Origin of the sequence: Bartonella bovis 91-4 (assembly GCF_000384965.1) — a bacterium.
Taxonomy (GTDB): domain Bacteria; phylum Pseudomonadota; class Alphaproteobacteria; order Rhizobiales; family Rhizobiaceae; genus Bartonella; species Bartonella bovis.
The window spans coordinates 385,211-500,553 of sequence record NZ_CM001844.1; the positions used below are offsets into that span (position 1 = coordinate 385,211).

Genomic DNA, 115,343 nt, shown 5'->3' on the forward strand with positions numbered 1-115,343 from the left:
CATTCATTATCAATATAGAGTTTACCTGAGGTGATTTGTTCGAGCCCAGCAACGATGCGTAATAAAGTTGATTTTCCACATCCTGAGGGACCAACAATAACAAGAAGTTCACTATCAGAAACGGTTAAGTTTAAATTGTCAATGACCACAATATCATTGTCATATTGTTTTTTTATATTTGATAACTGAATGATAGCCACGGCTATTTCTCCGTTTCAATGAGGCCTTTAATAAAAAGCCGATGCATGCAAATGACAACTAAAACGGGTGGTGCCATAGCAACAACTGACACTGCCATAAGAATGTTCCATTGAGGATCATGTTGAACTGATTCTACAATAAGTTGTTTTAGGATAATAAGAATGGTTTGATGGTCTTGATCTGTCATAACAAGTAGAGGCCAGAGATACTGTATCCATCCATAAACAAACATAATAATAAATAAAGCAGCTATATTATTTTTACTAAGAGGTAAAAGAATATCCTTAAAAAATTTAAATGGTCCTGCACCATCAATGCGAGCAGCTTCTAAGAGCTCATCGGGCACAGTCAAAAAGAATTGACGAAATAAAAATGTAGCAGTTGCTGAAGCAATCAATGGAATGATCATTCCACTGTAAGTATTTATCATGTTTAACTGTGCGACGACTGCATATGTTGGAATAATACGGACTTCTATGGGCAGCATTAATGTGACAAAAATCAAAGCAAAAGCTGTTTTACGGAAAGGGAAGCGCATATAGACGATTGCGTAAGCAGAGAGAAGTGAAATAATAATTTTTCCAACGCTAATACCAAGTGCCATTATGAGTGAGTTTGTTAAAAGTGGTAAGAGGTTTGGAAGACCAAGTTGCGCAAGACCATCACCCAAAATTGTTTTATAGTTTTCCAAAGTATATTGTCCTGGTAAGAGAGGTAGTGTTCCCGAGCTAAATGCAACTGAGCTATGAGTTGAAGCAATAATAGCAACGTAAACTGGAAAACAAATGATGATAATGCCAACAATAAGGATAAAATGGGTCAGAAATGTCAAAAAAGGGCGATTTTCAACCATAATTTCTTTCCTTAATATTGTACGCGGCGTCCAATCCAGCGAAACTGGATAAGTATTAAACCAATAACCATAAACATTAAGATTATTGATTGTGCTGCTGATGCACCGATTATTTGATTTCTAAAACCGTCATTATATATTTTGTAGACAAGTGTGGTTGTTGCATGCGCAGGTCCTCCAAAAGTTATATTGTCAATAATGCCAAATGTATCAAACATGACATAATTGATGTTAATAACAAGAAGAAAAAAAGTTGTTGGTGAAAGTTGCGGGAAGGCTATAGTCCAAAATCGTTTAAAAGGACCAGCACCATCAATAGCGGCTGCTTCTATTTGAGATTGTGATATAGATTGAAGTCCAGCCAGAAAAAAGAGAAAATTGTAGGAAATTTGTTGCCAGCTGGCAGCAATCACAATGAGGAGCATTGCTTGAGTGCCATTAATACGATGATTCCAAATAATATTTATTTTCTCAAGAAGAAAAGGAACAATTCCAATAGTTGGGTGAAAAATAAACAACCATAATATACCTGCTAGTACGGGGGCAACTGCATAAGGCCAGAGCAAGAGTATTGTATAAGTTTTTTTTGCATGAATAACACGATTAGCTGAAACAGCTAAAAGAAGTGATATTGTCATTGAAACAACAGTAACAGAGATGGAAAATATTATGGTTGTAAGAAGTGATTTTATATAAATTGGATCAGAGAGAACTGTTACGTAATTTTCAAATCCAATAAAAGTCGTGGTTAAACCAAAAGGATCTTCACGCTCAAAAGACGATTTTATTGCTTGGGCAGTAGGCCAAAAGAAAAACAAGAAAGTTATGGCAAGCTGAGGAAAGAGTAGACAATAAGGAAGTAGTCTATTTTTAAAGTATGCATGTTTTTCTTGCATTTGCAGTGCTCTTTAGTAAGAAGCGTTAGAAGAGAAACCGAAGTTGAAAAAATCAGCTTTTAAAGTCGAATTTTTAACTTTTAACAATAATCATGAAATCTTAATAATTAGCTTTTTCAAATTCACGCAAAAGTTTATTGCCGCGTTCAACTGCTTCATCCAATCCAGCTTTAGGTGTTTTAGAGCCGTTAAGAATAGCTTCCAATTCTTGATCAAGGATAGAACGAATTTGTGGTAAGTTACCAAATCTTATTCCTTTTGAGTTTTCTGTTGGTGGGTTAAGGTCAATTTGTTGAATAGCAATATCTGAACCTGGGTTTTTTTCATAGAAATGCTGTTCTTTGTTTAGCTCGTAAGCAGCTTTTGTGATAGGGAGATAACCTGTTGTCTGATGCCACTTTGCTTGATTATCTGTCCGCGAGAGGAATTTGAGAAAAGCTGCTGCTCCTGCATATTCTTCAGGCGTGTGACCTTTTAAAACCCAAATAGAAGCACCTCCAATAATTGAGTTTTGTGGTGCATTTTCCACATCAGCATAATAGGGGAGCATACCAAATCCAACGTTAAACTGAGCTTCTGAAATGATGCCACTACGTGATCCTGAAGATTGTATAAAAATTGCACAATGTTGCGCCATAAACATTGGAGCTGCATCTAGTGCGCCAGCCGGGCCACCGTAGCGGAAAATGCCTTGATCTGACCATTTTTTAAGGTCAGTCCACATACGTACTTGCAAAGGTCCATTTATTGTTAATTCTGAATCAAGCCCACTAAAACCATTTTTTTTTGTTCCAAAGGGGATGTTATGTAACGCTGAAAAATTTTCTAAGCCAATCCATTGGGCGGCATAAGCCATTGTAAAACCACAACTTGCTGCTTTACTGTCGAGAATTTTTTGGGAAAAATTTTCGACATCTTGCCATGTTTTGGGAGGCTGTTCTGGATCAAGTCCTGCTTTTTTAAAAATGTCTTTATTATAAAAAAGGATTGGTGTTGAAACATTAAATGGCATAGAAAGTATTCGTCCTTTCTCATCAGAATAATAGCTGCTGATGGTAGACAAATAGTCTGCAGAACTAAATTCTTGCTTTGTATCATTCATGAGCTGATACAGCGGGTAAATTGCACCTTTTGCAGACATCATGGTACTCGTACCAATTTCATAAATTTGGGCAAGAACTGGTTGCCGTTTTCCGCGAAATGCTGCAATAAGTGAGACCATACCTTCTTCATATTCTCCACGAAATGAAGGAATGATTTTGTAATCAGATTGGCTGGCATTAAAATCATTAATTAAATTTTCAGTTTGTTTTCCTAGTTCCCCGCTCATAGAATGCCAAAAGCTGATTTTTGTTTGCGTGAAACCAGTTGTTGCTGCAGTCATAACAATTGCAAATGCTGCTGTGGAAAGATAAAAACGGTTCATAATTCACCTTTTCTGAGTTAATGGAACACAGTTTTTTCAAGATTATTATGATGCGAATATCATGATGGTTCATTTCAGAAATACGTTAATTCATTTAAACATGAACCATGAAAAGGTCAAACGAATTTATATAAGCTTACCAGTTTTTACTGTTTTAGAATTATTATATACAAATGAATACAGTAATAAACTATAGGCAATATGGTTACAATAATTCCAAAAAAAATAGAAGACTCATCAAAAATGAAAACAGTCAATATTATTTAGATGAGAATGCACGGTATTTAGATTTATTATCTTCAGTAAAATACTGTTAGATTTTATAATATTTATTGATAGTTATAAACATTATTTGAGAATTGTTGTTTATGTCTTAGTTATTAATAATTTGGGTGGTTTGTATTGCATTGATGATAGTGTTAACGTTGTATTGTATCATACTCAGATAAGTTGCTGCAGGGCCGTTTTTTTCTGATAATGCATCAGAATACAGAGTGCCGCCAATTTTCAAACTTGTTTCTTTTGCAATCTGTTCTATAAGACGGGGATTGGAGATATTTTCAACGAACAATGCAGATGCTTTATTGGTTTTAATTTGCCTAATAAGGTTAGCGACATCTGCTGCGGTCACTTCTGTTTCTGTTGAAACACTTTGAGGTGCAAGTATAGTAAAATTATATTCATGAGCAAAATAATTAAAAGCATCGTGAGATACAATAATGGTGCGCTTGTCTTTTGGGATAGCAGCGATTTGTGTTGTGATGGTTGTTTGTAGTGTATCTAGTTTTTGAATATAAGCATGGGCATTTTTGTTGTAGCTTTCACATGATTGTTGATCGATTTTACAAAAGGCAACAGCAATATTTTTGACATAAGTTTTTACATTAGGGATAGCCTGCCAAGCATGTGGATCAACACTGTTATGATGATGATGTTTTGTACTATGTTCTTGATGTTTGAATGTAGAGGTAGGAATGTTGGCACTAGCTTCAATAAGAAATGCTTTTGTACCGCTTGCTGTGATGAGTTTGTCAATGGAATCTTCTAAATGAAGTCCGTTTACAAAAATAATATGAGCGTCTTTAAGAACTTTTACATCACGTGGAGTGGGTTCATACGTATGAATGCTCGCATTAGGACCAACTAGAGTTATCAGAGAAATATGATTACCTCCTACATTTTCTACCAAGTCTGCAAGAATAGAAAAGCTTGCGACAACTTTGATCTTATTATCTGCAGCAGCAGAAAATGAAAAAAAAGGACAGAATAAAATAAAGCCAAGCAAAACAAATTGTTTAACACGTGTATGCATATTGTTTTCCTACGATAAAGAAGAGGTATAAAAAAGACGAGGGAACCGTACTGCAATAAGGCCACGTGGGCTTATGAAGCAAGAAAGAATATAGATAAATCCTGCAACTAAAATAATAGCAGGGCCAGAGGGAAGCGACATGTGAAAAGAAAGTAATAGCCCAAATGTGCTGGAAATTATTCCTAAAATTATAGATAATACACAAATAGGCCCTAGCCGCGAAAGCCAAAAACGAGCAGTGATGGCTGGAATCATCATAATGCCGACCGACATTAAGGCTCCTAGTGAATGGAAGCCACCAACTAAATTAAATGCCATAAGTCCGAGCAGTAATATATGGATATATTTTCCTAATGGAGAAAGTGATTTAAAAAACAATGGATCAAGACTTTCCATTATAAGAGCACGCCAGAAAATACATAGACTGCTTATTGTTACCAACATTATGGTGGTAATTAACCAAAGGGCTTGTGTGTCAATAGAAAGAACTGAACCAAATAAAAAATGAAGCAGATCAACACTTGATCCTTTAAGTGAAATAATAATAACTCCTCCTGCCAACGCAATAAGATAAAAAACTGTCATTGATGCGTCTTCTTTTTGAAAGCTATTTCGTGAAATTAAAGCAGCTGCTAATGCAACAATAATACCCGCCACGATTCCACCAACAGCCATAGGAATGAGGACAAATCCATAAAACAGAAAAGAAATTGCAACACCAGGAAGAATAGCATGAGACATAGCATCGCCTATTAAACTCATTCCACGTAATGTCAGAAATACACCAATGGGACAGGCGCTAATTGCCAGTATAGTCGAACCGATTAAGGCATTTTGCATAAATTTGAAATCAATGAAAGGTACCAGAAAAAATGTGTACACGTATTATGATCCAATCTACTTATAATCATTTACTAGGCGATATTGTTTTAGGTAAATTGTTAGGAGAAAAGCTGGGTATAAAAAATGGCATGATACGATGATCGTTTCTAGGGGTGAAAAACGGTGCTGTTTTTCCATGAAAGACACATTGTTTATTGATCTGAATCATTTGGGGAAAATGCTCTTGAACAATGAGAGGATCATGCAGTGCCATAAGAATAGTTCGTCCTTGCTTTTGCCAGTGGGTAATTAGTGTAAGAAGATCTTTTTGCGTATTAAGATCCACCCCGTTGAAAGGTTCATCAAGCAATATGATGTCAGAATCCTGTACAATGATACGTGCAAAAAGAGCACGCTGTAATTGACCACTTGATAGTGTATCAAGTGAGCGGTTAGCGAGCTCTGTAAGCCCAACCATTTCGAGTGCATTTTGAATTTTATCTTGATAAAAGCGCTGGTTTTTCAACAATCCGCAAAAAGACCACAGTCCTGTCTTTATAAGCGCTTCTACATTGATTGGAAATGTTCGGTCAATTTCACACTGCTGGGCAAGATAAGCGATACGGCTTTTCACTGATTTTGTAATTTTACCATTGATAGGTTTAATCAATCCTGCAATAGCCTTAAGCAATGTAGATTTTCCAGAACCGTTGTCACCAGTTATTGCGATTAATGAGTTCGCTGTTAATTTTGCTGAAAAATTCTTTATTATTACCTTATTTGCATAACCTAGTGTTACATTGTTGAAATATAAGCACATATCCATACCATTTTTATTGTCTCTAAATAAGTTATGTTATATAATTACATTTGTCAATGAAATGTTATATCATTGCATATGTTTTGGAAGGTTGTGTACTTCAATGGGAAGATCGTGGAAAATTCAAAATAATGCTTGAATTTTTCTTGACGAAATAATGTGCGTGTATACTATATATAGTATCGAAATGATTGATGATTCTAAATGAGCGCAAATGAGAATATCACGCATTTTTGAAGCTTTGATTGCTTCTACAATATAAGCAAAAATAAAATTGTATTGTGAATAATTGATAGTAGTTCCGCTAAAGTGTCTATTTAGTGGGGGCCTGCGTTTATTTATAAATCAGAAACTTTTTTGCAATGTAGAAGCCTAGAAGGATATAGGTGAGGTGAGATGTTAGAAATATCGTTTTGTAACTGATTATGAAATGATCATTTGTTTAGCATCAAGTTTTTATTATATGGAGTGTGATAACTTAATATCTAAAGGTTTGTATTTATTTGTAATTGAAATATAGCCACATGCATTTTGTATGAAAGTTACTGTTTTTATCATTTTTTAAGTGTCTGTATAAATTGTCAGAATAAACTTTTTTAGGTTGTTTTTTTGAAATATGAAAGTTGAAGAGAATGTCTATAACTATTTATAGTAAGCCATCTTGTGTCCAATGTAATGCTACTTATCGTGCCTTTGATGCTAAAGGTATTAGTTATCGTATCGTTGATATTTCTCGTGATAAACAAGCCTATAATTTTATTCAATCTCTAGGGTATCGTCAGGTTCCTGTAGTTGTGTGTGGTGAAAATCATTGGTCGGGTTTTAGACCAGATATGATTAATGGTCTTTGTGGCTAATGGGGCTTATTGTCTATTATTCGAGTGTAACGGGTAATACTGAGCATTTTGTTTCTCAGTTAGGTCAACAGCTTTTCAAAATTGATAAAAAAAAGCCATCTGTGTTGGTTGGAAAGCCCTATATATTGGTTGTACCTACTTATGCAGATGGAGAGGGTAGGATGGCTGTGCCAAAGCCTGTTATTCACTTCCTTAATGAAATAGAAAACCGTAAATTAATTCGTGGTGTAATTGGAGGTGGAAATCGTAATTTCGGTTGTAATTATAGTTTAGCAAGCAAGATCATTTCTGAAAAATGTTTTATACCTTGTCTTTATCGTTTTGAATTACGTGGAACAGATGAAGATGTTTTTTTTGTTAAAAAGGGATTAGAGAAGTTTTGGAACAAATAGATATGGAAGGGCTGCAAAAGCCGGGTCAAATTACAGATTATCATGCACTCAATGCAATGCTTAACCTTTATGATGAGAATGGTCATATTCAATTTGATATGGATCGCCTTGCTGCACGGCAATATTTTCTTCAGCATGTTAATCAGAATACGGTTTTTTTTCATGATTTGAAAGAAAAAATAGATTACCTGATAGAAGAAGGCTATTATGAGAAAGAATTATTTGAGCTTTATGATTTTTCTTTTGTAAAGAACCTGTTTAAGCGTGCTTATGCATTTAAGTTTCGTTTTCCTACTTTTTTGGGGGCGTTTAAATATTATACCAGTTATACGCTAAAGACCTTTGATGGGAAGCGTTATCTTGAGCGTTATGAAGATCGTGTTTGCCTTGTTGCTTTATATTTAGCGCAAGGCAATAAAACTCTTGCTGAATGTTTGGTTGATGAGATTATTACAGGGCGGTTTCAACCTGCAACACCAACATTTTTAAATGCAGGAAAGAAGCAACGAGGTGAATTGGTATCGTGTTTTTTATTGCGGGTTGAAGATAATATGGAATCAATCGGCCGCTCGATTAATTCAGCTTTACAACTTTCAAAACGTGGTGGAGGTGTTGCACTTTGTTTGACTAATTTGCGAGAAGCAGGAGCGCCGATCAAACAGATAGAAAATCAGTCATCTGGTGTTTTGCCTGTGATGAAATTGCTAGAAGATGCATTTTCTTATGCTAATCAACTTGGTGCGCGGCAAGGTGCGGGTGCTGTTTATTTACATGCGCATCATTTAGATATTATGACATTTTTAGATACAAAGCGCGAAAATGCTGACGAAAAAGTTAGAATCAAAACTCTTTCGCTTGGTGTTGTTATTCCTGATATTACTTTTGAACTTGCGCGTAATAATGAAGATATGTATCTGTTTTCGCCTTATGATATTGAACGGGTTGTGGGGAAACCTTTTAGCGACATTTCTTTGACAGAGCATTATCGATCTTTTGTTGATAATCCAAAGATCCGTAAAAAGAAAATAAGTGCGCGTGTTTTTTTCCAGACATTAGCGGAAATACAGTTTGAATCAGGTTATCCGTATCTTTTGTTTGAAGATACAGCTAATAGAACCAACCCGATAGCAGGTCGTATTAATATGAGCAATCTATGCTCAGAAATTTTGCAAGTAAATGAAGCAAGTGAGCTGGAAACGGATCTAACTTATCGTACAGTTGGGAATGATATATCGTGTAATCTTGGTTCAATGAACATTGCAAAAGCGATGGAAAGCAGTGATTTTGGTTGGACAGTGGAAACAGCTGTTCGTGCTCTTACTGCTGTTTCTGATATGAGTAATATTGCATGTGTACCTTCTATTGCGAAAGGAAACTCCGAAAGTCACGCAATTGGTTTGGGACAAATGAATTTGCATGGTTTTTTAGCGCGTGAACGGATTTATTATGGGTCGCCGGAAGCAATTGATTTCACTAATATCTATTTTTATACAGTGACATATCACGCACTGCGTGCTTCCAATTTGATTGCGCGCGAACGTCAGAAAGTATTTGTGGGATTTGAAAAATCAGCTTATGCAGATGGCCGCTTTTTCACAAAATATATTGAAAAAGAATGGAAACCACAATTTTCACTTGTACAAGAACTTTTTGCACGTAATAATATCATTATACCAAATCAAGAGGATTGGGAGGAGCTCAAGAAATCAGTTATCGAACATGGGCTTTATAATCGCAATTTTCAGGCTATTCCACCTACAGGGTCTATTTCTTACATTAATCATGCGACTTCTTCAATTCACCCAATTGCTTCAAAGATTGAAATTCGTAAAGAGGGTAAGATTGGGCGCGTTTATTATCCTGCTCCTTATATGGATAATACAAATTTAGATTTCTATCAGGATGCTTATGAGATTGGGCCTGAAAAAATTATTGATACTTACGCCGCTGCAACGCAGCATGTAGACCAAGGTCTTTCGTTGACCTTATTTTTTCCTGATACGGCTACTACGCGTGATGTTAACTGCGCACAAATTTATGCTTGGAAAAAAGGCATAAAAAGTATTTATTATATCCGTCTGCGGCAAAAGGCATTGAGTGGAACAGAAGTTGATGGCTGTGTTTCGTGCAGCTTGTAGAAGGAAATATCATATGACACGAATTTCAACTAAAAATCCTGTTATTTGCGCTGTAAATTGGAATAAGTTGCATGATGAAAAAGATCTTGAAGTTTGGAATCGTTTAACTGGAAATTTTTGGTTGCCTGAAAAGGTACCGCTTTCCAATGACATTTCTTCATGGGCAAGTCTAACAGAAGAAGAGCGCAAGCTGACAATTCGTGTTTTCACAGGGCTGACTTTGCTTGATACAGTTCAAAATACTGTAGGAGCCATTTCACTTATGGCTGATGCAATAACAGAACATGAAGAAGCTGTTTTGACAAATATTGCATTTATGGAAGCGGTTCATGCACGTTCTTATTCTTCTATTTTTTCAACCTTATGCTCAACAGTAGAAGTTGATGATGCTTTCAGATGGTCAGAAGAAAATGCTAATTTACAGAAAAAAGCGACATTAATACTTGAGCGTTATGAAAGAAGTGATCCGCTAAAGAAAAAAATTGCTTCAACTCTGCTTGAAAGTTTTTTATTTTATTCTGGTTTTTATTTACCTATGTATTGGTCAAGTCGTGCTAAGCTGACTAATACAGCTGATTTAATTCGGCTTATTATCCGTGATGAGGCGGTTCATGGTTATTATGTTGGTTATAAATTTCAATTAGGGTTTGCTAAACTTGATGAAGCTAAAAAGCAAGAAATAAAAGACTTTGCTTTTAATATGCTGTTTGATCTTTACAGTATTGAATGTAAATATACTGAAGATCTTTATGATGCTATTGGATTGACAGAAGATGTTAAAGTTTTTCTTCATTACAATGCGAATAAGGCATTAATGAATTTGGGTTTTGAGCCTCTTTTCCCGCCTGAAGTTTGTCGAGTTAATCCTGCCATTTTGGCGGCTTTATCACCAAATTCTGATGAAAATCATGACTTCTTTTCAGGTTCAGGCTCTTCTTATGTTATTGGTAAAGCAGTTGCAACCACAGATGAAGATTGGGAATTTTAAGTATTAAGTAAAAAAAGAAGTGCGCGAGGTATGCCATTTAAATCTTTGCGCATTTCTAAATATTTAAATCCGTTTTTTTCAAACAAATTGCAGACTTCTCTTTGCTGAGAATATCCGATTTCAACAGCGACATAGCCTTTTTCTTTTAGATAATTTGCTGATTCATGTGCGAGTTTTCTATAAAAATCAAGGCCATCTTTTCCACCAACCAAAGCACGCAGCGGATCATGCTGACGCACTTCTTTTGCAAGGTTTTTGATATCTTTTTCTGGAATATAAGGTGGATTAGAAATAATAAGGTCAAATTGGCCTGTAACAGAAGTGAACCAATCACTAAGTAAAGGTGTAAAGCGTTGCGCAATATTTGCGTGTTTCGCATTTTTTGTAGCTGTTTTTAAAGCATCTTCAGAAATATCGACAGCTATCGCATAAGTTTGAGTAATTTGTTTGAGAATAGCAATAGCAATAACACCACTTCCTGTTCCCATATCAAGCAAAGTTGCTTTCCCTTTTTTTTTCACTTGTTTTTTAAGGATTGGCAAAACAAGATCAACAAGCGTTTCTGTATCGGGACGTGGCTCTAATGTATCTTGAGATAAAGCAAATGATATACCATAAAACTCTCGTTTTCCAATAATACGATGGGTAGGCTCTCCAGTAATACGGCGCTGTATGGCTTTTTCTAATTGCACGATCTGTTCAGAAGAAAGACGCATATTTGGTCGCAGAATTTGATCAGTTGGGTTTGTATTTGTTATCCACTCAACAAGTAGCTTTGCATCAAGATTGGCTTCAGGAATTCCTTGATATCGCAATTTTTCCTGGGTTCTCCGGATGGTATTATTGAGAGAATGATCACTCACTTGTTATTGTCCATTTCAGTAAGGAGTACTGTTTGATGATTGGAAATAAGTGCATGAATAAGCTCATCGAGATCTCCCTCCATGACACGATCAAGCTTATACAAAGTGAGATTAATGCGATGGTCGGTCACACGTCCTTGTGGGAAATTATAGGTACGAATACGTTCCGACCGATCACCGGAGCCAACTTGAATTTTACGAGATTCTGAACGCTCATTTTCTACTTTTTGTCGTTCAATATCAAATAAACGCGCGCGTAAAATTTGGAGTGCACGTGTTCGGTTTTGATGTTGTGATTTTTCTGCTTGTACGACCATAATTCCTGTTGGAATATGGGTGATACGTACGGCTGAATCTGTTGTATTTACATGCTGCCCACCTGCACCAGAAGCACGCATTGTATCAATACGAATATCTTCAGGGTGAATTTCAATGTCGATTTCTTCGGCTTTTGGGAGTACTGCCACGGTGGCAGCTGATGTATGGATACGTCCACCAGCTTCTGTTTCAGGGATCCGTTGTACACGATGAACACCTGATTCAAACTTAAGTTTGGAAAATACACCTTTGCCAGAAACAGTAGCAATAATTTCTTTGTATCCACCAACATCTCCATCACTCAATGAAATGATTTCAACTTTCCAATTATGAGTATTAGCGTAACGTTCATACATGCGAAAAAGGTCACCAGCAAAAAGCGCTGCTTCTGCCCCACCTGTTCCTGCCCGAATCTCAATAATGGCACTTTTTTCATCAGCAATATCTTTGGGCAGAAGAAGAATTTGGAGTTCACACTCAAGTTGCTCAATTTTTTGACATAATAATAGCAGTTCTTCCTGAGCAAGATTGCGCATCTCCACATCTGTTTGCTTATCATTAATGATGTTTTTGAGCTCTGCTATTTCTTTATAGAAAGCATTTAATGTGCGTATGGGGGTAACGATTAGCTGCAATTCTGCATATTCAGAAGCTAATTTTATGTAAGTTTCGGTATTTTGGCTTCCAGCCATTTGGCTTTCAATTATTTCAAAGCGCTTTTCAATCTGCTTTATACGGTTTTGTGGCAAAGAAACCATGGGCAATATTAGCCTAATTTACTATAATATTAATAGTTCGTATATTCATCATATGGTAGAAGTTTGATCAAGCAAAAAAACATTTTTAACTATGAAAACTGTAAAATTCTAAAGCGAATTTGTGTAAAACTTATTTTACGTAAGCAATTTTTGAATAAGACACATAAAATTCACCAATTTAGGAATTACGTTTTTTTCCATAAAGTTCAAGACGGTGGTGAATTATATCATAACCGAGAGAATGGGCGATCTCTTTTTGTAATTTTTCAATAATATCGGACTGAAATTCTATAATGCGTCCCGTTTCTACATCAATAAGATGATCATGATGTTGTCCATTTGCTTGCTCAAAACGTGATGGACCACCACTGAAGGCATGACGATGAATTGTCCCATTTTCTTCTAATGTTTTCATTGTGCGATAAACAGTCGATAGTGAAATACTAGAGTCTATTTTGTTTGCATACTGAAAAATTTCAAATGCATTGGGATGATCATCTGTATCTGTTAAAATATCGAGAATAACGCGTCTTTGGCGCGTTATTCTTAAACCTGCAGCTCGCAATACTTGTTCATAATTTTGTTTTTTATCCATCTTAACTGTCTACTTCTATATGAAGGAGCCATGACAATGTTTATATTTTTTTCCTGAGTTGCAGGGACAAAGCTCATTGCGTCCAATTTTTCCCCATGTGGTTGGATTATTGGGGTTACGTTCGGCTGGATCAACAAATCTATTTTCTTGTGTTCGAGCCCATAAGAAGGTATCATTTTTTTCATTTTGATTATCAGAAGAAGAATGGCCAGTATGGGGTTGCACAGGTTTTGTTGGTTCTATAGGTTGTTGAATAACCTCAAAACGTGTGAGTTTAGAAATAGCATTTCTACGTAGGTTTTTGAGCATGGTTTGAAAGAGTTCAAATGCTTCTGTTTTATATTCATTGAGAGGATCTCGTTGGGCATATCCACGAAAACCAATAATAGAGCGTAAATGATCTAAATTAACCAGATGTTCACGCCATAACGTGTCAATTGTTTCAAGCAATATAGCTTTATGAAAGTAAGCCATAATTTCTGGACGATATTGTTCAGTGCGCTCATTTTCAAGTTTGGTAACAGCTTCTAATACACGTTCGAAAATTTTCTCTTCAGCAACTCCATCTTCTTTTACCCACTCTTCCACTGGCAGTTCAAGATTAAAAAGCTGATGAAGTTCTTTTTGCAAAGCTTTCGTATTCCATTTTTCAGAATATGTTCCAGATGGAATGTAGGTTTCTACCAAATTATCAACAACTTCATGTCGCATTTCACTAATTGTTTCCATCAAATTTTCTGCATTCATAATCTCCATGCGTTGCTCAAAAATAACTTTGCGTTGATCATTCATCACATTGTCATATTTTAACAAATTTTTACGGATTTCAAAGTTTCGTGCTTCAACTTTTTTCTGAGCTTTTTCAAGTGCTTTATTAATCCATGGGTGGATAATGGCTTCATCTTCTCTCAATCCGAGTTTTTGGAGTACGCTATCCATACGGTCGGATCCAAAGATACGCATAAGATCGTCTTGAAGTGAGAGAAAGAATTTTGAACGACCTGGATCACCTTGGCGTCCAGAACGACCACGAAGCTGATTGTCAATACGACGACTTTCATGGCGTTCAGTAGCAAGGACATAAAGACCGCCAGCAGATAATGCTTTTTCTTTAAGTTGCTTGACGTCTTTTATAATTTCTTCAATTCTAGCAGTTCGTTCTGCTCCTTCAGGAATATCCTGCAGTTCTTGTCGAATTCGCATCTCAACATTGCCACCAAGCTGTATGTCGGTACCGCGACCTGCCATATTTGTTGCGATGGTTAATGCTCCAGGAACACCAGCTTGCGCGATAATATATGCTTCTTGTTCATGGTAGCGGGCATTTAAAACTTTAAAGTTGGTAATGCCTTCTTTGCGTAAACGTTCTGCTAGTTGTTCTGATTTTTCAATAGAAGTAGTACCTACAAGGATAGGCTGTCCTTTTTCGTGTGCTTGACGAATATCACGGATAATGGCACGATATTTCTCTTCTGCTGTTCGATAGATTTCATCATCTTCATCAAGACGCTGTACTGGAAGATTGGTAGGGATTTCAACAACTTCAAGGCCATAGATATTATTGAATTCTTCAGCTTCTGTTACAGCAGTTCCAGTCATACCAGACAATTTTTTATACATACGGAAATAATTTTGAAAAGTAATAGATGCTAATGTCTGATTTTCTGGTTGAATGGCTACATGTTCTTTGGCTTCTAGTGCTTGATGCAAACCTTCAGAATAACGCCGTCCTGGCATCATACGGCCTGTAAATTCGTCAATGATGATGATTTCGCCATTACGAACAATATAATCTTTGTCCTGGATAAATAGTTTATGAGCTTTTAAGGCATTGTTGATATGGTGAACAGTAGCGACATTTTCTATGTCATAAAGACTTCCACTTTTAAGAAGTCCGGCTTGTTTGAGCATTTTTTCAATTTTTTCAGTACCGGTTTCGGTAAAGATTGTTGTTTTTTGTTTTTCATCTATTTCGTAGTCTTCTGGAGTTAGAGAAGAAATAAATGTATCAATAAGATTATAGAAGTCGGTACGATCTTCTAGAGGACCGGAAATAATAAGAGGGGTACGTGCTTCATCTATAAGGATTGAGTCAACTTCATCGATAATTGCATAGTGATGTTCACGCTGGACCATTTGGTCGCGATTAAAGGTCATATTATCGCGTAAATAATCAAAGCCCAATTCATTATTTGTCGCATAAGTAATGTCACACGCATAGGCTGCTCGGCGAGCATCACTATCGAGATCATGCAGAATAACACCTGTGCTTAGCCCCAAAAAGCCGTAAATTTTGCTCATTGCTTCAGCGTCACGACTAGCGAGATAATCGTTCACAGTAACAACATGAACGCCTTTTCCCTCTAATGCATTGAGGTAAACTGGCAAAGTTGCCATTAATGTTTTACCTTCACCGGTACGCATTTCAGCGATGCCTCGGTCATGAAGAACCATTCCGCCGATGAGTTGTACATCAAAAGGGCGCATGCTATAAACACGCTTTGCTGCTTCACGGACAGTTGCAAAAGCTTCCACTAAAAGAGAATCAACAGTTTCACCTTCGGTTAATCTTTTACGGAATTCACTAGTTTTTTTGCAAAGCTGTGTATCACTTAATTTTTGGAATTGCTCTTCTAACGCATTAATTTGTACAACTTTTTGGCGAAAAGTTTTGATACGACGTTCATGAGTCGAACCAAAAAGTTTGCGTACAAAAACACCTAAATTGACCATTTCTGGTCCTTTCTTTTATTTATTACCTTGCGGTTGGTCGCTTCAATATTTCAAATAATTGTCCTAATTTTTGTATCTCTTAGAGGTACTTGATACAATAAATGTGGGTAGTATTATCATATTTCTAGTAGAATAACTTCTTTATATTTAAATTTTATAATAGAGATAAAAGGCTAAATTCATTGTGTCAACTTTAGGAATACTATTTAATTGATAGAATATAGAATGATTTGGGGTATAATATGACATTTTTCACTATTGATTATGGTGTATATTATCTGAGTAAAATAAGCTAAAAGGATAAATTCTGTGTTTTTTAGACAAAATTGCTAATTTATTTATTATGTTAAAGATTAAAGTGCTATGATAAAAAAATTGAAGCCTGGAAATGCATTCATTCTTAGAGGAGTATATTTATGAAATTCAAATTAACAACGCTCTTTGTGACAACAACTTTATTGGTAGGCACAAGTTTGAGTGTAATGGCTCAAGATCACGTAAAGTCTGTACCGAATGACTTGAATACTTTGAAGAAAGCTTCTGAAAAATCAGTTGCACCTTCTCATGTTATGGCTATTATTAATGGGAAAAGTATTACAGCGGGGGAATTAGACGAGTTAGCACTTGAAATAAATCCTAATTTAGCGCGTCTTTCTGATGAACAACGCCGTATAACAGTTTTAAAAGCCTATTTAGATATGCAAGCGCTTGCTAAAGCAGCAATTGAGGAAGGTATCGATAAGACAGAAGTTTATAATAAACGCATGGTTATTATGCGTGATAATGTTCTTCAGCAGCTTTATTTTAAACAGATGGTTGTTGATAAGATTAAAGATACTGATTTACAAGCTCTTTATGATAAGGAAGTTGCTGCTTTGCCTAAAGAAGATGAGGTTAAAGCGCGTCATATTTTGGTCAAAACGAAGGAAGAAGCAGAAGCTATTATTAAGCGTTTAAAGAAGGGTGAAAATTTTGAAGAGATTGCAAAAAAATATTCAACAGATGGTTCGGCTTCTGTTGGTGGTGATCTCGGTTATTTTAGTTATGGTCAAATGGTTAAACCCTTTGAAGATGCTGCATTTGGTTTGAAAGTTGGTGAATACACTAAAAAACCCGTTGAAAGTCCATTTGGGTGGCATATTATCAAAGTGGAAGATCGTCGCCTCAAACAACCTCCTGCATTTGATGATGTTAAAGAGGTATTACGTACACAGATTATGAAAGATCGTTATCATACACTAATTACCGATTTACGTAATAAGGTAGATGTGAAATATCCTGATTCTCACATTGCAAAACTCATGCAATCGCTTAATGAAAATAACGCAGCCCTTCCAGGTGAAACATCTAATGAAGAAGAGGAATAATACCTTTTCAGTCTGGGTTATTTGATGTTCTTTCTTTTTCAAAAATTTCAGCAGTTATTTAATTGCGTGAGATTTTATTGATTCTGACGGGAAAGCACGTAATGGCTGTACAGATATCGCCTTTATCTCCCAAAACAATACAAGAGCTTCCACCATTATCGGGTGTACGGATGGCAACGGCAGAAGCTGGGATTAAATATAAGAATCGTACAGATCTTCTCTTAATTGTATTTGATGAACCAGCAAATGTGGCAGGTGTTTTTACACGTTCTAAATGTCCGTCTTCTTCTGTGGATCACTGTCGTGCGTCGCTTTCTCATGGAGTTGCAAGGGGTGTTGTTGTTAATTCTGGAAATGCAAATGCTTTCACAGGGCGTAAAGGTAAACAAACAACAGATGCGATAGCACACACTGCAGCAAGAGTCTTAGAGGCTAGAGAAAATGAAATTTTTTTAGCTTCTACTGGTGTTATTGGCGAATTAATGGATGCGTCTTGTTTATTAAATCTTTTGCCCAATATGGCTGCTGAAGCAAAAGAAGAAAATTGGTTAGAGGCTGCAAAAGCTATTATGACAACTGATACTTTTCCAAAGCTTGCAACGCGCCAATTTGACTTTGGAGGGGAAGTGGTCACCATTAATGGAATTGCAAAAGGTTCTGGTATGATTGCTCCAGATATGGCAACAATGCTTTCTTTTGTAGTCACTGATGCAGCAATTTCTTCAGATGTACTTCAATCTATGTTATCAGAGGCAGTTCAGGGATCTTTCAATTCGATTACTGTTGATAGTGATACTTCAACATCGGATACATTGATGGTATTTGCAACAGGAAAAGCAAAAGGCAACTCCCTTTATCTGACGAGTAAATCAGATCCGCGTTATAAGACATTTACAAAGCAATTGAGTGAGTTTTTGCATGAACTTGCATTACAAGTTGTTTGTGATGGTGAGGGGGCTCGTCATTTGATTGAAGTTAGTGTAATTGGCGCCACAACGAATAGTGCCGCTAAAAGCATTGCTCTGTCAATTGCAAATTCACCACTTGTAAAAACGGCTATTGCAGGTGAAGATGCTAATTGGGGGCGGGTGGTTATGGCGGTTGGTAAAGCTGGTGTTGAAGCAAACCGCGATCTCTTAACAATTTGGTTTGGTGAACATCGTGTGGCTGTCAATGGAGAGCGTGATCCTGATTATAGTGAAGAGATGATTAGCGCTTATATGAAAGGTCAATACATTACGATTCGTGTTGATATCGGTCTTGGAAGTGGTAAAGCGATAGTTTGGTCTTGCGATTTAACGAAAGAATATGTTGCAATTAATGGCGACTATAGAAGTTAATTGATGTAATATAAACTCAGATATTAAGTGTATGTTCTCTTTTAATTATTAGATACTCAAACTTTTTGATTCTTTAGGTGGGGGTATAATAAAAGAGGTTAAATGTGTGTTATATTACTGGTGGAGACAAGTAATGCAGATAAAACGTTCACTTCTTCTTGTCGTTGCATGTGCATTGTTGGATAAGGATGATCGAGTTTTACTTGCAAAAAGACCTCCAGGGAAGTCAATGAGTGGTTTGTGGGAATTTCCTGGCGGAAAGATTGAAGAGGCGGAAACACCAGAGGAATCATTGATTCGTGAATTAAAGGAGGAGCTTGGTATTCATGTTCAGATAAATGATTTTTTACCTTTAACATTTGCAAGCCATAGCTATGAAACATTTCATTTATTAATGCCATTTTATATATGTCGTCATTATAAGGGTATCCCTCAAGGGCAAGAAGGGCAAAATTTAAAATGGATTTTTATTAACGATCTTGATAAATATCCTATGCCTGATGCTGATAAGCCATTAGTGCAGGTGTTGAAAAATTTTCTTCTGTAATATGTTTATGAATGGAGAAAATATTGAAAAATGGATATTTTGTTCATTAAATATTTTGATAAAAGGAGACTTTAGATAGTTCTACCTCCGAAAAGGTGTTTTGTGAAACTATCCTAAAGTATTTGCTTATTTCTTTAAGGGCAATTGTTCAATCATTACAGTGATGCACTTGTATATCGTTTTTCATTGAGGATGCGGCAGTAGTTGCGTTTAGCTTATTCTTTATGAAGAAATATTATATTTTTTAGAATAGAATTTTGCGGATATGTAAAAATCAGCTTATTTATTTTCTATTTTTTATATCTATGAATAGCTGAAAATCCGTTTCTGGCTTATAACTAAGAAAAATAATGATTTTGTAAAACTGTAGTAAGCTCTATATTTTTCAACTATTACGAATGAATTTTAAATTATATATTATTTTTAAATATAAAGTACAAAAAAATAGTAGGCATAAGCAATGACATTTAATTTTTTTATTAATTTATTTCTATTTATTATTTTTTTATTATTGCTTTCTCAAAGTAAAAAAATCAAATGGGGTTTTGCGCTACGTGTTATGTTGGGTCTTATTGTTGGCTTGATTTTTGGAAGTACTTTGCAGTTTATTTATGGGGAAGGTGAGTCGACGCTGTTAAAGTCTGTTGAATGGTTTAACATTGTTGGAAATGGTTATCTATTATTGTTGCAAATGATTGTTATGCCATTAGTGTTTATCTCTATCGTTTCAGCAGTAGCGCATTTGCATTCTTCTTATGCTGTTAGCAGAATTAGTATAGTAACAATTTCAATATTACTTTTTACAACGTGTATTTCAGCATTGGTTGGTATTTTTGTGGTTAACTTTTTTGGATTAACAGCAAATGGTTTGGCACATGGAGGGAAGGATATATCTGCTGTTCTTGGGGAAAATACTTTTCAAGTTGGAGAAATAAATGTACCAGAACTAATTTTATCATTTATTCCCCAAAATCCATTTGCTGAGTTAATGGGATCTGAACGTACATCGATTATTAGAGTTGTTATTTTTTCGGCATTTTTAGGATCTGCCGTTCTTCTTTTAAAGAAAGAGGATTCAGATAAAGGAGAAAAAGCTCTTTCGTTTATTCAAGTTATACAGTCTTGGGTTATGCGGTTAGTGCGTATTGTAATTGCGTTAACACCTTATGGTATTTTTGCTCTTATGACTAAAGTGGGGGCAACCTCAAATGTTACAGATATTTTAAAATTACTAGTTTTTATTGTTGCTTCTTATATTGGTATTATTCTTATGTTTGGAATTCATGGTGTGTTGCTTGGTATATCAGGCATTAATCCATTTCGTTTTTTCAAAAAAGTTGTTCCTGTTTTGACATTTGCTTTTAGTAGTCGTTCGAGTACTGCTACTATTCCTTTAAATATTGAAGCGCAAACGCAGTGGATTGGGGTGCCACAATCAATTGCAAGTTTTGCAGCCTCTTTTGGTGCAACGATTGGTCAAAATGGTTGTGCTGGTCTTTATCCGGCTATGCTTGCAACTATGATAGCACCATCTGTTGGTATTAATCCTCTCGATCCTATCTGGATTGCTACCCTTGTTGGGGTGGTAACTTTGAGTTCTATTGGAGTAGCTGGTGTTGGTGGTGGTGCTGTTTTTGCGGCATTAATTGTTTTACCAATTATGGGGCTTCCTATTGCTTTGGTAGCCGTACTTATTTCTGTTGAACCTTTAATTGATATGGGGCGTACAGCTCTTAACGTTAATGGTTCAATGTTGGCTGGAGCTATGACAAGTCAAATATTACATACAACAGATAAAAGCATTTTTGAAAAATAATTTGCTTATTAAACTTATGATTTTTTCATTATAGTTTTGATTATTTTTCTAAGACATCAACAAGAGATATTTGGGCAGAGCCGGGGCGTAAGGGCCTTTGTTGATTTTGATCAGGGGCCCAGCCGGATAACCATATAAAAGAAAAATGTGCGCGAATGCGACCGTCAGGATCACTAAATTGTTGTGCGTAGATTTCAGCAGCGCGAAGAAAAAAACGCTTAGATACAGGGCGTTGTGAGCGGTTAATTAATGCATTTTGCATCCCCATAGCTTTAAGGTCATGCATGAGATCAAACATTGTATTATAGCGTATGGTGATATTTTCGATATCCACTACGGGTATAGCAAAACCAACACGTTGTAAAATAGCTCCTGCATCACGAATATCAGCAAAAGGATAAATTCTTGGGCTAGCCCCCCCATAAATTTCGAGTTCAGCTTGAAGCAAACTTTCTCGCAATTCTTTTAATGTTCCAGCTCCGGCCATAACAGCAAGGAATAAGCCATCTGGTTTAAGAATGTTTTTTATTTGTTTCAAAACACCAGGGGTATCATTAGTCAATTGTAGTGAGAGGAGCGAAACAATAAGATCGCAATAGTGTGGTGGAAAATCGAGAAATTCTCTATGACGCAAATGAAATTTTTGTTCATGACTTTGTTGGTAAAGAGTATCAGTTTCAACACGTTCTATAGAACTAATTTTACCAGTTTTTTTTAAAGCTTGTACAGCAAGGCCCGTATGGCTATGTAACTCTAGAGCTAATGTGAATTGACGGTCAACAGTTCTTAGACGTTTATAGAGATCCTCAGCAACATAGGACAATAAAAAATCACATCTCTCTTTTGCTTTTTTAAAAGCGCGTTTACGAAATTGTTCAATGCGGATATGGTCAAAAATAAAAGGATGAGACATATCGCTTAGTATTTCCTGTTTTGGGGATAATAGTTTTAAATAGGTTTGTTATTATGCAATGCTATATCAAGCTTATGATGAAAAAGGAACGGTGAAATAGCTTGATAAAAATGAATATTTTTGAAAAAATTGAATTTTATAGGTTTTAAAACGTGAAAAAATTGTCTTGTGCTATAAAACTATAAAAAATAAACTGATGAAGTGATACTTTTGAAATTTTTTTGAATGGGGGGGGGATATGTTGGGTAAATTCATTGAGTACTTAATAACAATTTTATACCCACCGACTTGTCCTGGATGTAAGAAAATTGTTTCTGCTTATAGTACGGTTTGTTCTGATTGTTGGAAAGATTTTCAATTTATTACAAAACCTTATTGTCCTATTATGGGGATTCCTTTTGCCCATGATATGGGAGAAGGTTTTCTTAGTGGTGAAGCAATTCAAGCTTCTCCTCCTTTTTCACGTGTTCGCTCGGCAGTTGTTCATAAGGGATTAGCGCGACTTTTGACAATCCAATTGAAATATGGCGATCGCCTAGAATTAGCATGTTTTATGTCTAATTGGATGCTACTTGCAGGACGTGAGCTTCTTGATGATTGCGATGTTATTATTCCTATTCCATTGCATTTTCGTCGTTTTTTCTGGCGACGTTATAATCAATCTGCTGAGCTTGCCCGTTATATTGCAGCAGCACGGAAAAAACCTTTCAAGCCTGGCTGGCTTGTTCGTTGTCGGCATACCCGTCCACAGGTTGGTTTATCTGCTAAGGAACGAAAACTCAATGTGCAAAGTGCTTTTAAGATACCATATAAAATTAAAAAGCATTTAAAAGGACGTTCCATTTTGCTGATTGATGATGTTTTGACAACAGGTGTAACTGTAGCAGCTGCTGCTGCAATATTAAAACATGCAGGCGCACAACAAGTTGATGTATTGACATTTTCGCGTGTATTGAAAGACGTTTCTGTTTTGTCTCACTCTTGAGAAGTGATTAAAGATTGATTATATCAGAAGATATTGGAGAAATATGATGAAAGAGATAACACTTTATACACGTCCCGGTTGTCCCTATTGCACAAAAGCGCGTACTTTATTTGATAAAAAAGGCGTCAAATATACAGATATTGATGCATCAACTTCCCTTCGTCAACAAATGGTACAGCGAGCGAATGGGCGTAATACATTTCCTCAAATTTTTATAGGTGATTATCATGTTGGAGGTTGTGATGATCTTTATGCTTTAGATGCTGAGGGTAAACTCGACAGTTTACTCAAAAGCACTCAATAGTTATTTATTATAGCGTTTTTATTCAAACCGTTTTACAAGAAGCATGTAGTTAACGTTCATGTCTTTTGAGCGATTCCAGCTATCATTCAATGGATTATAAGTAATGCCAATCTCATCAATAACGGTCAGAGCATTTTGAGATAACAGCTTTTTAAGCTCTTGAGGTTTCAGAAATTTTTTATAGTCATGAGTTCCTTTTGGAAGCCAACGTAGAATATATTCAGCGCCAATAATGGCTAGTCCCCAAGCTTTCCATGTACGGTTAAGTGTCGCAACGAACATAAGTCCTTGTGGTTTGAGCATTCTGGCAGTGGCCGATATGAAGAGATTAACATCGGCAACATGTTCAACAATTTCCATATTGAGGATCACATCAAATTGTTCTTCTTTATTTGCAAGCGTTTCTGCGGTGGTGGCACGATAGTCAATTGAAAGACCGCTTTGGACTGCATGGGTTTTTGCTACCTCTATATTGGTTTGCGAAGCATCGGCTCCTATAATAGTAGCTCCAAGGCGTGCCATTGGCTCACATAACAAACCGCCTCCACAACCAATATCAAGAATCCTCAAACCTTCAAAAGGTGTAAGGGATATGGGATCGCGATCAAATTCCAGACAGATTTTTTCTTTGATATAAGCAAGGCGTGTTGGATTAAATTGGTGGAGTGGTCGAAATTTGCCTTGTGGATTCCACCATTCAGAAGCAATTTGTGAAAAATGATCGACTTCACTCTGATCAATCGTAGTATGAGCTTTATTTATCATATCACTCTCCTTTTATTCTCATATTATCAAATCAGGTAGATTTTTATAAAGTCAAGAGTAAGTTAACATAATCATGCTGGGCTTGCGAAAATTATAGATATTGGTTATGTCGAAAGGGAATTTGATACGGCGACAGAATCTTATTCTAACTGTCTCATTTGAAATAAGAAACATAAGAGTGTTATAAATGGCACGTATTGTCATGAAATTTGGTGGCACATCTGTAGCAAACATTGAGCGTATTCATAATGTTGCTCGACATGTCAAAAGAGAAGTAGATGCTGGTAATGAGATTGCAGTAGTGGTATCTGCAATGGCAGGTAAAACAAATGAGCTTGTTCAATGGACACGTGAAGCTTCACCAATGCATGATGCTTGTGAATATGATGTAATTGTTTCTTCTGGCGAACAAGTAACGGCGGGCTTGTTGGCTATTACACTCCAAGCGATGGGGGTGAATGCTCGCTCATGGCTTGGGTGGCAAATCCCTATTTATACTGATAATGTGCATGGGGGTGCACGGATTGTAAATATTGATGGATCTTTTTTGATAGAGCGTTTTCAAGAGGGGCAAGTAGCAGTTATTGCTGGTTTTCAAGGATTGGCTCCAAATAATCGAATTTCTACCTTGGGGCGCGGTGGGTCAGATACAAGTGCCGTTGCAATAGCGGCGGCTTTGCAAGCTGATCGTTGTGATATTTATACAGATGTAGATGGTGTTTATACAACTGATCCGCGAATTGAACCTAAAGCACGTCGGTTACCGAAAGTGGCTTTTGAAGAAATGCTTGAAATGGCTTCTCTTGGGGCAAAAGTTTTGCAAGTTAGGTCTGTTGAATTGGCTATGGTCCATAAAGTTCGTACTTTTGTACGCTCAAGTTTTGAGGATCCCGATGCTGTAGACATGTGCAGTTCAGTTAATCCCCCTGGAACACTTATTTGCGATGAGGATGAGATCGTGGAACAACAAAATGTTACTGGTATTGCTTTTGCTAAAGATGAAGCACAAATTTCACTACGCAGACTGGCAGATCGTCCGGGTATTTCTGCAGCAATTTTTGGTCCTTTGGCTGAAGAGTGTATCAATGTTGATATGATTGTACAGAATATTTCTGAAGACGGTTCGAAGACTGATATGACTTTTACTGTACCATCAGCTGATGTAGATAAAGCTGTTGCACTTCTTGAGAAAAATCGTGCAGAGATCGGGTTTGATGTTATTCAGTCCGAAAGCGATCTTGCAAAGATTTCTGTTATTGGTGTTGGTATGCGCAGTCACGCAGGTGTTGCTGCCACGGCATTTAAGGCTTTAGCTGAAAAAGGCATTAATATTCAAGCAATTACGACTTCAGAGATTAAGATCTCTGTTTTAATTGATAGTGCTTATACTGAACTTGCAGTAAGAACTTTGCATGCTGTTTATGGTCTTGAGATAGGGTAGGTATTTTTAATTTTAAATATTTTCTGAGGAATTATAGCATAGGTTTTGCATTTACAATAACTGAGAACTTTACTAAACTTATTTTTTACATCAGGTTATTATAAGGGCAAAGTTTTTCTCTGTTTTGTTCTAAAAGTATAGAAGAATATCTATTATTGAGTATTATGTAATTTATTTAATATTTAATCAAAAGCTGCATTAATGTGAGTGCAAGTTGTATGCACTTTTTAAAGGTTTTTGTAGGTGTAAATTACACTTTTTTTGTCTATGATGAATGACTACAATCAGAAATTAATAGTATGCAGTCATTCATTGAAATGTAATTAAAACTTAGACTGCTCTCAAAAGTTTAGCTTAAGTGAGAGGCTATAGTTTGGTTAATTGCGATTTGTGGCATGCTTTTTATTATTTTTGATGTATAAAAGTCCGTATCCAAGGCCAATAAGGGCAGAAAGGCCAGATCCGCAAAGTACACCAATTTTTGCAGAATCAAGTTGAACAACATCTTTAAAAGCAAGCATTGAAACAAAGATTGACATTGTAAAGCCGATACCTGCTAAAAATCCAATTAGTAATATGCCTGTCCACGCTACATTAGGAGGAAGGCGGCATAGACCTGATTTTACTGCCAAATAGCTAGCTGCCATAATACCAAATGGTTTACCGATGCATAGACCAATGATAATGCCGAGAACGATCAAGGATGATTTATCGGAAGAGAGGTCAAAGTTTGCAAAGTTAACGCCAGCATTTGCGAAAGCAAAAATTGGCATTACACCATACGCTACCCATGGGTGTAATGCTTTTTGAACCCGTGTTACAGGTGCGATTATATCACGTTGTCCTCTACGCACTTTTTTTAATGTGGTTGAGATATGATGAAGATCTGTGCTTGTGTTTTTTTCTTGAAGCGCTTCAACCGCGTTGCTTAGCATTGTAAGCGGAGCTACAAGATTACGGGTAGGTAAAACTGGGGTCATCATACCTAAAATCACGCCAGCGAGTGATGGATGAGCACCTGTTATCATTAGCCCCCACCAAATAATTGCACCTGGTAAAATATAGAGCCAGGCTGATGCAAATCCAATCCATTGAAAAAATAAGACTAAGACAATCCCTGCTATTGCAATGACTAAACCACTGGGATCTAAATTAGTTGAATAGAAAAAAGCAATGATAAGAACAGCAATAATATCATCAATAATTGCTAATGATAAAAGAATAATATGAAGATTAGAAGGAATTGCTTTCCCAAGAAGAGCGAGAATACCTAGTGCAAAAGCAATATCAGTGGCTGTCGGTACAGCCCAACCATAAGTATGCCCCCCATTTAAGTTGATGCTGAGATAAATAATTGCAGGAAGACAAACTCCACCTATTGCTGCTACAATTGGTAAAATTGCTTGTTTAAAATTAGCAAGAGCACCTTCGTGAATTTCACGCCGAATTTCCATTCCTGCTACGAGAAAAAACACAGTCATAAGAGCATCATTAATCCAAAAATGTAAATCCCATGATAGGTTAAAATAACCAAAGTTAAAGCCAAGAGGTGTATGCCAGAGTGCTTCATAGGAAGAAGAATATTTAGAATTGGCAAGTATAAGCGCAGTTGCAGCTGCCAACAAAAGAACAATACCACTTACAGCTTCGATGTGGAGAAAACGCTCAATTGCAGAGAGTGCTCGATTTGTGACGAGAGAAGCTTTATTTGGTAAGCGATTTGAGGATAAATCAGGCATAAAATAACTCCAAATATCAATTTACTCATATATGCTTTATTTATAAGCTATTCTATGGGGCGCTTATAGTGTTATATGAAGAAAAAAAAGGGGATGATAATTCTCCAATTAAAAAAAGAGCTACCAGTTTTAAAATCAATTATGTTTTTAATGAGATGCTTCATTTTTAACAGTGAACCTCATTTTATTAAGAACAGCTGATAGATTATTATTTTGCAAAGCGATTTCGAGATCAGATGCTGTAAGCCTTTTGTTATCTTTTGTTGCTATTTTTATTTTTAATGTTTGTGGATTTCTAGCAAAATTGCCGAGAGCTTTGGAGATATTTTCAGCTTCATCATGATTTTTTAACAGTATTTTGGGGCTTTGAGTCATGATTAAATAAAAAGTATCATAAAGTTCTTGTTTGATATTGTGTTTATTATCGTTAAGACTTTGTGCAAGATAAGAAAAGATTTTATCAATGAGACCAGAGTCTGTATAAGATATATCAATTTCACTGATGCCAAGATTTTGAGAGGCAGCAATGATTGCGTCTTTTTGACCTGAGAAGAATGCTTTATCAATATCAACAATTTTAGCTGAGATTTTTCCAGACCCAATGTTTTGAATGGTGAAAGACATTGCATTAAGTGAAAGGATACACTCTTTTTCATTATAAGAAATGTCAAGTTTTCCTGAAACATCCAAGTTCTCAAAGCCTGTGTTTTTAAGAAGATCTAAGTTTTTTCTTTCTATTTTTTTAGGTAAGATTGAAAGGCCATTAAGAGAGAGCAAAAGATTTTCTGGTATGGCCTGTTGCCATTGGTTTGATTTTAATTGGAATGATTCAAGGGTTGTCTTTATTTGCGGTACGTCAATAACTATTTTATCAGTTTTAGCATCAATTGATGTAATAGCCGAAAGAACAGCTATAAGAAGGGCATTTTGTTCTGTCTGACTATTTGTTTTTTTTGCGCTAAGGTAGGCTTGAATAAGTTTTTCAAGAGGCTGTTCGAGCGACTGCATTTTTAAGCCAGATGTTTCAAATTTTCCAAAAGAGAAAGAAGCGTTTCTTTCTTCTCCTTCAAAAACATCAACTACTGTATTACCCAATGTAATAGGACCAATAACGGTTTTGTTTTGATTTTTGACGCTGTTTTTACCAGAAATGATAGAATAAGCATAACCCACATCAATGTTATGGGCTTTTATTGGGTTACTTTTAGCTGTTAGATATATCTGTTTTGTACCATCTGCAGCTATCTTTGCAAGACTCATATTAGTGGTTATATCTTTGATACTAACAGAATGAATACGGCCGTTTTTGAGATTAGAAAGTTGGAAATCCTTTATAATAGTTTTTTCGGGTGGTTTATTCTCATTCTCTATGGAAAGTAATATATCTGGTGCATTAATTAATGAAATATCAATACGCATAAGCGATTGCAAAAAGGAAGACGTGATTGTAGTATTTTTGTGTTTTAAGGATACGTTATTAATAGAAATTTTGGGGACTTGTAGACGGAAATTCTTATACGTTAAATCAATATTATAAAGTGTAAAAACTCCAGGAATGAAAGCGATAGGGGGGCGTCCTGAAATAGCACCAATTTTAAGTGATGTATCAGCTGGAGTTGGGACAGTGACATTGGTCAAGTTGATTTTACCTAAAATACTAACTTCGGATGTTTCTGCATTGATAGAGCGACGGGCTATTTCTTTTTTTACAAAGCTATCAAGGTGGGGTTTTGCCATATAAAAACCACCAATAGCTATGATTGTTAAAATAGCAACAAATCCAATAACATACGTCAACCAATATTTTAGGTTATTGTGATACCAACTATTAAAATTGATCATTATTTTCTCTTTCAGTTTTGTCACTATAATGCTGAGAGTATAAATAAATTTCTTAAGTAATGATAAAAGCTCAGATATGATGTGCCAACAAATATCTATCTATTTCTTTCGATGTAAGATCATCATAATTTTTTTTTCAACAAGCTTTTATCAACTGTCACCAGTTTTTTTAATCTTTTGCATAAAACTATAATCAATGAATAAGGAATTATGCACTAATTATGACCTTATTTGTCATGTTTAATCATTTTTAAGTAGTAATCAATGTGTCGTTTTTTTGTGTCACAGACTACAGGAACGATTAAAGGGAATATATGATGTTGGTGATTGTAAGCTGACAAGGAGTTGTTGGTATTATGACAGAAGATCAAATAATGGCTTTTTCTATTATTGGTCTCATGATGGCTGTTTTTATTTGGGGTCGATTTCGTTATGATATCGTTGCTGTTTGTACATTATTAATTGCTTGCACTCTCGGTCTTGTTAATCCGAAGGAAGCATTTAGCGGTTTTAGTAGTGATATTGTTATTATCGTAGGTAGCGCGTTTATAATCAGCACAGTTATATCGCGCTCTGGTATTATGGAATATATTATTCAACGAATGTGGCCTGATGTAAAGTCAGTAAAACTTCAATTAGCTTTTTTAGTTATTTCTGTTGTGTTTTTATCAATGTTTGTTAAAAACATTGGTGCTTTAGCTATTATGCTTCCGCTTGCTTTCCAACTTGCTCGTCGTTCTCAGATTTCACCATCTGCGTTTTTGATGCCAATGGCATTTGGCTCTTTGTTAGGTGGTTTAATGACGCAGATAGGCACTTCCCCCAATATTGTTGTTTCAGCTATGCGAGAACGTTTAGAGGGAATCCCTTTCACTATGTTTGATTTTATGCCGGTTGGCGCAACAATTGCCGCTATTGGGGTTTTTTATTTGGTATTTTTTTCTTGGCGTTTACCTATCCGTACGCATTCAAGCCCATCATTTGATGATGCTGTTGATATTTGTAATTATGTTTCAGAAGTCCGTATTCCCGTTCATTCTCCCATTGTGGGAAAAACTATTATTGATCTTATTAAGCCATCAGGCGGCGAAGTTATGGTTATTCAGGTTATTAGAAATAAAGTATCCATTTCGCCATTACCAGATTTTGTTTTTGCCAAGGATGATACTATTTTACTGGAAGGCTCACATACAGGGCTAGACACTGTGATTAATTCAGCTCGCTTAGAATTTGCTACTGGTCGTACTCTTTCCATAAGCGATAAAGGTAGTCATCTTGATATTGTTGAGGCTGTTATTACAGATAATTCTCCTCTTATTGGTATTAGCGCTAAAAGGCTTTCGTTGTTTGATCGTTATGATGTAAATTTACTTGCTTTAAGTCGTCAATGTGAAAGGGTACGTGGTAGGCTTGGCGATATTGTTTTTCGTCTCGGAGATGTAATTGTTTTGCAGGGGCAGGATATGGTTATTCCCAGCTTGTTACGGGAATTGAAATGTCTTCCTTTAGCAAAACGCAATATCATGTTCGGTAATTTACGCCACGGTCTTATGTCTTTAGCTATTTTATTTATAGCAATTATTACGACAGTTTTTCAAATTGTTCCGGTTGCATTTTCTTTTTTTTCTGCAGCTATTGCAATGGTTGTTTTTCGAATTCTTCCGATGCGTGATTTGTACCATGCTTTAGATGGACAAATATTGGTGCTATTGGCAACTCTTATTCCAGTAAGCGAAATATTGGAAAAAACAGGGTGCACAGATTTAATTGGTTGTTGGCTTAGCCAAGTGGCTGTATTTTTACCACCATCTGGTGCATTAGCACTTATTTTGGTTACAGCAATGCTGATAACGCCATTTTTAAATAATGCAGCAACAGTAATGGTTATAGCGCCAATCGCGTCAAGTTTTGCTCATTCTCTTCATTATAAACCTGAGGCTTTTCTAATGGCTGTTGCGATAGGCGCTGGGTGTGATTTTCTTACGCCTATTGGACATCAATGTACTATGTTAGTAATGGGGCCGGGTGGTTATCGTTTTAGTGATTATGCACGTTTTGGTGCTCCGTTGGCAGTGTTGATAGCAATTGTTGCGGTTCCAATGTTAATGTGGATTTGGCCATTACAATAGAACGATAGGAGAACCTTTAAATAGATTTTTTACTAGAATAAAAATAGGTGGAAAAGCTATGTTTTACGCAGAGATATTGTTAGGATGGGGGGATTTATTATGATAAAGCGCAAGCGTTTTCTTAGCATTGTGGCAACGTTTGTTTATTTTTCTCCAGACATTCTCAATTATGAAAAGCTGGTCATGTATAAATTAATAAGGATTTTAATGAACACTTTAATTGTAATATTAGCAGAGATGAGGATGATGTTTGTTGGTTAAAAATTTAATGATTGCATCACTCTATATAGAATTATTACTCTGATTTTGAGGTCATTGTAATTGACGTTTGATTCATAAAAAAAACTATATTTTATACGCTGATTTTTAATAGTGATTTTCTAATAAAAGCTGTGGAGGGATACGCTAAAACAGTTGTTAATTTAAGATTTTAGAAGTTGTAATGTACACATAGAGTGTTAATACAACTAAACAATGCTACTCGAGATTGTACGTAATTTATGTTAGATGTTAAAATGATTGTTGTTGAAGAGAGTTACATTATTTCTGCATTGTTCTAACAAGTTTAATATTTGTTTTTGTGCTTATTTATTATTTTATAAAGTATGAGTGAATGAGATTTACAAGCTGTGAAAACAGTTGTTAGATGATTATCTGGTAGATTTGTTCGGTTATTTAGTGTGTTTGCAATTATCTAGTAGGTGATATAGATCAGTATAAGCCAGATATTTCGCTTTTATTTTAAGTTAGCAATAAGTTGATATTAATATATAGCAGGAATTGAAATGATTGAAAGTAGCTTTACACGTTTCAATGAAAGTGAAATGCGTAAAGATTCACGTCAATCAAAAAATAATTGCAGAGATTTTGTTCGGTACAGTTATAAAAAACAGTTAATAAGGGCATATGTTGATTTTAAATCAATCAACTAACAAAATTTAAGATTTTTTAGTGAATAGAGCTCCATTTTTGTTCATTTATACGTAATAGTGTGGGAATTAAAATTCTTTCTAGGATAGGTGTATGTCGTACGATAGTTTTATTCGTGAAGTTAATGAAGAGCTCCGTCAGGAAAAAGTCCGTGCTTTTTGGGGGCGTTATAGTTTCTTGATTATAGTTTCAGCTATTATTTTTGTACTAGTGATAGCTATTTACCAAATTTATCATTATGAACAGATGAGTAAGGCCAGCAAAATTGGTGATACATTTATAACAAGCCTTAATTTAGCGGATTCACTTCAGTTTGATGAGGCGATGAATCAGTTGGAGAATGTCAAAATATCTGATTTTGGAGGGTATCCTTTTCTTGCCCGTTTACGTGAAGCTTCTTTGTTGATGCAGCAAGGCAATGCTGTTAAGTCGGTAGAGATTTTTGACGCGGTTGCGGCTGATAAGAAGGCACCACAGATATTACAGAGAGTTGCAAAAATTCGAGCAGCTTATATTTTAGTTGATATAGGCACGTTCGATGATGTTAAAAAACGTGTTAAGGACATGGCAAATGATATCGATCCTATGCGTATGTCTGCAAGAGAAGTTTTAGGTTTATCTGCTTATAAAGCTAATAAGATAAATGATGCGATTTATTATTTTCAAAAAATTTCTGAAGAAAATATTCTGGGGTTAAAAATAACTGATCGAGCAAAAATTATGCTTGAGCTTATTCAGTCTGAAAGAAAGGTGAGTAAAGGGGTAAATTAATGAGCCTCACCATTGCTATAGTTGGTCGGCCTAATGTTGGAAAGTCAACATTATTTAATCGTTTGGTTGGGCAAAAATTGGCTTTAGTTGATAATAAACCAGGTGTGACACGTGATCGGCGTGTTCATGAGGCAAAGCTTCAAGATTTACGTTTTAATGTAATTGATACGGCTGGTTTAGAAGATGAAAGTGATCAAACACTTGAAGGTCGTATGTTTTTTCAGACACAGATTGCTATTAAAGAAGCAGATCTTATCCTATTTGTACTTGATGCCAAGAGTGGGGTAACACCAAGTGATTTCAGTTTTGTTTCATTAATTCGCAAGTCAGGAAAACCGATTGTGCTTGTTGTCAATAAGTCTGAGTCCAAAATGGCAGTAGAAGGAGGGTATGAGGCATGGTCTCTGGGTTTAGGTGAGCCTTGCGCAATATCTGCTGAACATGGTCTGGGTTTTTCAGATCTTCGTGACGCAATTGTGAATGCTGTTAGTAAAGATAAAGCTTTTGGGCAAAGAAAAGAAGAAGAGTGCCTTCTTGCACGTTTTGCGCCTTTGGACAATGATGTTGATGATTTAGAAGGGAGATATTCTGTTTACGATGAAAGCAAACCTATTCGGATAGCAATTGCTGGTCGTCCCAATACAGGGAAATCGACATTGATCAATAGTATGCTGGGACAGGATCGTTTACTGACAGGACCTGAAGCTGGTATTACACGTGATTCTATTTCTGTAGATTGGGAATGGCGTGGTCGTTGTTTTAAACTCTTTGATACTGCAGGTTTGCGTCGGAAATTAAAAGTTCAAGAAAAGTTAGAAAAACTTTCTGTTGCAGACACTTTACGTGCAATTCGTTTCTCAGAAGTAGTAGTGATCGTTTTTGATGCAACCGCACCTTTTGAAAAGCAAGATTTACAAATTGCTGATCTTGTGATTCGTGAGGGGCGCGTTCCAATTATCGCTTTCAATAAATGGGATCTTATTGAAAATTGCCAAGAAGTATTGGCTGATTTACATAAAAAATGTGCTTGTCTTCTTCCTCAGGTTCGTGGTTTAAGAGCTGTTCCTTTATCAGGCCAATATGGTAAAGGGCTTGATAAGCTTATGGAAAATATCATGACGATTCATCGTGTGTGGAATCGCCGTATTCCTACAGGAAAACTTAATCGGTGGCTTGAAACTATAGTTGCGCATCACCCACCACCAGCAATTTCTGGGCGTCGACTTAAGATTAAGTATATAACGCAAATTAAGACACGTCCTCCGGGTTTTATGATTTCTTGTTCACGCTCAGAGGCAATGCCTCAATCATATTTGCGTTATCTTTCTAATGGGTTGCGTGATACATTTGATATGCCAGGGGTACCCATTCGTTTGTTACTGCGAACATCTGATAATCCTTTTGCATAATGAGAAAAATGACAATTTCTTTCATGTCTTGATTCATTTTTGGATTTTAAAAGGTTGAAGAATACGCATTTAATAACTAGCTTTTAAAGAAGATTAGCTTTGATGTGTTAAGTTTTTGAAACAAAAATAAATGTGTAAAATAAACGAAAATAGTATTGCGTTCATTATAACCAATGAAAAAAATTATTTTTTCATGTAAAGAAGAAATTTTTAACTATTTTAGTCACGTATTTGTACCAAACAAGTACACCATTGAAAGCGTTTTTTCAGTTTTGAGTATTTTGTAAAGATTTGGAGTGGTTATGCACTTCTTAGAAATGTTGTTTCTTCACCTTTTAGCAGTGTAATTAGGAGAGTAAGATAAGAGGGATTAATTGTCTTTTCTGCATTGGAAGAAGCATTTATGAGTAGCAATGCTGCGCTCTATAGTGATTTTTCGAAATAAAGAACATAAATGTCGCATTGAAGTTATTTATTTGAAATGCACATAAAAGAGAAAAAACGATTTATAGGAGTAAATTATTATTTAGAGTTTTATTACTCTCCTTTATGTACGCCATTACGTATTAATACTGAATTAGTTTAATTAACATTAGTTTGTATTGTGACGTATGATGGCTAAATATACACGAATCAAAAGATTCTAATAGGTAATTGTTCAATAGATTTCTAAAGCTGCACAATAAATATAGCTTTTTAAAGTGAGATCAAAAACGCATAATTACTAATTCTAGAGGAGTTATCTTATTGTTTCATGGTTAAAATTGATAAAATTGGGACATTTATTATAAAGTGTGTAATGTCAACCAAGAATTGAATCGTATTGATATGTTTTTTGATGATAAATCATTATTGTTTTATTTATTGATAAAAATCCTTGTGGTAGACGCTTTTAGGTAGCTTGACGAATGAATTCAGTAACAATATGTTGCAGACAGCTTTAGATGTATTTTGCTTTTGATTAAGGAGCCAATTATGGCAAAGGGCGATAAACCCGTTGTGCCACAAAAGGAGGCTAAAGAGAAAAGGCAAAAGGATTCTTTGCATTTAGAGAATTTAGAATGGCGTCGTCAAAATTTAGAATTGGCTTTAATGCGTAAGAAAGCATTAAAGACACAAAATTTTAAAAGCGAGAACAGAGAATCACAAAACAAGATAGGGCAAGCTGTTAAGTTATCGAGTGAATTTCTGGCAAGTGTTATTGTAGGTGTTGTTTTGGGGTTGGGATTTGATAAGCTAACAGGTTTATTGCCATGGGGGTTGATATTTTTTCTTTTTCTTGGATTTACTTCTGGTATAATGAGTGTTCTTCGATCTTTGGGGCGCATTGCTCCTAGCCAATTAGGGAAAGATAGCGTATCGCATCAAAAAAAGGTCGATCAAATTAATAAATGAGGTTAAAGTGATAGCACATGCTCCAGATCCTATTCATCAGTTTGAGGTTTTACGGCTGATTAATATTTCCATAGGGAATATGGATTTATCGTTTACAAATGTGTCATTTTTTATAATTGTTACGGTTGTTTTATCTTCGGTGTTTCTTTTTCTTTCATCATCAAGTCGAAGATTGGTTCCGACGCGAATGCAGTCTATTTCTGAAATGGCGTATGAATTTGTAGCGTCAACTTTACGTGAATCAGCTGGCGTGCAGGGAATGCGTTTTTTTCCTTTAGTGTTTTCATTATTTATTTTTATTTTGGTTGCCAATTTTATTGGTCTTTTCCCTTATTTTTATACTATCACCTCTCAGATTATGATTACTTTTTCATTGGCAATGTTGGTTATTTTGACGGTGATTTGTTATGGTTTTTATAAGCATGGGGTTTGTTTTTTTAAACTTTTTGTTCCTAGCGGTGTACCTGTTATGATTTTGCCTTTAGTCACAATGATTGAGGTTATTTCTTTTTTGTCTCGTCCTATTAGCCTTTCACTTCGTCTTTTTGCTAATATGCTTGCAGGTCACATTACACTCAAAGTATTTTCTGGTTTTATTGTCTCAATGGTTGGGGTAGGGGTTATAGGCATTGGTGGTTCTATTTTACCTCTTATCATGACTGTAGCAATTACTGCTCTTGAATTCTTGGTAGCATTTCTGCAAGCTTATGTCTTTACGGTTTTAACTTGTATGTATCTCAGTGATGCTGTCCATTCAGGACATTAATAAATAACGGTTTTTCGTCAAACAATGCAATTTCGCTTCAAAGGAGAATAATATGGAATTAGCACTTGCAGCAAAATATATTGGCGCTGGTCTTGCCTGCTTTGGTATGGCTGGAACAGCATTGGGGCTGGGAAATATTTTTAGTAGCTATCTTTGTGGTGCCTTACGTAATCCATCAGCAGCAGATAGTCAGTTTGGTCGTTTAGTTTTTGGCTTTGCTGTAACAGAAGCTTTGGGTATTTTTTCGTTACTTATTGCTCTTTTGCTTCTTTTTGCAGTTTAATCATATAAAAAAGGCATGTCTGTTTTTTTTGTGCAAAAAGCAGACATGGTCTTTTGCAGTTTTTAATATAAGGGAAGTAAATCAGGTATCATAGGTTCAAAATAAAGGGCCTCAGGTAGTTATTTGAAGGATAAAATAGAATGTTTATTTCCAGTGCTTATGCACAAGCTGCTGAAACACCCATAGAACGTATTGAAAATGCGGTAGAGCACGCAAACCGCGTATTTCCGCCTTTTGATTTTGTGCATTTTTGTTCTCACCTTTTTTGGTTGGCAATTTCTTTTGGTTTTTTTTATCTTTTTATTGCTCGGGTGATTGTGCCCCGTATCGGGAATGTTATTGAAACGCGTCGTGATAGGATTGCATCTGATTTAGATCAGGCTATGCGTATGAAGCAGGAAGCGGATACTGTGATTAAAGTTTATGAAAAAAAACTAGCAGAAGCTCGTTTACAGGCACGTATTATAGTGCGAGAGGCAAAAGATAAAATTAAAGAGAAGACCGATCTTGAACGAAAAGAAGTTGAAAAAAAATTAGAGAAAAAACTAGCAACTGCTGCGGATCAAATAGCAGAGATTCGAGATAAAGCTATGCAAAATGTTGGTTTAATTGCAGAAGAAGTGACTTGTGAAATTGTTAAGAAATTGCTTGATATTGATGTAAACAAGGAAGTTGTCAATTTAACTGTTAAAACTACGGGCTATAAGGAATCACAAGGATGACTGATACGTTTTGGGCTTTTATTGGTTTGGTTCTTTTTTTAGCTCTTTTAGCTTATTTCAAAGTTCCAACTATGGTGGCGCATAGTCTTGATATGCGAACAAAGCGTATCACAGATGAGCTTGATGAAGCTCTTCGTCTTCGTGAAGAGGCGCAGGAGGTACTGGCTGAATGTCAGCGCAAATGTGTAGAAGCAGAAAAAAATGCTCAAGAAATTATTGCTGCTGCTAAGCATGAAGTTTCAGTTATTGTTGCTGAGGCTCGCGCAAAAACAGAAGAATATGTTAAAAATCGCAAAAAAATGGTAAAGCAAAAAATTGCTCAAGCAGAGGCAGATGCAATTCGAGTTGTTTCTTTATCTGCTATTGATTTAGCAATTTCTTCTTCGCGTACGCTTATCAATAAAGAATTAGATTTTAAGGAATCTAATAACCTTATTGAAAAATCTCTCACTAAAGAGTCTCTTTCCAAAATGAAAGAATACCTCAATTAATACTACTTAAGAGTTTAAAGTACTAATCTTTTAGGGAGGAATATTCTAGGGGAAATAGGTTTGCGTAAACTTCCAAAAATTAGTGTTTTTATCAATCAAAAAATTATCTGTTGAGTACAATTTATTTTTCGAGGTTGATTGGAAATTACTGACTTTTACCTACCTTAATTTATGTTTTCTAAGTTTTTTACCAATTTATTAAAAAAACGTAATTTGTATTCAATTTTTACTATTTTGAAATTATTTAAAACACTGTTGAAAAATAGTTTATTATTTTTTTGAACTATTCGATATAAAGTATTTCAAAAATAACAAAAATTATTTTTATCATTTTTAAAATTGAAAAAACGTTAGATTTTAAATTGTAAGTTTCGAGAAATCCGTGACATTTTGTGTAACTGAACGGACACGTTCAAGAAGAGCAAAGCGATTAGCGCGAATGGCGGAATTTTTATCGTTTACTAATACTTTTTCAAAAAATGTATCAATAGGTTTTTTAAGTGGTACAAGAGCATTGAGTGCAAGTGATAAATTAGTTGCGTTGATATGATCATGAACCTTTTTTTCTACGTCAACGATTGCTTGATATAATTGTTTTTCTTCTGCTTCGATAAAAAGTTCAAGGTTAAGTGTGTTTGTTGTTGTAGTTCCTTTAGAGGATTGATTTTCAAGAATATTTACGACACGTTTTACAGAAGCTAAAAAGTCATTTCCATCATTTGTGTTGATAAAAACAATGAGAGATTCAATGCAGCGTGCAACTAACAAAAAATCATCAGCATCTTTGGTTAAAACTGCTTCGATAGCATCATAACGAGCTCCTTCATCTTTGAGATAAATTTTTAAACGTTCATGTAAAAATGACAAGAGATCTAATAAAATATCTTTTTTTATTTCTGAAAGAGTGTTTTGTTGTTGTGCAGCCTCTATTTTGGGGGATACATATTTGATTTTATGCTGTAAAAAAAGATCAACCGCTTGATAGAAGAGTGGCATAAGATTAATTTTCGAATCACGCGAAAGCACAAGCTTTATAATTCCTAGTGCTGCTCGCCTTAATGCATAAGGATCTTTTGAACTGGTTGGTTTTTCATTAATAAGCCAAAAACCAACGAGTAAGTCAATTTTATCAGCTAATGCAACCGCTATAGCGGTAGGTTCACGCGGGATACGATCTGTTGGTCCTAGAGGTTTGTAGTGATCTTCAATTGCTTTGGCCACGTGGTGATCTTCTCCTTGGAGAAGTGCGTATTTTCGCCCCATCAGCCCTTGTAGCTCGGGAAATTCAGCAACAATTCCTGTTTGCAGATCAGCTTTTGCAAGTATTGCTGCACGTTTCGCTAATAGAGGATCTGCTTGCACTAAAGGTGCAATTTTTTGTGCTAAAGCAGCGATCCTTTCTACCCTTGCGCCTTGCGTCCCTAACTTTGCATGGAAGGTCACATTTAAATAATCTAGCTGTGCTATTCGCTGATCAAGAGGTTTATTTAAATCAAGATCAAATTTTGCAGCAGAATCTTTTAGATACGCGATGTCCGGTAAATCATGTTGATCTGTTTGCCAAAAATAAAATGCATCGGAAAGGCGAGCGCGTACAACTTTGCTATTGCCCTTAGTAATTTCCTTACCACCATCATTTGCAAGAACATTAGAGATGAGGATAAAACGATTAGATAGTTTAATCTTTTCACCCTGTTTGCGAGTTACAAAGCATTTTTGATTAGCTCGAATAGTCAAGCGGATAATTTCCGGAGGAATATCAAGAAAACTTTTATCAAAATCGCCCATAAGAACAACAGGCCATTCAACAAGTCCTGCGACTTCTTCCAAAAGAGTATTATCTTGAACCAGCTCTAAGCCGTTAGCAAAACAAAGATTTTGAGCGTCTGCTAAGATAATATTTTTTCGCTTTTCTGTATCCAGAATAACTTTGTGAGCTTCAAGAAGAGTTATATAGTCATCAAAGCGGCGTATTTGGATAGGTTTTCCATCACTTAAGAAACGATGACCGTAGGTTAAATTATTGCTTTTAAGAGAGCCAACTGTAAATGGAATAATATGCGTTTCACCAATTTCTGGTCCGAAAACACAAAGAATGTTTTGTAAAGATCGAATCCATTTCAGAGCTCCAATTTTGGCTGAATCTTGACCCCAACGCATGGATTTTGGCCATGGAAAATTACGAATAATATTAGGCAAAATATCAGCAATAATTTCTTCTGCAGTCCGACCTTTTTTGATAATTTTAGCGACATAAAAATCACCTTTTTTACTATCATGCGCAATATGTGCTTCAGAAATGTCATTGAGGCCTGTGGCACGCAAAAAACCGTCAATCATATGTTGTGGTGATTTTATACTAGGGCCTCTGCGTTCTTCATAAGTATCTTGTGAGCTTGTAGAAAGACCACGTATATCTAATGTTAACCGGCGGGGTGTCCAATATTCACGGGCAGCTTTATAAGTTAATCCTGTATGAACAAGTTGGTTAGTAACACATTTTTTTAGATCAAAAGCAGCTTTACGTTGCATGCGAGCGGGGATTTCTTCACTAAAAAGCTCGAGAAGAAGATTAGACATTAGACTTCACCTTTTGTATGAGCTTGACCAGCCTCAGTTGACAGAAAGGCTTCACCACAACGGCGTGCTAAATCACGGATACGGAGAATATAACTTTGCCGTTCGGTTACAGAAATAACACCACGTGCTTGAAGAAGATTAAAAATATGACTAGCTTTAATACATTGATCATAAGCTGGTAAAACACATCGATGGCAACTATTTTCTTTGTTTGGTTTTCCAACATCAAGAAGTGCGATACATTCACGTTCTGCATCAATAAAATGTTGATGTAGCAGTTTGGTATCAGCAAACTCAAAATTATAATGTGAATATTCTTGTTCTGCTTGTAAAAAAATATCTCTATAACTTATTTTGTTTGCGCCATCTAAGCCATTAAAATTAAGATCATAGACGTTGTCGACTCCTTGGATATACATTGCTAAGCGTTCAAGTCCATAAGTAATTTCTCCTGAAACTGGCATGCACTCAATGCCACAAATCTGTTGAAAGTAAGTGAATTGAGAGATTTCCATTCCATCGCACCAGCATTCCCATCCAAGCCCCCAAGCTCCAAGTGTTGGGCTTTCCCAATCATCTTCGACAAAACGAATGTCATGCAGTTTTGTGTCAAGGCCGATGGCTTGTAGAGAGTTAATGTAAAGCTCTTGTAAATTTGGAGGAGAGGGTTTGAGAAGTACTTGAAATTGATAATAGTGCTGTAAACGATTTGGGTTTTTACCGTATCGACCATCTGTTGGACGTCGGGAAGGTTGAACATAAGCCACTTTCCAAGGGCGCGGTCCTAATGAACGTAACGTTGTAGCTGGATGAAAAGTTCCAGCACCTACTTCCATATCATAAGGTTGCAGAATTGCACATCCATATTGAGCCCAGTAATTTTGTAAAGTTAAAATAAGCCCTTGAAAAGAACGTGCAGGATTGAGATACTCGGGGAAGTTCACGTTTGATACTCTTAATATGTGATTAGTAGATAAATCAAAGCAATTTAATCTTTATTACTGTCTATTGCTTCGCATGGTCAAGCATTGTTGTGTCTTGCAAACCAAATTTCAGCTTTTCTTTGATTTTCTCTAAATTCTCTGGTTGTCCATCAATAGCGTGATTCCATTGAAATACTGCTTCACGTTTGCGCCCAACTTTCCAATAAACATCGCCTAGATGATCGTTTAATGTTGGGTCTTGAGGCTGCAATTTGACGGCAGTTTCCAATATTTCAGCAGCTTGATTATATTGCTTTAGTTTATAATGGGCCCATCCCAGAGAATCGAGAATGTAACCATTTTTGGGTTGTAATGCTGAGGCTTTTTGAAGCATATATAATGATTCTTCAAGTTTTTGATTACGATCAATAAGTGTATAACCTAGATAATTAAGGACTTGCGGCTGATCAGGGAATAATTCAAGTGCTTTTCGTAAATCAGTTTCGGCTTTTGTCCAATGTTTTAAACGTTCAAATGCAATACCGCGTTGATAAAAGAGTTTCCAATCATCTTTTTGAAAATCTATCCTCTGTGCAATAGCACGATTCATAACTTTAACAGCTTCAGTAAAGTTATTTTTTTGCATATGAATAGCCGATAGCGCTATATAAATAGTGCGATCATTAGGATATTTTTTCTCTAATGATGTTAATGATTTAATAGCTTCAGTGTGTTGATTGTTATTGGCAAGTGTTAATGCAAGCTGCAATTGCCCTTCTCTATAATAAGGCGAATGGGGTGATAAAGCACGATAAAGTTTAATCGCTTGATAAGGATCATTCAATTTAGCAGAGACGTTTGCTAGTTGGAACAATGTAGCGTCATTTTGAGGGTATAAAGTCAGAGATAATTGTTCGAAGATTCGTGCAACATGTTCTGATTTTCTTCGATTGAGTGTTGTTCCAAAGTCATACAATATTTCACCTGCTCCTTGTTGAGGTGTTTTAACGGGATTGTCTAAATTAGCGCCTTTTTCAATTTTTTGTCGGATGTTTTTAAGTATCTCTCGACCTGACAATATTTTTTCGCCGTTCTGAATGGTTTGAATAGCTTGGCTACGCATTTTTTGACGCAATTGAAATGAAGCATAAGCTATAATAATACGTTCATAGGTATCAGGAGAGACCATAGCACCCTGCTGATTGTTTAATGCTTGCATGAAATATTTTTTTGCATCTTTAGGGCGTTTTGCTAGATCGCTCATAAGAGCAAGGTGGTAGTGTATAAAAAGATTGTACCAAATAGGTCCTAGAAGCTTTTTAAGATCGGCTATTGCTTGAGAGTGATTACCTGATCCAAATGTAGCCCAAGCGCTTATCACATCAAAAGCTGGGTTATTGATTGCAGGAGATGTTTTTGGTTGTGGGAGAGGTTTAATGTCTTTGTAATTTTTTTTGATGAGGCTATCTATTGACAATGTCAGGGAAATGAAAGGGTGATGAATATTTTGTTCTTGTAATTTTTTTGCTTGTTTAACAGCCTCTTTAAATGCGCCTACTGAAAGCATTGCTTCGAAGACTTCTTTTTGTGCATCAATGTTATTGGGGTTATAGGTAAGCGCTTGTTTAAAATAATTGATAGCAAGATTAGTTTCATTTTCATGATTTGCAACTCTCCCTGCTAGATAAGCACCTGTAAATGAGCTTGCATCGGTAGCTGAATCAATTTTGCTATAGGTAAGTGAGGGCATCAACACGATTCCAGCTATAGCGAAAGTAAAAAAGCAAGACTTTATTACACAGTGCATAGAGCTCATCCTTCTTAAAAATCATGAATTTATTATATGATTTATCAACATATTAGGTTTCTTTGTAGAAAATATTATTATTTGTGCAAATAATCAGTTTACACGCGCAATACAAAAATCAACAATTTCAATGAATGCATTTTTTTGAGGACTTTCCTTCATTGAAGAAAGAGCGTTGATTGCACGTTTTCCATAGACGCGTGCCTGTTCTATTGTATCGGTTAGGCTATCATATTTTTCCATTAAATGTCGTGCGTGTGCTAAAGATTCATCATTATTATTATTGTTTTCAAGAGCTTGTTTCCAAAACGCTTTTTCTATTGCATTACCACGTGTATATGAAAAGATAACAGGCATAGTAATTTTGCCTTCTCGGAAATCATCACCTATATTTTTTCCTAAATATTCAGCACTGCCACTATAATCAAGTGCATCGTCAACCAATTGAAAAGCTAATCCTAATGATGTGCCATATTCGCGTAATGCTAAACGTTCCTCATGTTTATACCCAGCGATAATTGGCCCAACTTCAGCGGCTGCTGAAAAAAGTGCAGCTGTTTTTGCATTAATGATTTTAAGATAGTCTGAAACATTGGTTTCTATGTTTTGGGCAGCAGCAAGTTGCATGACCTCTCCTTCAGCGATAATTGCTGCAGCGTTTGCTAAAGTAGCAAGCGCTTCCATAGAACCAGCATCTACGATCATTTTAAAAGCTTGCCCTAAAAGAAAATCACCAACAAGTATACTTGCTTTATTTCCCCAAATCATTCGTGCGGTAGATTTTCCACGGCGGAGATTACTTTCATCGACTACATCATCGTGCAGTAAAGTTGCTGTGTGCATAAATTCAATTGCTGTTGCAAGCTTTATATGCCCGTCACCTTGATATCCAAACATATCAGCTGAAGCTAGTGTAATCATTGGACGCAATCGCTTTCCTCCCGATGAAATAAGATGGTTGCAAATTTCAGGGATCATTTCGACATCTGCTTGAGCCATAGAGATAATTAATTGGTTTACGCGCTCCATATCATCTTTGGTGAGGTTGATGAGAGCTTGTGAAGAAACCTGGTTATTTTTTTTATGATCTTGTTTTATGACAGCACCCAATTGTTTACTCCTAGAGTGTTTTCAATAGATATAAATAAGCTTTATTTTCTATTTGTAGCATAAAGCGGGATTACTTTTGACTCAAGCTTTGATACTACCCTGAAGTAGAAGTTTTTATATTTATAGAAGAATGTTTTTTCTACGCTTAGGAAATATAATTATTATGGTAAGTCAATAATTTTGAAATTAAAATAGTTAATTATAATTAGAAAAAGGACAATATAGGGATTATATGTTGGGCTTACGGATGGATAGCGATGACAAGTCATAGTGATGAGACAATTGATGAATTTCATCGTGGGAAGTTTTACTTAGTTCAACCACGTTTGCAAGGGCATCGTTCTGGTATGGACGCTATGTTGTTAGCTAGTCTGGTTCCTAATCACTTTAAAGGAAAGGTTGTTGATTTAGGTGCAGGTGCAGGTGCAGCGGGATTAGCAGTTGCTTCACGTTGTTTTGAAACTCATGTTACATTAGTTGAACGGTCAGCTTTTATGATATCTTATGCTCAAAAAACGCTTGCGCTGAAACAAAATAAAAAGTTATCTGACCGAGTGTGCTTGTTAGAAGCAGATGTTGCTTTAAAAGGTAATGCACGCTTAAAGGCAGGTCTGATGGATAATGTTTTTGATTTTGCGATTATGAATCCACCTTTTAATAATCCTGTGGATCGCAAAACACCTGATGAACAAAAATCTGAGGCACATGTTATGCCTGAAGCAATGTTTGACAATTGGTTACGCAGTGCAGCGGCAATTATTAAACCAGGTGGATATCTAGGGTTGATTGCACGCCCCCAATCACTTAATGATATATTACATGCTTTGGAGGGGCGCTTTGGTAATATATGTATAATTCCCGTTCACTCTCGAGCTAAAACGGCTGCAACTCGTATTTTGTTTTATGCAAAACGGGGAAGTCGAGCAGCTTTATCTATATTGCCGGCATTAATTGTGCATGAAGGTGAAGGTCATGCTTTTTCACCACATGTTGATGCAATTAATAATGGGTGTATAAGTTTATGGGAACTTTTTTAATGATATCTTGTGTTTTTTAGCTTATTTCTTAAATTCGAGTTAGGCTTTTTATTTATTTTCGAGTCACATTTTCTCGATTTCTTATAGGGAGATTTTATTTTGATTGACAATATTAAAAATCTTGTTCCACGTCGTTTTCTTTCCAATAAACTTGAAATTCCTGTAGTACGTCTTCATGGGGCAATTATGGATTCAACTTCAGTTATGGCCCGTACGCTTTCATTGGGTAGATGTGCTTCCCTTTTAGATAAGGCTTTTGCCGATAAAAAAGCACCAGCTGTTGTTTTAATTATCAATTCTCCTGGTGGTTCACCTGTGCAGTCACGTCTCATTTTTCAGCGTATTCGGGATTTGGCAAATGAGAAGAATAAACAGGTTCTCGTATTTATTGAAGATGTAGCAGCATCAGGTGGTTATATGATTGCTTGCGCCGGAGATGAAATTTTTGCTGATCCTTCTTCTATTGTGGGTTCTATTGGGGTTGTCTCAGCTTCTTTTGGTTTTCCTGAGCTTTTGAAGAAAATTGGTGTGGAGCGTCGTGTTTATACAGCAGGAAAAAACAAGGTTGTATTAGATCCATTTCAGCCAGAAAAGAAGATGGGTGTTGAACATTTGAAATCTTTGCAACTTGAAGTTCACCAAATTTTTATTGATTTAGTTAAAGAGCGACGTGCATCGAAGTTATCAGATGATTCAGATATTTTTACAGGGATGTTTTGGAGTGGAAAAAAAGGTGTTGAGCTTGGCTTGGTTGATCAATTGGGTGATGTGCGCTCTGTTATTAAAAGTCGGTTTGGTCATGAAACAAAACTTCGATTAATTTCTCCTTCCAAGAGCTTTTTAGGACCTAAAATGCCTTCGGGGATTACTTCTGATATGGTTTATACAGTAGTTGATAGTGCGTGGATGGCAGCAGAAGAGCGTGCGCTTTGGCAACGATATGGTTTGTAGTTGGAACATCATTTCAATCTACGCTTAATTTAATTAGCCATTTTACTTAGAAGCTCTTGCAAGAAAGAAAGGGATTTTAAATGATTCGGCTTATTTTATTCAGCTTAGTTGGTGTGGTGACCTTATATCTTTATTATTTGTTTAAGCGTCAGTTATACTGGTATTGGGTATTGCAACGTGTTTGCTATACAAGAGTTAAGTCGCGTACGGATATAAAAGGAACTCTTGTGAAAGATCTTTCACAGGTGGATATTACGTAAATGATATCAGGTATGCAAGCTTCTCTTAAAGAGGGTCTTCGTATTTTAACACCTATTAAGTTGAATCTGGCTTTGCATGTCGTGGGTCAGCGCGCTGATAGTTACCATTTGTTAGAAAGTTTGGTCTATTTTAGCCTTAGTGGTGATTGTTTAAATTATATACCTTTTACAAAAGATCAATTTGTTGTAAAAGGTCCTTTTGCTGATGGACTTGTTGCTGATTCAGATAATCTAGTTATTCGCGCTCGTGATTTAATGCGCAAGATATTTCCTGAAAATGCTAAACCTGCCTTTTTTCAACTTGTTAAAACATTGCCTATTGCTTCGGGTATTGGTGGTGGATCAGGAAATGCTGCTGGGGTTCTTAGTATATTGCGTCGGCAGTGGAATCTTAGTTGTTCTTGTGAGGAATTAGCAGAAATTAGTTTGGCACTTGGTGCTGATGTACCGATGTGTCTGTTTGCATTAGAATACCAGCAGCCACTTTTTATTCAAGGGATTGGTGATGATATAATGCGGCTAAAAGAAGCCTGTTCTATTGCAATGGTATTAGTAAATCATGGTCAACAAATTGCAACACCCACTATTTTTCAGGCTTTAGAAAAACGTGATCGTCCTCATTTAAAGATTGATCCAACGGCTTTAAAGACGGTTTTTTCATTGGTTGAAGCTTTAAAAGAAACGCGTAATGATCTTTTTGCTCCTGCATTAAAAATTGCACCTCAATTGGCTGATGTTTTATATGCATTAGATAAAAGTGGAGCTCTTTTTTCTCGCATGTCTGGTTCGGGTGCAACTTGCTTTGGTATTTTTAAAGATCAACAAGCAGCACAGAAAGCAGCTTTCCTTATTAAATCGGCACATCCAAATTGGTTTGTTAAATCAATTATGACTGTGGGAAGGTTTTGATAAGTAATGTGAAGACTAAGAGCTTCTGTTTATAGTAATAATTGATTAATTTTATGTTTTTCTGTTTAATATGAAATTCTTTATTCATATTCAAATACATTTGGAAAAGAGAAATAATTTCTTTATGACCCTTTAAAAAGGGTAGTTTAAAATAATTTTACTCAGTTGAGTAATAGGTATTTTTGAAGTGCTATTAGCAATAATATATTTATGTAGGTAAAGATAGGGGTTGCTCTTTCATTGAGATTATTATCACAATGTTTTTTTGTTTAGAAGGTTGGAAATGTTTACGCGAAAAACTTTAAGACCTTTTTTAAACAAATAAATTAAGGGAGTTTTGGTTATATTTTCGCAGAGTTTTTTATTGAAATGGTTGATGTTGTAATAATCTTATCATGTACAAGAGTGTGAGATAATCAATGGAATTTTCGTTTTTATTTTCCAGATTTGATTAAGGCATGTAAGTATGGATAAATAATATTTTATTGGAAAACTAATGCTTCCCCTATACTTGAATCTTTTTGTTATCGTGTTGTTTGAGAGTGAAAGAATATTAGAGTAAGCTATTTTTTCTGTAGGGCTTGCGGAAAATGAGTGGTAATGCAAAAATAAATATATGTTTCGTCATGTTCGCAATTTGTCAAATGTATTTAATATGCCACTTCAACCAGATTTTTCACACGAATTGGATTTACAAGAACAAGGTTTCTTTTATATAGCAGGTGTTGACGAAGTTGGGCGAGGGCCTTTAGCTGGACCTGTAGTAACAGCAGCAGTTATCTTAGATAAAAACCACATTCCTGAAGGACTGAATGATTCAAAAAAATTTTCTGCTCAACAGCGCAATCAACTTTATGGTAAAATTTTGCAGAATGCATTGACGATTTCTGTGGCAAGTATTTGCGCCCGTGCGATTGATCAATCTGATATCAGAAAAGCAACTTTAGAAGCAATGCGTCGCTGTATTACGGGGCTTGCCATTCCAGCTCATTATGTGTTGGTTGATGGGCGTGATATTCCACCTCATTTGCCGTGTCCAGCAACTGCTTTGATCAAAGGTGATCAACGTTCGGTTTCAATTGCGGCAGCATCCATTATTGCCAAAGTAACACGTGATCGAATGATGGAATGTGCTGGGCGGGTTTATAAAGGTTATGGTTTAGAAAAACATGTAGGTTACGCAACAGTAGCACATCGTACGGCTATCACTCAATATGGACCCATTTTAGGGTTGCATCGTTATAGTTTTGCACCACTGAAAGAAGATTATAAGGATGATATTTTATGACAATCCTGCCTCTTAATAGTGCTTCAATAAAAAAAGCAGTTGAAGTCCTTAAGCAGGGTCAATTAGTAGCTTTGCCGACAGAAACTGTTTATGGATTGGCTGGAGATGCAACTAATGGAAAAGCAGTTGCTTCTATTTTTTTCACAAAAAAACGGCCGCAATTTAATCCCCTTATTGTTCATGTAAGTGACATTGTTATGGCAGAACATTATGTGGAAATTGATGTGCTTTCACGTCGATTCATGGAAGCATTTTGGCCGGGACCTTTGACATTAGTTTTACCCTTAAAGGTTAATCATAATATTCATCCTTTAACGACTTCTGGTCTTGATACATTAGCTGTTCGTTTTCCTGTTGGTGGTTTTGCAGAAGTTATTCGACATTTTGGTCGACCTTTAGCTGCTCCCAGTGCAAATCAATCGGGGGGTCTTAGTCCTACTTCAGCTGTATCTGTATTTGCCTCTTTAGGGGTATCAGTGCCTTTAATTATTGATGGAGGATCTTCTAAGATAGGGCTTGAATCAACAATTATTAAGGTTTTTAATCAAAATGTCTATTTATTGCGTCCTGGAGGGTTAACTACTGAAGAAATTGAAGAAGTGGCGGGGCAGTCTTTAAAACGATTAGATCAACATGATGCAATTGAGGCACCAGGTATGTTAAAGTCACATTATGCTCCTAATGCTTTGGTACGTTTAAATGCACAAAAAGTAGAGAGTAACGAAGCACTTTTAGCATTTGGTCCGAAGCGCATTGTAGGTTCTGAAAATGCTATTTCTATTTTAAATTTAAGTGAAAGTGGTCAATTGGAAGAAGCTGCATTCCATTTGTTTGACTATATGAAACAGTTGGATTCATTAAATGTAAAGTGCATTGCAGTGGAGTCTATTCCATTTTACGGATTGGGTGTAGCTATTAATGATCGTTTAATGCGTGCTGCAGCTCCAAGAGGGGAATGAAAGTGGAGCAGGGTTTAATTGAGTGTTTTAGAAAAATTGTTGGTTCTGCGAATGCTATCACAGATCAATCTTTGATTGCACCATATTTGCTTGAAAATCGTGGGCTTTTTCATGGAAAAACGCCTTTGCTTTTACGGCCATCTTCAACAGATGAGGTATCGTCTATTATGCGTTTGGCCAGCAAAACACGTACACCAATTGTACCTCAAGGAGGAAATACTGGTCTTGTGGGTGCTCAGCAGCCAGATGATAGTGGGCGTAGTGTTGTTTTATCTATGGAACGCTTGAATAAGATTCGATTAGTTAATCCTGAGGGTAATTTTGCTGTAGTAGAAGCTGGTGTTATTTTGCATACTTTACAAAAAAAGGCAGATGAAGTAGGTCGTTTATTCCCTCTTTCTTTAGGCTCAGAAGGTTCCTGTCAAATAGGGGGGAATCTTTCATCTAATGCTGGAGGGACAGCTGTTTTAGCTTATGGTAATATGCGTGAGCTTTGTCTTGGTTTGGAAATTGTTTTGCCTGATGGGCGTATTTTAGATGATTTGCGTTTTGTTAAAAAGGACAATAGCGGTTATAATTTGAAAGATCTTTTTATTGGTTCGGAAGGGACTTTGGGGGTTATCACTGCAGCGGCTTTAAAGCTTTTTCCAAAGCCCAAAGGAAAAGCAGTTGCTTTTGTAGGTTTGCGCAGTCCGGCTAATGCTTTAAAGTTTTTATCCCTTGCTCAAGGTTGTGGGGGGGCATTTTTGACTGGTTTTGAGCTTATGGGAAAACTCAGCTTACAAATGGCTTTAAACTATATGATGCATGCTAATTCGCTTTTTGAGCATGAGCATGAATGGTATGTTTTAATTAATATTTCATCGTTACGTAGTGATGATGAAGCGCTATCGGTGTTAAACGTTATTTTGGAAACAGCTTTAAAAGATAATATTATAGAAGATGCGATTGTGACACAGTCATTAAAACAGCAAGATTTTTTTTGGCAATTGCGTGATAATATATCACCAGCGCAGAAGTTAGCAGGAGGGTCTATTAAGCATGATATTGCGGTACCTATTGCTTCCATTCCTGACTTTATTGCTCAAGCTGCTCTTATTGTTGAAGAGATTGCCCCAGGTGCACGGGTGGTGTGTTTTGGTCATATGGGTGATGGGAACCTCCATTATAATATTACGCAACCTATAGGGGCTGATACTGCATCATTTTTGCAATTATACTCACAAATGAATGACCGGATTCATTATTTAGTGATGCATTATCAGGGTGCATTTTCTGCTGAACATGGAATTGGGCAGCTCAAGCGGAGAGAACTACGCACTTTTAAATCACCCGTTTCATTAGAAATTATGGATGCGATTAAAAAGATATTCGATCCTTTAGAAATTATGAATCCTGGAAAAGTGTTGTAAATTGAAAATCGTGAACATTTTTCTATTCTTATTAAGGTTTTGATAACTGAGAAAAAACCAAATTTTTTACCTAAAGCTTAATAATTCAATGAGAAAAAGGTATTATAGAATATATGTTATTGAAAAAAATTGGGGAAACTACATGGCTAATCAATGTTTTAATCGGGCAAAAGTAGGGTCTGAGTTTCGGTTAGATCCGTGCCATTTGCCACAAACGGCGACATATTTTGTATCAAAAACAGGAAATCACATGATTTGTTCATTGAATCAGCGAAGTGTTTCTTTGAAAGTTGATAATTCCTCCAGTCTGTCACGTTTGATTCCAGCTTATCACTTCAAAGGAATTGCGACGCGTATAGTAGAAACTCTTACAGGAGAAAAAGCTGTCGCATTAGAATTGTTCCATACAGATGAAGAAGCTTGTATTCCACTTTTAGTTTCTAGAGATTTGAATAATGTTCTTTTAGATTGGCGGTTATGGAGAAAGATTTATAATCTACCGATGTTTATGATTTGTGAGAATGAGAACATTATTACTATCAAAGATCATTCTATTTTACGTCAATTTTTTGATATGACATCACCATCCTCTAGGAATAAAGGTTTTTTGCTCCGTTGTGGTGATTCATTAGGTTTACGTTTAATGATCACCAATCAAATTATCTCACAGTAAATTGATATAGATTAATTTTTTCATGTTATATGGGTAGATGTGTTGATTTCAAAGGCGTTTATATTTTTCATTGATTGTGATGAAAGGGTAGTTTTAGCTATATAATTGGGGAAAATCTTTTCTCAATTATACCTGCTGCAATTATTTGTGTTTTTAGGGCATTAGACTTAGTATGTTCTTATGTGTACAAAACATATCACTTCATGGAAAGTGGTTGGCAAATTGGTTGTAAAAATAGACAAGATAGTAAGGAGATCATGTGATTTGTAGTTTTTGGATTTTGGGCATCTACTCCTTTCATCTAAAGTTTTTATGAATAAAGGATAATAAACAGATCAATTTATCTTTTTATTTGTATGAAATAGCTCACCTCAAAAAAAGAGCTCAAAAGATCTTTTTTTGTGCAATAGCACGCCATCCAATATCCCGACGAGCAAAACCTTGTGGCCAATCAATACAATCGACAGCTTCATAGGCACGTTTTTGTGCGTGTGTAACAGTTTCTCCTATTGCTGTTATATTTAAAACGCGTCCACCATTAGCGATTAATTCTCCATTACATAAAGCTGTGCCCGCTTGGAAAACTTTTACATCAGGAAGAGCATTTACCTTATCAACATTTCGGATAACACTGCCTTTTTGAGGAGCATTTGGGTAGCCTTTGGCAGCCATAACAACTGTTAGAGCGGTTTTTTCAGACCATTGAATTTGTTTATTTTTAAGGTTTCCTTGAGCTGCTGCAAGGAGAAGTGGTAAAATATCATCTTTTAAGCGCATCATTAAAACTTGACATTCAGGATCACCAAATCGTACATTAAATTCAATTAATTCAGGCCCTTTTTGGGTTATCATCAATCCTGTGAAGAGAATACCTTTAAAAGGGGCACCCATTGCGGCCATATCACGCAAGGTAGGTTCAACAATTTCTTTGAGAGTACGGTTAATTATTTCCTCAGTCATAATTGGAGCTGGTGAATAGGCTCCCATGCCACCAGTGTTGGCTCCAGTATCGCCATCACCAACACGTTTGTGATCTTGTGCTGATCCAAAAGGGATAGCGATTTCGCCATCACAAAGACAGAAAAAGCTCGCTTCTTCACCTTCAAGAAATGCCTCGACAACAATTTTCTTTTTTGTATTATCGAACGCATCTTCAAAGTAGACATCAACGGCATCAAAGGCTTCTTTCATTGTCATAGCCACAACAACACCTTTACCGGCAGCCAGGCCGTCAGCTTTAATAACGATAGGGACGCCTTGCTGGCGAATATAGGATTTAGCTTGTGAAGCATTGTTAAAGCATTGATAGATACTTGTAGGGATGTTATTTTTGTAACATAAATCTTTTGTAAAACTTTTTGAGCCTTCCAATTGAGCAGCTTTTTGAGTGGGGCCGAATACACATATGTCAGCAGCATTAAGAGAGTCAGTTATACCTTCAACCAATGGTCTTTCTGGTCCAACAATGACAAGGTCAATAAAATGTGTTTTACAGAAATTGATAACAAGGGGATGATCATTGATGTTTAAATCAATATTTTCACCTAATTCTATTGTTGCAGGATTTCCAGGAGCACAATATAATTTTGTAAGTAGCGGTGATGCTGCTATTTTCCATGCTAAAGCATGTTCTCGTCCACCTGATCCGATAAGAAGAACGTTCATGATTTGCTCCTACTATAAAAGATGATTAAATCAGTTTTTCTTTCATAAGAATGAAATGGTTCTATCGCAAGACCAAAGGTGAAATCATTTGATGAAAAAAAGTAAAAATATTTTACATATTCAATCCTGTGAAAATCAAGGACGAGTTATGGATGCGCCTCCTAAACAATGGGTCTACTATTTCCTTCCTTGTTCTTTATGGCTCTATGCTCAATTAGCACGTTGGGATAGACCTATTGGATGGAAATTGTTGATGTGGCCTTGTTTTTGGTCAACAACCATGGCTATGCTTTCCTATGAGATGCCCCAATTACCCCTTTTGTCAATTATAGTGTGTTGGATTTGGTATCTTTTTCTTTTCTTTTTAGGTTCCATAGCTATGCGGGGTGCAGGCTGTACCTGGAACGACCTTGTTGATCACGAAATTGATTCTCAAGTAGAACGAACACGTTCTCGCCCACTGCCTGCAGGTCAGGTGAGTCGGTTTCAAGCAAAAATTTTTATATTAGTGCAGTGTTTCATAGGTTTAGGTGTTTTATTGCAGTTTAATGTATTTAGCTTTTTTTTAGGTATTTCGTCCTTAGTGGCGGTTGCAATTTATCCTTTTATGAAACGTATAACAAATTGGCCGCAATTTTTTTTAGGCATTGCTTTTAATTGGGGTGCATTGATGGGATGGGCGGTTGTGTATGGAAGTCTGAGTTGGGCACCAATTGCACTTTATGCAGGATCAATTTTATGGACGATTGGATATGATACAATTTATGCTCATCAAGATAAGCAAGATGATGCTATTGTTGGTGTGGGTTCTACAGCGCGCCTCTTTGGAAAAAGCACCAAATGCGCACTAGTAATTTTATATAGTGGTTTTATAATGCTAGTCAGCTTGGCATTTTATTTAGCGCAGGTATCCATTCTTAGCTTTGTAGGGGTTTTTATTGCTGCCATCCACATGTTTGTTCAAATCAAAGTCATCGATATAGATGATAGCTCACAATGTTTAAAACTTTTCAGATCCAATTCGTTTGTTGGTTTTTTTATTTTTGCTGGTTTGGTATGTGGAGGTATTTGGATGATATTGCATCCTACTATTTAAGAACAATCTAGTTGAGAAGTAAGGTCATATATTCTGTAATAGTAGAGCAGAAAGCCAGTATTATAAGGCAAAGGCTTCATATTTTAAAGAGTTAAATGGCTAAGGATAGAGTCTTTGTTTTTGCCAGTTATTTTGTTCAATAGAGTCACGTGTGAAGAGTAAACGGTCGTGTAGACGAAATGGCCGATCACACCAAAATTCGATAAAAAGAGGTTTAATGCAAAAACCAGACCAATAAGGTGGGCGTGGAATATCGCCTACTGCGTAGCGTGCAGTATATTTAGCAACTGCTTTTTTGAGGGCAAAAGGGCTTTCTAATGGTTGAGATTGTTTAGATGCCCATGCGCCGATTCGACTTTTTCGTGGTCGTGACTGAAAATACGCATCTGCTTCTTCAGGATTGATTTTTTCAACAATGCCTCTAATTCTGATTTGACGGCGAAGTGATTTCCAATGAAAACCTAAAGATGCTTTCATCGATCCTAAAATTTCTCGTCCTTTACAGCTTTCATAGTTGGTATAGAAGACAAAACCTTTAGGACTAAAATCTTTAAGAAGAACTATACGGACATTGGGTAAACCTGTTGCATCAACTGTTGCTAATGCCATAGCATTGGGATCGTTTATTTCGCTTATTTTTGCTTCTTCAAACCAATTTTCGAAAATTGCGAAAGGATTTTGCGTTTGTATAAAATCATCATTCGTTTGTGTTTTATTATTCATGATATACTCCACTGTTAGTTAGTGTGAGTGAGAAATTCTTTGATTTATTTTTGCCATCAAAAAATAAAATGTTGTTATGTTTTTGTTCTAAAAACCCAATGACTTTATATATTTTTATTATGGTGTTTCAATTATGTTTATCTTTAACATAGGGTGCCATAAGCTATATTGAATTAAAAATATCTATTTTATCTGGTATTTTGTTTTTTTATAAACATATAGATAAGAAAAATGATTTTATTGAATAGCTTGATGAAGTAGTAAAAAATATTTAACGATATACTGTTTGATATTAAAAAACGAAAAGGCTAGAAAGAGGGCAATATGCGTGATCCCTATACGGTTTTGGGTGTGACACGTACCGCAAAACCGCAAGAGATTAAATCTGCATTCAGAAAATTAGCAAAGAAGTATCATCCAGATCACAATATGGGTGATGCTAAAGCTAAAGAAAGATTTTCTGAAATTAATCAAGCTTATGAAATTATAGGCGATAAAGATAAAAAGGCACAGTTTGATCGCGGCGAAATTGATGCAGAAGGAAAACCACTTTATCAAGCTTACGGTACTGGGGGAAATTTTAGGAACAGACAAAATCCTTTTACTGGTGGTACAAGAAGTTTTGATTTTGGGGCATCAGGTACTGCAAGTTTTGATGCAAGCGATATTTTTCGTGATTTATTTGGAATGGGAAGGAATTTCTCAAATTCAACGCAATATAGTCAGCCTCAACAAGGGGCTCATGTTCGTACTAGTCTTTCAATTACATTAGAGCAGATGGTAGGCGCAAACAAAGTAGAAGTAACTTTTCCTACTGGGAAAAAATTAAAAATTAAATTACCAGATTATGTTGAAGATGGACAAACCATTCGTTTAAAAGGCCAGGGGGAAGAGGTGGCGCATGGGCAAGCAGGGGATGCTTTGGTAACTATTCATATTCAGAAACATCCTCGTTTTCGGGTTGAAGGGCGAGCTCTTCATCTTGATTTGCCAATTTCTCTTAAGCATGCTGTTTTAGGGACCAAAGAAGAAGTTGATACTTTGGAAGGGCGTGTAGTTTTGACAATTCCCCCATGGTCGAGTTCTGATCGTGTTTTACGGCTGAAAGGAAAGGGGCTTCGTTTAAAAAGTGGTGAAAGAGATGATCTTTATGTGCATGTTCGTATCATGTTGCCAGAAGGTGGAGATGCTGCTTTAGAACAGTTTTTGCAAATGCAAAACAATTAACACCTTTTTTCTTGTACAAAAGATAGCTTAAGTTTGATTTTAAACCAATTGCTTGAAGAAAAAGGTAACCTGTGTCATAGGCATATAGATAATGTTTATGTCAAATAGCAATGAGGCAGTGCTAATGACGAAGAGTAATGGTTTATTATATGGAAAGCGTGGCTTAATTTTAGGATTGGCAAATAATCGCTCTATCGCTTGGGGAATAGCGAAGGCTGCTAATGCAGCAGGGGCTGAGCTTGCTTTTACCTATCAGGGTGAGGCAATAAAGAGACGTGTTGAGCCTTTGGCTCAAGAGTTGAATGGTTTTGTTTGCGGTCATTGTGATGTTTCTGATAGTGCATCTATTGATGCGGTTTTTAGCGCAATAGAAAAAGAGTGGGGCAAGCTTGATTTTTTAGTTCACGCTATTGGTTTTTCCGATAAGGATGAATTAAGTGGTCGTTACATTGATATTAGTGAATCGAATTTTATGATAACGATGAACATTTCTGTTTATTCATTAACAGCTCTTGCACAGCGTGCAGAAAAATTGATGCCAGAAGGTGGTTCAATTTTAACACTAACCTATTATGGTGCAGAAAAGGTTGTTCCTCATTATAATGTAATGGGGGTTGCTAAAGCTGCTCTTGAGGCTAGTGTAAAGTATTTAGCTGTTGATTTAGGACCAAAGAACATTCGTGTTAATGCTGTGTCTGCAGGGCCAATTAAAACATTGGCTGCTTCTGGTATTGGTGATTTTCGTTATATTCTAAAATGGAATGAATATAATGCTCCTTTGCGTCGTACAGTGACAATCGAAGAAGTAGGTGATTCTGCCCTTTACTTTCTTTCAGATTTATCGCGTTCTGTTACAGGTGAGATTCATCATGTTGATTCTGGATATAATATTATCGGCATGAAGGCTGTTGATGCACCTGATATTTCTGTTGTCAAAGAATAAGATTTGGTTCATAAAGTTTTATATGTTAGCGACAATTTGATTTAAAGTTCAGGCAGTCTAGTAACGCCTTTGGATAAAATCGTTTTGCGCGGTTTAATCCACACTATAGTTGCGTGTATTTGAAGAAGAAATGGATCTTTCTCCATGTCGCATAATACATTTGGTCATTTGTTTCGTGTAACAACATGGGGTGAAAGTCATGGTCCTGCTCTTGGTTGTGTTATTGACGGTTGTCCTCCAGGAATTGCTTTCACTCTTACAGAAATTCAAGCATATCTTAATAAACGTAGACCCGGGCAATCAAAATATACAACGCAGCGTCAAGAGTTAGATCAAGTAGAAGTTCTTTCAGGAGTTGTGACTCAATGTGACGGTACTACACTGGTAACAACAGGTACACCAATTTCGCTATTTATCCGAAATATAGATCAATGTTCTAAAGATTATAGTGAAGTTATTTATCAATATCGCCCAGGTCATGCAGATTACACCTATGATATTAAGTATGGTATTCGTGATTATCGTGGTGGTGGTCGTGCTTCAGCACGTGAAACGGTAGCGCGCGTTGCGGCAGGTGCTCTTGCTCGTAAAATTATTCCTGGTTTAATTGTGCGAGGAGCTGTGACGGCGATTGGCCCTTATAGTATTAATCGTGATCGTTGGGATTGGTCAGAGGTTGATAACAATCCTTTTTTTTCACCTGATGCAGAAGCAGCGCGCATTTTTGCTGATTATATAGTTCAGTTACAAAAGAGTGGTTCATCAACTGGTGCTATTGTTGAGATTGTTGCGGAAAATGTTCCAGTAGGTTTAGGGGCACCTATTTATGCAAAACTTGATCAAGATATTGCGTCATTTTTAATGTCAATTAATGCGGTTAAGGGTGTTGAAATTGGTGATGGTTTTGCTGCAGCTCGCTTAACTGGTGAACAAAATACAGATGAAATGCGAATAGGAAGTGACGGCAAACCAATTTTTTTATCTAATCATGCTGGGGGTATTTTGGGTGGGATATCAAATGGGCAGCCGATTATTGCACGTTTTGCTGTTAAACCCACTTCATCAATTTTGACTCCTTGTCGTTCAATTGATGTTAATGGTAACAATGTGGATGTTGTTACAAAGGGTCGTCATGATCCATGTGTTGGGATTCGTGCTGTTCCTGTTGGTGAGGCGATGGTTGCTTGTGCTATTGCTGATCATTATTTACGGTACCGTGGCCAGGTCGGCTGTAGTTGAAAGGTAAACGATGGCTTATAATCAGAAAAAAGTTGTTGCTGCTATTCAGGCTTTTGAACGCGGTGAAATTGTTGTGGTTACGGATGATGACGACCGTGAAAATGAAGGTGATTTAATTGTTGCTGCTGTTCATTGCACAGAAGAAAAAATGGCATTCATTATTCGCCATACATCAGGTATTATTTGTACACCTATGCCAAAGAGAGAAGCACAACGATTTAATCTTTCTCCTATGGTATCGGATAATGATTCGGCGCACCGTACAAAATTTACTGTTACTGTGGATTTTAAACACGGAATAACGACAGGTATTTCAGCATATGATCGTACATTGGCTGTTCGTAATTTAGCTAATCCCAATGCAAGCGCTAGCGATTTTGTCCGTCCGGGACATATTTTTCCTTTAATTGCACATGAGGGTGGTGTTCTCATGCGTTCTGGCCATACTGAAGCAGCTGTTGATTTATGTAAATTAGCTGGTTTGCCACTAGTTGGTGTTATTGGTGAGTTAGTTAATGATGATGGTAGCGTTAAACATGGAGATGAGGTTACAAAGTTTGCGCAAGACAATCGATTGCACATCATAACGGTTGCTGATCTTATTGCTTATCGTCAGCGTAAAGAGACGCTCATAAAATATGTTGGAAAAATGCATATTGAAACATTTGTAGGGCCAGCTGTAGTTCAAAGTTATCAACTTCCTTGGGAAACAGTTCAGCATGTGGCAATTGTTTTTGGGGATATTCGTGATGGGGAAGATATTCCGGTGCGTCTGCATCGCGAAAACATTTTGAAAGATGTTTTTGGTCAATCACCGGATGTTGAAGTTATTATGCGGCGCATGGTAGAAAAGGAAAAGCGTGGTGTATTTGTTTATTTGCGTGAAGGATCCGTTGGTGTTGGTGAATCATCTATTCGTGATCAGAAAATGGTAGGTTTAGAAAACCACGCACAAGCAATTAAACGTGCAGAAGAATGGCACCAAATTGGTCTAGGAGCGCAAATTTTGAAACATTTAGGAATTAGTTCTGTTATTGTTTATTCTTCTAAAGAGCGTCATTATGTTGGTTTAGAGGGTTTTGGAATTCGCATATCTAGAACAGATATTTTGTGAGGGTTACATGAAGAAAGGGATAAAAAAGGAAGACATTACTACGTTAAGTTTTGAGGAAGCACTGAAGCAACTTGAAGTGATTGTTGAAAACTTGGAACGTGGAGATGTTCCTTTGGAGCAATCAATTGATATTTATGAGCGTGGTGAAGCTCTTAAGAATCATTGTGATAAACTGTTGAAAATGGCTGAAGCTAAAGTTGAGAAAATTCGACTTTCAGATACAGGTCATCCAGAAGGTTTAGAGCCGCTTGATTCTGAATGATATTTAGTAATCATTTATTATTGAATGTAAAAAACTAAGAGTTTTGATTGATTAGAATAATTTATCAGTCTCATTTTTTATGAAATGAATAAAAAAAGAAAAGTTGTAGATAATATTAAGTAAGTGAAGTATTTCAATGGACGATACGTCACATTCTACACGAAATAATAAAAAGTGTGTTCCTATATAACTATTATTGGTAATGTAAGGAGTTTTTTTTGTCTCGGTCATTAACGCCATTACTTGATCGTATTTGTTTTCCACAAGATTTACGGGCATTTCCTGAGTCTGATTTGGTACAATTGGCTAATGAATTACGAGCTGAAACAATTGATGCAGTTTCTGTAACAGGTGGCCATCTTGGTGCTGGGCTTGGTGTTGTTGAGCTCACTATTGCGCTGCATTATGTTTTTAATACACCTGACGATAAGATTATTTGGGATGTTGGTCATCAAACTTATCCTCATAAAATTTTGACTGGCCGTAGGAATAAAATTCGTACTCTGCGTCAGGATGGTGGTTTATCAGGTTTCACAAAGCGTTCAGAAAGTGTGTATGACTCATTTGGTGCAGGTCATTCTTCCACTTCTATTTCAGCTGGCCTTGGGATGGCAGTGGCGAGCATGTTGAAAGCAGAAGAAGAACGTAACATCATTTCCGTAATTGGTGATGGCGCTATGTCTGCTGGTATGGCTTATGAGGCGATGAATAATGCTGGTGCTTTGGATGCACGTTTAATTGTTATCCTTAATGACAACGATATGTCTATTGCACCTCCTACAGGCGCTATGAGTGCTTACCTTGCAAGATTAGTTTCTCGCCCTTCGTATCGTAATTTGCGTGAACAAGTAAAGATATTAAGCAAGAAGTTACCGAAGTTTTTTTCGGATAAAGCACGATTTTCAGAAGAGTTTGCGCGTGGTTTTTTAGTTGGGGGAGGTTTGTTTGAAGAGCTTGGATTTTATTATGTCGGGCCTATAGATGGCCATAATATGAATCATTTATTGCCTGTTTTAAAAAATGTTCGCGAATATCCCAATGGTCCTGTTTTAGTGCATGTGGTAACCCATAAAGGGAAAGGATATGCACCTGCAGAGGTATCGTCTGATAAATATCACGGCGTTAATCGTTTTGATGTTGTTACGGGTAAGCAGGTTAAAACACAAAGTAAGTTTCTTCCTTATACTAAAGTATTTTCTAAGGCTTTAATAGAAGAAGCTAGCCATGATGATAAGATTGTTGCTATAACGGCTGCGATGCCAACAGGAACGGGTCTTGATTCTTTCGCTGAAAAATTTCCCAAAAGGATGTTTGACGTTGGTATTGCTGAGCAACATGCTGTGACTTTTGCTGCAGGTATTGCTTGTGAGGGGTATAAGCCTTTTGTTGCAATTTATTCTACCTTTTTACAGCGTGCTTATGATCAAATTATTCATGATGTATCGATTCAAAAGTTACCCGTGCGTTTTGCAATTGACCGTGCAGGTTTTGTTGGTGCGGATGGTGCGACACATGCTGGGAGTTTTGATATTGTTTTTTTGACGACTCTTCCTGAGTTTGTTGTGATGGCTCCTTCTGATGAGATTGAACTTATGCATATGGTGCGCACAGCAGCAGTTTACGATCAGGGACCTATTTCTTTTCGTTATCCACGTGGTGAAAGTAGTGGTATAGATTTACCTCAGCGGGGTGAGGTTCTGGAAATTGGTAAAGGGCGAATTTTATGTGAAGGCAGCAAAATAGCTTTAGTTTGTTTTGGAACGCGGTTATCTGAAGTGTTGGTAGCAGCTGATGAATTAGCCGCAGAGGGGTTTTCAACAACTGTTGCAGATGCACGCTTTGCAAAGCCTTTGGATAAGGATTTAATGCGTCGTTTAGCACGTGAACATGAAGTATTAGTCACAATTGAAGAAGGAGCAATGGGCGGATTTGGGGCGCATGTACTCCAGTTTTTGGCACAGGAGGGGCTATTAGAGCGCGGTTTAAAGGTTCGCACATTAAGATTTCCTGATAAATATTTAGATCATGGTTCACCAAATAAAGTGCTTTCGAATATTGGGCTTGATGCAAAGGGTATTATTAATACTGTTTTTAATGCTTTGGGACGTGAAATGCGAATAGTGCCGCAAATTCAAGTATGATAATAAGGGGGTCATAAAAAGATTAATGCTCTTTAGTTATTTTTACAATGTGTTCACAGAGCATATAATGCAATTATGTAGCAAGCGGTTAGGGGTGACGGAAAAATACTTTTTAAAATTAGGAAAATAATTTCTAGTGATACAGAAATTTATAAGTTTGTTACTTGTGCAATAGTTATGTTTTGCATACTGCAAAAATTGATTAATGCATTTAGATTGTGTTTCTCGATTATAAGTAAATCAAGTGATGACTATAAGTATGTTAATAGTAATTTTACGCAAATTCTCTTAAAATGTGAAGGAAGATCTTATAATTATTGCTTCTGATATTAATCATAATAAGTTTAATGCACATTTATCTAGTGCTAGTGCGAATAATACTATGAAAAAAAATTTAAATATAGAGATTTAAAATAATAGCAGTTATGGAAATTAATTCCACTATATTGAATGTTGATTCACGTTTAGTAAATTTGTATTGTTACTTATGTTATCTTCTCTCAAGTAGAGAGCCAAATTATTTTGCTAGTAAAATCTCAATTTGAAGTTGATGATAAGAATGGGGAATTGAAAGATTCATCAATTGCAAAAAGCTTTAGAAGTGCTTTGTTTGATAAGCTGAATCTTCAAAGGGATAAATAAAAAGATTTTCTTTCTTCACTTAATTATAAACGATGATAAACGTTTAGAATATTGATTATTTGGAGAAAAATAAGAGTGAGTAACAATGTTATAATTGATCATATTGGAGCTAGTGGTCATGGTGTAGCAAAAACACCGCGTGGTTTGGTTTTTATACCTTTTACCTTACCGGGAGAGGTTGTTAAAGTTGCTCTTGATGGAAAATATGGTACATCCGTTGCGTTAATAAAAAAATCATTAGAACGCATTGATGCCGTTTGTAAACATTTTAAAGAATGTGGAGGGTGTATGCTTCAGCATTGGCATGTTGATGCGTATCACTCTTGGAAGCGACAATTGGTTGTTGATACACTTAAAAAGCACCAGTTTGATGTAGTTGTTTCTCCTTTAGTGAAGTGTGAACATTATAGCCGCCGACGAATCATTTTAACAGCATCCATGACAAAGCAGGGCCATATCGTTGGTTTTAATCGTTATCTTTCACATGATGTTGTGGCTATTGAGGAATGCCCGGTTATTCGGTCACAGATTATATCGAAATTAAGTGATATTAGAGCGGTATGTGCTCTTTTAAGCAATCATGCTAAGCGATTTCATGTAACAGTAACATTTACTGATAATGGTTTTGATGTTGCTTTAAGTGGTTGTATTGTGCACGACAAGCTTATTCGTCAAAACATGATACATGCAGCTCTTGCACGTGGAATTATACGCCTATCTATTGAAGGTGAAATTTTAGTTGAGCAAGAAAAACCGTTGATTTATTTTGGTGATGTCTGTGTTGAATTTCCTTCTGGTGGTTTTCTTCAGGCAACTTCCGAAGCAGAGGATATCATCAGTCGTATTATTTTAATTCATTTAAAAAAAGCAAAAAATGCTGTTGATTTGTTTTCAGGGATGGGAACTTTTACTTTACGTATGGCTAAAACAATGAATGTTCATGCAGTGGAGAATGATGGAACAGCGTTGGCAAATTTAGCACGCGCAGCACGTTTTGCTTCTGGCTTAAAAACGGTTACTTGTGAAAAGCGTGATTTATTTCGTCGTCCACTTTCTGCAAAGGAACTTGAACGTTTTGATAGCGTTGTTTTTGATCCGCCACGCGCTGGTGCAAAAGAACAAGTGTGTGAGTTGGCAAAAACGACAGTACCACGTGTGGTAGCGGTTTCGTGTAATCCTGTTACATTTGCTCGTGATTTATCCATTCTTGTTGCAGGCGGTTATACAATAGAAAAGGTCATACCGATTGATCAATTTTTGTGGTCACCTCATGTCGAAATTGTTGCAATTTTAAACAAACACAAAACAAAGATGCGTTAAGAAATTTAGCTAAAATAAAAAAGCTATTTTAATACATTGAAAAATTTTTATTAAGCTTAGTTGATTGATGTTTATGAAAGCGTTGTCCCACCGATTGTCATGTTATTGATACGTAAATGGGGTTGTCCCACACCAACAGGAACATTTTGTCCTGCTTTTCCACATATACCTATACCATTATCCAGTTTGCTGTCATTTCCAATCATTGTAATGCGTTTCATGGCATCTGGTCCATTACCAATAAGGGTTGCACCTTTTATTGGAGCTAAGATTTTTCCATTCTCTACTCGGTAAGCTTCAGTGCATTCAAATACAAATTTTCCAGAAGTAATATCAACTTGTCCTCCACCAAATGAAACGGCATAAATACCGTTTTTTAATGAAGATAGAATTTCTTGAGGTGTTTTATCTCCTCCTAGCATAATTGTGTTTGTCATCCGTGGTATTGGTGTATGTGCATAAGACTCACGTCGCCCATTTCCAGTTGGATTAACACCCATGAGTCGAGCATTTAACCTATCCTGCATGAAGCTCACGAGTTTGCCGTTTTCAATAAGAACATTATATCCTGATGGTGTTCCTTCATCATCGATAGTGAGTGATCCACGGCATTGAGGGATTGTGCCATCATCAACAATAGTAACACCTTTTGCGGCAACTTGTTGTCCCAAAAGTCCAGAAAAAGCAGATGTTTTTTTGCGGTTAAAATCGCCTTCCAAGCCATGTCCAACAGCTTCATGTAGCATAACACCAGGCCACCCATTAGCTAAAACAACATCAAATGTTCCTGCTGGCGCTTCTTCTGCTTCTAAGTTGACTAAAGCCATACGTAAAGCTTCATCGGCAGCTATTTTCCAATTTTCTTCACTAATGAATTGGTTAAATGTTTGTCGTCCACCACATCCATAGAATCCATTTTCACGTCGATTATTGTCAGAAACTACCACAGATATAGTAAGTTTTACGAGGGGGCGAATGTCATGAACGAAATATCCATCACCACGTAAAATTTCAACATGTTGGAGTGAACCGGAAAGAGCGACGGTAACTTGATGCAATTTGTTATTTTTTTCACGTAAATATGCGTCAATTTTTTGTAAAAGTTCACTTTTTTCTTTAAATGATGGAGCATCAAGAGGATTGTTTGGTTGGTATAATCTTTGCTTTGGTTGTGAGGGAGCTGCACTATAAGATCCTGTATGATTATTATAGGTTACAGCTTTAGCAGCTTCAATGGCGCGTTTGAGTGCAGCAGCTGATAATTCACTGGAGTGGGCGTATCCAGTAGCTTCTCCAGAAACAACACGTAGGCCAAATCCTATATCTTGATGAAATGACCCATTTTTAAGCTGGCTATTATCAAATAAAAGTACCTCACTTTCTGTATATTCAAGATAAAGTTCACCATCATCAGCATTGTGAAGAGTTTCTTGAACAAGAGACTGTACTTTGGATGAAGTAATATCAAAACGGTCAATCAGTGATTTCATAGTGATCATCCTATTTACATTGGTGGCCGGCAATGTTTATTTTCTTTATTTGGAAGGTTTTTAAAACAGTTATTGGGTGTGCTGATCTTTAGTATTTGTTATTATTCCGGTAAGTTCGCGTAAGCTTCATTAAGGCCATGCAAATCAATAGCACCACCAACTCCTTGCTCGGGGGTTGTAAAGACAAAGTAAGTAGCTATTTTACCATTTAAAAAGAGCTTTAGAACATCTTCTTTCAGGAGAGCTTCAGCAACACAGTTATCGCCCAAACAACGCCGATATTCTATTTTTCCTATATTTTTATCATCGATTTTAACACCAACACCAGAGCGTAATTCCACCCGAATAGGAACAAAAACCCGCATTAAAGTTTCTTTATTTTTAGGCAATTTATGAAATGTAACCCGAAAGGTTATATCACGGCGATCTTGTGTGCGCACATCTTGTACGATTTCACATTGTATATTAGGTGTACCTGGTGGCAGTGAGCAAACTTTTGTCCATGCACCATAAGTTTGTGGGGTAGGAACATTTTGTGTATTGGGTATTTGCGCAATAGCATAATTGGTAAAAGTAACGCAAAATACGTAAATAATAACGCCAAAGAAGTTTTTTTTAAAAAATTGATAAAGTATCATGGAAAGCCCTACCCAAATCGTTATTATATCATTGTGCATAGGTTTTCATGAAAAGTAAATCCTTGTCTTAAAAGTATAACATAAAACTAGTTCTTTTTAGAACATATTTATTGCATATAACCGGAACGGAAGTACAAAATAAAAAAATAATATTTTATGAAAGTAAAATTTTCTAGCACTATCTTGTGGCATTTAGTAAGGTCTATTTATTTTTATGATGCCTTATTTTATATAAGGGATAACATTTATTGGAATATTGTAAGTATTTCTATCTGTTTTGAAAGTACATAAAATAAGATAGATATTATATGGTCTTAAAAATGCTATAATATTAATTGGGTCATTTCCATATGTTAAATAGTGTTTTTGTGGATGACACTGATGGAAAAGGTTCTTTAGTGGATGTGTATTTTAGAAGAATTATCAGCTAAAAATAGTCAGTCAATTCCGCCAAAAGCCAATTTTTATGATTATATTACATTATTGAAACCGCGGGTTATGTTACTTGTTGTATTTACGGCTCTGGTTGGATTGATGGTGTCACCTGTTACTGTAAATCCATTTCATGGTATGTTAGCAATTTTATGTATTGCTGTGGGCGGTGGTGGTGCAGGGGCACTTAATATGTGGTATGACGCTGATATTGATGCAGTAATGAAACGTACGCGAAAGCGTCCTATTCCTACCGGTAAGATTAGCCGTAAGAAAGCATTTGTTTTTGGTTTGGCTCTTTCTATGCTTTCGGTTTTGGGTATGGGAGTTTTCATTAATTGGTTTGCAGCGATTTTTCTTGCTTTTACAATTTTCTTTTATGTTGTTATTTATACGATTTGGTTAAAACGTATAACACCACAAAATATTGTTATTGGTGGTGCAGCTGGGGCTTTTCCACCAATGATTGGGTGGGCAGCTGCAACAGGGGCAATAAGTATTGAAAGTTTCCTATTATTTTTGATCATTTTTATGTGGACTCCACCACATTTTTGGGCTCTTTCTTTATTTTCATCTATTGATTACGATGCAGCAGGTATTCCTATAATGCCTAATGTACGAGGTGAATATTCAACCAAGAAACAAATTTTAGTTTATACTGTTATTATGGCGTTATGTGCCATTGGGCCTTACATTGTAGGTTTTGCAGGTATTACTTATGGTATTTGTTCAACAATTTTAAGTTTTACTTTTATTTATTTTTCTTATCGTTTGTGGAAAGCTGATACACATGATGAAACCATTTCTATGGCAAAAAAAGTGTTTTTCTTTTCATTGTTTTATTTAGCCGCTATATTTGGAATTCTTTTAATTGAAAGTCTTATTTTGTGTTTTGTTATCCTTTAATGTAATTTAAGTTAAGGAGAAAAAATTAATTTGTGTCAATAAAATGATAACGTCCTATAGATACAACTTTTTGTATAGAGAGAAGGTGATATTTTAGTTTTTCTCTATAAATTTCTTATATAGTGCATAACAACAGTTTGCTTGGATACATGGAAAAAGTCATAAAAATGAAAGATGAATTATGTGCTTGCTCCCTCCTTTAACAATGCGCCTTTGTAGTCCACGTGGTTTTTGTGCTGGGGTTGATCGTGCTATTCAAATTGTTGTTCTGGCATTAAAAAAATATGGTACTCCAGTGTATGTTCGTCATGAAATTGTACATAACCGCTATGTGGTTGAGGGGTTACAACAGCGTGGAGCTATTTTTATTGAAGAGCTTAATGAGATTCCAGAGGAGCATCGGGGTCAACCTGTAGTATTTTCTGCTCATGGTGTGCCAAAGTCTGTACCAGAAGAGGCTCATCATTATAATTTATTCTATATCGATGCAACGTGTCCTTTGGTTTCCAAGGTTCATAAGCAAGCGATACGGCATCAACGTCATGGTCGTCATGTCATATTAATTGGTCATTCTGGTCATCCTGAGGTGATAGGAACAATGGGGCAGCTTGAAAAAGGAGCTGTTACATTAATTGAAACAGTAGAAGATGCTTGGCGTTATAAACCGGAAAATCCAAAGAAGTTGGGATTTGTAACACAAACAACACTTTCTGTTGAAAATACAGCCGAGATTTTGGATGTTTTGCAGAAACGTTTTCCTGCATTAGAAACACCGGCTGCTGAGTCAATTTGCTATGCTACGACCAATCGACAAGAAGCTGTTAAAGCAGCAGCATTAGGGAGTGATTTATTTTTGATTGTTGGTGCGCCAAACTCATCTAATTCGCGGCGTTTAGTAGAGGTTGCTGAAAGGTTTGGTGCGCAGCGATCTATTTTAGTTCAATGTGCTGATGAAATTGATTTTGATAATTTGGGTGTTCTTTCAGTTGTTAGTCTTTCAGCTGGGGCATCTGCTCCTGAAATTATTGTCGATGAAATTATTGCAGCTTTTCATAAGCGTTATGATGTCAAAATAGAATTGGCTGAGACTGTATTAGAAACAGAGACATTTTTGGTTAATCGCGGGTTACGTGATGTTGTTTTAACTCCCCAGGATATGGCTTTTGTTAATGGTTATGCTAAAGATACTAACAAACGGAAGTTATGATATTACTAGTGCTTAAAACGAAAGCAAAATAATGGCAGTTTATACTGACGTTCATCAGAGCGATTTGGAAGAATTTTTGACTCGTTATTCAATAGGTTTTCTTTTATCTTATCAAGGAATAGCAGAAGGTATCGAAAACTCGAATTTCATACTTTATACAACAAAAGGAAAATTTATTTTAACACTTTATGAAAGACGCGTTTCAAAAAGTGATTTACCCTTTTTTTGTAGTCTTATGCAGCATTTAAATCAGCGTGGAGTTCCTTGTCCTCAACCAGTCTTTCAGAATGATGGAGCAACGATTGGTAAGTTAGCTGGGCGTCCTGCTGTTATTGTTACCTTTGTAGAAGGGATATGGGTGCGTGAGCCTAATGTATATCATTGTTGTGAAGTAGGTACTGGTTTGGCACGATTGCATTTAGCTGGGCAAGATTTTGTACCCAACCGTAAAAATACTCTTTCTATTGTAAATTGGAAATCATTGTGGGCGAGTTGCCAAACAAAAAAAGATATTTTACTACAAAAATTCGGACCAAAAATTGATATAGAGTTAGCATTTTTAGAAAAAAATTGGCCATTGTATTTACCAACGGGTATTATTCACGCTGATTTATTTAATGATAACGTGTTTTTTTTGGACCGTCGTCTTTCTGGTATTATAGATTTCTATTTTGCTTGTAATGATTTTTTTGCTTATGATTTAGCAATCTGTTTGAATGCTTGGTGTTTTGAAAGCGATTATTCTTATAATCTTGTCAAAGCACGTGGACTATTAGAAAGTTATCAAAAAATTAGGCCATTGATACCTTTAGAATTGAATGCGATTCTTTTATTGGTGCGTGGTGCAGCTTTACGCTTTTTACTAACACGCCTTTATGATTGGTTTAATACGCCTGCTGGTAGTTTTGTTGTTAAGAAGGACCCGTTGGAATATTGGCATAAACTTAATTTTTTTAGTAGTGTGGATTCGTTGACTGAGTTGGGTTTTTAAATTTTATGTTCAATCAAAAAAAAGTCATTGAAATTTATACAGATGGTGCTTGCTCTGGAAATCCAGGGCCTGGGGGATGGGGGGCAATTTTACGCTGGAATGGTCGTGAACGTGAACTGTATGGTGGGAAAGAATATACAACTAATAATCAAATGGAACTTATGGCAGCAATTTGCGCGTTGAATGCACTTAAAGAATCTTGTTCAATTGATCTTTATACAGACTCAGTTTACGTGCGCAATGGAATATCTATGTGGCTTAAAGGGTGGAAGAAGCATAACTGGCGCACTGCATCGAATAGTCCTGTTAAAAATATGGAGTTATGGCAAGCTCTTGATGATGCTTGCTCTCGACATGATGTCAGATGGCACTGGATAAAGGGGCACGCAGGTCATCCAGATAATGAACGCGCAGACGCTCTTGCACGTAAAGCAATTATTGAATATCGCGAAAACGGGCGTTTTTCTACATAATTTTTATGAAATAGCTTTTCTCATATATCACGGAATGACAGTGTGATTTGATTCCGTATTTATTATGAATGTTCCACTCAAGGCGTGATTTTGAGAAGAAATTGCATAAAAAATTGTTTGGTTTAGTTCGTCTGGCATGAAATATATAGGGGCGCTAAAGAGTGTATATTCTTCATGATCGCTTACTTTTTTCGCTGGTCCAATTTGCATATCTCCCCCATCTAAGAAGAGGGATGAGATTTTGATTTTGCTGTTATTTTGTATTTTTATAAATAAGGTATTTTTATCTTTTTCAGCACTTATTTTAAATTCATTATCCATTGCACGAGGAAGAGCAGCTTGGGCATGCTTTAATAAGGATGAAGGAAGATATGTATTTTTCTGAGTGAATGGGGAAAAATCAAAGTCAACAGTAAAAGGGATACAGATTTCATCACACAGTCCAATGGTTAAAGAGCCACTAAGATTTTCATTTGAACCGGAAACACTAAATGGTAATACAACTTTATTTTTATAGGCCAATGACCAATCACTTTCTGTTTCATAAAGTTGTGGTATGGGGTAAAAAATTTCATAAGAGACCTGTTGGTTAAAGTTAAAAAATGGTGCCATACCAGAATTTCCTGGATTACGCCAATAGGTTTTCCATTTTGGCTTAAGCGTCACTTCAATAAAACCATTTCTTATTCCAGAAAAAGAGGGATTGGTGATTGCCAGTCTCACACTACCGCCTTTTGATTCATGCCAAGGTGTTGCGAGAAGGTGAGATTCTTGTTCTTTTTGAGCAGCAATAGTGAAATTGGATAAGCTTAAAAACACGAATGTTAAGCTAAAAACAATTAAAAGTTTTTCATAAAAGAAATTTGAAATTCTTTGTAAATTTAGAAATATTTGAACTTTTTTCATCTAGTTTCTATTTTCTTCTTGTACTACTTGAATTGAAGTTTAACATATAGATTATGGGAAATGTCAAATTAATGAAACAGCGTGATGGATTTTTAAATGGAAAATTGCTCATAGCAATGCCCGGAATGAATGATAAACGCTTTGTTCGTTCTGTTATTTATATTTGCGCTCATTCTAATTCTGGTGCTATGGGAATTATTCTCAATCAATTGCACAGTATTGATTTTCCTGAACTTTTACTTCAGCTTGGAGTGATTGAGCAAGCAAAAAAAAATGATCTTTCTGAATCAATAAAAAAGTTTCCAGTACGCTATGGCGGGCCTGTTGATCCTTCTCGTGGTTTTGTACTTCATTCGGGTGATTACACTTGTGAAGCAACCATTTCTGTTACAGAAAAGATTTATCTTACTGCAACTATTGATATATTAAAAGCAATCAGTTGTGAACAAGGTCCTCAACACGCGCTGATAGCATTGGGTTATGCTGGGTGGAAAGCAGGGCAGCTTGAGACAGAAATTTCTGCGAATGGTTGGTTGATCAGTTCTACATCGCCCAGCTTTATTTTTGAAAGTGATTTAAGCAATACATATGATGAAAGTTTTATCCGCATGGGAATTAATCCAACTTATCTCGTTTCTGAAATAGGTCATGCATAAACATGTTTGCTGTTTTCTCTAGATTTTATAAAAGCCTATCAACTATGGTTTATTTTTATAGGAAAATTGGTTTTGAATAAGAGTAATTAATTCTTCGGCAGTGATTGGTTTAGTAATAATTGTACTTTGAATATATTGGCAACCTTCTTGACGTAGGAAGAGGGCCACTTTTTCATCTTCAACACCTTCTGCAATAATCTGTAAATTAAGATCAGTAGCCATATTGATAATTGATTTGAGAACAAGTTTTTTCTTAGGTGAATCGAGAGAGACAAATGAGCGGTCTAATTTAACCATGTCAAATGGATAACGAACGAGATAAGCAAGTGACGAATAGCCTGTTCCAAAATGGTCTAATGCTAGATTCATTCCTAACGCTTTAATCTGCTCAAGGAAATGAGCTGATTGTTCAGGATTTTTTCTCAAAACAAATTCTGATACCTCTATCATCAAGTGCCCTTTATTAAGTGGATTGCGAAGAAGGGTAGAGCGCAATTGACTTATAAAGTTAGGATGAATCATTTCTGCACTTGGTAAATTGATTGAAATGAAAAACGGTTGTTGAGCACATTTCTTTTTTATTTTGATAAGATCAGTAATAGCGTTATCAATAATAAATTGTGCCAGATCCATAGTGATCTGTTCGCTTTCTACGATTTTAATAAAATCATTGACATTTAAATTTCCATGATATGGATGATGCCATTCTACGATCGCTTCAAAACCTATAATTTGTCCATCTGATAGATTAAAAATAGGATGGTAGAGAATTTTTACTTCCTTATGTTTTATGGCAGAATGAATATCATGTTCAATGTTGTTATGTTTAAAGCTTGAAGCACGAAAATTGGGGCGAAAAGGTACAATATCATTACCACCTTTTTGTTTTGCTTGGATCATTGCCAATTCACTATCATGAAAAATATCTTTAGCATTTAATCTACACTCACTCCATGTAACAAGCCCAATTGACGTTGATAACGATATTTCTTTTTCTGCAAGTGAAATAGGCGCTGAAATTGTTTTGTGCAAATGATTCACAAATGCTGCAATTTTTTGTGGTTTAGTTTCACTAAGTAAAATAATTGCAAAACGATCAGCAAAAAGACGGGTTAAGGTGTCTTGAGTGTTAATAAGGCGGCTCAAACGCCGTGCGATAATCAAAAGTACGGTGTCGCCAACAGCTATACCTAACTTGTGATTAATTTGACGGAAATTGTCGAAATCAATCATCAAAATAGTTGGTTTAATTTTTATATTTACTTTAGCAAGAGAGATATAATGCTGTAATCTATCCAAAAAAATTTGTTTGTTAGGAAGTCCAGTTAAGTTGTCGTAAATTGCATTATGCAGTAAACGCTCTTCGGCTTTTTTGTGGTTTGTAATATTAATAATGGTTCCAATCACACGGGTAACTTTTCCACCTTTTTTTACAATGGCTGGACTCGCGCGAAGCGAAAACCAATGATAATGACCACCACCGCAAGAAAGTCGAAAAATTTGCTCAATGCGTCCCTTTTTATTTTTAAGAATGATATCTAGCATTGCATGAAAGTGTTCACGATCATCATGGTGCAAGGCTGAAATCCAGTCATTCATAGTACCATTTAGTTTTTGTGCTTCAGTACCAAAGAGGGGTGTCATGTCCGGATGAACAACAATACGATCACGTTCAACATCCCAATCCCAAATGATATTCCCAGCTCCTTTTGCTGCAAGCGCTTGTTGTTCAAGATCAGAAAAAATTCCTTCATAAAAAGAGTCATGAGAAAAAGTTTGTTGCATAATGATAAAGCTGATAAGAAGAACAATAAGCACCAACCCTCCCGCTAGAGCTGGTTGAATAATATCGTTATCTAAATATCCTTCTATGCAAGCATAAGCTCCAATAGACCAGAAGCTGATGAGCAACCATGTTGGAATAAGCATGATTGCGCGATCATAGCGGCGGATTGAAAAATAACTGATTAAGATAATACCAAGTATAGTGGTAAGACCAAATGATACACGAGCGATGCCGGCTGCTCTGGTTGGATCATAAATAGCAAGTGTTCCAAGGCCACAAAGAGCTATAATCCATATGATTGCTCCGTAGCTAAAATGATAGTGCCAGCGGTTCAGGCATAGATAGGTGAAAAGGAAAATGAAAAGTGTTGCTGCAAGTGCAATTTCTGTACTAGCACGCCAGATTGGTTCTATTGTTGGTGTAATTGCAAAGAGTTTATTCAAAAAATTAAAGTCAATACCAATGTAGAAAAGAATTGCCCAAGCAACAGCAGCCGTTGCAGGGAAGAGACCTGTTCCACGAACAACAAATAAAACGGTTAGTAAGAGCGCTAAAAGACCTGATATACCAAGGAGGATACCATGATAGAGCGTATAGGAATTGATTGTATCCTTATAGGCTTCAGGTTTCCATAAATAGATTTTGGGTAGATTGGCAGAGTTAAGCTCTGCAACAAATGTGATGACAGCACCAGGATTGAGTGTAATACGAAAAATATCTGAATTTGTACTAGCTTGACGGTCAAGAGAAAAACCTTCATTTGGAGTGATAGATTGAATACGTGTTGATCCAAGATCTGGCCAAAAAAGACCTGAGTTAGCTATACGATAATGAGGAGCAACAATGAGGCGGTCGATCTGTTCATCTGTTGGATTTGCCAGGGCAAATACTGCCCAGCTTCCAGAAAAATTTTCATTGTTAGCCTGCACTTCGATACGCCATACAATACCATCTGGTCCTGGTGCAGTACTTGTTTGAAAAATGGGGTTGTTTGTGTGGTGAATTTCAATTGCTTTTGATAGATCAATAGCTGTATCTTGAGGAGAAATTTTAATTGGTTCAATGGCTTGCGCTAATGTGAGTTGGAAAAAAGAGCTAATAATTATAACAATGATAATATTGATTATCTGACACAAACTTTTCACAATGTCTCACTCTTAGTATTTTAAACTGTTTAATTTTAGATTATATTTTCAGAAAAATACATTCATCTTTTAAGATTTATTTTTATAAGAAGTAGTTATCATTTTCTTTTTAAAAATATATTTTTACACAAAGGTAAATCAGATATTTATGCTTACAAATAAAACTTAAACTGGTATCTATATTTTAAAAAGACAAGCTTAAGCTATAAATTTTCAGACTTTACTAATATATCTTTGTTTATTAAATTTTCTACCATATGAGGCGTTGGTTGAGTAGCTTTGTACGCTTTTTTGATTCATCTTTCTCAAACTTGTTTAATAAGTAGAACTTTTGTGGTGATTTTATAGTAAAAATGTATATATGGTGTTAATATCGGCTACTTTATTCATTACAAATTTATTATAAAGGCAATGAATTAAAGTTTTTTAGGAGGGGTTTATTTACGTTCAGAAGAAGCGGTTATATTAGACAAAAGAGTTGATGTTAGATCATCGAAGTTTATAAGACGGCCAACAGGACCAATAGCTGCTAATGTTGGTTTTGAGTTAATAAAAAGGCGGGTAGCAAGCTCAGTGAGTCGTTTTGGGGTAATAAGCTCTAAGCGTTCAATCATTTCAGATATTGGAATTGGTCGATCATAAAGAAGCATTTGGCGGGCAATAAGATGGGCTTGGCTGGCTGGATTCTCTTGTGATATTGTGAAGTTGGCACGGTATTGTGCCCGTGCTCGTTGAAGTTCACTTTCGTGAATATTTTTGCTCGCTTTAGAAAGTTCATCAAGAATAACAGGTAAAAGTGTTTCTAGCCCTTCTTGTCCGGTAGCAGCGTGAATACCAAAAAGCCCAGTATCTGAAAAACCCCAATGAAAAGAATAAATAGAGTAGCATAATCCACGCTTCTCTCTAACTTCTTGGAATAAGCGCGATGACATGCCTCCTCCTAGAATAATTGAAAGAATCTGAGCTGCATAGAAATCACGTGCATGATATGGTCGCCCTTCAAAACCAAGAACAACTTGTGCATCCTTTAAATCACGGTATTCACGAAAGTCACCACCGACATAATTGGCAAGATTGGTAAAAGAGGTTGTTGAATGAGAACGAAAAGTACTAAGACGGTTTTCAACTTCACGCAAAAAACTTTCATGATCCACAGCTCCTGCAGCCACTACAATCATGCGGTTTGCACTGTAGTGTTTATTCATGAAATTATGTAAGTCAGTAGATGTAAATGATTGGATTGTTTTTGGTGTTCCTAAAATAGAGCGACCAAGGGACTGATGGCGAAAGGCTGTTTCAGTAAAATGGTCAAAAACAATATCATCCGGAACATCATAGGTAGCACCAATTTCCTGAACAATTACTTGCTTTTCTCGCTCTAATTCCTCTTCATCAAATTTTGAACATATCATGATGTCAGACAGAATATCGATAGCAAGTGGGATATCGTCTTTAAGTACACGTGCAAAATAAGCAGTTGTTTCAATACTGGTATGGGCATTGATTTCCCCTCCAACATCTTCAATATCAGCTGCAATTTTAAAGGCTGTACGGTTTTCGGTTCCTTTAAAAGCCATATGTTCAAGGAGATGAGCGATGCCATGTTGTGTAAAGGTTTCGTTACGTGAGCCGACTTTAACCCATATTCCAAGCGCGACACTGTCAATTTGTTGCATTGTGCGCGTGGCAATAGTCAAACCATTACTGAGGCGGCTGATGTCTACACCCATGTCTTTATGACTCCGTTAAACAAACTAAATGCCCAATTATAAGGACATTAAATATTTTTTGATTTGGATAGACGCAGTTAACATCTAATGCGATGTGCGCGATTTTAAAGAGATATAATCTTTTACTATTTTTTCATCATTAGCAAGAGTTGTAAAGTGCTCTTCGTGCTGCATTAAATCATTTATACAAGATGGCCATGGTGCATTAATACCGCAAGCGCTTTGGATAGCATCAGGAAATTTAGCAGGGTGAGCAGTAGCAAGGACGATCATTGGAATAGGTGATTGCTTTTGTTCTCGGGCTACTTTAAGTGCAACTGCTGTGTGTGGATCAACTAGATGACCACTTTCTTTATATATATTGTTAATTATTTGTGCCGTTTCAGTTACACTACTTTTTCCGGCAGAAAACAAAGCGCGAATATTTTTAAGCTGTTTTTTATCGAGGTTAAACCGGCCTGATTGGTTCAGATTTTCCATTGCATTACAAATCCATACTGGATCACGATTGCAACTTTCAAATAATAAGCGTTCAAAGTTAGAAGAGACTTGAATGTCCATCGAAGGAGATGTGGTATGTATTGTAGGACGTATTTCGTAAACACCACTAGTTAATGTACGTGTGAGAATATCGTTGTCATTTGTTGCAATGATTAGTTGTGCAATAGGTAACCCCATACGGGCAGCAACATAACCTGCAAAGATATCACCGAAGTTTCCGGTGGGAACAGTAAATGAAACAGATCTATCGGGCGCACCAAGAGAAAGTGCGGATGAGAAATAATAAACGATTTGCGCCATGATACGCGCCCAGTTTATAGAGTTGATTCCTGAGAGCGCTGTTTTTTGACGAAAATTATGATCATTAAACATTGCTTTAACGAGTGCTTGGCAGTTGTCAAAATTGCCTTGAATAGCTATAGCATGAACATTAGCACTGTGGTTAGTGGTTATTTGCCGTTGCTGAACTGATGATATGTGCCCTTTAGGAAATAAAATAAAAATATCTGAGTGTTGTCTTTCCGCGAAGGCTTGGATTGCAGCACCACCTGTATCACCTGATGTAGCACCAATAATTGTTGCACGTTTATTTTTTTTAGTCAGAATGTAATCCATAAGTCTAGAAAGAAATTGCATTGCAACGTCTTTAAATGCTAAAGTCGGACCGTGGAAAAGTTCGAGAATAAACTCATTGGGGCCGGTTTGCCGTAATGGGCAGACTGCTGGATGACGGAAGACAGCGTAAGATTCAGTAATTATATTTTCAAAAGTTATGCGTTCAATCTCATTGTCTACAAAAGGCCAAAGAATAGTTTTAGCAATTGTAGCATAAGATTGACCACGCAGCGCTCGTAATGCATCAGGTGAAAATTGAGGGAATTTTTCTGGAAGATAAAGACCGCCATCACTAGCTAGACCGGTCATAATTGTGTCAGTAAAGTTTAAAGCAGGAGCCTCACCTCTTGTACTGATATATTTCATAAGTCTTTGCTTTCATTTATTCTTGGCAAGTAGATAATTTTTATATTTTACTTTTTAATAGTATTTAAATTATCAAATGAATGGAAGTGTGTTTGTTCATTTTTGTACAAAACGAGAAAATTATACTAAAAATTTCAGGGATTAATATAAAATATTGAATATTAAAGAATACGCTAATTTATAATAAAATATCTATTTATATTTTTTGTTAAGCGTTAGCTTTGTTGTGATTTGTACACTTTATCTTGTTGCTTTAAAACTGGGAAAATCACGATACTTTTTCGTGAAGATATCTTTATTATTATAAATCTTGCCATATTGCCATTGCTTCTAAAACTTTCGGTAAATGTGCATGTTTAGTAATCACTGTTTCAGCTCCAGAATCTGTAAGAGCATTAGAGTGGTTAAGATAACTGTGCGATCCTCCTGTAAAACCAATAACGCGCATCCCCGCTGCTTTTGCTGCATGTACACCATGAATAGAATCTTCTATAACAATAACATTTTTTGGTTGTACGCATAATTTTTGTGCAGCAAAAAGAAAAATATCGGGTGCAGGTTTTGGTTTTTGAGTTCCAACTTCGAGTGCAGAAAATATTTTATTTTCAAAAAGATCATAAAGATTAACGGTGATAAGCATCTGTTTTATATCTGCACTCATTGCATTAGAGCAGATACAATAGGGGTATTGAAGTTTAATAGTTTCTATTGCTTTTCTTATACCATCAATGGCACGTAATTTGGTTGTTATTTGTGCACGAAAAAGGTTTGACATTTGCTCTATAAGGCGAGCAGAAATTGGTTTTTTTGTTTCCTGTTCGACTTTTTGAAGAATATCACGAAAAATAAGTCCTGCGTAGCGTTCACTTAATTCTTCGGGTGATATTTCATATCCTGTTTCTGTTAGTAATTGTGCACCAATTTCTGCTGCTAGATATTCAGAATCTACCAAAACTCCATCACAATCAAAAATAACAAGGTCTATTTGAGGCATAAGATGTTCCTTATTTATGGCTTAAGAGCTTGTAACAAAACGATAAAAGAGGTCCCTTTTATAAAAGTATATTTTGAAGGATATACCCTTAAGTTAATAAGGTAAGAGATATCTAAACTACACACTGAAAAAAGGAAAATAAAGGTTAATAGATGTGAAATTATTTTGCTTGGTTTTCAAAAAAAAGGCAATTAGTTTTGAATAGTTTAACGATCCTTTTACTCTATTTTGTAAATATAAGGCGTAATATCAAATTCGTAAATCATTTTGATTATAGGGTAATCTCAGTTTGTATTGTTGAATATTTTATGACAGTTGTTCAGTTTCAAAAAGATCTGGTTTGTACATCTTTACAGACACAGTGGTGCAATAAAATCCTCAAGGGTGATTGTATTGCAATGCTGGAAAAGCTTCCTAAACATTCGGTTGATATGATTTTTGCAGATCCACCTTATAATTTACAGTTAAAAAATGCATTATATCGCCCAGATCATTCACGCGTTGATGCGGTTAATGATGCATGGGATCAATTTGAAAGTTTTACTGCTTATGATGCTTTTACGCGTGCATGGTTATTAGCTTGCCGTCGCGTATTAAAACCTAATGGGACACTTTGGGTTATAGGTTCTTATCATAATATTTTCCGGGTTGGCACAGCATTACAGGATTTAGGTTTTTGGTTGCTCAATGATATCATTTGGCGCAAAAGCAATCCTATGCCTAATTTTCGTGGGCGCCGCTTTCAAAATGCCCATGAGACTCTTATTTGGGCTGTACGTGATCAAAAAGATAAGAAATATACATTTAATTATAAGGCGTTAAAGGCTGCCAATGAAGATGTACAGATGCGTTCAGATTGGCTTTTTCCTCTCTGTACAGGTGCTGAGCGTTTAAAAGATGAAATAGGATGCAAATTACATCCAACACAAAAGCCGCAAACATTATTAGCACGTATTATTATGGCTTCTAGCAAGCCAGGAGATATTATTCTTGATCCGTTTTTTGGTTCGGGAACAACAGGAGCTGTTGCCAAACTTTTAGGGCGTAATTTTGTAGGTATCGAACGCGAGCAAAGCTATATTGATGCAGCGCGTGAGAGGATTGCTATGGTTAAGCCCCTAGCTGAATTGGAATTAACGGTTTTAGAAAATAAGAAAGTAGAACCACGTGTGGCGTTTATTAATTTACTTGAAGCAGGTTTATTACATCCTGGAATGATTCTTTATGACCGGAAAAAACGAGTATCTGCTGTTATAAAAGCTGATGGTACTATTATGTGTGGTGGTGAAGCTGGCTCTATTCATATGATGGGAAGAAAAGCTCAAGATTCGCAAAGTTGTAATGGCTGGACATTTTGGTATTATGAAGAAGATGGTCAGTTGAAATCAATTGATGATTTAAGAATGATAATTCGTTCACAAATGTTAAAAACTGGCATTATGTAAGCAATAAATTACATTTATTTGTTTTTCAATTCTAAATAAATTAACACTAAAATTAGATACTAAAGCTTTCATGCAAGCAGAGCTATTTTAGTTTAAAAGAATTGGGGATTGCTACAGAAATAGCTTTTTTCATAACAGTAGGAAGTGCTTCTTTGGAAAGATGATGGACGTCACACCACCAGCCATTTTTCAGTTTCGTTTTGCTAATATTGTCAACACAATAGACATCAAGTCTCAGAGAAAAATGGGTAAAAATATGTGTAACTTGTCCTTTAAATTGCCAATTGGCAGGAAAAGGTGCATTTTGGAGCTCATTTATACCGTTTGTTCCAATATAATTGGGTATTTGGGCCATTCCATTAAGTAGTCGATTACTCTGTTGTTTTTCTAAGTAAATTTGCTTGTTTTTATTGAGCACTACAAAGGCCACGCCAGTTTTAAAGGGTCGTGCTTTTTTAGGGGCTTTAACTGGAAAGGCTTCTGTTGTATTCATCTTCTTTGCTTTGCACAGATTTTGAAGAGGACACAGTAAACAAGATGGTCTACGCGGTGTGCAAATTGTTGCACCTAAATCCATCATGGCTTGAGCAAAGTCACCAGGACGGTTTAAATCAGTAATTTTTTGAGTTTTTTCTTTTATTTCAGATTTTGCTTTAGGTAATACTGAAGTAATAGCGAATAAACGAGTTATAATGCGTTCAACATTACCATCAACAACAGCCACGGGGTGTCCAAAAGCAATTGCAGCAATAGCTGCTGCAGTATAGTCTCCAATACCGGGTAAGGTACGTAATGTTTTCACAGACTTTGGAAATTCACCTTTATAGCTTTTAACGAGTTGATGAGCACAATTCTTAAGGTTGCGTGCGCGCGAATAATAGCCAAGGCCAGCCCACGCTTTCATAATATCATCTTGTGATGCTTGTGATAGGGAAAAGAGATTAGGCCAGAGCTTTAGAAATTTTTTAAAATAAGGTTTAACGGTTTCAACAGTTGTTTGTTGAAGCATAATTTCAGATAGCCAAACTTTATAAGGATCAGGGCGAATACCTTCCATTTGTTCTTTGGGGGTAATACGCCATGGCAAATGCCGATGGTTTTGATCGTACCAAGAAAGAAGGCGTGAAGAAATTTCATGCATCATTGTCTTCAATCATAGGAAGATATAAAATACAAAGAAAAATTATTATAATTTAATAATGATCTGGAATGAAATGAGTAAGACATCTCAAAAGCACCATTTTTATTCTCTTTCTAAAACAGTGTCCAGTATGCTTGATCCGATTTTACGCAGACGCACAGGACTTAATATGGCGCTTATAGAACACTGGTCACAGATTGTGGGATACGATATTGCTAAAGCTACAACACCACTCAAAATTATTTGGAAACGTCGTGCAAATCAAGATGAAATTTTTAAACCAGCAACACTTGTCATAGCATGTGAAGGATTTACTGCGTTGAAATTGATCCATGAAACAACTGAATTGATTCAGCGAATTAATGGTTTCTTTGGGTATGTTGCTATTAACCGTATTAAGATAGAACAAAAGCAAGTATCAACTCTTACTGAGCAATTAAGAATACAGCTAACTGTGAATGAAAAAAATAAACAACACGTGAAAAAAATGCTTGAGTGTGTTGAAGATGAAAATCTCCGTCAATCGCTTTATGAACTTGGATGTTGCATTTTTGCAGAAAAAAATAATAAATAAATCAAAACATTTTTGTATATTTTTACTATTATCTTTAATATATAAAAGTACTAAATTTCTACGTATCTAATAATAACAGAAAAGTTTTTTATGATAAATTATCGTTCTTCTTTATTTTACATGGTGATTTTAGTCTCGGCTATAACTGCGCAGATTAATACAACTGCAGCCTTAGCTAGTAAAGTTAAACCAGTTGCAACTGTTGATATGGTTAAGCTTCTTCAGCGGAGTAAGGATAGAGTTGAAGGTGATATTAATGCACCAGTGACTATTGTTGAATATGCTTCAATTACCTGTGGTCATTGTGCTGATTTTTATAATAATGTACTTCCCAAAATTCGGAAAAAATATATCAAAACGGGCAAAGTAAAGCTTATTTTTCGAGAGTTTGCTTTTGATCCTCGGGCAACGGCAGGCTTTATGTTGGCACGGTGTGCGCCGGAAGATCGCTATTTCTCTTTGATAGAAGTTTTGTTTCAAAAACAGAGTGAGTGGGTTTGGGTAGAAGATTCTTTAACACCATTAAAGAAAATTAGCTCACTAGCTGGTTTTACAGATGAGAGCTTTGAAGCTTGCTTAAAAGATCAGTCTGTTTTAGATGAAGTGAATGCATCTTTTGAGCATGGGAAAGAATTTGGTGTTACAGCGACGCCTACCTTTTTCATTAATGGTAATAAGTATGAAGGTTTAATGTCAGAGGAAGATTTTTTCTCAATCATTGATAGTTTTCTTTGAAAACCACATTCTATTAAGAAAATAAGCAGTTGATAATTATGGCTGTTCTCCTTCTTTTTATAAAGGGTTACTTTTGTGCGTTTATGAAACAACGTTTTGTTTGGTTAAGCTAATTTGGGGTTAAATGATTCCTTTGGATAGTTAGCTTGAGTCAAATGATACTTTAATGCTGATAATGGGAGAACTTGTACAGTGACAAAATGGGTTTATAGTTTTGGTGATGGTAACGCAGAAGGAAGCGCAAATGAGCGTAATCTCCTTGGCGGTAAAGGGGCTAATTTAGCAGAAATGAGCAAGCTTGGTTTACCTGTTCCTCCCGGATTCACTATTACGACAGAGGTTTGTAACTTTTATTATACGCATAACAAGGCATATCCAGAGGAGTTACAAAGAGTTGTCAGGCAGGCGCTCAAACGTGTTGGTGAGCAAACAAACCGCAAATTTGGTAGTAAAGATAAACCACTTTTACTTTCTGTTCGTTCTGGGGCTCGAGCTTCTATGCCAGGAATGATGGATACAATTCTTAATCTTGGTATGAATGATGAGACTGTGAAAGCAATCGCTTTGCAGACTAATAATGAACGCTTTGCTTATGACAGTTATCGCCGTTTTATCCAGATGTATTCCAATGTTGTTTTAGGTTTGGATCATTCGTGCTTTGAAGAGATTCTTGATGAGGTGAAAGTATCTAACGGTTATGATGTCGATACAGAAATGACAGCCGTTGATTGGAAAAATGTTATTATTTCTTACAAAGCGTATGTTGAAGAAAAATTAAGCGAGCCTTTTCCACAAGATCCTGAAGAGCAACTGTGGGGTGCAATTGGTGCTGTTTTTTCAAGTTGGATGACTACTCGTGCAATTACTTATCGCCGTTTGCACAATATTCCTGAAGATTGGGGAACAGCGGTTAATGTGCAGGCCATGGTGTTTGGAAATATGGGTGAAGATTCTGCAACAGGTGTCGCGTTTACACGCAATCCATCGACAGGAGAAAAAGAGCTTTATGGTGAGTTTTTAATTAATGCACAAGGTGAGGATGTTGTAGCAGGCATTCGTACTCCACAAAATATCACTGAGGTTGCGCGGATTTCTGCTGGTTCGAATAAGCCATCTCTAGAGAAAATTATGCCGGAAGCTTTTTTGAAGTTTTGTCAAATTGCACAGAAACTTGAAAAGCATTATCGTGATATGCAAGATCTTGAATTTACAATTGAAAAAGGTAAATTATGGATTTTGCAAACCCGCTCAGGAAAGCGAACAGCACGTGCAGCCCTAAAAATGGCAGTAGAAATGGTTGAGGAGGGGCTGATCAGTCGTGAAGAAGCGGTGATGCGAATTGAACCAAAATCGCTTGATCAACTTTTACACCCGACACTTGATCCCAAGGCGACCCGTTTTGTTATAGCACGTGGTTTGCCTGCTTCTCCAGGTGCAGCAACTGGTGAAATTGTTTTTACTTCAGAAGAGGCAGAGGCGGCATCAAAAGAAGGCCGTAAGGTTATTTTGGTGCGCGTAGAGACAAGTCCAGACGACATTCATGGTATGCATGCTGCAGAAGGAATTTTAACAACACGTGGTGGCATGACAAGTCATGCTGCTGTTGTAGCACGTGGTATGGGAAAGCCCTGTATTTCTGGTGCAAGTAGTGTGCGAATTGATTATACCACAAACACAATGATTGTTTCAGGAAAGATTTTTCAAAAAGGAGATATTATTACAATTGATGGTGCAAGTGGAGAGATACTAAAAGGAAAGGTTGCAATGTTGCAGCCTGAGCTTTGTGGAGACTTTGCTCAATTAATGGAATGGGTTGATAAAATACGGCGTATGAAAGTTCGCGTCAATGCTGAAACACCATCTGATGCACGTATGGGGCGTTCTTTTGGAGCTGAAGGTATTGGTCTTTGTCGCACCGAGCATATGTTTTTTGCGGGTGAACGTATTGTTGCTATGCGTGAAATGATTTTAAGCAGTGATCAAGATGGACGCCGTAAAGCATTGGATAAGCTTTTGCCAATGCAACGGTCAGATTTTACGGAATTGTTTGAAATTATGTCTGGTTTGCCTGTTACTATCCGTTTTTTGGATCCTCCTTTACATGAGTTTTTACCTAAAACGGATGCAGAAATTCTTGATGTTGCAATGGCTATGGGAATTCCTGCTGAAATTATTTCCGAACGGGCACAGCAACTACATGAATTTAATCCTATGCTTGGTTTACGGGGATGTCGTTTGATCATTACTTACCCTGAAATTGCTGAAATGCAGGCACGAGCAATTTTTGAAGCGGCCGCAGATGCAGCTCAAAAATCCGGATCTCCTGTTATGCTTGAAATTATGATACCGCTTGTTGCGCTTAAATCTGAATTGGATTTTGTAAAAACCTGTATTGATGATGTAGCTAGTACAGTAATGAGGGAAAAGGGAAAGGATATTCAATATATAGTTGGGACTATGATTGAGCTACCAAGAGCGGCTCTTCGTGCAGGTGAAATTGCAGAAATTGCAGAATTTTTTTCATTTGGAACAAACGATCTGACACAAACTACTTTTGGTATTTCACGCGATGATGCAGCTCCTTTTTTAACAACTTATTTTCAAAAAAGAATTTTGGAACAAGATCCTTTTGTATCAATTGACCGTAATGGAGTAGGGGAGCTTATCGCTATTGCTGCGCAACGTGGGCGTTCTCAGCGTGCAAAAATTAAATTAGGTATTTGTGGTGAACATGGAGGAGATCCTGATTCTATTGCTTTGTGTGAGGAAAATAATTTAGATTATGTTTCGTGTTCACCTTTTCGGGTGCCAATTGCACGTTTAGCTGCGGCACAAGCAGCAATTGCTCAGAAAGCATAAAAATCTAAAGATATCATTCTTTACTTTAATGGCCTTTAGTATATTGGGATAATATTTTAATATGTTACTAAAGGTAAAAAAGAGAATTTCTTAAGGTGCTTTGTTTGAGTTATATATACGGAAGATTGTATTGTTTTTGATGTATTTCATGAGAAAATTAAGGTACAACAAAATGTTATATGTACACTATCGTAATTTATGATGCATAATATAAGGTATTGGGTTAGAGATTTTTATTAAATGCTGATAGTGATATTTCTTTATCTGTAAAAAAGGTGAATAACAAAGATAAAAAAATGCGTTAATTATTGCTTCTATAAATTACTAACCACTATCAAAATGAATGTTGTGTAGAGTACTATATAGATAAGTGTTTTCTTGTGTCACGTGATTGGAATTTTTTTGCAGGATACAAAAGTGAAAGAGAATTTTTATTTCTCTTTTTTGTAAACTAAATGCCTTACAATTTGTGACTATTATAGCATTTATGGTGAAATAAAAGCTCTAAGAGATGTTATTTATTGATTAACTATTATTTATTAATGCCACTCATTTAGTTTTTATTTGTTTTGTTATTCTCCCATCCACAATGGATTCAAATTAATAAACAAAATTCCAATTTTTTATACCATATATTTTAAAGATTTTTATCATTGAAGTTTGTTGGACATATTTTTATTATTTTTCAATTCCTTAGAAGGAAAGATGATTTGTGAAAAGCAATCATTTATATTATAATGTATTATTACGTGTGAGAAGCGTATTTAAGTGATAATATATAATTTTTATTGAATTTTCTAAACCCAGCTGTGATAATATCTATAATAGAATAGCTAAAAAAAGTACTATTTTTGCACACAAAAGGTTTATATAATTTACTGTATCGCTAAGTATTATTCTATGAGATATTGTTATTTTTAGAATTTATTTCATAGTTATTAGGGGAGCATATGGGTAAATAAGATTTTTAGAACCAATGGGTACGTTTATTTTTTCAAAATGGTTTATAAATATCAAATAATCATGAGAAAATATGTGATAAAATGTAGTTTGTTGAAAAATTATCAATTACATAGAAAAATATACTAAACGTTAATTTTAAATATTGAAATCAATGATAATTAATATTTAGGGATCAATATAGTTTTAGGTATTCGTATTTACAAATAATGGAAAAGTGTTATGAGTTTTATACTGTGAAATGACAACATTTTATGCTAAAAAACTATAATGGCGATAATGTGAACTAAAATTATCTGATCAAAAGAGTAAGCGTTTATATTTTTTGTAGTTCTTTTAATGTTTGTGGTGTATTGAGCTGTGTTATTGTAATGATAGAAAGCTTTTATGAGAGGAAAAATGAAAGCTTTAGCTTTCAGATATTGCGTACAATTACAAGAATCGGTATAAGGCGCGAGCACAGTGTAATAGTTTTCTCTTTTGGGGTATAGCCAAGCGGTAAGGCACCGGTTTTTGGTACCGGCACTCCCTGGTTCGAATCCAGGTACCCCAGCCAAATATTAAAAAGACTTATTCTTAATGAATTTGTATTGAGATGAGTAATGGCTTTTTAAATAAGCTGATGATGTGGTGTTGTATTACCTTTTATAATCTTATTCCTAGGGCAGGGTGTTTATAATTGTCTTAAGATTTTCTTTACTGGTAGTGATAGTAACATTTCAAATCACTTATTTTTTTCATGATTTTAAAGTGATTTGCAAAACGCGATAATGAGATTTGAATTGTGAAGCATTGAAATTACATTAGTAGTTTATGTCTATATTTCTGGTTTGCATTATAGTTTCTGTTAGAATATAGGTGTAACTTACTGTAGGATATTGAGTTGAGATGTGTTTTTTGACAGCACTATAATGTATAGCATTGTGAACGTTTATTTTACATTCCTTAAATAAAGGCTGATTATTCGTCTATTATTTTGCATCTGTCCGCACTTTAGAAATTTTAGGTGAAGATAGTGCAATTGTGAGTCAGTGGAATGTAAAAGCAGCTTATGTTAAATTCTAACGATTTATGTAGAGAATAACTATAGTTTGATGCATTTATGGGCTTGTTCAATTTTATTGATGGCATAAAATACAAATTTTAACTTTATATATACATTTTATAATATTTTCATTAAGTACAATATATTATGATATTTTTTAAATGTATTTAAACTTAGATTATTTTTACTAAATAAAGAGGATAAAGAAATTTTTTAATTTATGACCTTTATCTTTTTTGATGACTTAGTAGGAGAAAAAATTTCTATAAATTGATTTGATATATTTTTCTTTTTGGTATCATTATAATATTTCAGTTTCTCATCAGTTTTTAGTTGATTTATCAAAGTGGCTATTAAGGCTAAGTTGACTGTAAATAAATATTCAATAACATTTGCTTTTAAGTGCTGTAAATGCAAAAGTAGATTTTGGGAGAGAGCTTAATATTAGAATCGAGGAGATTTTTAAAATGGCTTTTGAATTAGCTGAATTGTCTTATAATTATGACGCCCTTTTGCCTTATATGTCACGTGAGACGCTTGAATACCATCATGATAAGCATCATTTTACTTACCTTACTAATACAAATAATTTGGTAAAAGATTTAGGTTTAGAAAATAAGAGCCTTGAAAGTATTATTAAGGAAAGTTTTGGCAAAAATCCTGGTTTATTTAATAATGCAGCTCAATCTTATAATCATCATCATTTTTGGAATTGGATGAAAAAAGATGGTGGTGGGCAGAAGTTGCCTGGAAAATTAGCAAAGGCTATTGAGTCTGATCTTGGTGGCTATGAGAAATTCCGTACAGATTTTATCGCAGCTGGTAGTACTCAATTTGGTTCTGGCTGGGCATGGGTAGCTGTTAAAGATGGCAAACTTGAGATTATGAAAACACCCAATGGTGAAAACCCTCTGATTCATGATGCTCAACCTATTTTAGGTGTTGATGTGTGGGAGCATTCCTATTACATTGATTATCGTAATGCACGTGTAAAATATCTTGAGGCTTTCGTGGATCATTTAATTAATTGGGATTATGTTTTAGAGATGTATGAAAATTGCGGGGTTTAAGCAGTTTATAGAGCTATTTATCCTAAATAAAAGGCTTCATAGTTTATTTAATTATGAAGTCTTTATTAGAAAATGTTAATTATCGATAATTTTTCCGGCTATTTTTAGGATATATGCATATATATATGCGGTTTCTTCCAATTTTGAGAAACGTCCAGCTGCACCTGCGTGACCTGAAGCCATATTTATACGCAATAAAATTGTATTATCATCTGTTTTAAAATCACGCAGTTTTGCTACCCATTTTGCAGGTTCCCAATAGGTTACACGAGGGTCTGTTAATCCTGCGATGGCGAGAATAGGGGGATATTTCTGGTGTTTGATGTTATCATAGGGGGAATAAGAAGCGATAAGATTATAGTCTTCTTTTGATTCAAGGGGGTTACCCCATTCAGGCCATTCTGGAGGTGTGAGGGGCAGTGAAGCATCTAGCATTGTTGTTAAAACATCAACAAAAGGGACATTAGCGACGATTCCGGCAAAATCTTGAGGAGCTAGATTTGCTATAGCTCCCATCAGCATTCCTCCTGCTGAGCTACCTTGGGCGATTAGCCGATCATGGGCAGTAAATTTATGATTTACAAGATGACGTGCACAAGCAATAAAATCATTAAATGTATTGTGTTTAAAAAGGTGTTTTCCTTTTTCATACCATTCAGTGCCCTTTTCTTTTCCACCACGAATATGAGCAATAGCATAGACAAAGCCTCTATTGACTAATGAAAGTACATTACTGTTGAAACTTGCAGGAATAGAAAATCCGTAAGCGCCATAACCGTAAAGTAAACAAGGTGCACTACCATTAAGCGCAGTAGTTTTATGGTAAACAAGAGAAATAGGAATTTTTTCACCATCATCTGCAATTGCTGTAATACGCCGCGTTACATAATCATCTTTATTATGCCCAGAAGGAATTTTTTGCGTTTTTAAAAGAATTCGTTTACGATTTTTTACTTCATAATCAAAAATTTGATTAGGCGTTGTCATAGATGAATAGGCAAAACGAATGGTTTGGCTATTATATTCTGCAGCGCCTTGTAAGTCTAAGGAATAGGCCTCTTCTGTAAAGGCAATGGAATGGGTTTGTTTGGTTGAGCGCTCTATGAATTGTATAGAAGGAAGTCCTTCAACTTGTTCTAACCAAATAAGAAAATCTTGATAGGCATCGTGAGATAGGATCAAGCGTCCGGGTTGATGAGGTACAAGTTCAGACCAGTTTTCTGATTGCGGAGATGAATATGGGGCAATCATGATTTTAAAGTCTTTTGCATTATCCTGATTGGTGAGAATATAAAAAATATCGCCTCCTTCTGTAAGCGAATATTCAATGCCTTTTTGTCGTTTTTGCACACATTGGGGGGGTGTAAAGGGTGATTTAGCAGGGATAAGCCAGGTTTCTGATGTTTCATGGTCATGAATGTTAATATAAATAACGTCATTAAGTTTAGAACCGCTTACATGTAAGAAAAATCCGAGGTTATCTTCATGAAAAATAAGCTTATCTTGAGATGCGTCAGTGTTTAATTGGTGGTAATAGAGTTTTGAGGGACGGTGGCTTTTATCCATTTTAGTATAGAAAAAACCTTGAGATTTGGCATCCCATACGAGTTGTCCGGATGTATTTGTGATTGTATCTGTGTAGTCAGATAATGTTTTAAAACTGCGAATTTTAATTGTATAGAATTCAGAACCCTTATCATCATAGGTCCATGCAGCGTGTGTATGATCGGGAGATATATGGACTGAACCAAAATTAAAATAATCTTTACCTTCAGCCAAAACGTCACCATTGAGATAAATGTTTTTTCTCCCCCCATTTCTTGGTGTGCGAAAATAATGTGGCTGTTCTCCTCCAGTTCTATAGCATAACCCATAGGCAAAAGGGCCACGTTTTATAGGAATGGAACTTTCATCTTCTTGAATGCGGCTTTTCATTTCTGCAAAAAGCAGATTTTGCAATGTTTCTGTATCAGCCATTTGAGAAGTTTGATAAGCATTTTCTTCTTCAAGGTAGTGTCGAATATTTTCGTCAAGACAGCTAGGTTTTTTTAAAACGTCTTGCCAGTTAGGTGCACGTAGCCAATGATAAGGATCATTGCGGTAAATACCATGATACATCTTTTTATAAATAATTTTCGATGCTTTTGGGGGAAATTTAGGTGGATGAGTCGTCATACCATGGCCCTATTTAAAGATTTTGATGATTTTTTCTATATGTTAGAGTAACACTATTCATGTAAATTGCATAAACTTGTAAACTCTAATTTTCCTGTAAAACATGGTTAAGTAATTTTCACAGTTTATGCAGTGTATTTTATTCGTTATATGTTATAAATATCACTTTCTATCAAGATAATGATATCTTTAATTAATAGGTTAAAAATTTAGCTGGTATTAAAATTAAATTTAACCTCTTCCCCAATGAAGTAAATCTCTATCATACACAGTGAGACTATATTGAGAGTGGGATACAAAAATCTGAATAGAAAAAATTCTTTGGATATTGTGTTAATGTGTGATGTTGTGTTCTTCTAGTATTAATTGTCACACTATTCTTAGTTTGTTTATACGTTTTTGATTTTTTTATCCATAGCGTTCTTTTTGTTGAACTTAAAAAAATTGTTTAAATTGCTTTTTGTATTTAAAAAAAGTTATTTATATCAGGATTGAGATTTATGTGGCAAATACAAAATTATGAGGTTATCATTGTTTAATAAAAAACTCATTCTATACATTATAATTTCGTATTAAATATCTTTATAAATTTAATGTAAAATAATTAATTTTGCGCTATATTTTGCGCTTATAGATAATATTTTATAACAAAAATGACTTCGTAAAAGGAACAGGTTGAGTTTTTATGATATAGTATGTCAAAAAAGAGGAGTTTATTTGTTTTTTCTGTGGTGAGATGATTTTATAAAATAATTGAATTGACAAAAAAGATTTTTGTACAATATGAAACTTATATGCATTAAAATTTCAATGTCATGAGTGTAAATGCGAATAATATCTCAATTTTAGAAATTAAAGGAAATAAGGATGGAACATCACCCAGTCCTAGAGACTGAAAGCAATTTAGTTATTACGTTAGTTGCTGATATTGTTGCTGCTTATGTAAGTAATAATTCAATTCGGCCGACTGAAGTGCCAGGTCTAATTGCTGATGTTCACGCTGCTTTTTTGAAAGTGGGGAGTGCTGCATCAGCAGAAGCTGAAGTTGAAAAACAAAGACCTGCTGTTAATCCAAAGCGTTCGATTTTTCCTGATTATCTTATTTGTCTTGAAGATGGAAAAAAGTTTAAGTCTTTAAAGCGTCATTTAATGACACATTATAAAATGTCGCCTGAAGAATATCGTGAAAAATGGCAATTAGATAGCTCTTATCCTATGGTTGCGCCCAATTATGCAAAAGCCCGCTCAACTTTAGCTAAAGAAATGGGGCTTGGGCGTAAACGCCAAAAAAAGAAAACTAAATAATTGCATTTTCAAAAAAACGGTCTTCAAATCCAACGTCTGAGAGTACTTTTTTATAAAGTATATTTTTATGAGGGGTTTATATAGCTGTTGAAAGGTTTAGAGGTTATCAATAGCTTTCGGTACGAATTCGTTCAATCATGGATTTAAAACCATTCGATCGTTGTGGTGTGAGCTGTTCATTTAAGCCAAGCGTTTTAAGCAATCCTTCAGCATCGGCTATACGAATTTCAGAAGCTTTTTTACCTGAATAGAAGGCGAGAAGAATATAAATTAGTCCACGAACAATATGGGAATCAGAATCGCCTTGAAATGTTAATATAGGATTTTCTGAGTTGTCACGTGAAGATAAAAGCCATACTTGACTGGCGCAACCAGGAACTTTGTGAGCATCGTCTCGTGCGCTTTCTGGAAAAGGTGGTAATTCGTTGCCGAGCTCAATGATGTAACGATAACGATCTTCCCAGTTATCAAGAAAAGAAAAATTTTCTATAATATCATCAATCGTTTCTGCCATAACTTCAATCCTTGTTTTGTTTTGGTGACTGTATAGTGCATTTAGTTGACAGATACGTATCTCTTTCTTGTAAAATACAAAAAACGGAAAAAGTTTTTATTTCAAGGTAATTCTGTATAATTTTATTTGATCTGTTTTTCTGCGGGGGGAAAAGTATTTTCCTCAGGAATAGCATTTTCAGGTTGAATGGTATTTTTATTACTAAATATGTGATCAAGGTATTCATAGGCTATTTTTGCACCGTCACGTGCGCGTTCACCGAGTGGGCTGAAAAAGGATTTTCCAGTTTTACAAACTTCTACATTACGTTCACAGAATTTTCCTAAATCAGTGACTGTATTTTTTAAAGCGATAATCGCGTCACTTGCTGTTATATTGGCTTCTAGGGTGGAAGAGTGATTGTCTTTTTGTTTTGAGGAAAAAAATGAAATGATTACAAAAATAACAAATAGAAAAAATGCTGATTTGATTAAAAAACGTATCATAGAGCACCAACATACTGTAATTACAAATGAATAAAATAATTTATGTTATTTTCCTTGATGAAAAATTTATATAATGCTGACCTTGTAAAATTTCGCATTTATTTCAGTGTTTTTTGATTATTTTTTCAATTGTTTGTTGTAATTTAAGTAGCGCTAATTTTGTGACTTATGTTGAAAAAGAATGAAAAGCCGAGAAAATAAACGTGCATTTGCAGTGAGCAGGTTAAATAGGTTTTTACTTTTTCGATGTTGTGAATAGAATCTGAAATGAAGCCTATAAGATTAATCGGATATTAGTGGAAAAAATTGATATCAATGTGTCATATTATATTTGAAAATTGTATTGAGCAAATCATTATGCGGAGGGTATAGGTTCATAAGAGTTATCTAGGAAGATATATACTGCAAAGTTGATTTTTTATATTATAAAATATATCTCAACGTAATTTTAAGTACTATGGAATATAAGCCAAGAAAGATGAGTTTATAGGTACAGCCTTGTTAAGATAGTTGTTAGAGGGATTACTTAGTAAGTTTTGTAAATTTGTATATCAGTATAATGAACATATTTAGTTTAACTAAAGAAGCACGGAGCAGTTGTGGCAAGCGCGCTTTTTTAGATGAAAGTGAATAATAATTTATGTTTAATTTTACATGGAAAGCAATTACAGTTAAAAATAAAAAATTAAAATAATGGCGAAAAAACGAAAAATGCGTAAAACGAAAATCGTAAAAAAGCGCAGTATTATTCTAACATTTTTCTTAATAAATTGCCGTTTTCTGTTTGGGTTAGTAAAATGGCTTTATCGTCGTGCACGTATAAATGCTTTATTGATTGTAGGCTTTTTCTTTTTTATTATTAGTTTTGGATTTTTTGCTTTCAATGCTTTATTTTCACAAATAAAAACGCGTCAAGACAGCTTCATTGAAATGAGATTAGCGGTGGTTCCAACTGTTATACAGAATTTTATTTTGCTTAAAGAACGTGCTACATCTCAAGAAAATACCTTTGTTATTCCTGTACCTATTGCAAAAAGTTTACATCAAAATTCACCGTTCAATTCTTTGCAGAGCACTTTACCAGAAGATTTGTTGGAAACACAAAAAGAATTAGCGAAACTTGAATTATATGATGGTCCTTTAGATGGTGTGGATAATCTCAAGATGCGCCACGCTATAGAGCTGCTGAAACAACGAACTGCTAATAGAGCTTTATCGGTGCAAAAAGATATTATATCGAAACGTCCAAGGGATGAAGTTGCTGCACTCATTGAGCGTAGTGAAGTAGAGATGGCAAATAATCCAATAATAACAGATGATTTAGCTTACTCAGAGGAAGCTGTTTTAAAGCCTCTTGTTACAGATATTATGCGGGTACAGGAAGCTTTACGTGTTTTTGGTAATCAAGAGGTAACAATCACTGGTATAGAAGATGAAAAAACTATGCATGCTTTAAAACAGTTTCAAAAGATGTTTAAGCTTCCCATAACAGGTAAGATTGATCGTAAAGTTTTGCTCAAAATGCGTGAAGTTGGTTTACTGAGTTGAAATAGTTTTTTCTATAGATTCTTTATTTTTGAATTTTATAGCTTACAGTTTGGATTCCATAGAAATAAATTGAGACTAGAATTTTTAAAAGTAATATAAATATCGTTTATTCAGAATTTTTGGATATCTTCTCTTATTTGTTTTATTAGAAATAAACGGGGATACTATTGAACATAACATGTTTTAAGCAAAGCAAAAGGAAGTTTTAGCTTTGCTTATAGTTATTAAAATGTTTATTAATTTGTATTTGCACAGGACAATTTTTCTTTCTCAAAAGAGGGTATCTATAAATATCTTATTGAATTTTGATTTAAGACAAGGATTTTAGGTTGCCAAAAAATGAGAACAAGAAGCTGTATGTGATTTCTATTTGAATTTAATTAAGATTGAAAATTATCATTCTGGTATGCTTCTATTTTTTAATGGGAATAGAATGGTTGTGCAGTTGAAGGATGATATGATTTTTATTCATTAAATGAAAAAAGTTGCAGCTAAAGAGAGATTTTTTCAAGTAGGGAGGGGAAAATACATAAAGTAATGCAAGTTGCATTCAGTTGTTAAGTTACAAAAATTGAAATGGTATCACTTTTAAGTGTTGACTGTTTGAGTTCTATTATTTGTATAGAGTTCTCAATGATAAGATAGGGTATAATGTAAAATACTATTCAGGCATTAAAGCTGTAGAAAATAATACCTTTGTACGTATAAGCTGATAGTGGTCAAAATTGTATTGATCTTTAGAGTGGTTAAGTGAGAAGTACTCTTTTCAAGCTATATTTATATATTATTTAGTGTGTAATAAGATATTAATAATAAAGAACAAATATGAACAATAATAAGTATCAATACCTTTAAGTAGAATAGCGTGAATAAATCTAGTTATAGCTTTATTTCTTGATGAGAGTTTGTTCTATACATGGGCGTAGGAAGTATGTGTTATGCTGTTGTAGAGCTAATTAAGTTATCATATAAGTTAGAATTCTTTTTAATTTGCCATTACAAGCCAAGTACTAATTTATGATTTTGCATAAATAAAAAATTTATTGTTCATTTTCTATTCATGTAAAGTAGATTATAAACTATTTATGATAGAAAAAATTTTTTTATTTATAATGTGCTTAAGTATCATGGGTGTTAATTCTGTTTTAGCTGCCGATTGTACTGAGGTGGGTAAAAGAATTGCTAACCGTCAAGGTGGGACGTTGACGCGCTCAACGCCGATTGTACAAGATGGTGAAAATATGTGCGTGGTTGTAATTGTAATGCCTGCTCATAATGGTAAGAGACCACGTCGCGTGGAAGTTGTCGTTCCTGCTGATTAATTTTTTGTGCAGGTATAATGATGCGCATTCTAATTGTTGAAGATGATCGAGATCTTAATTATCAATTAGCAGAAGCTTTGAAAAATGCAGGATATGTTTTTGATTGTGTTTTTGATGGTGAAGAAGCTTATTTTTTAGGAAGTACAGAACCTTATGACGCTGTGATTCTTGACATTGGTTTACCAGGTATGGATGGGATTTGTGTCGTTGAGAAATGGCGCCAAGAGGGGTGTTCCATGCCTGTTTTAATGCTAACAGCGCGTGATCGCTGGTCTGATAAAGTGCTTGGCATTGATGCAGGTGCTGATGATTATGTTGTTAAACCGTTCCATATAGAGGAGGTAATAGCACGGTTACGAGCGTTAATTCGTCGAGCTGCAGGCCATGCAACAAATTCATTATCCTGTGGGAGTGTTTTGTTGGATACTAAGACTTCTCGTGTTTTTGTCGATGGTCAATTGATTAAATTGACATCACATGAGTTTAGACTTCTTTCTTACCTTATGCACCATTGTGATCAAATTGTTTCAAGGACAGAGCTTATCGAACACCTTTATGATCAGGATTTTGATAAAGATTCAAATACGATTGAAGTTTTTGTAGGGCGGTTACGAAAAAAGCTTGGAGTAAATTTGATAGAGACTATTCGTGGAATGGGTTATCGGATAAAAGCATTAGGTGAAAAATGACGGCCTTGAAGAACAATAGCCGGCTTAAGCAATTTTTTTGTTTTGTGGGTAATTCTCTTAGCTTACGTGTTATGATTTTATCTACATTATGGGTTACTATTTCGGTTTCGTCTATTTCAGCAATAAGTATTTTATTTTATCAACATTCAAGTGAACAAAGTCTATACCGCATTCTTTCTGCTCAGCTTTATAGTCTTATTGCGACTGTAACCGTAACGTCTGAGGGTTATTTAAAAGGAGGTCTTGGATTTGATGATATTCGTTATTCAGATCCTACATCAGGGTGGTATTGGGAAGTAGTTGCTGTATCACCTGATTTACATGGAAGATTGATGTCGCCATCGTTGGGAACTAAAAAAATTTTTTCACCAAGCGATGTTGATATACCTTTTGACAATCAATTTTTTCGTTCTTATCGAATAAAAGGGGATGATGGTAAAAATTTACAGGTTATTGAAAGCGATATTGTTTTAGATAATCAAAATAGGGTTGCACGTTTTCGTCTCATTGGGAATATTGATGAAGCGCATGCGCAAGTAAAAGAGTTCAAGCAAACTTTACAAATTTTTCTTTGGAGCTTTGGTATAGGTAGTGTTCTTATCAATATTGCTGTTATTTTTTTTAGTTTTCAACCATTGAAGCGGATTCGGCAAACATTGAATGATATTCGTGAAGGTAAAGCTGATTATGTCAATACGGATTTATTGAGCGAAATTATGCCATTGGCACAAGAAATGAATGCTCTTATTAATAATAATCAGCGTATTATTGAACGATTTCGGATACAGGTTGGTAATCTTGCTCATTCATTGAAGACACCTTTATCAGTTATCATGAATGAAACTGATAAAATGAGTGGAAAACAGGCTGTTTTATTGTGTGAACAAGTTAAAATGATGCAAGCTCAGATCAATCATTATTTACAACGTTCTCGTATTGCAGCGCAGTGCAACAGTATTATTTATCACACATCTGTCCGTAAAGTGTTTGATCGTTTGGTGCGGGTCATGGAAAAGCTCAATCCTGATAAACATATTCAATTTATCATGGATATTGATGATATTGTTTTTTCTGGTGAAAGGGAAGATTTAGAAGAAATTGTCGGTAATTTAATTGAGAATGCTGTTCAGTGGTCTCGTACCCAAATTTTAATTTGCTGTGGTTTAGAAGAGGGTTTTGAAGAAGCAGCATTCTTTAATATTATTATTGAAGATGATGGTCCTGGTTTAACAGAAGAGCAAATGGACAAAGCTTTAAAAAGGGGACAGCGACTTGATGAAAGTAAACCGGGAACAGGATTAGGGTTAGCAATTGTTTCAGATATAGTCAATGAATATGGAGGGAGTCTTTCTTTATCACGTTCTAAATTGGGTGGATTATATATAAAAGTTTTATTGCCAAGGCGGTAAATATATTCTTTCTAAAGAGGCATGTATATTAGCAATTAACAAATGGAATGGAGTAGTATTTTCATAAATGCATTGAGGTAAGAAAGTTATTTTTTGTATATTAAGGTGGTGGTAGTATACAACTAGAGCTCTATAAATAAAACTTTGTTATAGCTTTGTATATGTGAGTAGAATTGGTAATAAATTTTGCTCAACTATAATGTAAAAGTGGTTTTGTTCTTATGGTTTAGTATACTTGATTGTGAGTTTATGAAGTGGCAGTCATATATTGAACTCAACTACAAGAAGTTTAAACAACACAGCTGTTTTTTTATCCTCAATAATACGCTACAAATAGTTTATAATAATACATGCTGCAATTCTAATGGAAATTAAAAATTTTTTGCATGAATTAGAAAGTAAAGAGACAATCGATTATGGCTTCTTAATTGTTATGATGGTACTATAGTAATATGCTATTGTTAATTTTAGCTGCACTTTTTCTCATTCTTTTAACAATTGCTATCTTTTGTTTGCTGCATTTTGATTATGGGCCAAAGAAAGATAAGCAAGTTTTGGTTATGGATAAAGGTAAAAGTCAGATTTACGGAATTGAATCTGGTTTTGGACATAACTTCATTGATAAAAATTGCGTACAAAAAGTATCTCTTGAATTACCTGATACTGCCACTGCTATTGAAACACAGAAGGGGTTTATACAGAAGCCTTACAAGCATCATAAGAGCATTTGTGCTTTTAAGGCTTTTGTTGTTTTATTTGTTCCCTTTGTAACGTGGGGTATTTATAGTTTGACAGGCAGTCCAGGAATCAAAAGTTATTTCTTTAGTGAATTAATGGATAAGGATCCAAAAACGTTAAATAGGTATGAAAAACTTGTACGTTTACAAACGCTTTTTTTTCGCATGCCGAATAATGGTAAGATAGCAGATGCTTTAGCAATTAGTTATTTTGAGGAAGGTCTTTTTCAGGATGCGGTGAATATCTATTTAGATGCTCTTCGTTTGAATGGAGAAACAGCTCCAAGGTTAATAGGGTATGGTCTAGCGTTGGTTGGTTATGAAGGTGGAATAATTACACAAGAAGCGCAGAATGCTTTTCAAAAAGCTGCAGATTTAGCTCCGGATGATTTTTATCCTCGTTTATTTTTAGCTAATGGACTTTGCCAGGCAGGTAAGCCTGAACAGGCAGTTCAACTTTTGCAAGATTTTCTCGATACAATGTCTAAAAATGTTCCAGGACGATCTCATATTGAAGCAATGATAGTTCAGTTACGTGGTACATGTGATTAGAATATCAAGGAAGTGAATTAAAGAAGCTTAAAACTATTGAAACAAATGGGCTTATTGAGTAGTAAAAATTTAGATAAGCAAATTATACTAGTGTAAAGGTTATTACAAAGCTGTCTAAAAGATAAAGTGTATGAGTGATTAAATTGTACTTATGTATATCACGCATTTATAAAAATATTTTTTGTAAATAAGCTATGAACAGTCAATCTTTAAAGAGTCTTTCTTCACTTAAGATTATTTTGAAAAAGCGGAAAAAAAAGCGTTTGCTACTGATTTTATCATGCCTTTTAGTGGTGACAATTGCAGCAGGCTTCTTATTGTATGCAATGCGTAATGCTGCGAGCTTTTTCCGAACGCCATCTGAGATAACTCAAGAAGATATTTTAAAAGGTCACTCTTTGCGTTTAGGTGGTTTTGTTGAAAAAGGGACTGTTGAATACAGTGACAAGATGAAAGTAACTTTTTTCGTGACTGATAATTCAAAGCACCAAAAAGTAGTTTTCAATGGCATATTGCCAGATCTGTTTCGTGAAGAACAGGGTGTTATCGTAGAAGGATATTTTAACAAACAGGGGCTTTTTATAGGTACACGTGTTTTGGCAAAACATAATGAGACTTATATGTCTAAGGAAACAGCTGATAATTTGAAGAAGCGTCATAGTATGGAGAGGGCATTTTAATCGTGCTCGTTGAATTGGGTCATATTTTTTTAGCATCGGCATTTTCGATTAGTTTATTGCAGGCTTTTTTACCTATTTGGGGTATTTTGTGGGGAGAGCACTTATTAATGCGGATAGTGGGGCCGCTGGCGTATATCATCTTTATATTATTGCTCTCATCTTTTTTAATTATTGTGCATGCCTATATGGTGTCTGATTTTTCTGTACTAAATGTTGTTGAGAACTCTCATTCAGAAAAACCAATGTTTTATAAAGTCATTGGCGTTTGGAGTAATCACGAAGGATCAATGTTATTATGGGTTTTAATTCTAGCTTTTTTTAGTACATTGGTGGCATTGTTTAGTCACCAATTGCCAGAAAAATTTAAAGCATTAGTTTTAAGTTGCCAAAGTTGGATTACAAGTGCTTTTCTTTTATTTATTCTTTTTTTATCTAACCCATTTGTACGTATTAATCCACCGGCGTTGCAAGGAAATGACCTTAATCCTCTTTTACAGGATAATGCTTTAGCAATTCATCCACCATTTCTTTATTTAGGCTATGTTGGTTTTTCAGTTTGTTTTTCTTTTGCAGTAGCTGCATTAGTTACAGGACATGTCGATAGAGTTTGGGCACATTGGGTACGTCCATGGATTCTTCTATCATGGATTTTTTTAACACTTGGGATTATGGTTGGTTCATATTGGGCTTATTATGAACTTGGCTGGGGCGGTTATTGGTTTTGGGATCCAGTTGAGAATGTTTCGTTTATGCCGTGGCTTTCAGGAACAGCTCTTTTACATTCTGCTATTGTGCTTGAAAAGCGAAATGCCTTAAAAAGTTGGACTTTGTTTTTAGCCATTCTTACTTTTTCTCTTTCTCTTATGGGGACTTTTCTTGTTCGTTCGGGTATTTTAATGTCTGTTCATAGTTTTGCTATTGATCCAGCACGTGGGCAGGCAATTCTTGCTATTTTACTTTTTTTCATAAGTGGGGCTTTTTTGCTCTTTGCTTTGCGTGTACCTGTTTTGAAAATAGGTGGATTTTTTCAGCCAATTTCGCGTGAAGGTTTTATTGTTTTAAATAATTTATTTCTCACCATAGCGACAGCGACAGTATTGGTCGGTACACTTTATCCTTATTTTATTGAAGCATTAACTGGACAAAAAATTTCTGTAGGTGCTCATTTTTTTAAGCTTACATTTGGACCTTTAATGGTGGTGTTATTATTGTTGGTTCCATTTGGGCCAATGATAGCGTGGAAGCGTGGTGATTTTCTTGCAGTCTTTGAGCGGTTGTGGGTTGTTTTTGTATTAGCTTGCGTGGCTTGTTTTATCACATTTTACACAACGTCTTGGCGTGATATTTTTGCAGCTTTGGGAGTTGGGCTTTCAACTTTTGTTTTCTTGGGTGGTTTAGCTGATCTTTGGACGAAGAGTGGTCATCGAAAAACATCAGTGTTAATAAGAGCTAGGAGATTTTTTGGGTTACCGTGGTCTGTTTTTGGAACTGCATTGGCACATATGGGATTAGGTGTCACATTATTTGGTATTGTTTGTGTTGCAACTTTTGAACAAGAACGAATGTTAACCATGCAAATAGGAGATACAGTTACGATAGCTGGTAAAACTATTCGCTTTGATACATTACGTAATGTTGCTTTCTCAAATTACTCTGAAATGCAATTTGATTTTAAAATATATAAAAATCAGAAATCTGTGCGCAATGTAACGGCATCAAAAAGATTTTATTCAAGTAAAAAAATATCAACAACAAAAGTTGGTATTCAAAGTTATGGCTTTTCTCAGTTTTATGTTGAACCAGGTCGGATAGGCGATCAAGGTCTTGATGTACATATACGGTGGAAACCTTACGTGATCTGTATTTGGTTTGGTGCATTGATGATGGCAATTGGTGGCTGTTTTTCTCTTTTAGGTTATTGGCTACGTATGAGGGGGTGTAAACAGGTAAATTCCAATTTTAAATATTCTGAAAGAGTATTGCGATGAGAAGGTTTTTCTTTTGGGCTTTTATTTTCTATTTTATTCTTTTTTCTATACGATTTGTGATAGCAGTAGAGCCATATGAAATTTTAGAAGATCCAATACTTGAATCACGTGCTCGCGATATTTCATCACAATTGCGTTGTCCGGTTTGCTACAATCAGTCGATTAATGATTCAGGTACTCCATTGGCCCATGATTTGCGCCTTTTAATACGTGAACGCTTAAAAGCAGGTGATAATGATCAACAGATTATTGATTTTCTTGTTGAAAGATATGGTGAATTTATTTTATTGGAATTACCATTCAATAAAATAACATGGTTTTTATGGTTGTTTCCTCTGATGTTTTTTATCATTGGTATAAGTGTTATATTTTTTCAGATAAAACGCCGCAAGCACCCAAAATTAATTGCTTTCAAAACTAATAAATAAAGACGGCTAAAAATGTTATCAAAGTGAAGTAAATTATATACAGCAAAGAAGTTTGATCTGTTTAATTAATGCTTTAGCTCTATTTATTATGAATTGTTATTTATCTAACCTTACAAAACTTTAACGATTTAGACAGAAAACGGTAAGGTCTGTTGTTCTATTATTAATTTCAATAAAGACCTCAATATTACTCAATAGGAGCACATAAAATGGTTAAACCAATCTTCCGTATGATATCACCGGCAATAGGTCTTTCTACGGTTTTAGCAAGTACAATGTTTTTGAGTGGATCAAGCTTTTGGATGACAGCAGCTCATGCAGATCCTGTGTTCGTTCCATCAGTGCAGCAGCAGGGGTTTGCTAATGTTGTGTCTCAAGTAAAACCTGCTGTTGTTTCAGTGCAGGTGAAGAGCAATGCAAAAAAAGAAGAGTGGTTCTTTGATGGTTTTTTTAGCGCTCCAGGTATTGATCAATTACCAGATCAACATCCTTTGAAAAGATTTTTCAAAGACTTTTATGATCGTGGTTGGCCTAATAATAAGCCTTCCCATCGTTCACATAAATCTCGTCCTATAGCTTTTGGATCTGGTTTTTTTATTTCATCTGATGGTTATATTGTGACTAATGATCACGTAATTTCTGATGGAACAAGCTATTCTGTTGTTCTTGATGATGGTACAGAGCTTAATGCCAAACTTATTGGAACAGATTCTCGAACTGATTTGGCAGTATTAAAAGTGGATGATAAACGAACATTCCCATATGTTGATTTTGCTGATGATTCGAAGCTTTATGTTGGCGATTGGGTTGTTGCTGTTGGTAATCCATTTGGTCTTGGTGGGACTGTAACAGCAGGGATTGTTTCAGCACGTGGACGTGATATAGGTGCTGGTATTTATGATGATTTTATTCAGATTGATGCTGCTGTTAATAGGGGTAATTCTGGTGGGCCAACTTTTAATCTTAATGGGCAAGTTGTTGGGATTAATACAGCAATTTTTTCTCCTTCTGGGGGAAATGTTGGAATTGCATTCGCTATTCCCGCAACGACAGCCAAACAGGTTGTAAAGCAGCTTATTGAAAAAGGTTCAGTTCAACGTGGTTGGCTTGGTGTTCAGATTCAACCGGTGACCAAAGAAATTTCTGATTCAGTAGGTTTAAAGGAAGTCAAAGGTGCTTTAGTTACTGATCCACTTAAAGGGCCTGCAGAAAAGGCTGGTATTAAAACGGGTGATGTGATTATTGCAGTGAATGGTGAAAAAGTTACTGATGCACGTGATCTAGCAAGGCGTATTGCACATATTAGACCGGGAGAAACAGCAGTCTTGGATGTTTGGAGATCTGGTAAAGAAGAAAAGATTAAGGTTAAGCTTGATGCGATGCCGGAAAGTGAAAATAAGAAAGAGACTTCAAGATCTTCAAGTAAGCAACAGGGGGCAAATGAAACGCTAGAAGATTACGGTTTGATTGTCACTCCTTCTGATAATGGTCCAGGAATGGTTGTAACTGATGTGGATTCGGATTCAGAAGCAGCAGAAAAGGGAATTCACCCTGGTGATGTGATTGTAACAGTTAATAACAAGCCAGTTAAAAAGGTGTCTGATATTACTGATGCAATTAAGAATGCACAAAAGCTAGGGCGAAATGCAATATTGTTGCAAGTACGTACAAATGATCAAAATCGTTTTATTGCTCTTCAAATTGTTAAGAAATAACGTATGTTAACCAGTGGGACAGAATTTTTATAAATTTCTGTCCCATAATTGTTTAATAAAATAATTGGAGAAGCGTTTTATGAAGATACTTGTCATTGAAGATGATCGTGAGACAGGGCGTTATCTTGAAAAAGCGTTTTTGGAAGCAGGATATACAGCTGATATTGCTTGTGATGGGGAGACTGGTTATTCTTTAGCTGAAACAGGAAATTATGATGTTATGGTTGTTGACCGGATGCTCCCATATCGTGATGGTCTGTCCATTGTTTCTGAATTACGTGCAAAAGGTAATAAAACGCCAGTTCTTATTCTTTCTGCTTTAGGGCAGGTTGATGACCGTGTGACGGGTTTACGTGCAGGGGGTGATGATTATCTGACAAAACCTTATGCGTTTTCAGAACTTCTTGCACGTGTTGAAGTGCTGCAACGACGGAAAAGTCCTAAAGAAGCAGAAACTGTTTATTGCGTCGGCAATCTTGAGCTTGATCGGTTAGCACATACAGTGAAACGCGGTGAAATAAATATCATATTACAACCACGCGAATTTCGTTTACTTGAGTATTTAATGCGGTATGCTGGCCAGGTTGTTACACGCACGATGCTTTTGGAAAATGTTTGGGATTATCATTTCGATCCACAAACAAATGTAATTGATGTTCACATATCTCGCTTGAGGGCAAAAATTGAAAAAGACTTTGATGTTCCACTTTTACACACGGTACGTGGAGCTGGATATATGCTAAAGGCTCCAGACAAAAAAGTATGAATCGTTTAATCAATATAATGCGCACAACTGCTCTAAGACTTTCTGCGCTTTATATATTACTGTTTAGTTTGGTTGCAGCTAGTCTTTCTATTTATATGACAGCGTTTGCTGTTTCATTGTTAACAGATCAAACTGAACAAACTTTACGTGAAGAATTAAGGAATATTGAAAGCGCTTATAATTACGGTGGGTTGCCTTTATTAATGCGTACTATTGATTATCGTTCGCGACAGCCAGGGGCTTTTCTTTATCTTGTCACTGACCCTGTAGGGCGTATTTTAACAGGGAATGTTGCGCGTATTGAGCCTGGTCTGCTTAAATATAATGGCTTCCTTTCAGATTCTTTTTTATATTCACGTTTTGGAGAACATGGCAAAACAAGTGAGCATCGTGCTTTAGCGGTTGTTGTTGATTTGCCAAATGCTATGAAGCTTCTTGTTGGACGGGATTTAGATGAACCAGAACGTTTTGCAAAGGTTATTCGTAAAGCTGTGATGATTGCTCTTATAGCGATGGTGGGAGGGGCTTTACTAATATGGTTTTTGGTGGGCAGACGGGCGTTGCAGAGGATTGATCGTGTCACAGCTGCATCGCAACATTTAATGGATGGTAATTTTAGTGAGCGCTTACCTGTTTCTCAAGCAGGTGATGAGTTTGATCGACTATCAGCCAATCTCAATGTTATGTTAGATCGTATTGAAGAATTAAATATTGGTTTACGTCAGGTATCAGATAATATTGCTCATGATCTTAAGACGCCGCTAACACGCCTTAGAAATCGTGCTGAAGAAGCACTGTCAGGACAAAAGACAGAGCTTGAATATCGACAGGCGCTAGATGATGTTATTGCTGAATCAGATCAACTTATTCGTACTTTTAATGCTATTTTGATGATTTCACGCATTGAAGCCAGCAGTTCGATTGCACATCTTGAACCAATGAATGTGAAGTTAATTCTTGAAGATGCGGTTGAACTTTATGAACCTTTTGCTGAAGAAGCAGGTATTTTGCTTCGATTAGGACATATATTTGATAAAGAGCTTATGCTGAATCGTGAGCTTATTGCGCAGTCTATTTTTAATCTTATTGATAATGCAATCAAATATGCACCTAATGATGAAAAAAATATAGAAATTTCTTTGTCAATGGAATACCGTGGTGAATGCTTGCTGGTTGTGGTTAGTGATAACGGTCCGGGAATTGCAGAAGATAAGCGTGAAAAAGTAACAGAACGGTTTGTTCGTCTTGAGGAAAGCCGCACACAGCCTGGTTGTGGTATTGGTTTGAGTATAGCAAAAGCTGTTATGAAACTTCATGGAGGAGAGCTTTTACTTGAAGATGCAAGTCCAGGGCTTAGAGCTGTTTTAATGTTTCCTTAATATTTGTTTACTTCATCATTTTATTTGATGTGTGTAAAACTATTTTTCTAAATCTGTAATGTGAATACAATAAAACAAAACTCAAAATGCTTTCTCAAGGGAATGCAGATGAAAAAAGCTTTTTTAAAAACGCAGTTTCTCTCTTTACGTCCACTTGATGAAAGTGGTTCTCAATGGCTAAAGGATATTGAAGAACAAGCAAGAAAAGAAAATTTAGAATCATTGGTTTCCTATATTACAGCTGGGGGAGAGCAGGTTGACTTCATTAGTGCAGTGATGACTTTATCTCCTTTTTTGCGTGGAGTTTTGATTGCAAATCCATCTTATCTTAGTCCTTTATTGGATGTTGATATGGAAACAAGGCTTAGCAAAATTATAGAAGATATTGCAACTGTCGATAGAGTTGAAGGTATTCATGAAGCTTCATTAATGGCTGCTCTAAGGCGCAAGAAAAAAGAAGCACATGTTCTTATTGCTTTAGCTGATTTGAGTGGCATTTTTACTTGTTCGGTATCATGTGCATGGTTAACCCTTTTGGGTGAAGCGGCTTTGGGTGCAGCTTTACGTTTTCTTTTGAGAGAAGCACATGATCATGGAAAGATTAGTTTGCTTAATCGTGATAATCCAGAACAAAATAGTGGCTTGATCGTTTTAGGTATGGGAAAGTTTGGTGCAGGAGAGCTTAATTATTCTTCTGATATAGATCTTATTATTTTTATTGATGACACGTTGCCTCATATTGGTGATTTTTATGAAAGTGTTGATGTATTCTCTAAAATAGTACGTCGATTGATCTATATCATTCAAGCTCGCACTGCTGATGGATATGTTTTTCGGCTTGATTTGCGGCTTCGCCCTGATCCAGGCTCAACGCCTTTAGCATTACCGGTAAGTGCAGCTTTACGTTATTATGAAGGGCGTGGTCAAAATTGGGAACGTGCAGCTATGATTAAGGCACGTCCCGTGGTGGGTGATATTATTGCAGGTTTTAATGTACTTAAAGATCTTTCACCTTATGTATGGCGAAAATATTTAGACTATGCTGCTATTGCCGATATTCATTCTATCAAACGTCAAATCCACGCGTATAAAAATTATGGTCAAATTTCTGCTTTTGGCCATAATATAAAGTTGGGAAGAGGTGGTATTCGCGAGATTGAATTTTTTGTTCAGACACAACAATTAATTGCAGGTGGACGCTTTTCTCAATTGCGTGGACGTGAAACAGTTGCAATGTTGAAAGAGCTTTATAATCTTGGTTGGATTGGTAAGAAAACCAGAGATAGCCTTATAAAAAGTTATGCTTTTTTACGTAACGTTGAACACCGGATTCAAATGCTTGCCGATGAACAGACGCATATTCTGCCACAGGATGTTTCTCAATTTACTAGTGTTGCATATTTAATGGGGTATAAGAAGAAAAGCTGTTTTATGAGTGAGTTATTAGAAACACTTAAAGTTGTTGAAAAACATTATGCAGTGCTCTTTGAACATGAACAAGAACTTGGCCTGGAAATTGGCAATTTAGTTTTTACAGGTGAGGAAGATGATCCCGAAACACTTATCACATTAAGCCGTTTAGGTTTTGAAAGGGCTAGTGATATTTGTCGTATCATGCGTACATTGCATTGTGGGCGTTATAAAGCCACTCAATCTGCTGAAGCACGTGAAAGACTAACAGAACTTACACCAGCACTTTTGAAAGCTTTCGGTGCTACTAAAAGGGCTGATCAAGCAATGTTGCGTTTTGATAGTTTTTTGCAAGGTTTGCCTTCAGGGATTCAACTGTTTAGTTTATTGCAGTCTAATCCATCTCTTTTAAACATGTTGGTACGTATTATGGGAGCAGCTCCACGCCTTGCGGAAATTATTACACGTAAACCGCATGTTTTTGATGGAATGCTGGATCCAACAATTTTTTCAGAATTACCAACAAAAGCTTATCTAGAAAATCGAATTAATTATTTCCTTGAGGGCGTAACTGCTTATGAAGATATTCTGGATCGTCTGAGAATTTTTGCAGATGAGCAACGTTTTCTGATTGGTATTCGACTTTTGAACGGTACAATTACAGGAGATAAAGCAGGTTTTGCTTTTACTGCACTTGCGGATCTTATGATTGAGAAAACAGTTGCTGTTGTTCAAGAAGAATTCTCCCGTTGCCATGGTAATGTTAAAGGAGGACGTATTGGCATATTAGGTATGGGTAAACTTGGAAGCTGTGAATTAACTGCGGGTTCAGATGTTGATCTTATTGTGCTTTATGATCATGATGAGGGTGCAGAAATATCTGATGGGGAAAAGCCTCTTTATGTCTCCCAATATTATACTCGTCTGACACAACGTTTTGTTTCTGCTTTATCTTCTTCTACAAGTCAAGGTATTCTTTATGCGGTTGATCTACGATTGCGACCATTGGGCAATAAGGGGCCTGTTGCTGTTTTTTTTGAAGTTTTTGCAAAATATCAGCGTAAGGAAGCGTGGATATGGGAACATCTTGCTTTAACACGAGCGCGAGGTATAGCTGGAGATGCTGATTTTTTACAAAAATTGGAAAATGAGGTTCGTGCAATTATTGCACTTCCTCGCGACAAAAAAATGATCGCGAAAGAAGTACGTGAAATGCGTGCTTTAATTGAGCAAAAAAAACCACCGAAAAATCGATGGGATTTAAAAACTATACCTGGTGGAATTATGGATCTTGAGTTTATTGCTCAATTTGCTGTTATAACTCATATGATTGAGTTCCAGATTGGAACGACGACTGCTGATATTCTTTCTCATTTACCGAAAAGTTTTCTTGATCAAACATTTATTTCTGAGTTACATTATGCTTATTGTCTTTATACAAATTTAAGTCAAATTATACGCCTTTGCTTAAATGATTATCTTAATCCTGATGATATGCCGCCTGGATTAGGTGATCTCTTGTTGCATAGCGTTGGTGAACCTGATTTGCTACGTGTCGAGAAACTGATTGAAGAGACAGGGCAATCGGTACGTTCAATTTTTACACAAGTGTTAAAAGATTGAATATACTTTATCATAAAATTTTCATTTTATTAGAAGATTAAATTATACAAAGTATCAGCTAAGTTCTCAAAAGGTATTTATGATAGAACTTGAAAACAAGAATTCGCAAGATGCGATTGTTGTTATCTTGAAGGAGACATCAATAGGGACTCTCTTAATTGCAAAATCTCGTAAAGGTATTTGTAATATAGCTTTAGGTGATACTGTTGAGCAGTTATTACAGGAATTAAAAATAGGCTTTACCAATGTGCAATACAATATTGATGGCAATGTATTAAATAGAGAAGTTGCGCATATTATAGCAATGGTGGAAACTCCTAAATTGGTAGAACGTCATGATTTACAATTAGATATTAAAGGTACAGCTTTTCAACAAAAAGTATGGGGTGCATTATGGGAAGTACAATGCGGGGAAACAATTTCTTATAAAGAGTTAGCGCAACATATCGGCATGCCAAAGGCTGTTCGTGCAGTTGCTAATGCGTGTGCACATAATAAGTTGGCATTAGTCATTCCTTGCCATCGTGTGATATATAAAAATGGTGCTCTTGCAGGTTATCGTTGGGGTATTCAACGAAAACAAATTTTGCTCCATCGAGAACGGCAAGAATATTTTGTTTAACAATTTTAATTTTGTTGGATTGGCATTGTAATAGTTACAGTTGTACCTTTTTCTTCTTCAGAAATAATTTCAAGCTTTCCTTTGTGTAGTTTGACGAGAGAACGAGAAATAGCTAACCCAAGGCCTGAGCCAGTATGAGTTTTAGTAAATTGATTTTCAACTTGCTCAAAGGGTTGCCCAAGTTTTTTGATTGCTGCTTGAGGAATACCAACTCCTGTATCTTTTATTTTAAAAATAAGGTTATTTTCTTTCTGGAAGGCACAAACATCAATGTTGCCACCAGAAGGTGTAAACTTAACGGCATTGGAAATGAGATTAAGAAAAATCTGCCTTATGGCACGGCAATCAACTTCAGCATGAAGCTTTGGTGCAATATTCGTTGTAACAGAAACCTTTTTTTCTTGTGCTTGTGGGGTAAGTGTTCGGACTGTTTCACTGATAATTGGCTCAAGATCGATATTTTTACAATCAAGAGTAAATCTTCCAGCTTCAATTTTTGACATATCAAGGATATCATTGATGAGAGTCAGGAGATGGGTTCCTGAATTGTGAATATCACGCATATATTCTTTATAGCGTTGTGAGCCAAGAGGACCAAAGGTGGACTGTAACATGATATCTGAAAAACCAAGAATAGCGTTAAGGGGGGTACGTAATTCATGGGATATGTTGGCTAAAAATTCTGATTTAGCTTTATTAGCACTTTCAGCTCGTTCTTTTTCTGCTTGTAGGCTTTTGTTAAGTTTTTCAACCTCTGTTGCACGTTGCTGGGCATTGCCTCGTGCACGCTTGAGTTCTTGAATGAAAGAAAAAAGGCTCTTTTCGCTGTTTTTAAATTTTTCTTGTTGTTGCTTAAGCTCGGAAATGTCAGTACCAGTGCAAACAAGTCCTCCATCTTGTGTACGCCGTTCATTAATTTTGAGCCAACACCCATCTGCAGTTTGGCGAATACTTGTTAGGTTACCAGTTCCATCTTCTTTAAGGAGATATTCATTAATAGCAGGACGTGCCATAGCTTCAACAGTTGCACGTTGGATGCCTGATTGCAGAATTTGTTTGGGAATAGCCGCATATTCGCAAAATTTGCTATTAGACATAACTAGACGCCCTTCAGCATCCCACAATACAAAAGATTCTGAAATATTTTCAATAGCATCGCGAATACGAAGATCAGCTTGTGCTGTTTGTTCGGCAAGTTGACGTTGTTCGCTAATATCGAAGGAAATACCAACCAAATGAGGTTCTTCTCCTTCAGTAATTTCGGCACGAAAACGCATCCATACATAATGACCATCGGCATGACGCATGGGAATATTAATATCGATATGCTTTTTTTTACCACTCATTAATTCCTGAGCAAGATCAAAAAAATTAGTATCAGTTGGGTTGATGATGGCAGTAATTTGAGAAATTGATAGCAGTGCGTCTTGAGGCACATAACCAAGCATTTCGTACATGGCTCGTGACCAATATACTCGCCCGCTTGCTATATTCCAATCCCACAGTCCACAACGTCCACGCATCATTGCCATGTCAATACGGTTTTGATTTTTTTCCAAAACCAGATCTATATTGTGTGCGCGTAAAACTTGATTGTAATACGCATAAAGAAGAGCCAGTATAATACCAGTAGTTCCTATGAATAAGGTCATATTTAATGAGAAGATTTTACGCCATTCCATATAGATATCGTGCGTTTTTTCACTTATCAATACGCTATATTGGCTATTTTTTGCTGGGATGAGTAAAGCTAAGACAGGCTCTGTTCCTATTTTAATTTGTGTGGCGCCAGTGTGCTGTTTAAGAGATTCTAAAGCAGTATTTTCAGAGATGAAATTTTTTAAAGGTTTTCCTAAGATTATCTCTGAACTAGATGAAGCTAAAACATTTTCATTTTGATCGACTATAGCGATTATAGTATTGGTATTGGCAAGGCTTTGGTTATGCAGATCAGCAAAGATATCTTCTAAATGACTATGAGAAAGGCCAGTAACTTTTCCTTGCTTAGTAACGGTAGGTAAGTCACGATCAATCATATTTATGATGTGGGCAGCTAAAAGATTCATTGTAGAGTGCGTGTTTTTATCAATCGTTTTGCGTAAATCGTAGATTGAGACAAAACGAACTACTGCTAACACAACGAGGAAAAGAATAATAATAAATGGGATAGACCGGCGTAACCAGGGTTCAATCGATAAAAGTTTTTTGTGAATTGAACTAGAAAGCAAATCAATATACGCTTCCTGTACCTTACGATTTTGAACGCTCGGTTTTGAATCGGAATATATTCCTGTGGGCGCATTATATACGTCCAATTTCTCCATTTCTGGTTCCTCTAATCATGAATAATATGACTGGAAAACTATTTTTGTACTCATAACAAACCAGTGGGTACAGTGAATCAAAACAGGAGTCTTCTGTCTAGTCTTTTTTTTAGGAGAAAGTAATTTTACTGCTATGAGTGTAAATTATTGGACATTGAAAACGCTTTAATATTGCTCATAAACAAACCTTGCACGACTTGTTTATGAGCTTACCACTATTAAATAGATATTTTAAATTTACGTTAAAATATCTTATAATATATTGATTATAAATATTTTTTTAATTGAGCATACGATTAATAATATCTGCTACATCACTTGACAATTTAGGTGCTGCCGCAATTGTTTTTAATGCAGCTTCAAGTTTCTGTTGCCGAATGGGTTCCCATTGTCGCCAAGAGCGCATAATTGTTAATAACCTCGAAGAAAGCTGTGGATTCTTTTTGTCAATTTCTAAGATGATTTGGCAAAGGAAATGATAAGCTGCTCCATCAACTCTGTTGAAACCTGTTTGGTTTCCAGCTGCAAAGGTACCAATCAGAGCACGAACTCGATTGGGATTATCCTGTGAAAAGAGCGGATGATTCATGAGTTTTTGAACCTGACTAAGTGTTGACTCTCCAACAACCATCGCTTGAATAGAAAACCATTTGTCCATAACCAAAGGATCATAACGGTATCGGTTTTCAAAATCATTTAAGGCATCTTGTGCTTGTTTGCTTTCATTAAAGCGTTGCACTAAAATTGTTATGCTGGCCATACGGTCGGTCATGTTATCAGCCATTGCATATTGCATGGTAGCACGGTTTGGGTTGTTTTCTGCAACAGAAAGATAGTCTAATATAATATTGCGTAATGCTCGTTTTCCAATTTGTGCAGTGTTTGGTGAATAGGGTTCTTTTATCTCCATCTGCGTGTAGATTTTTGTTAAAAGCTCTTGATGAGTGTGTGCAATAGAGGCTAAAAATTGATTACGTACGTGGTGAATACGATCTGGATCAACATTTTCAGCAAGTGTGCGAGCAAGTTCAATTTCGCTAGGTAAGCTTAAACAAAATGCACGAAATTCAGGTTCAAGATTTTCATCTTTAAGGATGATCTCAATAAGTTCTAGCAAGTTAGAGGGCATGCTCTTCTTTTCTAGTGTTTTATCTTTAATTACTTGAATAAGGGCTTGTGTTATCAGATGGTTGAGTGATTGCCAGCGATTGATTTGATTACTATCGTTTTTAGCAAGAAAGATCAGTTCGTCTTCATTAAATGGGGTTTGTAAAGTAATAGGGGCAGAAAAATTTCTGAGAAGTGATAACGCAGGTTTTTCACGCAATCCTTTTAATGTAAAGCTCTGAGTTTTTTGAGACAATATCATAACATCTGCTTGAATATTTGCATCAGATTCATAAGTTAATGGCTCTCCCTTATGCCCCAGTAAGCCAAAAGCGATAGGAATAAGCATAGGTTTCTTTTCGTTTTGTTGTGGCGTAGCTGGAATATTTTGCTTCGCATGAATTGTTAAAACGCCATCACTATAATGACTATCGATTTCCACATTAGGCGTACCCGCTTGCTCATACCACAACATAAATTGCGAAAAATCTCTACCAGAGACTTCAGCAAAACAAGCGATAAAATCCTCAATAGTGCATGCTTGTCCATCATGGCGTTGAAAATAGAGATCCATACCTTTACGAAACAAAGTAGGGCCTAAAATAGTATGCACCATGCGGACTACTTCTGCACCTTTTTCATAGATAGTCGTAGTATAAAAATTGTTGATTTGACTATATTGACGAGGGCGTACAGGGTGGGCTAGTGGTCCAGCATCTTCAGAAAATTGTGTAGCTTTCAACGTTTTTATGTTTTCAATTCGCTGTAAACTGCGCACATTTTGATCTGCAGAAAATTCCTGGTCACGATAAACAGTTAATCCTTCTTTTAAACAAAGTTGGAACCAATCGCGGCAAGTGATACGATTGCCGGTCCAATTATGAAAATATTCATGTGCAATAACACGCTCAATATTTCGATAATCATGATCAGTTGCTGTTTCATGGTCTGCAAGAACGTATTTATCATTAAAAATGTTTAATCCTTTGTTTTCCATTGCCCCCATATTGAAATCTGAGACAGCAACAATATTGAAAACATCAAGATCATATTCGCGTCCAAAAGACTTCTCATCCCAACGCATGGAGCGCTTGAGTGCATCCATCGCGTAGATTGCTCGTTTTGTTTTTCTTTTTTCTACATAGATGCCAAGTTTGACACGCCGCCCAGATGCAGTGATAAAATGGTCTTCTAATTTATCAAGATCTCCACCAACTAAAGCAAAGAGGTACGATGGTTTCGGATAAGGGTCTTTCCAAATAGCAAAGTGGCGGTTGTTATCAAGGGGGCCTGTTTCAATAAGGTTACCGTTAGAAAGCAAGATAGGAATTGTGTGAGAATCTGCTTCAATTCTTACTGTATAAGTAGAAAGAATATCTGGGCGGTCATAAAAATAAGTAATACGGCGAAAACCTTCTGCTTCACATTGTGTGCAATAAATACCATTTGAAAGATAAAGCCCCATGAGTTTGCGGTTATTTTCAGGGTTCAGTTCTGTAACCAATTGCAACGTAAAAGGAGAAGTAGGAGGGGCTGTAATTTCTAAATGTGAAGGTGTGCTTTTATAAGCATTTTCTGGTAATTTTTCATCATTTATGGCGACAGAAATTAATGTAAGTTCGTCACCAGAAAGTACCAAAGGTGTTAATTTTTGTGTATTTTCACGGGGCTCAATCGATAATGTTGCTGTAA

The 115,343-nt window shown here is 35.9% G+C and carries 92 protein-coding genes and 1 tRNA gene (2 of these 93 running past the window's edge); 59 read left to right on the top strand and 34 right to left on the bottom strand.

Annotation, left to right across the window (positions count from 1 at the left end):
- The 7 genes from BBBE_RS01670 to BBBE_RS01700 form a co-directional block, all read right to left on the bottom strand.
- Positions 1-200: the start of a sn-glycerol-3-phosphate import ATP-binding protein UgpC gene (locus BBBE_RS01670; RefSeq protein WP_010700883.1), read on the bottom strand. It extends 838 nt beyond the left edge of the window; the window shows 200 of its 1,038 coding nt (coding positions 1-200); its start codon is at positions 198-200; its stop codon lies off the left edge, out of view.
- A 2-nt stretch (positions 201-202) separates the two neighbouring features.
- Positions 203-1,054 carry a sn-glycerol-3-phosphate ABC transporter permease UgpE gene (gene ugpE, locus BBBE_RS01675; protein ID WP_010700884.1) on the bottom strand — a complete coding sequence of 284 codons (852 nt, stop codon included), beginning with the start codon at positions 1,052-1,054 and terminating at the stop codon, positions 203-205.
- An 11-nt stretch (positions 1,055-1,065) separates the two neighbouring features.
- The gene (ugpA, locus tag BBBE_RS01680) at positions 1,066-1,950 is read right to left on the bottom strand and encodes a sn-glycerol-3-phosphate ABC transporter permease UgpA (protein WP_010700885.1); all 885 of its coding nucleotides are present in this window, start codon (positions 1,948-1,950) and stop codon (positions 1,066-1,068) included.
- 100 nt (positions 1,951-2,050) lie between these two features.
- On the bottom strand, positions 2,051-3,376 hold the full coding sequence (gene ugpB, locus BBBE_RS01685; protein ID WP_010700886.1) for a sn-glycerol-3-phosphate ABC transporter substrate-binding protein UgpB: 1,326 nt from the start codon (positions 3,374-3,376) through the stop codon (positions 2,051-2,053).
- A gap of 373 nt (positions 3,377-3,749) precedes the next feature.
- A complete protein-coding gene (locus BBBE_RS01690; RefSeq protein ID WP_010700887.1) occupies positions 3,750-4,688 on the bottom strand; it encodes a metal ABC transporter solute-binding protein, Zn/Mn family in 939 nt (312 codons plus the stop codon).
- Between the two features lie 9 nt (positions 4,689-4,697).
- Positions 4,698-5,570: a metal ABC transporter permease gene (locus tag BBBE_RS01695; RefSeq protein ID WP_010700888.1), complete on the bottom strand. Its 873-nt coding sequence runs from the start codon at positions 5,568-5,570 to the stop codon at positions 4,698-4,700.
- A 25-nt stretch (positions 5,571-5,595) separates the two neighbouring features.
- Positions 5,596-6,330, bottom strand: coding sequence for an ABC transporter ATP-binding protein (locus BBBE_RS01700; RefSeq protein WP_051093582.1), 735 nt, complete (start codon positions 6,328-6,330; stop codon positions 5,596-5,598).
- A 632-nt stretch (positions 6,331-6,962) separates the two neighbouring features.
- Here BBBE_RS01700 and nrdH point away from each other — a divergent pair.
- The 4 genes from nrdH to nrdF are packed head-to-tail and all read left to right on the top strand — an operon-like array spanning position 6,963 to position 10,705.
- Positions 6,963-7,187, top strand: a complete 225-nt coding sequence (gene nrdH, locus BBBE_RS01705) for a glutaredoxin-like protein NrdH (RefSeq protein ID WP_010700890.1) — start codon at positions 6,963-6,965, stop codon at positions 7,185-7,187.
- The gene (gene nrdI / locus BBBE_RS01710) at positions 7,187-7,579 is read left to right on the top strand and encodes a class Ib ribonucleoside-diphosphate reductase assembly flavoprotein NrdI (protein ID WP_010700891.1); all 393 of its coding nucleotides are present in this window, start codon (positions 7,187-7,189) and stop codon (positions 7,577-7,579) included. Before nrdH ends, nrdI begins: the two co-directional genes overlap by 1 nt.
- Positions 7,567-9,717: a class 1b ribonucleoside-diphosphate reductase subunit alpha gene (gene nrdE, locus BBBE_RS01715; protein WP_022708628.1), complete on the top strand. Its 2,151-nt coding sequence runs from the start codon at positions 7,567-7,569 to the stop codon at positions 9,715-9,717. The genes nrdI and nrdE overlap by 13 nt, the downstream gene beginning before the upstream one ends.
- A gap of 13 nt (positions 9,718-9,730) precedes the next feature.
- Complete coding sequence (gene nrdF / locus BBBE_RS01720; RefSeq protein WP_010700893.1) at positions 9,731-10,705, top strand: class 1b ribonucleoside-diphosphate reductase subunit beta; 975 nt, start codon at positions 9,731-9,733, stop codon at positions 10,703-10,705.
- Here the strand turns inward: nrdF and prmC are convergent.
- The 4 genes from prmC to secA form a co-directional block, all read right to left on the bottom strand.
- Positions 10,702-11,568, bottom strand: a complete 867-nt coding sequence (prmC, locus tag BBBE_RS01725) for a peptide chain release factor N(5)-glutamine methyltransferase (protein WP_010700894.1) — start codon at positions 11,566-11,568, stop codon at positions 10,702-10,704. The two genes, nrdF and prmC, sit on opposite strands and share 4 nt — an antisense overlap.
- Entirely contained in the window at positions 11,565-12,644 is a 1,080-nt protein-coding gene (prfA, locus tag BBBE_RS01730) for a peptide chain release factor 1 (RefSeq protein WP_010700895.1), read from the bottom strand. Before prfA ends, prmC begins: the two co-directional genes overlap by 4 nt.
- 178 nt (positions 12,645-12,822) lie before the next feature.
- Positions 12,823-13,239 carry a Fur family transcriptional regulator gene (locus tag BBBE_RS01735; RefSeq protein ID WP_010700896.1) on the bottom strand — a complete coding sequence of 139 codons (417 nt, stop codon included), beginning with the start codon at positions 13,237-13,239 and terminating at the stop codon, positions 12,823-12,825.
- 15 nt (positions 13,240-13,254) lie between these two features.
- Positions 13,255-15,972, bottom strand: a complete 2,718-nt coding sequence (secA, locus tag BBBE_RS01740; RefSeq protein ID WP_010700897.1) for a preprotein translocase subunit SecA — start codon at positions 15,970-15,972, stop codon at positions 13,255-13,257.
- A gap of 416 nt (positions 15,973-16,388) precedes the next feature.
- Here secA and BBBE_RS01745 point away from each other — a divergent pair, with 416 nt between their 5' ends.
- The 4 genes from BBBE_RS01745 to BBBE_RS01760 all read left to right on the top strand — a co-directional run bounded on the left by BBBE_RS01745 (position 16,389) and on the right by BBBE_RS01760 (position 21,042).
- On the top strand, positions 16,389-17,339 hold the full coding sequence (locus tag BBBE_RS01745; protein WP_010700898.1) for a peptidylprolyl isomerase: 951 nt from the start codon (positions 16,389-16,391) through the stop codon (positions 17,337-17,339).
- Between the two features lie 101 nt (positions 17,340-17,440).
- Positions 17,441-18,679, top strand: a complete 1,239-nt coding sequence (argJ, locus tag BBBE_RS01750; protein ID WP_010700899.1) for a bifunctional glutamate N-acetyltransferase/amino-acid acetyltransferase ArgJ — start codon at positions 17,441-17,443, stop codon at positions 18,677-18,679.
- Between the two features lie 133 nt (positions 18,680-18,812).
- Entirely contained in the window at positions 18,813-19,226 is a 414-nt protein-coding gene (gene mutT / locus BBBE_RS01755) for an 8-oxo-dGTP diphosphatase MutT (RefSeq protein ID WP_010700900.1), read from the top strand.
- A gap of 460 nt (positions 19,227-19,686) precedes the next feature.
- Complete coding sequence (locus BBBE_RS01760) at positions 19,687-21,042, top strand: L-cystine transporter (RefSeq protein ID WP_010700901.1); 1,356 nt, start codon at positions 19,687-19,689, stop codon at positions 21,040-21,042.
- Positions 21,043-21,082: 40 nt separating this feature from the next.
- Here the strand turns inward: BBBE_RS01760 and BBBE_RS01765 are convergent, their stop codons facing one another.
- Positions 21,083-21,955, bottom strand: coding sequence for a methyltransferase domain-containing protein (locus tag BBBE_RS01765; protein WP_010700902.1), 873 nt, complete (start codon positions 21,953-21,955; stop codon positions 21,083-21,085).
- Between the two features lie 238 nt (positions 21,956-22,193).
- Between BBBE_RS01765 and BBBE_RS01770 the strand changes: the two genes are divergently transcribed.
- Positions 22,194-22,940: a ComF family protein gene (locus BBBE_RS01770; protein ID WP_010700903.1), complete on the top strand. Its 747-nt coding sequence runs from the start codon at positions 22,194-22,196 to the stop codon at positions 22,938-22,940.
- A 46-nt stretch (positions 22,941-22,986) separates the two neighbouring features.
- Entirely contained in the window at positions 22,987-23,244 is a 258-nt protein-coding gene (grxC, locus tag BBBE_RS01775) for a glutaredoxin 3 (protein ID WP_010700904.1), read from the top strand.
- 18 nt (positions 23,245-23,262) lie between these two features.
- On the opposite strand, the gene ubiG is transcribed toward grxC, so the two are convergent.
- Positions 23,263-24,009 carry a bifunctional 2-polyprenyl-6-hydroxyphenol methylase/3-demethylubiquinol 3-O-methyltransferase UbiG gene (ubiG, locus tag BBBE_RS01780; protein WP_010700905.1) on the bottom strand — a complete coding sequence of 249 codons (747 nt, stop codon included), beginning with the start codon at positions 24,007-24,009 and terminating at the stop codon, positions 23,263-23,265.
- Between the two features lie 187 nt (positions 24,010-24,196).
- Between ubiG and BBBE_RS01785 the strand changes: the two genes are divergently transcribed.
- Entirely contained in the window at positions 24,197-25,450 is a 1,254-nt protein-coding gene (locus tag BBBE_RS01785; protein WP_010700906.1) for an aspartate kinase, read from the top strand.
- Between the two features lie 377 nt (positions 25,451-25,827).
- Here BBBE_RS01785 and nhaA read toward each other — a convergent pair whose 3' ends face one another.
- Positions 25,828-27,189 (bottom strand): Na+/H+ antiporter NhaA, encoded by a 1,362-nt coding sequence (nhaA, locus tag BBBE_RS01790; RefSeq protein ID WP_010700907.1) that lies wholly within the window; start codon positions 27,187-27,189, stop codon positions 25,828-25,830.
- Positions 27,190-27,336: 147 nt separating this feature from the next.
- On the bottom strand, positions 27,337-29,031 hold the full coding sequence (locus tag BBBE_RS01795) for a hypothetical protein (protein ID WP_010700908.1): 1,695 nt from the start codon (positions 29,029-29,031) through the stop codon (positions 27,337-27,339).
- Between the two features lie 356 nt (positions 29,032-29,387).
- Between BBBE_RS01795 and BBBE_RS01800 the strand changes: the two genes are divergently transcribed.
- From BBBE_RS01800 to BBBE_RS01835, 8 genes are all read left to right on the top strand, one after another.
- The gene (locus tag BBBE_RS01800; RefSeq protein ID WP_010700909.1) at positions 29,388-31,160 is read left to right on the top strand and encodes an SLC13 family permease; all 1,773 of its coding nucleotides are present in this window, start codon (positions 29,388-29,390) and stop codon (positions 31,158-31,160) included.
- A 1,023-nt stretch (positions 31,161-32,183) separates the two neighbouring features.
- A complete protein-coding gene (locus BBBE_RS01805) occupies positions 32,184-32,861 on the top strand; it encodes a DUF2659 family protein (RefSeq protein WP_010700910.1) in 678 nt (225 codons plus the stop codon).
- Entirely contained in the window at positions 32,861-34,270 is a 1,410-nt protein-coding gene (der, locus tag BBBE_RS01810; RefSeq protein ID WP_010700911.1) for a ribosome biogenesis GTPase Der, read from the top strand. The genes BBBE_RS01805 and der overlap by 1 nt, the downstream gene beginning before the upstream one ends.
- Positions 34,271-35,245: 975 nt before the next feature.
- Positions 35,246-35,665, top strand: coding sequence for an AtpZ/AtpI family protein (locus tag BBBE_RS01815; protein ID WP_010700912.1), 420 nt, complete (start codon positions 35,246-35,248; stop codon positions 35,663-35,665).
- Positions 35,666-35,672: 7 nt separating this feature from the next.
- A complete protein-coding gene (locus BBBE_RS01820) occupies positions 35,673-36,431 on the top strand; it encodes a F0F1 ATP synthase subunit A (RefSeq protein WP_010700913.1) in 759 nt (252 codons plus the stop codon).
- 52 nt (positions 36,432-36,483) lie between these two features.
- A complete protein-coding gene (locus BBBE_RS01825) occupies positions 36,484-36,714 on the top strand; it encodes a F0F1 ATP synthase subunit C (protein WP_010700914.1) in 231 nt (76 codons plus the stop codon).
- A gap of 140 nt (positions 36,715-36,854) precedes the next feature.
- Positions 36,855-37,436, top strand: coding sequence for a F0F1 ATP synthase subunit B (locus tag BBBE_RS01830; RefSeq protein ID WP_010700915.1), 582 nt, complete (start codon positions 36,855-36,857; stop codon positions 37,434-37,436).
- The gene (locus BBBE_RS01835) at positions 37,433-37,927 is read left to right on the top strand and encodes a F0F1 ATP synthase subunit B (protein WP_010700916.1); all 495 of its coding nucleotides are present in this window, start codon (positions 37,433-37,435) and stop codon (positions 37,925-37,927) included. Before BBBE_RS01830 ends, BBBE_RS01835 begins: the two co-directional genes overlap by 4 nt.
- Positions 37,928-38,284: 357 nt before the next feature.
- On the opposite strand, the gene glyS is transcribed toward BBBE_RS01835, so the two are convergent.
- From glyS to BBBE_RS01855, 4 genes are all read right to left on the bottom strand, one after another.
- Positions 38,285-40,507, bottom strand: coding sequence for a glycine--tRNA ligase subunit beta (glyS, locus tag BBBE_RS01840; protein WP_010700917.1), 2,223 nt, complete (start codon positions 40,505-40,507; stop codon positions 38,285-38,287).
- Positions 40,507-41,451, bottom strand: a complete 945-nt coding sequence (locus BBBE_RS01845) for a glycine--tRNA ligase subunit alpha (RefSeq protein WP_010700918.1) — start codon at positions 41,449-41,451, stop codon at positions 40,507-40,509. The genes glyS and BBBE_RS01845 overlap by 1 nt, the downstream gene beginning before the upstream one ends.
- 61 nt (positions 41,452-41,512) lie before the next feature.
- Positions 41,513-43,237, bottom strand: a complete 1,725-nt coding sequence (locus BBBE_RS01850) for a tetratricopeptide repeat protein (RefSeq protein WP_010700919.1) — start codon at positions 43,235-43,237, stop codon at positions 41,513-41,515.
- A gap of 93 nt (positions 43,238-43,330) precedes the next feature.
- Positions 43,331-44,347, bottom strand: coding sequence for a polyprenyl synthetase family protein (locus BBBE_RS01855; RefSeq protein WP_010700920.1), 1,017 nt, complete (start codon positions 44,345-44,347; stop codon positions 43,331-43,333).
- 257 nt (positions 44,348-44,604) lie between these two features.
- Between BBBE_RS01855 and BBBE_RS01860 the strand changes: the two genes are divergently transcribed.
- The 7 genes from BBBE_RS01860 (at position 44,605) to BBBE_RS01895 (ending at position 51,836) form a co-directional block, all read left to right on the top strand.
- The gene (locus tag BBBE_RS01860) at positions 44,605-45,384 is read left to right on the top strand and encodes a tRNA1(Val) (adenine(37)-N6)-methyltransferase (protein WP_010700921.1); all 780 of its coding nucleotides are present in this window, start codon (positions 44,605-44,607) and stop codon (positions 45,382-45,384) included.
- Positions 45,385-45,483: 99 nt separating this feature from the next.
- Positions 45,484-46,335 carry a S49 family peptidase gene (locus tag BBBE_RS01865; RefSeq protein ID WP_010700922.1) on the top strand — a complete coding sequence of 284 codons (852 nt, stop codon included), beginning with the start codon at positions 45,484-45,486 and terminating at the stop codon, positions 46,333-46,335.
- A gap of 260 nt (positions 46,336-46,595) precedes the next feature.
- On the top strand, positions 46,596-47,504 hold the full coding sequence (locus tag BBBE_RS01875; RefSeq protein ID WP_010700923.1) for a 4-(cytidine 5'-diphospho)-2-C-methyl-D-erythritol kinase: 909 nt from the start codon (positions 46,596-46,598) through the stop codon (positions 47,502-47,504).
- A gap of 616 nt (positions 47,505-48,120) precedes the next feature.
- Positions 48,121-48,792, top strand: coding sequence for a ribonuclease HII (locus BBBE_RS01880; RefSeq protein ID WP_010700924.1), 672 nt, complete (start codon positions 48,121-48,123; stop codon positions 48,790-48,792).
- On the top strand, positions 48,789-49,751 hold the full coding sequence (locus BBBE_RS01885) for an L-threonylcarbamoyladenylate synthase (protein WP_010700925.1): 963 nt from the start codon (positions 48,789-48,791) through the stop codon (positions 49,749-49,751). Before BBBE_RS01880 ends, BBBE_RS01885 begins: the two co-directional genes overlap by 4 nt.
- Before the next feature lie 2 nt (positions 49,752-49,753).
- Complete coding sequence (locus BBBE_RS01890; protein ID WP_035464634.1) at positions 49,754-51,163, top strand: FAD-binding oxidoreductase; 1,410 nt, start codon at positions 49,754-49,756, stop codon at positions 51,161-51,163.
- A 142-nt stretch (positions 51,164-51,305) separates the two neighbouring features.
- Complete coding sequence (locus BBBE_RS01895) at positions 51,306-51,836, top strand: DUF6101 family protein (protein WP_010700927.1); 531 nt, start codon at positions 51,306-51,308, stop codon at positions 51,834-51,836.
- 384 nt (positions 51,837-52,220) lie between these two features.
- Here the strand turns inward: BBBE_RS01895 and purD are convergent, their stop codons facing one another.
- Positions 52,221-53,501 carry a phosphoribosylamine--glycine ligase gene (gene purD / locus BBBE_RS01900; RefSeq protein WP_010700928.1) on the bottom strand — a complete coding sequence of 427 codons (1,281 nt, stop codon included), beginning with the start codon at positions 53,499-53,501 and terminating at the stop codon, positions 52,221-52,223.
- Positions 53,502-53,592: 91 nt separating this feature from the next.
- Here purD and ubiA point away from each other — a divergent pair, with 91 nt between their 5' ends.
- On the top strand, positions 53,593-54,597 hold the full coding sequence (gene ubiA, locus BBBE_RS01905; protein ID WP_010700929.1) for a 4-hydroxybenzoate octaprenyltransferase: 1,005 nt from the start codon (positions 53,593-53,595) through the stop codon (positions 54,595-54,597).
- A 99-nt stretch (positions 54,598-54,696) separates the two neighbouring features.
- Here the strand turns inward: ubiA and pdxH are convergent, their stop codons facing one another.
- The gene (gene pdxH, locus BBBE_RS01910; RefSeq protein ID WP_010700930.1) at positions 54,697-55,320 is read right to left on the bottom strand and encodes a pyridoxamine 5'-phosphate oxidase; all 624 of its coding nucleotides are present in this window, start codon (positions 55,318-55,320) and stop codon (positions 54,697-54,699) included.
- A gap of 324 nt (positions 55,321-55,644) precedes the next feature.
- Here pdxH and BBBE_RS01915 point away from each other — a divergent pair, with 324 nt between their 5' ends.
- From BBBE_RS01915 to BBBE_RS01945, 7 genes are all read left to right on the top strand, one after another.
- Positions 55,645-56,547, top strand: coding sequence for a DnaJ C-terminal domain-containing protein (locus BBBE_RS01915; protein ID WP_010700931.1), 903 nt, complete (start codon positions 55,645-55,647; stop codon positions 56,545-56,547).
- Between the two features lie 124 nt (positions 56,548-56,671).
- Positions 56,672-57,490, top strand: coding sequence for an enoyl-ACP reductase FabI (fabI, locus tag BBBE_RS01920; RefSeq protein ID WP_010700932.1), 819 nt, complete (start codon positions 56,672-56,674; stop codon positions 57,488-57,490).
- Between the two features lie 144 nt (positions 57,491-57,634).
- Positions 57,635-58,729 carry a chorismate synthase gene (gene aroC / locus BBBE_RS01925; RefSeq protein ID WP_010700933.1) on the top strand — a complete coding sequence of 365 codons (1,095 nt, stop codon included), beginning with the start codon at positions 57,635-57,637 and terminating at the stop codon, positions 58,727-58,729.
- Between the two features lie 10 nt (positions 58,730-58,739).
- Positions 58,740-59,843 carry a 3,4-dihydroxy-2-butanone-4-phosphate synthase gene (gene ribB, locus BBBE_RS01930; protein WP_010700934.1) on the top strand — a complete coding sequence of 368 codons (1,104 nt, stop codon included), beginning with the start codon at positions 58,740-58,742 and terminating at the stop codon, positions 59,841-59,843.
- 7 nt (positions 59,844-59,850) lie between these two features.
- Positions 59,851-60,105, top strand: coding sequence for an exodeoxyribonuclease VII small subunit (locus BBBE_RS01935; protein WP_010700935.1), 255 nt, complete (start codon positions 59,851-59,853; stop codon positions 60,103-60,105).
- Positions 60,106-60,323: 218 nt separating this feature from the next.
- Positions 60,324-62,246, top strand: coding sequence for a 1-deoxy-D-xylulose-5-phosphate synthase (gene dxs / locus BBBE_RS01940; RefSeq protein WP_010700936.1), 1,923 nt, complete (start codon positions 60,324-60,326; stop codon positions 62,244-62,246).
- A 717-nt stretch (positions 62,247-62,963) separates the two neighbouring features.
- Complete coding sequence (locus tag BBBE_RS01945; protein WP_010700937.1) at positions 62,964-64,208, top strand: class I SAM-dependent RNA methyltransferase; 1,245 nt, start codon at positions 62,964-62,966, stop codon at positions 64,206-64,208.
- Between the two features lie 71 nt (positions 64,209-64,279).
- Here the strand turns inward: BBBE_RS01945 and tldD are convergent, their stop codons facing one another.
- Together tldD and BBBE_RS01955 are read right to left on the bottom strand one after the other, a co-directional pair.
- Positions 64,280-65,698: a metalloprotease TldD gene (gene tldD, locus BBBE_RS01950; RefSeq protein ID WP_010700938.1), complete on the bottom strand. Its 1,419-nt coding sequence runs from the start codon at positions 65,696-65,698 to the stop codon at positions 64,280-64,282.
- 101 nt (positions 65,699-65,799) lie between these two features.
- Positions 65,800-66,336: an invasion associated locus B family protein gene (locus BBBE_RS01955; protein WP_010700939.1), complete on the bottom strand. Its 537-nt coding sequence runs from the start codon at positions 66,334-66,336 to the stop codon at positions 65,800-65,802.
- Positions 66,337-66,738: 402 nt separating this feature from the next.
- On the opposite strand from BBBE_RS01955, the gene cyoE reads away from it, so the two are divergent.
- The 4 genes from cyoE (at position 66,739) to rnhA (ending at position 70,345) form a co-directional block, all read left to right on the top strand.
- Positions 66,739-67,674 carry a heme o synthase gene (cyoE, locus tag BBBE_RS01960; RefSeq protein ID WP_010700940.1) on the top strand — a complete coding sequence of 312 codons (936 nt, stop codon included), beginning with the start codon at positions 66,739-66,741 and terminating at the stop codon, positions 67,672-67,674.
- A gap of 181 nt (positions 67,675-67,855) precedes the next feature.
- On the top strand, positions 67,856-68,881 hold the full coding sequence (ispH, locus tag BBBE_RS01965) for a 4-hydroxy-3-methylbut-2-enyl diphosphate reductase (RefSeq protein ID WP_010700941.1): 1,026 nt from the start codon (positions 67,856-67,858) through the stop codon (positions 68,879-68,881).
- Positions 68,882-68,912: 31 nt separating this feature from the next.
- The gene (locus BBBE_RS01970) at positions 68,913-69,872 is read left to right on the top strand and encodes a homoserine kinase (protein WP_010700942.1); all 960 of its coding nucleotides are present in this window, start codon (positions 68,913-68,915) and stop codon (positions 69,870-69,872) included.
- Between the two features lie 5 nt (positions 69,873-69,877).
- Positions 69,878-70,345, top strand: coding sequence for a ribonuclease HI (rnhA, locus tag BBBE_RS01975; protein ID WP_010700943.1), 468 nt, complete (start codon positions 69,878-69,880; stop codon positions 70,343-70,345).
- 27 nt (positions 70,346-70,372) lie between these two features.
- Here the strand turns inward: rnhA and BBBE_RS01980 are convergent, their stop codons facing one another.
- Complete coding sequence (locus tag BBBE_RS01980) at positions 70,373-71,251, bottom strand: protein-disulfide reductase DsbD domain-containing protein (RefSeq protein WP_010700944.1); 879 nt, start codon at positions 71,249-71,251, stop codon at positions 70,373-70,375.
- A 71-nt stretch (positions 71,252-71,322) separates the two neighbouring features.
- On the opposite strand from BBBE_RS01980, the gene BBBE_RS01985 reads away from it, so the two are divergent.
- On the top strand, positions 71,323-71,907 hold the full coding sequence (locus BBBE_RS01985) for a YqgE/AlgH family protein (RefSeq protein WP_010700945.1): 585 nt from the start codon (positions 71,323-71,325) through the stop codon (positions 71,905-71,907).
- Between the two features lie 42 nt (positions 71,908-71,949).
- Here BBBE_RS01985 and BBBE_RS01990 read toward each other — a convergent pair whose 3' ends face one another.
- The 4 genes from BBBE_RS01990 to BBBE_RS02005 all read right to left on the bottom strand — a co-directional run bounded on the left by BBBE_RS01990 (position 71,950) and on the right by BBBE_RS02005 (position 79,044).
- Positions 71,950-74,838 carry an EAL domain-containing protein gene (locus tag BBBE_RS01990; RefSeq protein WP_010700946.1) on the bottom strand — a complete coding sequence of 963 codons (2,889 nt, stop codon included), beginning with the start codon at positions 74,836-74,838 and terminating at the stop codon, positions 71,950-71,952.
- A gap of 437 nt (positions 74,839-75,275) precedes the next feature.
- The gene (locus tag BBBE_RS01995) at positions 75,276-76,568 is read right to left on the bottom strand and encodes a M16 family metallopeptidase (RefSeq protein WP_010700947.1); all 1,293 of its coding nucleotides are present in this window, start codon (positions 76,566-76,568) and stop codon (positions 75,276-75,278) included.
- 84 nt (positions 76,569-76,652) lie between these two features.
- Positions 76,653-78,050, bottom strand: coding sequence for a threonine synthase (thrC, locus tag BBBE_RS02000; RefSeq protein WP_010700948.1), 1,398 nt, complete (start codon positions 78,048-78,050; stop codon positions 76,653-76,655).
- A gap of 301 nt (positions 78,051-78,351) precedes the next feature.
- Positions 78,352-79,044 (bottom strand): HAD family hydrolase, encoded by a 693-nt coding sequence (locus tag BBBE_RS02005; protein ID WP_010700949.1) that lies wholly within the window; start codon positions 79,042-79,044, stop codon positions 78,352-78,354.
- Positions 79,045-79,352: 308 nt separating this feature from the next.
- On the opposite strand from BBBE_RS02005, the gene BBBE_RS02010 reads away from it, so the two are divergent.
- Positions 79,353-80,489 carry a site-specific DNA-methyltransferase gene (locus tag BBBE_RS02010; RefSeq protein WP_010700950.1) on the top strand — a complete coding sequence of 379 codons (1,137 nt, stop codon included), beginning with the start codon at positions 79,353-79,355 and terminating at the stop codon, positions 80,487-80,489.
- Between the two features lie 82 nt (positions 80,490-80,571).
- Here the strand turns inward: BBBE_RS02010 and mutY are convergent, their stop codons facing one another.
- Positions 80,572-81,630 carry an A/G-specific adenine glycosylase gene (gene mutY / locus BBBE_RS02015; protein ID WP_022708632.1) on the bottom strand — a complete coding sequence of 353 codons (1,059 nt, stop codon included), beginning with the start codon at positions 81,628-81,630 and terminating at the stop codon, positions 80,572-80,574.
- Between the two features lie 73 nt (positions 81,631-81,703).
- On the opposite strand from mutY, the gene BBBE_RS02020 reads away from it, so the two are divergent.
- The 5 genes from BBBE_RS02020 (at position 81,704) to BBBE_RS02045 (ending at position 88,873) form a co-directional block, all read left to right on the top strand.
- Positions 81,704-82,204 carry a DUF721 domain-containing protein gene (locus tag BBBE_RS02020; RefSeq protein WP_010700952.1) on the top strand — a complete coding sequence of 167 codons (501 nt, stop codon included), beginning with the start codon at positions 81,704-81,706 and terminating at the stop codon, positions 82,202-82,204.
- 90 nt (positions 82,205-82,294) lie between these two features.
- Positions 82,295-82,939, top strand: a complete 645-nt coding sequence (locus BBBE_RS02025) for a DsbA family protein (protein ID WP_010700953.1) — start codon at positions 82,295-82,297, stop codon at positions 82,937-82,939.
- A gap of 192 nt (positions 82,940-83,131) precedes the next feature.
- A complete protein-coding gene (gene ppdK, locus BBBE_RS02030) occupies positions 83,132-85,798 on the top strand; it encodes a pyruvate, phosphate dikinase (RefSeq protein ID WP_010700954.1) in 2,667 nt (888 codons plus the stop codon).
- A 1,441-nt stretch (positions 85,799-87,239) separates the two neighbouring features.
- A tRNA-Gln gene (locus tag BBBE_RS02040) sits at positions 87,240-87,314 on the top strand.
- A gap of 956 nt (positions 87,315-88,270) precedes the next feature.
- Complete coding sequence (locus BBBE_RS02045; protein ID WP_010700955.1) at positions 88,271-88,873, top strand: superoxide dismutase; 603 nt, start codon at positions 88,271-88,273, stop codon at positions 88,871-88,873.
- 75 nt (positions 88,874-88,948) lie between these two features.
- Here the strand turns inward: BBBE_RS02045 and BBBE_RS02050 are convergent, their stop codons facing one another.
- On the bottom strand, positions 88,949-91,048 hold the full coding sequence (locus BBBE_RS02050) for a S9 family peptidase (protein ID WP_010700956.1): 2,100 nt from the start codon (positions 91,046-91,048) through the stop codon (positions 88,949-88,951).
- A gap of 867 nt (positions 91,049-91,915) precedes the next feature.
- On the opposite strand from BBBE_RS02050, the gene BBBE_RS02055 reads away from it, so the two are divergent.
- Complete coding sequence (locus BBBE_RS02055) at positions 91,916-92,353, top strand: Ros/MucR family transcriptional regulator (protein ID WP_010700957.1); 438 nt, start codon at positions 91,916-91,918, stop codon at positions 92,351-92,353.
- Positions 92,354-92,459: 106 nt separating this feature from the next.
- Here BBBE_RS02055 and BBBE_RS02060 read toward each other — a convergent pair whose 3' ends face one another.
- Together BBBE_RS02060 and BBBE_RS02065 are read right to left on the bottom strand one after the other, a co-directional pair.
- Positions 92,460-92,867 carry a SufE family protein gene (locus tag BBBE_RS02060; protein ID WP_010700958.1) on the bottom strand — a complete coding sequence of 136 codons (408 nt, stop codon included), beginning with the start codon at positions 92,865-92,867 and terminating at the stop codon, positions 92,460-92,462.
- A 122-nt stretch (positions 92,868-92,989) separates the two neighbouring features.
- Positions 92,990-93,352, bottom strand: a complete 363-nt coding sequence (locus BBBE_RS02065; protein WP_010700959.1) for a DUF5330 domain-containing protein — start codon at positions 93,350-93,352, stop codon at positions 92,990-92,992.
- 693 nt (positions 93,353-94,045) lie between these two features.
- Between BBBE_RS02065 and BBBE_RS02070 the strand changes: the two genes are divergently transcribed.
- The 13 genes from BBBE_RS02070 to BBBE_RS02130 all read left to right on the top strand — a co-directional run bounded on the left by BBBE_RS02070 (position 94,046) and on the right by BBBE_RS02130 (position 110,220).
- Entirely contained in the window at positions 94,046-94,900 is an 855-nt protein-coding gene (locus BBBE_RS02070; RefSeq protein ID WP_010700960.1) for a peptidoglycan-binding domain-containing protein, read from the top strand.
- Between the two features lie 1,085 nt (positions 94,901-95,985).
- Positions 95,986-96,222, top strand: coding sequence for a hypothetical protein (locus tag BBBE_RS02075; RefSeq protein WP_010700961.1), 237 nt, complete (start codon positions 95,986-95,988; stop codon positions 96,220-96,222).
- A gap of 20 nt (positions 96,223-96,242) precedes the next feature.
- Entirely contained in the window at positions 96,243-96,911 is a 669-nt protein-coding gene (locus BBBE_RS02080; RefSeq protein ID WP_010700962.1) for a response regulator transcription factor, read from the top strand.
- A complete protein-coding gene (locus BBBE_RS02085) occupies positions 96,908-98,320 on the top strand; it encodes a sensor histidine kinase (RefSeq protein WP_010700963.1) in 1,413 nt (470 codons plus the stop codon). Before BBBE_RS02080 ends, BBBE_RS02085 begins: the two co-directional genes overlap by 4 nt.
- Positions 98,321-98,772: 452 nt before the next feature.
- Positions 98,773-99,609 carry a tetratricopeptide repeat protein gene (locus BBBE_RS02090; RefSeq protein WP_010700964.1) on the top strand — a complete coding sequence of 279 codons (837 nt, stop codon included), beginning with the start codon at positions 98,773-98,775 and terminating at the stop codon, positions 99,607-99,609.
- 194 nt (positions 99,610-99,803) lie between these two features.
- A complete protein-coding gene (ccmE, locus tag BBBE_RS02095; protein WP_010700965.1) occupies positions 99,804-100,289 on the top strand; it encodes a cytochrome c maturation protein CcmE in 486 nt (161 codons plus the stop codon).
- A 2-nt stretch (positions 100,290-100,291) separates the two neighbouring features.
- Positions 100,292-102,277: a heme lyase CcmF/NrfE family subunit gene (locus tag BBBE_RS02100; RefSeq protein ID WP_010700966.1), complete on the top strand. Its 1,986-nt coding sequence runs from the start codon at positions 100,292-100,294 to the stop codon at positions 102,275-102,277.
- A complete protein-coding gene (locus BBBE_RS02105; protein WP_010700967.1) occupies positions 102,274-102,705 on the top strand; it encodes a cytochrome c-type biogenesis protein in 432 nt (143 codons plus the stop codon). Before BBBE_RS02100 ends, BBBE_RS02105 begins: the two co-directional genes overlap by 4 nt.
- Positions 102,706-102,914: 209 nt before the next feature.
- Positions 102,915-104,420, top strand: coding sequence for a Do family serine endopeptidase (locus BBBE_RS02110; RefSeq protein WP_010700968.1), 1,506 nt, complete (start codon positions 102,915-102,917; stop codon positions 104,418-104,420).
- A gap of 79 nt (positions 104,421-104,499) precedes the next feature.
- Positions 104,500-105,186: a response regulator transcription factor gene (locus tag BBBE_RS02115; RefSeq protein ID WP_010700969.1), complete on the top strand. Its 687-nt coding sequence runs from the start codon at positions 104,500-104,502 to the stop codon at positions 105,184-105,186.
- A complete protein-coding gene (locus BBBE_RS02120) occupies positions 105,183-106,565 on the top strand; it encodes a sensor histidine kinase (RefSeq protein WP_010700970.1) in 1,383 nt (460 codons plus the stop codon). Before BBBE_RS02115 ends, BBBE_RS02120 begins: the two co-directional genes overlap by 4 nt.
- A gap of 108 nt (positions 106,566-106,673) precedes the next feature.
- Positions 106,674-109,598, top strand: coding sequence for a bifunctional [glutamine synthetase] adenylyltransferase/[glutamine synthetase]-adenylyl-L-tyrosine phosphorylase (locus BBBE_RS02125; RefSeq protein ID WP_010700971.1), 2,925 nt, complete (start codon positions 106,674-106,676; stop codon positions 109,596-109,598).
- A gap of 79 nt (positions 109,599-109,677) precedes the next feature.
- The gene (locus BBBE_RS02130; protein WP_010700972.1) at positions 109,678-110,220 is read left to right on the top strand and encodes a methylated-DNA--[protein]-cysteine S-methyltransferase; all 543 of its coding nucleotides are present in this window, start codon (positions 109,678-109,680) and stop codon (positions 110,218-110,220) included.
- Positions 110,221-110,225: 5 nt separating this feature from the next.
- Here the strand turns inward: BBBE_RS02130 and BBBE_RS02135 are convergent, their stop codons facing one another.
- Together BBBE_RS02135 and pepN are read right to left on the bottom strand one after the other, a co-directional pair.
- Entirely contained in the window at positions 110,226-112,544 is a 2,319-nt protein-coding gene (locus tag BBBE_RS02135) for a PAS domain-containing sensor histidine kinase (RefSeq protein ID WP_010700973.1), read from the bottom strand.
- A 280-nt stretch (positions 112,545-112,824) separates the two neighbouring features.
- A protein-coding gene (gene pepN / locus BBBE_RS02140) for an aminopeptidase N (RefSeq protein ID WP_010700974.1) crosses the window boundary here: on the bottom strand, positions 112,825-115,343 show its 3' portion. The gene runs 109 nt beyond the window's last position; only the last 2,519 of its 2,628 coding nucleotides appear in the window; its start codon lies beyond the right edge, outside the window; it ends in the stop codon at positions 112,825-112,827.

What these genes read in the sequence shown, in the direction of transcription:
- ugpE (WP_010700884.1), bottom strand. Translation starts at nt 1,054, where the DNA reads ATGGTTGAAAATCGCCCTTTTTTGACATTTCTGACCCATTTTATCCTT.
- ugpA (WP_010700885.1), bottom strand. Translation starts at nt 1,950, where the DNA reads ATGCAAGAAAAACATGCATACTTTAAAAATAGACTACTTCCTTATTGT.
- ugpB (WP_010700886.1), bottom strand. Translation starts at nt 3,376, where the DNA reads ATGAACCGTTTTTATCTTTCCACAGCAGCATTTGCAATTGTTATGACT.
- BBBE_RS01690 (WP_010700887.1), bottom strand. Translation starts at nt 4,688, where the DNA reads ATGCATACACGTGTTAAACAATTTGTTTTGCTTGGCTTTATTTTATTC.
- BBBE_RS01700 (WP_051093582.1), bottom strand. Translation starts at nt 6,330, where the DNA reads ATGTGCTTATATTTCAACAATGTAACACTAGGTTATGCAAATAAGGTA.
- nrdH (WP_010700890.1), top strand. Translation starts at nt 6,963, where the DNA reads ATGTCTATAACTATTTATAGTAAGCCATCTTGTGTCCAATGTAATGCT.
- nrdI (WP_010700891.1), top strand. Translation starts at nt 7,187, where the DNA reads ATGGGGCTTATTGTCTATTATTCGAGTGTAACGGGTAATACTGAGCAT.
- nrdF (WP_010700893.1), top strand. Translation starts at nt 9,731, where the DNA reads ATGACACGAATTTCAACTAAAAATCCTGTTATTTGCGCTGTAAATTGG.
- prfA (WP_010700895.1), bottom strand. Translation starts at nt 12,644, where the DNA reads ATGGTTTCTTTGCCACAAAACCGTATAAAGCAGATTGAAAAGCGCTTT.
- BBBE_RS01735 (WP_010700896.1), bottom strand. Translation starts at nt 13,239, where the DNA reads ATGGATAAAAAACAAAATTATGAACAAGTATTGCGAGCTGCAGGTTTA.
- secA (WP_010700897.1), bottom strand. Translation starts at nt 15,972, where the DNA reads ATGGTCAATTTAGGTGTTTTTGTACGCAAACTTTTTGGTTCGACTCAT.
- BBBE_RS01745 (WP_010700898.1), top strand. Translation starts at nt 16,389, where the DNA reads ATGAAATTCAAATTAACAACGCTCTTTGTGACAACAACTTTATTGGTA.
- argJ (WP_010700899.1), top strand. Translation starts at nt 17,441, where the DNA reads ATGGCTGTACAGATATCGCCTTTATCTCCCAAAACAATACAAGAGCTT.
- mutT (WP_010700900.1), top strand. Translation starts at nt 18,813, where the DNA reads ATGCAGATAAAACGTTCACTTCTTCTTGTCGTTGCATGTGCATTGTTG.
- BBBE_RS01760 (WP_010700901.1), top strand. Translation starts at nt 19,687, where the DNA reads ATGACATTTAATTTTTTTATTAATTTATTTCTATTTATTATTTTTTTA.
- BBBE_RS01765 (WP_010700902.1), bottom strand. Translation starts at nt 21,955, where the DNA reads ATGTCTCATCCTTTTATTTTTGACCATATCCGCATTGAACAATTTCGT.
- BBBE_RS01770 (WP_010700903.1), top strand. Translation starts at nt 22,194, where the DNA reads ATGTTGGGTAAATTCATTGAGTACTTAATAACAATTTTATACCCACCG.
- grxC (WP_010700904.1), top strand. Translation starts at nt 22,987, where the DNA reads ATGAAAGAGATAACACTTTATACACGTCCCGGTTGTCCCTATTGCACA.
- ubiG (WP_010700905.1), bottom strand. Translation starts at nt 24,009, where the DNA reads ATGATAAATAAAGCTCATACTACGATTGATCAGAGTGAAGTCGATCAT.
- BBBE_RS01785 (WP_010700906.1), top strand. Translation starts at nt 24,197, where the DNA reads ATGGCACGTATTGTCATGAAATTTGGTGGCACATCTGTAGCAAACATT.
- nhaA (WP_010700907.1), bottom strand. Translation starts at nt 27,189, where the DNA reads ATGCCTGATTTATCCTCAAATCGCTTACCAAATAAAGCTTCTCTCGTC.
- BBBE_RS01795 (WP_010700908.1), bottom strand. Translation starts at nt 29,031, where the DNA reads ATGATCAATTTTAATAGTTGGTATCACAATAACCTAAAATATTGGTTG.
- BBBE_RS01800 (WP_010700909.1), top strand. Translation starts at nt 29,388, where the DNA reads ATGACAGAAGATCAAATAATGGCTTTTTCTATTATTGGTCTCATGATG.
- BBBE_RS01805 (WP_010700910.1), top strand. Translation starts at nt 32,184, where the DNA reads ATGTCGTACGATAGTTTTATTCGTGAAGTTAATGAAGAGCTCCGTCAG.
- der (WP_010700911.1), top strand. Translation starts at nt 32,861, where the DNA reads ATGAGCCTCACCATTGCTATAGTTGGTCGGCCTAATGTTGGAAAGTCA.
- BBBE_RS01815 (WP_010700912.1), top strand. Translation starts at nt 35,246, where the DNA reads ATGGCAAAGGGCGATAAACCCGTTGTGCCACAAAAGGAGGCTAAAGAG.
- BBBE_RS01825 (WP_010700914.1), top strand. Translation starts at nt 36,484, where the DNA reads ATGGAATTAGCACTTGCAGCAAAATATATTGGCGCTGGTCTTGCCTGC.
- BBBE_RS01830 (WP_010700915.1), top strand. Translation starts at nt 36,855, where the DNA reads ATGTTTATTTCCAGTGCTTATGCACAAGCTGCTGAAACACCCATAGAA.
- BBBE_RS01835 (WP_010700916.1), top strand. Translation starts at nt 37,433, where the DNA reads ATGACTGATACGTTTTGGGCTTTTATTGGTTTGGTTCTTTTTTTAGCT.
- glyS (WP_010700917.1), bottom strand. Translation starts at nt 40,507, where the DNA reads ATGTCTAATCTTCTTCTCGAGCTTTTTAGTGAAGAAATCCCCGCTCGC.
- BBBE_RS01850 (WP_010700919.1), bottom strand. Translation starts at nt 43,237, where the DNA reads ATGCACTGTGTAATAAAGTCTTGCTTTTTTACTTTCGCTATAGCTGGA.
- BBBE_RS01860 (WP_010700921.1), top strand. Translation starts at nt 44,605, where the DNA reads ATGACAAGTCATAGTGATGAGACAATTGATGAATTTCATCGTGGGAAG.
- BBBE_RS01875 (WP_010700923.1), top strand. Translation starts at nt 46,596, where the DNA reads ATGATATCAGGTATGCAAGCTTCTCTTAAAGAGGGTCTTCGTATTTTA.
- BBBE_RS01880 (WP_010700924.1), top strand. Translation starts at nt 48,121, where the DNA reads ATGTTTCGTCATGTTCGCAATTTGTCAAATGTATTTAATATGCCACTT.
- BBBE_RS01885 (WP_010700925.1), top strand. Translation starts at nt 48,789, where the DNA reads ATGACAATCCTGCCTCTTAATAGTGCTTCAATAAAAAAAGCAGTTGAA.
- BBBE_RS01895 (WP_010700927.1), top strand. Translation starts at nt 51,306, where the DNA reads ATGGCTAATCAATGTTTTAATCGGGCAAAAGTAGGGTCTGAGTTTCGG.
- purD (WP_010700928.1), bottom strand. Translation starts at nt 53,501, where the DNA reads ATGAACGTTCTTCTTATCGGATCAGGTGGACGAGAACATGCTTTAGCA.
- ubiA (WP_010700929.1), top strand. Translation starts at nt 53,593, where the DNA reads ATGAAAAAAAGTAAAAATATTTTACATATTCAATCCTGTGAAAATCAA.
- pdxH (WP_010700930.1), bottom strand. Translation starts at nt 55,320, where the DNA reads ATGAATAATAAAACACAAACGAATGATGATTTTATACAAACGCAAAAT.
- BBBE_RS01915 (WP_010700931.1), top strand. Translation starts at nt 55,645, where the DNA reads ATGCGTGATCCCTATACGGTTTTGGGTGTGACACGTACCGCAAAACCG.
- fabI (WP_010700932.1), top strand. Translation starts at nt 56,672, where the DNA reads ATGACGAAGAGTAATGGTTTATTATATGGAAAGCGTGGCTTAATTTTA.
- aroC (WP_010700933.1), top strand. Translation starts at nt 57,635, where the DNA reads ATGTCGCATAATACATTTGGTCATTTGTTTCGTGTAACAACATGGGGT.
- ribB (WP_010700934.1), top strand. Translation starts at nt 58,740, where the DNA reads ATGGCTTATAATCAGAAAAAAGTTGTTGCTGCTATTCAGGCTTTTGAA.
- BBBE_RS01935 (WP_010700935.1), top strand. Translation starts at nt 59,851, where the DNA reads ATGAAGAAAGGGATAAAAAAGGAAGACATTACTACGTTAAGTTTTGAG.
- tldD (WP_010700938.1), bottom strand. Translation starts at nt 65,698, where the DNA reads ATGAAATCACTGATTGACCGTTTTGATATTACTTCATCCAAAGTACAG.
- BBBE_RS01955 (WP_010700939.1), bottom strand. Translation starts at nt 66,336, where the DNA reads ATGATACTTTATCAATTTTTTAAAAAAAACTTCTTTGGCGTTATTATT.
- cyoE (WP_010700940.1), top strand. Translation starts at nt 66,739, where the DNA reads ATGTGTATTTTAGAAGAATTATCAGCTAAAAATAGTCAGTCAATTCCG.
- ispH (WP_010700941.1), top strand. Translation starts at nt 67,856, where the DNA reads ATGTGCTTGCTCCCTCCTTTAACAATGCGCCTTTGTAGTCCACGTGGT.
- BBBE_RS01970 (WP_010700942.1), top strand. Translation starts at nt 68,913, where the DNA reads ATGGCAGTTTATACTGACGTTCATCAGAGCGATTTGGAAGAATTTTTG.
- rnhA (WP_010700943.1), top strand. Translation starts at nt 69,878, where the DNA reads ATGTTCAATCAAAAAAAAGTCATTGAAATTTATACAGATGGTGCTTGC.
- BBBE_RS01980 (WP_010700944.1), bottom strand. Translation starts at nt 71,251, where the DNA reads ATGAAAAAAGTTCAAATATTTCTAAATTTACAAAGAATTTCAAATTTC.
- BBBE_RS01985 (WP_010700945.1), top strand. Translation starts at nt 71,323, where the DNA reads ATGAAACAGCGTGATGGATTTTTAAATGGAAAATTGCTCATAGCAATG.
- BBBE_RS01995 (WP_010700947.1), bottom strand. Translation starts at nt 76,568, where the DNA reads ATGGGTGTAGACATCAGCCGCCTCAGTAATGGTTTGACTATTGCCACG.
- thrC (WP_010700948.1), bottom strand. Translation starts at nt 78,050, where the DNA reads ATGAAATATATCAGTACAAGAGGTGAGGCTCCTGCTTTAAACTTTACT.
- BBBE_RS02005 (WP_010700949.1), bottom strand. Translation starts at nt 79,044, where the DNA reads ATGCCTCAAATAGACCTTGTTATTTTTGATTGTGATGGAGTTTTGGTA.
- BBBE_RS02010 (WP_010700950.1), top strand. Translation starts at nt 79,353, where the DNA reads ATGACAGTTGTTCAGTTTCAAAAAGATCTGGTTTGTACATCTTTACAG.
- mutY (WP_022708632.1), bottom strand. Translation starts at nt 81,630, where the DNA reads ATGCATGAAATTTCTTCACGCCTTCTTTCTTGGTACGATCAAAACCAT.
- BBBE_RS02020 (WP_010700952.1), top strand. Translation starts at nt 81,704, where the DNA reads ATGAGTAAGACATCTCAAAAGCACCATTTTTATTCTCTTTCTAAAACA.
- BBBE_RS02025 (WP_010700953.1), top strand. Translation starts at nt 82,295, where the DNA reads ATGATAAATTATCGTTCTTCTTTATTTTACATGGTGATTTTAGTCTCG.
- BBBE_RS02045 (WP_010700955.1), top strand. Translation starts at nt 88,271, where the DNA reads ATGGCTTTTGAATTAGCTGAATTGTCTTATAATTATGACGCCCTTTTG.
- BBBE_RS02050 (WP_010700956.1), bottom strand. Translation starts at nt 91,048, where the DNA reads ATGACGACTCATCCACCTAAATTTCCCCCAAAAGCATCGAAAATTATT.
- BBBE_RS02055 (WP_010700957.1), top strand. Translation starts at nt 91,916, where the DNA reads ATGGAACATCACCCAGTCCTAGAGACTGAAAGCAATTTAGTTATTACG.
- BBBE_RS02060 (WP_010700958.1), bottom strand. Translation starts at nt 92,867, where the DNA reads ATGGCAGAAACGATTGATGATATTATAGAAAATTTTTCTTTTCTTGAT.
- BBBE_RS02065 (WP_010700959.1), bottom strand. Translation starts at nt 93,352, where the DNA reads ATGATACGTTTTTTAATCAAATCAGCATTTTTTCTATTTGTTATTTTT.
- BBBE_RS02070 (WP_010700960.1), top strand. Translation starts at nt 94,046, where the DNA reads ATGGCGAAAAAACGAAAAATGCGTAAAACGAAAATCGTAAAAAAGCGC.
- BBBE_RS02075 (WP_010700961.1), top strand. Translation starts at nt 95,986, where the DNA reads ATGATAGAAAAAATTTTTTTATTTATAATGTGCTTAAGTATCATGGGT.
- BBBE_RS02080 (WP_010700962.1), top strand. Translation starts at nt 96,243, where the DNA reads ATGCGCATTCTAATTGTTGAAGATGATCGAGATCTTAATTATCAATTA.
- BBBE_RS02085 (WP_010700963.1), top strand. Translation starts at nt 96,908, where the DNA reads ATGACGGCCTTGAAGAACAATAGCCGGCTTAAGCAATTTTTTTGTTTT.
- BBBE_RS02090 (WP_010700964.1), top strand. Translation starts at nt 98,773, where the DNA reads ATGCTATTGTTAATTTTAGCTGCACTTTTTCTCATTCTTTTAACAATT.
- ccmE (WP_010700965.1), top strand. Translation starts at nt 99,804, where the DNA reads ATGAACAGTCAATCTTTAAAGAGTCTTTCTTCACTTAAGATTATTTTG.
- BBBE_RS02105 (WP_010700967.1), top strand. Translation starts at nt 102,274, where the DNA reads ATGAGAAGGTTTTTCTTTTGGGCTTTTATTTTCTATTTTATTCTTTTT.
- BBBE_RS02110 (WP_010700968.1), top strand. Translation starts at nt 102,915, where the DNA reads ATGGTTAAACCAATCTTCCGTATGATATCACCGGCAATAGGTCTTTCT.
- BBBE_RS02115 (WP_010700969.1), top strand. Translation starts at nt 104,500, where the DNA reads ATGAAGATACTTGTCATTGAAGATGATCGTGAGACAGGGCGTTATCTT.
- BBBE_RS02120 (WP_010700970.1), top strand. Translation starts at nt 105,183, where the DNA reads ATGAATCGTTTAATCAATATAATGCGCACAACTGCTCTAAGACTTTCT.
- BBBE_RS02125 (WP_010700971.1), top strand. Translation starts at nt 106,674, where the DNA reads ATGAAAAAAGCTTTTTTAAAAACGCAGTTTCTCTCTTTACGTCCACTT.
- BBBE_RS02130 (WP_010700972.1), top strand. Translation starts at nt 109,678, where the DNA reads ATGATAGAACTTGAAAACAAGAATTCGCAAGATGCGATTGTTGTTATC.
- BBBE_RS02135 (WP_010700973.1), bottom strand. Translation starts at nt 112,544, where the DNA reads ATGGAGAAATTGGACGTATATAATGCGCCCACAGGAATATATTCCGAT.